General features: G+C 35.3%; 103 protein-coding genes, 6 pseudogenes and 2 riboswitches (2 of these 111 running past the window's edge). Of the genes and pseudogenes, 23 read left to right on the top strand and 86 right to left on the bottom strand.

What is annotated here, in order from left to right; translation table 11 throughout:
• On the top strand, positions 1-1,183 hold the 3' portion of the coding sequence (ahpF, locus tag AB3U99_RS23695) for an alkyl hydroperoxide reductase subunit F (protein WP_400244408.1). Its footprint begins 347 nt before the window's first position; only the last 1,183 of its 1,530 coding nucleotides appear in the window; the start codon falls outside the window, past its left edge; its stop codon occupies positions 1,181-1,183.
• A gap of 560 nt (positions 1,184-1,743) precedes the next feature.
• Here ahpF and AB3U99_RS23700 read toward each other — a convergent pair.
• Both AB3U99_RS23700 and AB3U99_RS23705 read right to left on the bottom strand, forming a co-directional pair.
• Positions 1,744-2,190 carry a GNAT family N-acetyltransferase gene (locus AB3U99_RS23700; RefSeq protein WP_400244410.1) on the bottom strand — a complete coding sequence of 149 codons (447 nt, stop codon included), beginning with the start codon at positions 2,188-2,190 and terminating at the stop codon, positions 1,744-1,746.
• A gap of 36 nt (positions 2,191-2,226) precedes the next feature.
• Complete coding sequence (locus tag AB3U99_RS23705; protein ID WP_400244412.1) at positions 2,227-3,063, bottom strand: DUF368 domain-containing protein; 837 nt, start codon at positions 3,061-3,063, stop codon at positions 2,227-2,229.
• 304 nt (positions 3,064-3,367) lie between these two features.
• On the opposite strand from AB3U99_RS23705, the gene AB3U99_RS23710 reads away from it, so the two are divergent.
• Positions 3,368-5,029, top strand: coding sequence for a peptide ABC transporter substrate-binding protein (locus AB3U99_RS23710; protein WP_400244414.1), 1,662 nt, complete (start codon positions 3,368-3,370; stop codon positions 5,027-5,029).
• Positions 5,030-5,172: 143 nt separating this feature from the next.
• Positions 5,173-5,442 carry an endo-1,4-beta-xylanase gene (locus AB3U99_RS23715; RefSeq protein ID WP_400244416.1) on the top strand — a complete coding sequence of 90 codons (270 nt, stop codon included), beginning with the start codon at positions 5,173-5,175 and terminating at the stop codon, positions 5,440-5,442.
• A 62-nt stretch (positions 5,443-5,504) separates the two neighbouring features.
• Here AB3U99_RS23715 and AB3U99_RS23720 read toward each other — a convergent pair whose 3' ends face one another.
• The 14 genes from AB3U99_RS23720 to AB3U99_RS23785 form a co-directional block, all read right to left on the bottom strand.
• Positions 5,505-7,439, bottom strand: a complete 1,935-nt coding sequence (locus tag AB3U99_RS23720; RefSeq protein ID WP_400244418.1) for a BglG family transcription antiterminator — start codon at positions 7,437-7,439, stop codon at positions 5,505-5,507.
• 758 nt (positions 7,440-8,197) lie between these two features.
• On the bottom strand, positions 8,198-8,359 hold the full coding sequence (locus AB3U99_RS23725; protein WP_400248174.1) for a hypothetical protein: 162 nt from the start codon (positions 8,357-8,359) through the stop codon (positions 8,198-8,200).
• Positions 8,360-8,438: 79 nt separating this feature from the next.
• Positions 8,439-8,753 carry a PTS lactose/cellobiose transporter subunit IIA gene (locus tag AB3U99_RS23730; protein WP_400244420.1) on the bottom strand — a complete coding sequence of 105 codons (315 nt, stop codon included), beginning with the start codon at positions 8,751-8,753 and terminating at the stop codon, positions 8,439-8,441.
• Between the two features lie 107 nt (positions 8,754-8,860).
• Positions 8,861-10,138 (bottom strand): PTS cellobiose transporter subunit IIC, encoded by a 1,278-nt coding sequence (gene celB / locus AB3U99_RS23735; RefSeq protein WP_400244422.1) that lies wholly within the window; start codon positions 10,136-10,138, stop codon positions 8,861-8,863.
• Between the two features lie 54 nt (positions 10,139-10,192).
• Positions 10,193-10,507, bottom strand: a complete 315-nt coding sequence (locus tag AB3U99_RS23740; protein ID WP_400244424.1) for a PTS sugar transporter subunit IIB — start codon at positions 10,505-10,507, stop codon at positions 10,193-10,195.
• Positions 10,508-10,748: 241 nt separating this feature from the next.
• Complete coding sequence (gene xynB / locus AB3U99_RS23745; RefSeq protein WP_400244426.1) at positions 10,749-12,353, bottom strand: xylan 1,4-beta-xylosidase; 1,605 nt, start codon at positions 12,351-12,353, stop codon at positions 10,749-10,751.
• A gap of 78 nt (positions 12,354-12,431) precedes the next feature.
• Positions 12,432-13,826, bottom strand: coding sequence for an MFS transporter (locus AB3U99_RS23750; protein ID WP_400244428.1), 1,395 nt, complete (start codon positions 13,824-13,826; stop codon positions 12,432-12,434).
• Positions 13,827-14,358: 532 nt separating this feature from the next.
• Positions 14,359-15,009, bottom strand: a complete 651-nt coding sequence (locus tag AB3U99_RS23755; RefSeq protein ID WP_400242608.1) for a hypothetical protein — start codon at positions 15,007-15,009, stop codon at positions 14,359-14,361.
• Positions 14,939-15,943 carry a transposase gene (locus AB3U99_RS23760; RefSeq protein ID WP_400242607.1) on the bottom strand — a complete coding sequence of 335 codons (1,005 nt, stop codon included), beginning with the start codon at positions 15,941-15,943 and terminating at the stop codon, positions 14,939-14,941. Before AB3U99_RS23760 ends, AB3U99_RS23755 begins: the two co-directional genes overlap by 71 nt.
• Before the next feature lie 836 nt (positions 15,944-16,779).
• Positions 16,780-18,282 (bottom strand): malate:quinone oxidoreductase, encoded by a 1,503-nt coding sequence (locus tag AB3U99_RS23765; RefSeq protein ID WP_400244430.1) that lies wholly within the window; start codon positions 18,280-18,282, stop codon positions 16,780-16,782.
• Positions 18,283-18,573: 291 nt separating this feature from the next.
• The gene (locus AB3U99_RS23770; RefSeq protein ID WP_400244432.1) at positions 18,574-19,401 is read right to left on the bottom strand and encodes a MetQ/NlpA family ABC transporter substrate-binding protein; all 828 of its coding nucleotides are present in this window, start codon (positions 19,399-19,401) and stop codon (positions 18,574-18,576) included.
• 17 nt (positions 19,402-19,418) lie between these two features.
• A complete protein-coding gene (locus AB3U99_RS23775; RefSeq protein WP_400244434.1) occupies positions 19,419-20,081 on the bottom strand; it encodes a methionine ABC transporter permease in 663 nt (220 codons plus the stop codon).
• Positions 20,074-20,823, bottom strand: a complete 750-nt coding sequence (locus AB3U99_RS23780) for a methionine ABC transporter ATP-binding protein (RefSeq protein WP_400244436.1) — start codon at positions 20,821-20,823, stop codon at positions 20,074-20,076. The genes AB3U99_RS23775 and AB3U99_RS23780 overlap by 8 nt, the downstream gene beginning before the upstream one ends.
• Positions 20,824-20,944: 121 nt before the next feature.
• Positions 20,945-21,559, bottom strand: a complete 615-nt coding sequence (locus tag AB3U99_RS23785; RefSeq protein ID WP_400244438.1) for a LysE/ArgO family amino acid transporter — start codon at positions 21,557-21,559, stop codon at positions 20,945-20,947.
• Positions 21,560-21,684: 125 nt separating this feature from the next.
• Between AB3U99_RS23785 and AB3U99_RS23790 the strand changes: the two are divergent.
• A pseudogene (locus AB3U99_RS23790) lies at positions 21,685-23,146 on the top strand (PLP-dependent aminotransferase family protein).
• Between the two features lie 8 nt (positions 23,147-23,154).
• On the opposite strand, the gene AB3U99_RS23795 reads toward AB3U99_RS23790, so the two are convergent.
• The 9 genes from AB3U99_RS23795 to AB3U99_RS23835 form a co-directional block, all read right to left on the bottom strand.
• Complete coding sequence (locus AB3U99_RS23795; protein WP_400244440.1) at positions 23,155-23,811, bottom strand: FusB/FusC family EF-G-binding protein; 657 nt, start codon at positions 23,809-23,811, stop codon at positions 23,155-23,157.
• Positions 23,812-23,945: 134 nt separating this feature from the next.
• Positions 23,946-24,215 carry a CD3324 family protein gene (locus AB3U99_RS23800; RefSeq protein WP_400244442.1) on the bottom strand — a complete coding sequence of 90 codons (270 nt, stop codon included), beginning with the start codon at positions 24,213-24,215 and terminating at the stop codon, positions 23,946-23,948.
• 228 nt (positions 24,216-24,443) lie between these two features.
• Entirely contained in the window at positions 24,444-25,424 is a 981-nt protein-coding gene (locus tag AB3U99_RS23805; protein WP_400244444.1) for an LLM class flavin-dependent oxidoreductase, read from the bottom strand.
• 36 nt (positions 25,425-25,460) lie between these two features.
• Positions 25,461-26,456: an LLM class flavin-dependent oxidoreductase gene (locus tag AB3U99_RS23810; protein WP_400244446.1), complete on the bottom strand. Its 996-nt coding sequence runs from the start codon at positions 26,454-26,456 to the stop codon at positions 25,461-25,463.
• Between the two features lie 91 nt (positions 26,457-26,547).
• The gene (locus tag AB3U99_RS23815; protein WP_400244448.1) at positions 26,548-26,850 is read right to left on the bottom strand and encodes a DUF3219 family protein; all 303 of its coding nucleotides are present in this window, start codon (positions 26,848-26,850) and stop codon (positions 26,548-26,550) included.
• 228 nt (positions 26,851-27,078) lie between these two features.
• The gene (locus tag AB3U99_RS23820; protein WP_400244450.1) at positions 27,079-28,203 is read right to left on the bottom strand and encodes a sensor histidine kinase; all 1,125 of its coding nucleotides are present in this window, start codon (positions 28,201-28,203) and stop codon (positions 27,079-27,081) included.
• Positions 28,200-28,880 carry a response regulator transcription factor gene (locus AB3U99_RS23825; RefSeq protein WP_400244452.1) on the bottom strand — a complete coding sequence of 227 codons (681 nt, stop codon included), beginning with the start codon at positions 28,878-28,880 and terminating at the stop codon, positions 28,200-28,202. Before AB3U99_RS23825 ends, AB3U99_RS23820 begins: the two co-directional genes overlap by 4 nt.
• Before the next feature lie 90 nt (positions 28,881-28,970).
• Entirely contained in the window at positions 28,971-29,786 is an 816-nt protein-coding gene (locus tag AB3U99_RS23830) for an ABC transporter permease (protein WP_400244454.1), read from the bottom strand.
• Positions 29,783-30,796, bottom strand: a complete 1,014-nt coding sequence (locus AB3U99_RS23835) for an ATP-binding cassette domain-containing protein (RefSeq protein ID WP_400244456.1) — start codon at positions 30,794-30,796, stop codon at positions 29,783-29,785. Before AB3U99_RS23835 ends, AB3U99_RS23830 begins: the two co-directional genes overlap by 4 nt.
• Before the next feature lie 368 nt (positions 30,797-31,164).
• Here AB3U99_RS23835 and AB3U99_RS23840 point away from each other — a divergent pair, with 368 nt between their 5' ends.
• Complete coding sequence (locus AB3U99_RS23840) at positions 31,165-32,364, top strand: diguanylate cyclase domain-containing protein (protein ID WP_400244458.1); 1,200 nt, start codon at positions 31,165-31,167, stop codon at positions 32,362-32,364.
• A 158-nt stretch (positions 32,365-32,522) separates the two neighbouring features.
• On the opposite strand, the gene AB3U99_RS23845 is transcribed toward AB3U99_RS23840, so the two are convergent.
• On the bottom strand, positions 32,523-32,864 hold the full coding sequence (locus tag AB3U99_RS23845; RefSeq protein WP_400244460.1) for a zinc ribbon domain-containing protein YjdM: 342 nt from the start codon (positions 32,862-32,864) through the stop codon (positions 32,523-32,525).
• Positions 32,865-33,330: 466 nt separating this feature from the next.
• A complete protein-coding gene (locus AB3U99_RS23850) occupies positions 33,331-34,062 on the bottom strand; it encodes an SDR family oxidoreductase (RefSeq protein ID WP_400244462.1) in 732 nt (243 codons plus the stop codon).
• A 141-nt stretch (positions 34,063-34,203) separates the two neighbouring features.
• On the opposite strand from AB3U99_RS23850, the gene AB3U99_RS23855 reads away from it, so the two are divergent.
• Complete coding sequence (locus AB3U99_RS23855) at positions 34,204-35,049, top strand: helix-turn-helix transcriptional regulator (protein ID WP_400244464.1); 846 nt, start codon at positions 34,204-34,206, stop codon at positions 35,047-35,049.
• 238 nt (positions 35,050-35,287) lie between these two features.
• Here the strand turns inward: AB3U99_RS23855 and AB3U99_RS23860 are convergent, their stop codons facing one another.
• The 3 genes from AB3U99_RS23860 to AB3U99_RS23870 form a co-directional block, all read right to left on the bottom strand.
• Entirely contained in the window at positions 35,288-35,413 is a 126-nt protein-coding gene (locus tag AB3U99_RS23860) for a hypothetical protein (RefSeq protein WP_400244466.1), read from the bottom strand.
• 117 nt (positions 35,414-35,530) lie between these two features.
• Complete coding sequence (locus AB3U99_RS23865; RefSeq protein WP_400244468.1) at positions 35,531-36,661, bottom strand: response regulator; 1,131 nt, start codon at positions 36,659-36,661, stop codon at positions 35,531-35,533.
• Positions 36,662-37,028: 367 nt separating this feature from the next.
• Entirely contained in the window at positions 37,029-39,032 is a 2,004-nt protein-coding gene (locus AB3U99_RS23870) for a YhgE/Pip family protein (protein WP_400244469.1), read from the bottom strand.
• Between the two features lie 122 nt (positions 39,033-39,154).
• Here AB3U99_RS23870 and AB3U99_RS23875 point away from each other — a divergent pair, with 122 nt between their 5' ends.
• Positions 39,155-40,066 carry a LysR family transcriptional regulator gene (locus AB3U99_RS23875; RefSeq protein ID WP_400244471.1) on the top strand — a complete coding sequence of 304 codons (912 nt, stop codon included), beginning with the start codon at positions 39,155-39,157 and terminating at the stop codon, positions 40,064-40,066.
• A gap of 685 nt (positions 40,067-40,751) precedes the next feature.
• Here AB3U99_RS23875 and AB3U99_RS23880 read toward each other — a convergent pair.
• The 9 genes and pseudogenes from AB3U99_RS23880 to AB3U99_RS23930 form a co-directional block, all read right to left on the bottom strand.
• Positions 40,752-42,200: a DEAD/DEAH box helicase gene (locus AB3U99_RS23880; RefSeq protein ID WP_400244473.1), complete on the bottom strand. Its 1,449-nt coding sequence runs from the start codon at positions 42,198-42,200 to the stop codon at positions 40,752-40,754.
• Between the two features lie 324 nt (positions 42,201-42,524).
• A pseudogene (locus AB3U99_RS24435) lies at positions 42,525-43,822 on the bottom strand (IS91 family transposase).
• Positions 43,823-43,922: 100 nt separating this feature from the next.
• The gene (locus AB3U99_RS23900) at positions 43,923-44,573 is read right to left on the bottom strand and encodes a hypothetical protein (RefSeq protein WP_400242608.1); all 651 of its coding nucleotides are present in this window, start codon (positions 44,571-44,573) and stop codon (positions 43,923-43,925) included.
• The gene (locus tag AB3U99_RS23905; protein WP_400242607.1) at positions 44,503-45,507 is read right to left on the bottom strand and encodes a transposase; all 1,005 of its coding nucleotides are present in this window, start codon (positions 45,505-45,507) and stop codon (positions 44,503-44,505) included. Before AB3U99_RS23905 ends, AB3U99_RS23900 begins: the two co-directional genes overlap by 71 nt.
• A 141-nt stretch (positions 45,508-45,648) precedes the next feature.
• Positions 45,649-46,281 carry a YesL family protein gene (locus tag AB3U99_RS23910; RefSeq protein ID WP_400244481.1) on the bottom strand — a complete coding sequence of 211 codons (633 nt, stop codon included), beginning with the start codon at positions 46,279-46,281 and terminating at the stop codon, positions 45,649-45,651.
• A gap of 53 nt (positions 46,282-46,334) precedes the next feature.
• A complete protein-coding gene (locus AB3U99_RS23915) occupies positions 46,335-47,201 on the bottom strand; it encodes a glycoside hydrolase family 43 protein (RefSeq protein WP_400244483.1) in 867 nt (288 codons plus the stop codon).
• A 56-nt stretch (positions 47,202-47,257) separates the two neighbouring features.
• A complete protein-coding gene (locus tag AB3U99_RS23920) occupies positions 47,258-48,130 on the bottom strand; it encodes a carbohydrate ABC transporter permease (RefSeq protein WP_400244485.1) in 873 nt (290 codons plus the stop codon).
• Positions 48,130-48,999 (bottom strand): carbohydrate ABC transporter permease, encoded by an 870-nt coding sequence (locus tag AB3U99_RS23925; protein WP_400244487.1) that lies wholly within the window; start codon positions 48,997-48,999, stop codon positions 48,130-48,132. Before AB3U99_RS23925 ends, AB3U99_RS23920 begins: the two co-directional genes overlap by 1 nt.
• Before the next feature lie 74 nt (positions 49,000-49,073).
• The gene (locus AB3U99_RS23930) at positions 49,074-50,372 is read right to left on the bottom strand and encodes an ABC transporter substrate-binding protein (RefSeq protein WP_400244489.1); all 1,299 of its coding nucleotides are present in this window, start codon (positions 50,370-50,372) and stop codon (positions 49,074-49,076) included.
• Positions 50,373-50,698: 326 nt separating this feature from the next.
• Between AB3U99_RS23930 and AB3U99_RS23935 the strand changes: the two genes are divergently transcribed.
• The 5 genes and pseudogenes from AB3U99_RS23935 (at position 50,699) to AB3U99_RS23955 (ending at position 55,701) form a co-directional block, all read left to right on the top strand.
• Positions 50,699-52,480 carry a sensor histidine kinase gene (locus tag AB3U99_RS23935; RefSeq protein WP_400244490.1) on the top strand — a complete coding sequence of 594 codons (1,782 nt, stop codon included), beginning with the start codon at positions 50,699-50,701 and terminating at the stop codon, positions 52,478-52,480.
• A 2-nt stretch (positions 52,481-52,482) separates the two neighbouring features.
• Entirely contained in the window at positions 52,483-53,940 is a 1,458-nt protein-coding gene (locus tag AB3U99_RS23940; protein WP_400244492.1) for a response regulator, read from the top strand.
• 518 nt (positions 53,941-54,458) lie between these two features.
• A pseudogene (locus tag AB3U99_RS23945) lies at positions 54,459-54,859 on the top strand (IS110 family transposase); the annotation flags it as partial.
• A gap of 294 nt (positions 54,860-55,153) precedes the next feature.
• Positions 55,154-55,447 (top strand): hypothetical protein, encoded by a 294-nt coding sequence (locus AB3U99_RS23950; protein ID WP_400244494.1) that lies wholly within the window; start codon positions 55,154-55,156, stop codon positions 55,445-55,447.
• Positions 55,444-55,701, top strand: coding sequence for a hypothetical protein (locus AB3U99_RS23955; RefSeq protein WP_400244496.1), 258 nt, complete (start codon positions 55,444-55,446; stop codon positions 55,699-55,701). The genes AB3U99_RS23950 and AB3U99_RS23955 overlap by 4 nt, the downstream gene beginning before the upstream one ends.
• A 211-nt stretch (positions 55,702-55,912) precedes the next feature.
• Here AB3U99_RS23955 and AB3U99_RS23960 read toward each other — a convergent pair whose 3' ends face one another.
• The 10 genes and pseudogenes from AB3U99_RS23960 to AB3U99_RS24005 all read right to left on the bottom strand — a co-directional run.
• Entirely contained in the window at positions 55,913-56,104 is a 192-nt protein-coding gene (locus AB3U99_RS23960; RefSeq protein ID WP_400244498.1) for a hypothetical protein, read from the bottom strand.
• Positions 56,105-56,381: 277 nt separating this feature from the next.
• On the bottom strand, positions 56,382-57,128 hold the full coding sequence (locus AB3U99_RS23965) for an amino acid ABC transporter ATP-binding protein (RefSeq protein WP_400244500.1): 747 nt from the start codon (positions 57,126-57,128) through the stop codon (positions 56,382-56,384).
• 19 nt (positions 57,129-57,147) lie between these two features.
• A complete protein-coding gene (locus AB3U99_RS23970) occupies positions 57,148-57,891 on the bottom strand; it encodes an amino acid ABC transporter permease (RefSeq protein WP_400244501.1) in 744 nt (247 codons plus the stop codon).
• Between the two features lie 65 nt (positions 57,892-57,956).
• Entirely contained in the window at positions 57,957-58,793 is an 837-nt protein-coding gene (locus tag AB3U99_RS23975; protein WP_400244503.1) for a transporter substrate-binding domain-containing protein, read from the bottom strand.
• Positions 58,794-58,899: 106 nt separating this feature from the next.
• Positions 58,900-59,080: riboswitch (Lysine riboswitch) on the bottom strand.
• 143 nt (positions 59,081-59,223) lie between these two features.
• Positions 59,224-59,685, bottom strand: a complete 462-nt coding sequence (locus AB3U99_RS23980; protein ID WP_400244505.1) for a hypothetical protein — start codon at positions 59,683-59,685, stop codon at positions 59,224-59,226.
• Positions 59,686-59,966: 281 nt separating this feature from the next.
• A complete protein-coding gene (locus AB3U99_RS23985; protein WP_081836551.1) occupies positions 59,967-60,074 on the bottom strand; it encodes a methionine/alanine import family NSS transporter small subunit in 108 nt (35 codons plus the stop codon).
• Between the two features lies 1 nt (position 60,075).
• Complete coding sequence (locus AB3U99_RS23990) at positions 60,076-61,578, bottom strand: sodium-dependent transporter (RefSeq protein ID WP_400244507.1); 1,503 nt, start codon at positions 61,576-61,578, stop codon at positions 60,076-60,078.
• A 255-nt stretch (positions 61,579-61,833) separates the two neighbouring features.
• Entirely contained in the window at positions 61,834-62,451 is a 618-nt protein-coding gene (locus AB3U99_RS23995) for a hypothetical protein (RefSeq protein ID WP_400244509.1), read from the bottom strand.
• A 12-nt stretch (positions 62,452-62,463) separates the two neighbouring features.
• Positions 62,464-63,633, bottom strand: coding sequence for a hypothetical protein (locus AB3U99_RS24000; RefSeq protein ID WP_400244511.1), 1,170 nt, complete (start codon positions 63,631-63,633; stop codon positions 62,464-62,466).
• A gap of 405 nt (positions 63,634-64,038) precedes the next feature.
• Positions 64,039-64,314 (bottom strand): annotated as a pseudogene (locus AB3U99_RS24005) (transcriptional regulator); the annotation flags it as partial.
• On the opposite strand from AB3U99_RS24005, the pseudogene AB3U99_RS24010 reads away from it, so the two are divergent.
• Positions 64,309-64,569 (top strand): annotated as a pseudogene (locus AB3U99_RS24010) (effector binding domain-containing protein); the annotation flags it as partial. The pseudogenes AB3U99_RS24005 and AB3U99_RS24010 sit on opposite strands and share 6 nt — an antisense overlap.
• A 220-nt stretch (positions 64,570-64,789) precedes the next feature.
• On the opposite strand, the gene tnpA reads toward AB3U99_RS24010, so the two are convergent.
• Together tnpA and AB3U99_RS24020 are read right to left on the bottom strand one after the other, a co-directional pair.
• Positions 64,790-65,257, bottom strand: coding sequence for an IS200/IS605 family transposase (gene tnpA / locus AB3U99_RS24015; RefSeq protein ID WP_100525941.1), 468 nt, complete (start codon positions 65,255-65,257; stop codon positions 64,790-64,792).
• A gap of 281 nt (positions 65,258-65,538) precedes the next feature.
• A pseudogene (locus tag AB3U99_RS24020) lies at positions 65,539-66,368 on the bottom strand (SDR family oxidoreductase).
• 96 nt (positions 66,369-66,464) lie between these two features.
• On the opposite strand from AB3U99_RS24020, the gene AB3U99_RS24025 reads away from it, so the two are divergent.
• The 3 genes from AB3U99_RS24025 to AB3U99_RS24035 all read left to right on the top strand — a co-directional run bounded on the left by AB3U99_RS24025 (position 66,465) and on the right by AB3U99_RS24035 (position 69,647).
• Positions 66,465-66,869 (top strand): MerR family transcriptional regulator, encoded by a 405-nt coding sequence (locus tag AB3U99_RS24025; protein ID WP_400244513.1) that lies wholly within the window; start codon positions 66,465-66,467, stop codon positions 66,867-66,869.
• 641 nt (positions 66,870-67,510) lie between these two features.
• Positions 67,511-68,506 (top strand): metal-dependent hydrolase, encoded by a 996-nt coding sequence (locus tag AB3U99_RS24030; RefSeq protein ID WP_400244515.1) that lies wholly within the window; start codon positions 67,511-67,513, stop codon positions 68,504-68,506.
• Positions 68,507-68,510: 4 nt separating this feature from the next.
• Positions 68,511-69,647: an MGDG synthase family glycosyltransferase gene (locus tag AB3U99_RS24035; RefSeq protein ID WP_400244517.1), complete on the top strand. Its 1,137-nt coding sequence runs from the start codon at positions 68,511-68,513 to the stop codon at positions 69,645-69,647.
• Positions 69,648-69,740: 93 nt separating this feature from the next.
• On the opposite strand, the gene AB3U99_RS24040 is transcribed toward AB3U99_RS24035, so the two are convergent.
• From AB3U99_RS24040 to AB3U99_RS24075, 8 genes are all read right to left on the bottom strand, one after another.
• The gene (locus tag AB3U99_RS24040; protein WP_400244519.1) at positions 69,741-70,562 is read right to left on the bottom strand and encodes an alpha/beta fold hydrolase; all 822 of its coding nucleotides are present in this window, start codon (positions 70,560-70,562) and stop codon (positions 69,741-69,743) included.
• 369 nt (positions 70,563-70,931) lie between these two features.
• Positions 70,932-71,771 (bottom strand): aldo/keto reductase, encoded by an 840-nt coding sequence (locus AB3U99_RS24045; RefSeq protein WP_400244521.1) that lies wholly within the window; start codon positions 71,769-71,771, stop codon positions 70,932-70,934.
• 28 nt (positions 71,772-71,799) lie between these two features.
• Positions 71,800-72,657: an NAD-dependent epimerase/dehydratase family protein gene (locus AB3U99_RS24050; RefSeq protein WP_400244523.1), complete on the bottom strand. Its 858-nt coding sequence runs from the start codon at positions 72,655-72,657 to the stop codon at positions 71,800-71,802.
• 581 nt (positions 72,658-73,238) lie between these two features.
• A complete protein-coding gene (locus AB3U99_RS24055) occupies positions 73,239-73,955 on the bottom strand; it encodes an EAL domain-containing protein (RefSeq protein WP_400244526.1) in 717 nt (238 codons plus the stop codon).
• A gap of 33 nt (positions 73,956-73,988) precedes the next feature.
• Complete coding sequence (locus AB3U99_RS24060) at positions 73,989-74,225, bottom strand: hypothetical protein (protein ID WP_400244528.1); 237 nt, start codon at positions 74,223-74,225, stop codon at positions 73,989-73,991.
• Positions 74,226-74,281: 56 nt separating this feature from the next.
• Positions 74,282-74,968, bottom strand: coding sequence for a GGDEF domain-containing protein (locus tag AB3U99_RS24065; RefSeq protein WP_400244530.1), 687 nt, complete (start codon positions 74,966-74,968; stop codon positions 74,282-74,284).
• Positions 74,965-75,177: a PAS domain S-box protein gene (locus tag AB3U99_RS24070; RefSeq protein ID WP_400244531.1), complete on the bottom strand. Its 213-nt coding sequence runs from the start codon at positions 75,175-75,177 to the stop codon at positions 74,965-74,967. The genes AB3U99_RS24065 and AB3U99_RS24070 overlap by 4 nt, the downstream gene beginning before the upstream one ends.
• Positions 75,178-75,247: 70 nt before the next feature.
• Positions 75,248-75,547, bottom strand: coding sequence for a hypothetical protein (locus AB3U99_RS24075; protein ID WP_400244533.1), 300 nt, complete (start codon positions 75,545-75,547; stop codon positions 75,248-75,250).
• A gap of 428 nt (positions 75,548-75,975) precedes the next feature.
• Here AB3U99_RS24075 and AB3U99_RS24080 point away from each other — a divergent pair, with 428 nt between their 5' ends.
• Positions 75,976-77,343, top strand: coding sequence for a transposase (locus tag AB3U99_RS24080; RefSeq protein WP_400244534.1), 1,368 nt, complete (start codon positions 75,976-75,978; stop codon positions 77,341-77,343).
• Between the two features lie 278 nt (positions 77,344-77,621).
• Here AB3U99_RS24080 and sda read toward each other — a convergent pair whose 3' ends face one another.
• The 13 genes from sda to AB3U99_RS24145 form a co-directional block, all read right to left on the bottom strand.
• A complete protein-coding gene (gene sda / locus AB3U99_RS24085) occupies positions 77,622-77,789 on the bottom strand; it encodes a sporulation histidine kinase inhibitor Sda (protein WP_400244536.1) in 168 nt (55 codons plus the stop codon).
• Between the two features lie 118 nt (positions 77,790-77,907).
• Positions 77,908-78,264, bottom strand: a complete 357-nt coding sequence (locus tag AB3U99_RS24090; RefSeq protein WP_400244538.1) for a response regulator — start codon at positions 78,262-78,264, stop codon at positions 77,908-77,910.
• Between the two features lie 169 nt (positions 78,265-78,433).
• Positions 78,434-80,119, bottom strand: coding sequence for a methyl-accepting chemotaxis protein (locus tag AB3U99_RS24095; protein ID WP_400244540.1), 1,686 nt, complete (start codon positions 80,117-80,119; stop codon positions 78,434-78,436).
• Positions 80,120-80,776: 657 nt separating this feature from the next.
• Positions 80,777-81,532 (bottom strand): LytR/AlgR family response regulator transcription factor, encoded by a 756-nt coding sequence (locus AB3U99_RS24100; RefSeq protein WP_400244542.1) that lies wholly within the window; start codon positions 81,530-81,532, stop codon positions 80,777-80,779.
• Positions 81,533-81,673: 141 nt separating this feature from the next.
• Positions 81,674-84,631 carry an ATP-binding protein gene (locus tag AB3U99_RS24105; RefSeq protein ID WP_400244544.1) on the bottom strand — a complete coding sequence of 986 codons (2,958 nt, stop codon included), beginning with the start codon at positions 84,629-84,631 and terminating at the stop codon, positions 81,674-81,676.
• 8 nt (positions 84,632-84,639) lie between these two features.
• Positions 84,640-85,755 (bottom strand): HD domain-containing phosphohydrolase, encoded by a 1,116-nt coding sequence (locus AB3U99_RS24110; RefSeq protein WP_400244545.1) that lies wholly within the window; start codon positions 85,753-85,755, stop codon positions 84,640-84,642.
• 252 nt (positions 85,756-86,007) lie between these two features.
• Positions 86,008-87,042: a chemotaxis-specific protein-glutamate methyltransferase CheB gene (gene cheB, locus AB3U99_RS24115; protein ID WP_400244547.1), complete on the bottom strand. Its 1,035-nt coding sequence runs from the start codon at positions 87,040-87,042 to the stop codon at positions 86,008-86,010.
• A 22-nt stretch (positions 87,043-87,064) separates the two neighbouring features.
• Positions 87,065-87,889 (bottom strand): CheR family methyltransferase, encoded by an 825-nt coding sequence (locus AB3U99_RS24120; protein ID WP_400244549.1) that lies wholly within the window; start codon positions 87,887-87,889, stop codon positions 87,065-87,067.
• Positions 87,890-87,956: 67 nt separating this feature from the next.
• Positions 87,957-89,669: a methyl-accepting chemotaxis protein gene (locus AB3U99_RS24125; RefSeq protein ID WP_400244551.1), complete on the bottom strand. Its 1,713-nt coding sequence runs from the start codon at positions 89,667-89,669 to the stop codon at positions 87,957-87,959.
• Between the two features lie 20 nt (positions 89,670-89,689).
• A complete protein-coding gene (locus AB3U99_RS24130; RefSeq protein WP_400244553.1) occupies positions 89,690-90,175 on the bottom strand; it encodes a chemotaxis protein CheW in 486 nt (161 codons plus the stop codon).
• A 21-nt stretch (positions 90,176-90,196) separates the two neighbouring features.
• Positions 90,197-90,496, bottom strand: coding sequence for a chemotaxis protein CheW (locus AB3U99_RS24135; protein WP_400244555.1), 300 nt, complete (start codon positions 90,494-90,496; stop codon positions 90,197-90,199).
• Between the two features lie 10 nt (positions 90,497-90,506).
• Complete coding sequence (locus tag AB3U99_RS24140; protein ID WP_400244559.1) at positions 90,507-91,841, bottom strand: chemotaxis protein CheA; 1,335 nt, start codon at positions 91,839-91,841, stop codon at positions 90,507-90,509.
• Positions 91,842-91,933: 92 nt separating this feature from the next.
• A complete protein-coding gene (locus AB3U99_RS24145) occupies positions 91,934-92,140 on the bottom strand; it encodes an Hpt domain-containing protein (protein ID WP_400244562.1) in 207 nt (68 codons plus the stop codon).
• A 134-nt stretch (positions 92,141-92,274) separates the two neighbouring features.
• A riboswitch (cyclic di-GMP riboswitch) is annotated at positions 92,275-92,361 on the bottom strand.
• Between the two features lie 468 nt (positions 92,362-92,829).
• Here AB3U99_RS24145 and AB3U99_RS24150 point away from each other — a divergent pair.
• Entirely contained in the window at positions 92,830-95,259 is a 2,430-nt protein-coding gene (locus tag AB3U99_RS24150; RefSeq protein WP_400244564.1) for an EAL domain-containing protein, read from the top strand.
• Positions 95,260-95,636: 377 nt separating this feature from the next.
• Here the strand turns inward: AB3U99_RS24150 and AB3U99_RS24155 are convergent, their stop codons facing one another.
• From AB3U99_RS24155 to AB3U99_RS24195, 9 genes are all read right to left on the bottom strand, one after another.
• Positions 95,637-96,593: a TRM11 family SAM-dependent methyltransferase gene (locus tag AB3U99_RS24155; protein WP_400244566.1), complete on the bottom strand. Its 957-nt coding sequence runs from the start codon at positions 96,591-96,593 to the stop codon at positions 95,637-95,639.
• Positions 96,594-96,704: 111 nt separating this feature from the next.
• Complete coding sequence (locus AB3U99_RS24160; RefSeq protein ID WP_400244568.1) at positions 96,705-97,184, bottom strand: hypothetical protein; 480 nt, start codon at positions 97,182-97,184, stop codon at positions 96,705-96,707.
• 190 nt (positions 97,185-97,374) lie between these two features.
• Positions 97,375-98,121: an HIRAN domain-containing protein gene (locus tag AB3U99_RS24165; RefSeq protein WP_400244570.1), complete on the bottom strand. Its 747-nt coding sequence runs from the start codon at positions 98,119-98,121 to the stop codon at positions 97,375-97,377.
• Position 98,122: 1 nt separating this feature from the next.
• On the bottom strand, positions 98,123-98,875 hold the full coding sequence (locus tag AB3U99_RS24170) for a HipA domain-containing protein (RefSeq protein WP_400244572.1): 753 nt from the start codon (positions 98,873-98,875) through the stop codon (positions 98,123-98,125).
• A complete protein-coding gene (locus AB3U99_RS24175; RefSeq protein ID WP_400244574.1) occupies positions 98,844-98,996 on the bottom strand; it encodes a hypothetical protein in 153 nt (50 codons plus the stop codon). The genes AB3U99_RS24170 and AB3U99_RS24175 overlap by 32 nt, the downstream gene beginning before the upstream one ends.
• Before the next feature lie 170 nt (positions 98,997-99,166).
• Positions 99,167-99,763 carry a helix-turn-helix domain-containing protein gene (locus AB3U99_RS24180; protein ID WP_400244576.1) on the bottom strand — a complete coding sequence of 199 codons (597 nt, stop codon included), beginning with the start codon at positions 99,761-99,763 and terminating at the stop codon, positions 99,167-99,169.
• A 390-nt stretch (positions 99,764-100,153) separates the two neighbouring features.
• Positions 100,154-101,848: an RNA-binding domain-containing protein gene (locus AB3U99_RS24185; protein WP_400244578.1), complete on the bottom strand. Its 1,695-nt coding sequence runs from the start codon at positions 101,846-101,848 to the stop codon at positions 100,154-100,156.
• A gap of 208 nt (positions 101,849-102,056) precedes the next feature.
• Positions 102,057-103,172 (bottom strand): GTPase, encoded by a 1,116-nt coding sequence (locus AB3U99_RS24190; protein WP_400244579.1) that lies wholly within the window; start codon positions 103,170-103,172, stop codon positions 102,057-102,059.
• A gap of 307 nt (positions 103,173-103,479) precedes the next feature.
• Complete coding sequence (locus AB3U99_RS24195) at positions 103,480-103,971, bottom strand: hypothetical protein (protein WP_400244581.1); 492 nt, start codon at positions 103,969-103,971, stop codon at positions 103,480-103,482.
• A gap of 533 nt (positions 103,972-104,504) precedes the next feature.
• On the opposite strand from AB3U99_RS24195, the gene AB3U99_RS24200 reads away from it, so the two are divergent.
• On the top strand, positions 104,505-106,451 hold the full coding sequence (locus tag AB3U99_RS24200; RefSeq protein ID WP_400244583.1) for a hypothetical protein: 1,947 nt from the start codon (positions 104,505-104,507) through the stop codon (positions 106,449-106,451).
• A 283-nt stretch (positions 106,452-106,734) separates the two neighbouring features.
• Entirely contained in the window at positions 106,735-106,983 is a 249-nt protein-coding gene (locus AB3U99_RS24205; protein WP_400244585.1) for a hypothetical protein, read from the top strand.
• 197 nt (positions 106,984-107,180) lie between these two features.
• Here the strand turns inward: AB3U99_RS24205 and AB3U99_RS24210 are convergent, their stop codons facing one another.
• From AB3U99_RS24210 to AB3U99_RS24225, 4 genes are all read right to left on the bottom strand, one after another.
• Complete coding sequence (locus tag AB3U99_RS24210) at positions 107,181-107,306, bottom strand: hypothetical protein (RefSeq protein ID WP_400244587.1); 126 nt, start codon at positions 107,304-107,306, stop codon at positions 107,181-107,183.
• Positions 107,306-107,527, bottom strand: a complete 222-nt coding sequence (locus AB3U99_RS24215; RefSeq protein ID WP_400244588.1) for a YdbC family protein — start codon at positions 107,525-107,527, stop codon at positions 107,306-107,308. The genes AB3U99_RS24210 and AB3U99_RS24215 overlap by 1 nt, the downstream gene beginning before the upstream one ends.
• A gap of 263 nt (positions 107,528-107,790) precedes the next feature.
• A complete protein-coding gene (locus AB3U99_RS24220; protein WP_400244590.1) occupies positions 107,791-108,120 on the bottom strand; it encodes a hypothetical protein in 330 nt (109 codons plus the stop codon).
• A gap of 750 nt (positions 108,121-108,870) precedes the next feature.
• Positions 108,871-110,103: a Fic family protein gene (locus tag AB3U99_RS24225; RefSeq protein ID WP_400244592.1), complete on the bottom strand. Its 1,233-nt coding sequence runs from the start codon at positions 110,101-110,103 to the stop codon at positions 108,871-108,873.
• Between the two features lie 228 nt (positions 110,104-110,331).
• Between AB3U99_RS24225 and AB3U99_RS24230 the strand changes: the two genes are divergently transcribed.
• Both AB3U99_RS24230 and AB3U99_RS24235 read left to right on the top strand, forming a co-directional pair.
• Positions 110,332-111,660 (top strand): transposase, encoded by a 1,329-nt coding sequence (locus tag AB3U99_RS24230; protein ID WP_400244594.1) that lies wholly within the window; start codon positions 110,332-110,334, stop codon positions 111,658-111,660.
• Positions 111,661-111,867: 207 nt separating this feature from the next.
• Entirely contained in the window at positions 111,868-112,992 is a 1,125-nt protein-coding gene (locus AB3U99_RS24235) for an IS4 family transposase (RefSeq protein WP_400244596.1), read from the top strand.
• A gap of 214 nt (positions 112,993-113,206) precedes the next feature.
• Here the strand turns inward: AB3U99_RS24235 and AB3U99_RS24240 are convergent, their stop codons facing one another.
• Positions 113,207-114,928 carry a hypothetical protein gene (locus AB3U99_RS24240; protein ID WP_400244598.1) on the bottom strand — a complete coding sequence of 574 codons (1,722 nt, stop codon included), beginning with the start codon at positions 114,926-114,928 and terminating at the stop codon, positions 113,207-113,209.
• Positions 114,929-115,065: 137 nt separating this feature from the next.
• Here AB3U99_RS24240 and AB3U99_RS24245 point away from each other — a divergent pair, with 137 nt between their 5' ends.
• Positions 115,066-115,343 carry the start of a DNA cytosine methyltransferase gene (locus AB3U99_RS24245; RefSeq protein ID WP_400244600.1) on the top strand. It continues 973 nt past the right edge of the window, so the window shows 278 of its 1,251 coding nt (coding positions 1-278); the start codon lies at positions 115,066-115,068; its stop codon lies off the right edge, out of view.

Consider the following 115,343-nt stretch of genomic DNA (forward strand, 5'->3'; position numbering starts at 1 on the left):
TGAATATCGCTTTGAATCTTACATTAGCTTAACTTGCCATAACTGTCCTGATGTTGTACAAGCATTGAATGTGATGAGTCTATTAAACCCTGGCATCACACATACAATGATTGATGGGGCTGCTTTTAAAGAAGAAGTAGAAAGCAAGGATATTATGGCAGTGCCTACTGTTTTCCTTAATGGAGAATCATTCGGCAGTGGTCGTATGTCATTAGAAGAAATTTTAGCAAAAATGGGCAGCACAGCTGATGCTTCTGAATTTGCTAACAAAGATCCTTATGATGTATTAGTAGTTGGTGGCGGTCCTGCTGGTGCAAGTGCTGCAATCTACGCTGCTCGTAAAGGAATTCGCACGGGTATTGTTGCAGAGCGCTTCGGTGGTCAAATTATGGACACTTTAGCTATCGAAAACTTCATTAGTGTAAAGCAAACAGAAGGTCCAAAACTTGCAGCTAGTTTAGAAGAGCATGTCAAAGAATATAACATTGATGTTATGAACCTTCAACGTGCTAAACGCCTAGAGAAAAAAGATTTAATAGAAATCGAGTTAGAAAATGGTGCTGTACTTAAAAGTAAATCTGTTATTCTATCAACTGGTGCTCGCTGGCGCAATGTTGGCGTACCTGGTGAAGCAGAATTTAAGAACAAAGGTGTAGCATATTGCCCACACTGTGACGGTCCATTATTTACTGGAAAAGATGTTGCTGTAATTGGTGGCGGTAACTCAGGAATTGAAGCTGCTATTGACTTGGCAGGAATTGTGAAACACGTAACAGTTCTTGAATTCATGTCAGAATTAAAAGCTGACTCTGTGTTACAAGAGCGTCTTTATAGCCTTCCAAATGTTACAGTTCTTAAAAATGTTCAAACAAAAGAAATTACTGGTACTGATAAAGTTAACGGTATTACTTATATTGAACGTGAAACAGGCGAAGAAAAACATGTCGAGCTTGCAGGGGTTTTCGTTCAAATCGGTCTAGTTCCTAATACAGATTGGTTAGAAGGCACTGTAGAGCGTAACAGAATGGGTGAAATTCTTGTTGATAAGCATGGTGCAACAAGCCTACCAGGTGTATTCGCAGCTGGAGATTGTACAGACAGTGCATACAAGCAAATCATTATTTCTATGGGTTCAGGTGCAACTGCTTCTTTAGGTGCATTTGATTATCTGATTCGTAATTAATAGATGTTATTGTCAAGGGGCTTCCTTTTTTGGGGGCTCCTTTTATTGTGCGATTTTTGATAGGTAGGGGTTGTGGATGGTTTTTGCAAATTTCTTTGCTGAGCTAGCTTTCTCTGTTACTGTTTGCCTTGATTTTCATGCTTGTCGGTCACTGAGTAGCTCTCTCTGTTACCGCCCTCCTTCCTTTTTCATGCTGTCGATCACTGAGAAGCCCTCTCTGTTACCCCCCTCCTTCCTTTTTCACGCTGTCGGTCACTGAGTAGCTCTCTCTGTTACCTTCCTCCTTCCTTTTTCATGCTGTCGGTCACTGAGTAGCTCTCTCTGTTACCTTTCACTCTCCTTTTTCACGCTGTCGGTCACTGAGTAGCTTTCTCTGTTACCTTTCTCCTTCCTTTTTCATGCTGTCGGTCACTGAGTAGCTTCCTCTGTTACCTTTCTCCCTTTTTCCTACAAACGGTCATTAACCTAACTCCACTCTCGCCTACAAACTGATGAAAAATCCCTCAACAATTAAAAGGGCTGTCCTCTAAAAGTAGGACAGCCCTTCATTCATTTCCACTTTATAGCTCTAACTCCATCCACTCACCTGTTTCCTTAAAACCAAACTTTTTATAAACTGGTCTACCAAGCTTTGAAGCACCTAGCCACATTTTCGTAATGCCTAAGCCTTTTGCTTCGTCTACTAAATTCGTTAATAGACTGGAAGCAATTCCTTTTCCACGATAATCATTTTTCGTAAACATATTGGTCACATAAGCTTTTTTTCCGCTCTTATTGGTATAGGAAGGGGGAAAGTCATAAATAACGATTGCACCTGTTGCTATGATCTCATTTTGCTCCTCTACTACCCATTGAATAAGAGAACCTTCTGCTAATTTCCATTGAAAGAAGGCTTCTAGCTCATTATCAATATCTTTATCTGCTGTAATTCCTTCATCAACTAACTGGGATTTTCTCATTTCCACTAACAGGTTGATATCCTCAACTGTCGCTTTACGATAATTCATCCAATCTCTCTCTTTCCTATATACATAAATCTATTATTATTTATTAGTTTTTCCTTTAGTAAGCTTTTTTTCCGAATCGAAAAGCATTGTTACACTAAGGCCAAATACAAAAGTAATCAAGCATAATATAAGGGTTGTTATTCCCGTAACCATTCCAGGAAAAACAACGAAAAGGGAGCCAATAATTAGCCCAATAATGATTGCATACGTGATATGCGGGAAATGGGATAGTGAATATTTAATCCCTTTACTACTGCCAATAAATCCAACTACTGCACCAAGTCCAATTACCAATATTACTGGGATATTTAATGTCGACAATGCATTAATTGCTGTTGAATATACTCCAAGCAACAGTAAAATAAACGAACCACTAATTCCTGGAAGAAGCATTGCCATACTCGCAAGCCAACCAGAGAAAAATAATCCAATAACCGACAATACGGATAAAGAGGTGATTGGCTCTGTTGTCTTTTCTGGGTTTATAAAAGCCATTGAAGCAATAAGAATAGCAGCTATTGCTAATATAATATAATGCCGAGAACCAAAATTCTTTTTTGGCTGTGCCTGCTTAAGCATAAGTGGAATGACACCAATGATTAGCCCAATAAAAAAGAATTGAGTAGGCTCATGATAATTTGTCAGTAAAAATTCAATCAATCTGCTTAATAGTAAAAGAGCAGTACCCATTCCGACAGCTAATGGTATCAAAAAACCTAATTGCTCTTTCCATCGTCTACTAAAAAAACCGCTAATAGCATCAAGTAAACGATCATAAATACCCAAAATGACGGCAATTGTTCCACCACTCACTCCTGGTATTAAATCGCTAATTCCCATAATAAAGCCTCTATATAAATTCTTCCATTCCATTAATTTTTATTTCCTTCCTATTATTTTGCTAATAGATTTACACATTATGAATAGATTACAAACTATTTTCCAATTCTATCATACCATATTTCCGATCATCTTACTTTTTCCTAAAACAAAAAATTCTGCCAATATGCCATAAAAAGCACCGAAATTAGGTCCAAATATACTAATCTCTTCAATAATTATCCAACAATAACTTTACAAGTTAACTAATTAATAGGTATAATTATTTTTATAGTTTTGAATGTTCTTTACATATACAATATTCAGAATTAAACAACGCAAATAGGGGGAATACTTCATGAAGCGAAAAAATTGGTTATTACTTCTCACTTTCGCACTTGTGCTAAGTGTATTAGCAGCATGCTCTGGTGATGATACCAACGTTTCTACAGATGCAGACGACAATGAAAAAAAATCAGGTGAAAAAGTCCTTAACTTTTTAAATCCCGAGGCCATTCCATCGATGGATCCATCTTTAGCTACAGATGAATCTTCTTTTATCTATTTAGGAGCTACTATGGAAGGGCTTTACCGTTTAGATAAAGATACACAACCATCCCCTGGTATTGCTACAGAGCATTCTGTTAGTGATGATGGCTTAACTTGGACTTTTACATTAAGAGAAGATGCTAAGTGGTCAAATGGGGACCCAGTTACAGCAAACGACTTTGTATATGCATGGCAACGTGCCGTTAACCCTGATACTGGATCAGAATATGGCCCATATATGATGAATGGTGTTATCAAAAACGCTACTGCTATCAGCACTGGTGAACTTGCTGTCGATCAACTAGGGGTAAAGGCTGATGGTGATTATACACTTGTTGTTGAATTGGAAAATCCAACTCCTTACTTTGAAACATTAACTACATTCGGTACATTCTTACCACTAAACCAAAAATTTGTGGAGGAAAAAGGGGATAGCTTTGCAACAAGTTCTGAAAACTTATTAGCAAACGGTCCTTACACAATCTCCAATTGGGATAGTACAAGTAATTCATGGGTACTTGCAAAGAACGATAATTATTGGGATGCAAGCACCGTACAAATGGATAAATTAACATTTGAAGTAGTAAAGGATCCACAAACAGCACTTAATTTATATGAAAAAGGGTCTGTTGACCGAATGGATCTTACATCTGATCTAGTTGACCAATATTCAACAGATGAGAATTATGTTGTTTCAGCAGATACATTTGTATACTTCCTGAAATTTAACCAAACAACATCTGAAGCTTTAGCAAACCAAAATATTCGTCTAGCTATTAGCCGCGCATTTGACAAAGAAGCTTTAGTTAACGAAATCTTAAATAACGGTTCAATCGTAGCGAATGGACTTATTCCAACAGATTTCACTCCAATGCCAGAAACTGGTGAGGACTTCCGTAAAGTTAGCGGAGATCTTGTTTCTTATGATTTAGAAGCAGCTAAAGAATACTGGGCAAAAGGCTTAGAAGAATTAGGTACTGATAAAGTTGAGCTTGAGTTTTTAGCAGATGATGATGTAACAACAAAAACATTAATTCAATATGTTGCTAATCAGTTATCTACAAACTTAGAAGGACTAACAATTAACATCAAACAAGTTCCAAAAGAGCAAAGACTTGATTTAGATTCTAGTATGCAATACGAGCTTCAACTTTCTAGATGGGGTCCTGACTTCCTTGATCCATTTACATTCATGAATCTATGGGTTACAGATGGAGGAAATAATAAAACTGGGTATTCTAATAAAGAATACGATCAGTTAGTTGGAGATACTGCAACTAAATATGCAACAGATAATGTTGCTCGTTATGACAACTTCCTAAAAGCAGAAAAACTATTATTTGAAGATGCCCCAATTGTACCGGTTTACCAAGCGTCTAGAGCACAACTAATTTCACCAAAAGTTCAAAACGTATTCGTAAACCCATTCGGAGCAACTTATGAATATAAATGGGCTGACGTAGGAGAATAAGAAAAGAACTATTTAAAAAAGTGGGAATATTACCATAAAGGTAGATTTCCGCTTTTTTAATTTGACTGTTTTTTAAGTGAGTGCCCCGCCAAAAAACAGTCTTTCAAAATATAAGCAACCTCTGATAGACGTTAGTGCCTACGTTGGCCATCAACACCAGTTTATCCTACTTATGGAGCGATGCACCATTTGATCAATTTGAAGCACAGGCACAAAGATACAACCAATTATTTAATTTGTACGAGAGCCTTGATGACAAGATTAGCAGCGTTACCTTCTGGGGGATTGCCGACAACCATACATGGTTAAATGATCGTGCTGAGCAATACAATAACGGAGTAGGTGTAGACGCACCATTTGTATTTGATACAAACTACCAGATTAAGCCTGCCTACTGGGCAATTATGGATTAAAGAAATAGGCAACACAACGGAGCTCTTCCAAGTCCCTTGTGTTGCCTACTATCTGCTCTCTTTTACGCTTCTTTCATCATTCGCATAAATTCCTCATAAGAGCTTGCTTTTAATATTTTATGAACACTCGAATGATCCTCTATAAATTTTCCGAGGACATCATACATTTCTTGCAAGTCTTCCTGGCTATTCTTTTTCACACATAGTAAGAAGACAATTTGCACAGGATTATTATTCCAGTCAATGGGCTTTTCTAACGTGCAAACACATAAAAAAGTTTTTTCTGTCTGCGGAGTAATTGGATGTGGGATTGCAACCAAATTTCCATAAGAAGTGGGAGCCACTTTTTCTCGTTCGTAAACGGCATCTAAGAAGGCTTTACCTACTAAACCCTGCTCCATTAATTGTCCATGTAAAAATGTTAAGACTTCCTCTTGTGTACGAAATGTTTTCTTAAAAAAAACAAGATCTTGAAGGAAAAATGATTCAATTGGCTGATGATTACTTTGCGTTAAAATAAATTTTTCAATTGCTTTTAGATCACTTTCCTTTAGTATCGCATTTACCTCTATTACAGGTGCATCAAAGCTTTCCTTAATTGGAATGGAGCTAACGATAAAATCAATCTCATTTAAATTATATTGATCGAGCATATAATATTCCGTAGTTCCAATCACCTCTAAATTGCTTCCAAAATAAGATTTTAATCGATAATAAATTAACTGAGCTGTTCCTAGACCAGAAGCACATACTACCAGACAGCGCTTCGGACCAGAGCGCAATTTTGTTCTTTCCATTGCCGCACCGATATGTAGAGCTAAATAGCCAATCTCATTTTCATCCATTTCAATCTCTGTATATTCTTTAATCGCAAGCCCTGCAATAATTCCCGCTTCATAGGCAAGTGGATAATTATTTTTAATCTCTTTCAACATCGGATTTCTAATGTTCATGCCATATTTAATGCGACTAATTGCTGGCTTCAAATGCATGCTCATTCCAAAGATAAGCTCTTCATCCTTTTCAATCCCTAAATCTAATTTCTCTTCCATCTTTGCCAAGACAAAGTGAACCAGTTGAAGAATATCCTCTTCTATCACATGATCAATATGACCTTTTTTCTGTGTAACTAGCTTTGTTCCAAGTAAGTGCATGGCAATATAAGCAATCTCTGCCTGTGGAAACTTAATTTGATAAAGTTCCTCTACTTCTTTCACAATTTCATTTGCAACATGATATTCCCTTTGTTGTTCAATCTCATCCATATCCGCATGGAATATCGCCACATAATGTCCACTAACGATGCGCTTTTGAGCGATTACAAGATGAATCAATAAATTATTAATGGCAATATCAGAAAGAGTAATTTGATACTTCTTTATTTGTTTTAAAATAATTTTTTGGATTTCATCCATATTTTCATCATCAAAAATGGATGGAAGCGGATTATCTATTGTATTCGTTGTCTGTTTTTTTCGATCAAGTACATATTCTGATAAACAAAACCGAACCTTTATTTCATCCCCAACTGCTTTAAGTCCATAATTTGGTCTTGCCTCTAGTGTAATGTCATACTTTTGCAGTATCTCTTTCACATTTTTAATATCTTGTTGAATCGTAGACTTACTTACAAATAATTCATCTGCAAGATCATCCAATTTAAGATAATGATCATTTAATAAAAACCGAATAATAATATAGGTCACTCTATCCTCTGGTGTTTTAGGAATACCAGCATGGGATAGAGTGTTTTCTACGAAGATAGAATGCAAGTATTGTTGAAAGACAGGCTTATCCCAAATCTCTAATGTATAGCCTTTTGATATAACAGAGATTATTTTGGCACCATGATGATTTAATAGTGCATCTAAGTTTTTGATATCTTCTCTCGTTGTTCGAGCCGTAACATGATTAATAGTAGCTAAATATTCACCTGTAACAGGTGTATCCGCTGCCAATAATTCACGTAAAACTTGTTCCATTCGGGAGCTTAACAAAATAAAGTCTCCTTCCTTTTATAATTTTACATATAATTCTATATAAATATAATTCCTTAAAGCTATTATAACAAGGGATGTTACTATTAGTAGCCTGAATTAAACTATCTCATAGAAGTCAGGCCGCTCAGGTATTTCTTAAAAATTTTTTCTTATTTTAAAAAAAAATCCTATAGAAAACAGCATTACTCAAAAAGGTTCTGATCTTAATCCTTGATCAGAACCTATCCTTTATATCTTTAAGAATTATATCAGAAATGATATAATTTCCCTCTAAATCCCATTATTTTTTGCTACATCTTTAAACCAGTAAGCACTTTTCTTTGGTGTGCTTTGTTTTGTCTTTATGTCTACTAAAATGAAGCATAACGATTTTTATAAGCATTAGACCTAGATCTATTATCCATGAATGTCCATAGATAATATCCTTTTACACCGCAGCCTTATTCTGGGGATTTTATGCAACCATTGTAAATAGCCTTGAATGAATTCAATTCGATTCGTCTTGAATTTGGCCGTCTTTCAAGAAATGCTCTTCATCTTGAACTCACAACCCATTCTTAGAAATAAAAGGACTCCACATTCCCGTAGTTTTCCTTTAAATTCACCACGATATCCTCATTGAATGCAAACCATCTTTTCACGCAATTACCAAACATTTGGAAGTGTTGCCGTTGCCAGTACCAACCAAAAACAGTGGTTTCGAGGATACCGTTCAGAGCGTCATTCGCCTTTAATAGACGAAAAGACCTGAATCGCTAACTCAAGCCCCAACTGAAACGTCTTATCTCAGTGGGGATACGTTGGAAATTAGAAGTAGTTTCTGGTCCCACGTTATCAAAAAAGCAGTTTGATTCTGCATCATACCAATGATTCCAAATGTTTTTTCCTTTTCCTGCTTTATTAACTGCACCTTCTATTAGTGTTGCATAGGTGGCACTTCCCCATCAAAAACCTTCAGGAAATTTGTATTGAACAGTCATTTTAAGAAACCTTAGCTTATTTATTACGATAGATTTCTATAATCTCAGTAGCTAAATCACGAACAGTAATAGCTGTCATCAAATGATCTTGAGAGTGAACTAAAATAACATTCACACCAGCTCCATTTCCACTCGCTTCTTCTTGAAGTAGTTTTGTTTGAAAACCATGCGCTTTTCCAAGTTCTGCACTTGCTTCTGCTATTAATCGATCCGCCTCTTCAAAATTACCCTCTTTTGCTTCTTGTATTGCTTCCATCGCACATGAACGACCATTTCCAGCGAAAAGAATAATTTGAAAAGCTATTTCTGTCATTTTGTTATCAGTTTCCATCCCTGCCACTCCATTCTCTAATACCAAAGGGGATTTACACTTAAGCTTAACTAAGGTAAAACCCCTTTTTTTTAATTTAGAATACCTGCTCTATACTTCTTGCTTCATTATCCTTGTTTTTCTGTTTCATAATAATTTTTATCTAGTACTTTTAGGAACGGCCACCAAATCACCATTACAACAAGTAAGTTAAAGATTTGCAACGCTGCCCCTCTCCAATCATTACCAGTTGCTAAAAATCCACTAATACCAATTGGCGTTGTCCATGGAACAATAATTCCTGCCGGTTTTGGAACAATGCCAGCTGACATTGTAAAATAAGTAATTACCGTTACAACTACTGGCGCTAAAAGCCAAGGAATAATAACTAAAGGATTCATGATGATTGGCAATCCAAAGATAATTGGTTCATTTACGTTAAAAATTCCTGCTGGTCCACCTAGTTTTCCAAGTTCTTTTGTTTGTCTGCTCTTACCGATTAAGAAGATAAGGATAACCACACCTAAAGTCATTCCTGTACCACCCATACCAACTAAGAACGTATCCATAAATTGTTTTGTAACAACGTTTGGAAGCTCTGTTCCTGCTTGGAAAGCACTGAAGTTTTGATCATTCAACGCATACCAAATTGGATCAAGTACGGAGTTCATAATAATCTGACCATGTAAACCGAAGAACCAGAATAATTGAATTAATAGTACAACTACGATTGTTGCTGGTAGACTACTACCTAAAGCAGTTAATGGCTCTTGTATAATGGTATAAATAAAGTTCTGTACTGTTTCAAATGGTGTAAAGCTAAATAGAATACGAATGATTAAAAAGATTGTTAATGTTAATGTAATCGGAATCAATGCACTAAATGATCTAGATACAGACTCTGGAACTCCAGGAGGCATTTTAATCGTCAAGTTTTTCTTCACAAAGAGACGATATAGCTCTGCAGATAGAAATGCAGTGAAAATTCCTAAGAACATCCCTTGTGCACCTAGAATAGCAGTTGGGATAACACCCGTTACTTCCCCTAATTCTTGCGGGTTTAAGATAAGAAATGATGCTACACCAACTACTGCACCATATATCGCTTCAAGACCATAATGTTGCGTCAATTTATATCCTATCCCCATTATTACAAATAGCCCCATTATACTTAGTGTTGCTGCAGATGCTGGACCTAACGCATTTTGATAGGATGCATATGCCTCTGGACTAATCCATTTATCTAGGAAAGGAAAGTTAGCAATTACAACAAAAATTGAACCAAAAATGATTAACGGCAAGGCAACCATAAAACCATCACGTAAAGCTGCTAAATAACGATTGTTGTTCAATTTTTCAGCAACTGGCAACAGAATATTTTCCAAAACCTCCATAAATTTATTCATAAGGTTTATCCTCTCTTTCTTCTATTAGTAAGTGTTTTCATTTCAAAATAAACGTTACTTATTATTCTCGATTAATTCTAATGCTTTATTTAATACTGCTAAACCATCGATACGTCCGTAAGCGATTGGATCAATAACATCTAATGGAATACCAACTGTTTCTGCTGCAGCAGCAAGCTTCTTTTTCAAAAAGCGCATTTGTGGTCCAATTAGAAGTACATCTGCACGTTCCATATCTGTTTGTGCTTTATCTTGAGCAACTGCCCAAATTTCTACTTCTATTCCTTTTTCTTTTGCAGCATCTCTCATTTTTGAAACTAGTAAACTAGTAGACATACCTGATGAACAAGCTAATAAGATTTTTTTCATTTTAATGACCTCCGTGTTTATTTATTTTTAAGGAAATTATTTAATATGATTACTACGCTTTTATCTTACAATGAAAACTCTTACAACTTAACATATTGTTTTTCCGTCTAAAGGAGGAAATGAAATGTTAGCACTTTCATTTTCCTTACATTTGAATTTCCTCCTTGCTACAAAAGGGAAGTTTTCAATCAAAAAATAAAAAAACCCGGAAGCAATGTATTTTGCTCCTGGGGTTTTAGCTTTACTCTTTTTCTTCATAACGGAAATATTTAAAGTCAGCCGGTATGTTTTGGCCGCTTGTATCTTGACATTGCATTCCTACAAACGCTCCTGTGAAGAAGCCTCCTCCGCGAATATAATCATCCGATAATTTCTTGGATTCAAAAATAATATCTATTTTATGCCACTCTTCTTTATTAAAGGAATAAGAATAGTAATAGATTTCATTCTCGACAGTTACTCTTAAATATACATATTCCGCTTCACTTGAAACGATAATTTTCTCCTTTAACGGCTGTGAGAACGAGAAGTTATCACTAACTGTTAAATCAAGGATGCGACCAAGATCTTCATCGTATGTTACTTGCAGTGCTGTCCAATTTTCTGTGTTGTAGTAATTTACTAACCCTGCAGCCTGTTGTATGCTTTCCGGTGTAAATGCTACTGCTGTTTCTGCTTCAAATTGAAGGCTTTGCCAGCGTCTAGCTACAAAAGACTGTGTAAAAGTAGATGTTAATGATTCTTGACCAAATAATCGTAAATGATTAGATCTTTCCGTTAAGGAACCTAATTGTTCTGTAAATGGAATACGCAATGTTTGAAAATTTATATTTAGCTTATCTTGCTCAAATTCATCCACTACTGGATAAGTAGATGGAAACTTTGTTTCAGGAATCTTTGGTGCTTCTACCTCCAAGCTTCCTTCTTTTCCTCCTACAACATATGGCCAGCCATCTCTCCATTCAAGCTTTTGAATAGCCGTTTCTCTTCCTAAAGGACAGTATCCTCTTTGTTGAATAATAGAATCGTCATCTGGATGAATTGGGCGACCAGTTAAATGGGCCAAATACCATTCATCTGTATGTGTTTGCACAATAGAAGCATGTCCACATTTTTGCAATGGATTTCTAGGGTCATGCCAAGCTGTTAAAATTGGGTTGTTTGGATGAACCTCATATGGACCTTCTATGTTTTTAGATCGAGCAATCGTTGCAGCATGCTCGTACTTCGTTCCACCTTCTGCTGTTAATAAGTAATAATATTCACCAATATAATATAGATGTGGTGCTTCAGTTAGTTTTATATCCGTACCTTTAAAAATAATTTGGGGTTTATTGATTAATTTTTTCTGTTCTGTGGAATATTCCTGCATCACTATTCCACCAAACGGATGACGATCTAGGCGTTGGTCCCACAGCATATTTAACAAATATTTTTTTCCATCCGTGTCATGGAACAAGGAAGCATCAAATCCAGAGCTATTTAATTTAACTGGCTCTCCCCAATCACCATCAACCGTTTCAGAAGTAACCAAATAGTTATGACAATCCTTCCAAGCACCATCTACTACTTTTACATCTGTATAAATAAGCCAAAACTTTCCATCGCTATAGCTTAAGCATGGCGCCCAAACACCACCAGAGTTAGGATTTCCTTTCATATCTAGTTGAGATACTCTTTGTAAAGGGTGTGCAACCAGTTCCCAATTGACTAAATCCTTAGAATGGTGAATTTGTACTCCTGGGAACCATTCGAAGGTAGATACTGCCATATAATAGTCTTCTCCAACTCTACAAATACTCGGATCTGGATTAAAGCCTTTAAGTACTGGGTTGATAATCTTCATCTTAACATCCTCCTTATATACTTGCTTCCAATAAAATAAGTACTTTAAATGGTAATAGGTTAATAGATTTTAAAATTATTATTTTGCTTCAAATTCTTCAATATTATCTAAGTAAATTTTATCGCGGTTCTCTAATTCTCGTATCATTTTGTCATATGTCTTTTCATCAAGATTATAGAAATTGATATCAACCATTGCTAATATTAAGAAAATTATTGGTACAACGGTTGTTGTAATGAGAATTCCCATCAATGCCTCAGGAGTCTGTACTTGATTGGCAATATAGCCGAATTTGTCCAAAATTAAGCCTGGGACAATACCGCCAAGGGCCATACCGAATTTAAAGAAGAATCCGATAATAGCATATATCAAGCCACCCATTCGTTTTCCTGTTTTATATTCCCCATATTCAATCGTTTCTGGAATTAGCGCCCACATGTATCCTCCAGCTGTAAGACTTCCTGCTGCAGCAACTAGACGGAAAATAAGGACAAGGGCCACATTACTAGGCGGAATAACGAGCAGAGCTAAAAGGCCAACAATATTTAATAGTAATGCATAGTTTAGTAGTCTCTTCTTACCAAGCGCCTTACTAATTTTAGGTAAAAATGGTAGAATTGCTAAAGCAGGCAAGCTTCCAAGTAATCCATACCACTTTACCAAGTCTTCTCTGCCAAGGTTATATGTTACATAGTAGATTCCAACAGAATTACTAATAGAGTTTACGCCAAAGATAATGATAAAGAAAATACTTAAAACAACAAGTGGACGGTTAATACGAAATTGCTCAAAAATATCAGTTAATTTAATTTTTTCTACCGATTTTTGTAAAACAACACGCTCTTTTGTGCTCTTGAAGCAGAAAATTAATAGACAAGCTCCAATAACTCCTAAAATACTCATCGTTAACTGCCAGCCTAGCGCTGAATTTTCTGTAGTATTTCCAAGAAATGTTGATAATAAAGGAACGAAAAAGGCTACAACTAATCCACCTAGGTTCGCTAAAATCATCCGAACAGAGGTAATACTAACGACTTCTTGATTATTTCTTGTCATAGCAGAAGTTAATGCACCATATGGAACATTTATCGTTGTGTATACAAGGGATAAACCAACATAAGTAATATAGGCATATACTAATTTTCCGATGCTTGAAAAATCAGGCGTCGTAAAACATAAAATTGCTAATATCGCAAAAGGAAAAGCCCCAAATAATAGATATGGTCTAAAGCGCCCAAACTTTGTATTTGTTCTATCTACAATTGTTCCAATAAAAGGATCTGCAAGAGCATCAATGATACGAACAACTAAAAACATTGTACCTGCTGCTGCTGCTGATAACCCATAAACATCGGTGTAAAAGAATAACAGGTAGGTTGAAACCGTTGTGTAAATCAAATTACATGCAAAATCTCCTGATGCATAGCCAAATTTCTCATTCATACTAATTTTTTTTAAATTTTCACTTGTCATCTTCTTTCCTCCTTTAAAGCTCCCTGTAGATACTTCTTAGCTCAAAAAGATATTAGTCTATCTAGTTATCCTCTTATAAAGATCTTAAGGGTTTCTTGTATTGTAGTATTTGCACAAAATTTCTTTTCTTTAAATGAATTACTAGTTTTTAATTAGTCGGAGTGGAACCGTTTCCACATTAGGTAATAAATAGCCCTTTATTTTTTTATTCACCAGCATAATTAGTCCTATAGCAAAGCAAAGCTATCCATTTCAGCAATATATGCAAGGAATAAAGTTTACTGTTCAAAAGAAGTTCTTCTTACTTTGCATCAAAGTTTAATCCACCTCGCATTTCTTCTTTGATGAAGTTCTAACAGGAACAAATTACACTCTTTAATCAGTTAGTTTGTTCGTCGTATAAACTAAGTTAACTCTTTTTGTAAGCGTTTGTCAATCATTTCACAAAAATTACATAAAATTTTGTTTTATTAAATCCTTTCAATTTTAGAGATTTCAAAAAAAACTTAGACGGCACAACTAACACAATAGGTTAGTTGTGCTCGTTCCATTTGCTCTCAATATTGAGTAAATATGCATTTGGGTCCTTTTTAAACCTTCTCTGTTTTGTGTGTTCAAGTATCCGGTTATTCCACTTATTAGCTTCGTTCTTATAGGTAGAATAGTCAGCTTTCCTTATCTTATTCAAACCGTCTCGTTCATCTGTAACACCTTCAACAAAAACAATGTTTTCACCATGACGAACAATATAACGATTCCAAGTTCGACTACCAGTTATTCGCCTATGCCTTACTTTTGTACGTCTAAAGAATAGTTCTAAATCATTGTTCGTCCTAGGTAAGAGAGGGAAATCGTATATAGTAAAAAGTCCTTTCCAAAAGCCATTACTATATCTTAAAAGATTATCCACAAACGCATGATCCTCTTCCCGATTAAGCTCTTTTTTAATATGATCTAGATACTGTTTTAGTCTATTTTCGACCCAAGAACTTGTTTTATTTTCAGATGGCTCCATAATAGTGGCAATCCGTTTAAAACGCAGGTCCCAACGTTTCACAAGTTGATAATCTGAGTTAAAGTTATCAACATTACTGACTATTCTGAATAGCTTTTCAAGTAAAAGAGTCCCCTTTTTTATCCAGGCATTTTTCAATCGAGTCTTTGATTGATTTTGTTCGTTCATAGACTCGAGTACCAGGTAATTCAAACGGGGGCTTACCATCTTCCAGTAATACGGAGCGAATGGCTGCCACATAATCACTTGCGATTTCATCTTCTAAGCTTTCTGAAGGGGATTCTTCTATTTTTCTCTCGATATCTCGAATTCCCCTTAGCTTCTTTTTAATATTTGTCTTTAACTTTCGGTCCTTTTCCACTAATGGTTTGGCAATATCCTTAAAGTAATGGAACTGACAATACTGATATGGAATGTTTGGTGCGACTTTCTCAATCGCTAAACGGATTGACTGTTGCCCATCACTAATAAACCCTTGAATTGGGTAACCCCAATTAATGATGGGTTGAATAATCCCAACCAATTCTTGAGATGCACTACTCTTTAGATTGTGTGCAGCTAGGACAGTTCCACTTAGTACCTCACGGATTACATAAAGTGTTTCGTTTCCTTTTTCAGGTTGAACGCCATCAATAGAAAGGATTAATCCGTCACTTTCTTCTACGACTTTCTCTAAAATTTCTTTCGTGTTCTCTTCGACAGATGACCTAAGTAGTAACGCGTAGCGTTCATAGAGTTTTTGAACCTGTCTTTCAGAGATTTTAATCTGCTTCTCCGTTAGTATGTCGGTAATTTCTAATCGTGTTTTATGTTCTTTAAAGCGTAAATGACCAATATGAGCAATGACATCCATTCCATATGTAATATGTTTCATACTGAGTTGTTCAGCCTCTGCAGAGCGATAAACGATATGATTATCACAGGAGTTATTTTCGCATCTGTAACCTAGATTGATTACTTTAAATTCACCTTTAAGAGTAGAGATGGTTTTCCGCCATACAGGATGACAGTATGTTAATTTGCCTTCACATTTAGGGCAATGTGTAATCTCAGGAGTATAGTAAATAGATTCAACTGGATTTAACCGATTTTTTGTACGCATAAATAAACACCAACTTAAATAATTTATAAGTCTATTATAACTCATAAACATGGTTGGTGTTATTTATTCCGCGTAAGAAAAAAAAGAGGCTGAGACATAAGTATTCCAGCCATAAATAAACCCGAACAACCATACGATAATTCCATATGATTGTTCGGGTCTATATTGGTTTATAAAAGGCTGTTTCAGTAAAGATGGTGTTATTATCCGCAGCCTAAAATACACCTTCGCTTTCCATGGGGCGAGTGCCAAGCCTCCTCGTCGCTAGCTCCTGCGGGGTCTCGGACTTTCTCGCAGCTCCCATAGGAGGGAGTCTACGTGTATTCAGACTGCTCTGTCTTTCCAATTAATTAATTTTTTCTATTTCCATAATAGTTTATAGAAAAACAATCTTTAAAAACGAATTAGTTTTTACACTGACTATATCTAAAATCATAAATAACTAGCATGAAAAAGTAGCCTTTATTTAAGAGTTAAATTAAGGATGGTTCGTCTTTACAGGTTGGCTATTTAGTTTTGTCCCAGCCTCTTTTTTTATATACTATTTAGCTCCAACAAGCAGAAAACAGAGAATTTTTTCTGATCAATCATATTTCAGAAGTACTAAAGGGAAACTCCCATCAATGGGGCTTTTCCTTTATCCCCACTGATGGTTAGTTGACCTTTACGGACAGTTGATCTCCCACCCATCTTCCTCGAATTCTCATAAAGCTTGCAGATCAGAGTCTTACTGAAGTTTAAGAGTGGGATAGATAAATGCTATTAATTTTAAAAAATCCGCTCAAAAAAATTTTTTTCTCTAATAATTTTACTTTCTTCCCTTTTCATTCTAGCTATTAGTTATATATTGGTTTTTTCTCACTTAAACCAAGTGCCTGTGTAGTTAACATCTGAACTTCATGCAGCAGCTCAGGGTTTTCCTTCAACGAATCTCCGTATGACGGAATCATTTCTTTTAATTTTGATTCCCACTCTGGCATTTGCTCTGGGAAGCATTTTCGAATAACTTCGAGCATGACATGAACAGCAGTGGAAGCTCCAGGTGAAGCTCCAAGTAATGCTGCTATAGATCCATCAGCAGCAGTCACAACCTCTGTACCAAATTGAAGTGTTCCTTTACCTCCAGCTTCTGTATCTTTGATTACCTGCACACGTTGCCCAGCCACAACAAGATCCCAATCTTCTGCTTTAGCATTCGGAATAAATTCCCGTAACTCTTCTATGCGCTTCTCTTTGGATAACATAAGCTGCTGCATTAAATAGCTTGTTAAAGACATATTTTTGGCACCTGCTGCCAACATGGTGAACAAGTTATCTGGTTTGACAGATGTAATTAAGTCAAACATCGAGCCTGTTTTTAAGAATTTAGGCGAAAAGCCTGCAAAAGGACCAAATAATAAAGATTTTTTATTGTCAATAAAACGTGTATCCAAATGAGGAACAGACATTGGCGGCGCCCCAACCTTTGCTTTCCCGTATACTTTTGCATGATGCTTTGCAACAATATCTGGATTCTTGCATACTAAAAATATTCCACTTACCGGGAATCCGCCCATATGCTTCCCTTCAGGAATACCAGATTTCTGCAGTAAATGCAGACTGCCGCCACCGCCTCCAATGAAGACAAATTTAGTAGAATGAGTTTCTATGGTGCCACTATCTAGATTTTGCACCTTGACTTCCCATAAGCCATCAGCTGTTCGTTTTAAATCATTTACACTATGCTTGTAGTTAATTTCAACATCTTTCTTCGCTAAATCAGCAAACAACAGTCGCGTTAAAGCGCCAAAATTCACATCTGTGCCTGAATCAATCTTCGTAGCTGCTATCGGCTCCTTTAGCTCACGTTTCTGCATAATAAGAGGTATCCACTCTTTCAGTTTTTCCGGATCCTTTGAAAATTCCATTCCTTCAAATAACGGATTACTCACCATTTCTTGAAAACGCTTTTGTAAAAAATCCACATTCTTTTCCCCTAATACTAAACTCATATGAGGCAATGGCATAATAAAGTCTTCTGGATTATGTAGTACTTGATTGTTTACAAGATAAGACCAAAATTGCAAGGAAACTTGAAACTGTTCGTTAATTTCTAACGCCTTCTTAATGTCTACAGAGCCATCTGGTTTTTCCACTGTGTAGTTTAGCTCACATAGTGCCGCATGCCCCGTTCCCGCATTATTCCATTCATTGGAGCTTTCTTCTCCTGCGCTTGCTAATTTTTCAAACACTGTAATTTGTAAATCCGGGTCTAATTCTTTTAAAAGCATCCCTAACGTTGCACTCATAATCCCGGCACCAATTAAAATAACGTCTGTTTTCGTTTCTTTTCTGCTCATTTTAACCTTCCTTATACTTTTAGATTTTCAGAAAAAATGTAAGCGTTCCCTTTTTAATGCAATTAAACTTGTCATACATCATTTCTGTCTCAAGCATTACTGGTTAAAGCTCAATTTATTTTCAAAAAATTTTAAATAGTTATCTTTTATTATACGATAGTTATTCACTTTTTTAAAGCCAGAAATAAACAAGAATTGCCCCAAAAAAAGAAGCCTTACCCTAGCAAAAAACTGGGATAAGGCATTGATATGCTATTTACCAATAAAATATGACTTCCATCAGCCTTGCATTTAAAATGCAGGGATTGCTGTTTCAGCATATTTTTCTTCTAAGAATTTACGAACCTCTGGGCTTGTCATTGCTTCTGCTAGCTTTTGAATTGGTTCCCAGTCCGCATTATCCTTACGAGCTACTAATGTAATCGCAAAGTCATTTTCTACTCCTTCTGTTAGCAATGCATCGCTTTTTGGTGTTAAGCCAAGCGGTGATGCATAAGCTGGTGTCATTACTACTAAATCAGCGTCGTCATACATTCTAGCAAGCATTAATAAATCTACTTCTTCAAACTTTAAGTTTTTTGGATTTTCTACAATATCTGCTTTTGTATAATAAGGACCTGTTTTCTCTTTTAATGTAATCACATCATGTTGTGCAAGCAATGCTAAAGAACGGTCAATATTGGAAACATCATTTGCAATCGCAATTACCGCACCCTCTGGCACTTTATCTATGGAATCATATTCTTTTGAATACACACCATAGTTTGCAAAATAGATCGCTTTAACAGGCACTAGCTCTGCATCATTACCGCGGTTGAATTCCTCCATATATGGAACGTGTTGGAAAAAGTTTGCATCTACCTCTTCTGCTGCAAGAGCAGTATTCGGTTGAACGTTATCACTTAATACAACCATATCAAGGTTGATACCTTCTTCTGCTAATGTTGGTTTTACAAGTTCAAGAATTTCAGTCATTGGAGGAATTAAGGAAGCAACCTTTAATGTTACTTCTTCTTTTTCTGTATTTTGTGCATCCTTTTTGTCTGATTCCGTATTCTCTTTACCACAAGCAGCTAAAACAAATATACCTATCATCATTAAAAATAATATTTTCTTCATTTTTTATCTCCTGTCATTTACCTTTTATCAATCACTTTTGCTATTGCTGTACCAGTAAATTGTATAGCCTGTACTAAAATAACCATTATAATAATCATATAAATCATTAAGTCTGTTTTAAATTGCTGATATCCATAGCGAATGGCAAAATCTCCAATACCTCCGCCCCCGACAACTCCCATAATTGTCGAATAAGAAATAAAGCTAATAATCGATGTTGTTAATCCTAATACTAGTCCAGAACGAGCTTCTACATAAAGAAATTTAAAGATTACTTCCTTTACAGATGCCCCCATCGAAATCGCTGCCTCTATGACACCCTTTGGCACTTCCAATAAGGATTGCTCAACTAATCGAGAATAATGAGCGATTGCTATGATGGATAATGGAACAGTTGCAGCAGCTGTTCCAATGGCTGTTCCAATAATTATTCTTGTAAATGGAATAAGAAAGACAACCAATAATAAAAATGGAAACGAACGAATAATATTTACTACTAAATTCAAAGTAGAAAAAACAAAAGGATTCTCCAACATTTTGCCCTTTCTAGATAAGAAAAGCAAGGTACCAACTGGAAGACCTATTATAATGGCTGCTAAAATAGAGATGCCAACCATTACAAAGGTTTGTCCGATTGATTGCCAAATTTCCATTCTATATTGAACTAATATCTCAGGCACGGTCAGCATCACCATCCTTTTTCAGCTGTTCTACCAATCTTTTTGAAGTATTATTTATTTGCTGAATCCCTTTTGGTTCGATAGCTACTGTATCATAAATTTCTCCATCCTCGATAACTGTCACGCGATTACATATACTTTTAATAACTTCCATCTCATGACTCACAATAACAATCGTTACCCCTAGACGCTTCTTTACATCCTCTAATACATGTAAGATTTCAGCAGTCGTTTTGGGATCTAGGGAAGAGGTTGGTTCATCGCATAATAATACTTGCGGATTATTAGCAATTGCCCTTGCAATCGCTACACGCTGCTTTTGTCCACCGCTTAACTGGGCAGGATACTTCTCCCTAAAGCTTTCCAATCCAACAAATTGAAGACACTCTATAACACGACTTCTTCGTTCTTTCCTTGGATAATTAGCAAGCTCTAAAGACACTAAAACATTTTCATAAACCGTCTTATTAGCAACAAGATTGAAATGCTGAAAAATCATCCCAATAGATTGACGAGCTTTACGAAGATCTTTATAGCTCAAGCTAGTCAGATTTCGACCATCCACTTCTATTTCTCCTGTATCTGGAACCTCTAATAAATTCATTAGACGAAGCAACGTCGATTTACCAGCACCACTCGCACCAATTATCCCGAAGATTTCTCCTTTATGTATCGCTAAAGAAATAGACTTAATGACCTGGTAATGTGCAAAACTTTTACTAACATTACGCAATTGAATCATATCAAAAACCCCCTTTACCATTTGAAGGGTAATTACAACCTTTTCATTATAGCGAAATATTGGTAGGATGTCATTTTGGATGCCCAAGTTTAAAACACACGAGACACGCGGCCAAGATTAACTACGAGGTTAGCAGATTTGCCCCCAAATAAAGAGCCATTCCCCAAATAATAATGGCAGATAGCTGGTTCATGCGCCTTAAAACAATTCCATGATGATCGATTTGTCCAAGCTTTCGACCTAACAGAGCTAAAAGGCAAAACCATATCCATGAAACACTCATACAAGCAACCGCAAAAATAATTTTTTCTTCTCCACTATAAGCAAGGGAGCTTGTACCGATGACCCCAATCGTATCCAGAATAGCATGGGGATTTAATAAGGAAACAGAGGCGGCAAACGTTATTTGTCGACGTGGAGAAAACCGTATTTGTTCTTGTTTGGTCCCAACTTCCGCGGCACTCTTCCACATAGCCCATCCCATATATACTAAGAAAAAGAACCCAATGAAAAACAATACTGCTTTTACCCATGCAAAGGTAAATACCACCACTGAGACACCAGCAACAGCTAAATAGATAAGTAAACTGTCACAAATACTAGCCGTAATGATTGCCGGTAACGCATATGTAAATTTTTTGTGTGTTGCCCCTTGATTAAATAGAAATATATTTTGCACGCCCAAAGGTAGTATTAACCCAAATGCCAATATCATTCCATGTAAAAATGCTTCCATCCTTATTCCTCCTCTTCTTCCTAAAGAATAGCGAAGAAAAGGCGTTCTGTCTCCATCCAATTGGATGGTCAGCAACCCAACCATTTTGATAAAATAAGAGAAAATAGATACAGGAGTATACTCTCATGGCAGAAATAGAATGGAAACCACGAAAAAGCTCAACCGTTTCTTTACATCAGCAAATAACTTCCTATATGAAAAAGAAAATACTTCATGGGGAATGGACAATTGGAATGAAGCTCCCTTCTCAACGGAATTTAGCTAAGCAATTCCAAGTCAACCGAAGCACCATTATAACAGCCCTTGAAGAACTAGCGGCTGATGGGTTAATTGAAGCAAAGGTGGGAAGCGGAACGAAGGTAATAAATAATACTTGGAGCTTACTTGCTTCTACTCCTCCGCCAGATTGGATTAGTTATGTAAAAGCAAGCATACATCAACCAAACATTTCTATTATCCAAGAAATTAATAAAGCAGAAGCAAATCCACATATTATTAGGCTGGGTACAGGGGAGCTTTCGCCAGAATTGCTCCCTAAAGAACGCATGGAACAAACCTTTCAATGTAGCGAAAAATTAAATCTCTCTCTTGGATATACAGAGCCTAAGGGAAGCTTAGCTTTACGCCAAACAGTGAGTGCCTATTTAAAGACGAAAGGAATTGTAACTTCCTCTGAATCTATTTTAATCGTTTCAGGAGGACTTCAAGCACTGCAATTACTTTCTATTGGTCTATTAAAAAGAGGTTCTACTATCTTTCATGAAGCCCCCTCCTATTTAAATTCCATTCATGTATTCCAATCTGCGGGAATGAATTTAATAGGGCTTCCTCTTGATGAAGAAGGGTTAGCATACGATGCGATTGGACGGATAAAAAGTCAGCATAAACCGGCATTACTTTATACAATACCTAATTTTCACAATCCAACAGGTACTTTAATGTCTGAAAAGAGACGAGCAGATTTAATAGCAATTTCTCAAAAAAAATCTATTCCTATTATTGAGGATGATGTGTACGGAGATTTATGGCTGGACACCCCTCCGCCTAAGCCTTTAAAAGCTATCGATACACAAGGAAATGTTCTTTACATCGGCAGTATGTCCAAATCCTTAAGCCCAGGACTGCGAATTGGTTGGATTGTAGGACCAGAGCCAGTCATTGAACATTTAGCCGATATAAAAATGCAGACAGATTATGGTTCCAGCACCTTATCTCAATTTGCGGTAGAAAACTGGCTGCAAAGTGGGTTGTATGAGGATTTTTTAAAGGACGTAAAAGCTGAGCTCAGGTATAGAAGAGATTTTACAATGACTATTGAAGAAATATTTTTCAGATATCGCAACGTGGAGCTCTCCTAAAGGTGGGTTTTATATATGGCTAAAATTAAAGCCAAGCATCTCTTCACGGAAGCTATTTGATTTAGCCCTCCGAGAAGGAATTCTTATCAATCCAGGAATCGTTTACGATAAAACAGATGACCAGCATCTGCGATTTTCTTACTCTTATGCTACATTGGGTGAATTAGAAAAGGGATTGATAACCTTAGCACAGGTAATCAAAACGGAAGCAAAAGGACGGTTTTACTGAGGAGTTTCTCAGTAAAACCGTCCTTCTGCGGTCTGAAAAAATTCTTGTAAATATGCGGTATTGTCTATATTCATATTGCATTCATTGCTATCTGTACAAATAAGATTTCCGATAGCTTTGTAATAATCTGCATTTTTAAGTTTCTTGTCTTTGGTTATCGTAGAAAAATAGGCAACTTCTCCAAAGCTATTACAAAAAGAACAAATATTTTTTTTATTAGTTGGTGTCATTTTCCCTTCCATTCCAACTAATTCTCCTTCTAATTCATAAATAATAAATTTTCTATTAGACTTTCCATCCGTCCAGCTTAAATAGGTTAATTTATGATGGTCTAACATTGTTAAATCAGGTAATCTTAATTTCTTTTGCTTGGGAAATAATTTTTTTAGCTGTTGTTCCGTCAGTTTCGGCAATGGCAATACATATGCAGTAAGTCGCTCGATATATTGTTCGTATTCATCCTTTGTTTTCCATTTGGAAATATCCAATAACTCTTGTTGTTCACTTGATGCTTGAGGAAAAAGATCTAAAACTTTTGCATGAGCTAAGTCTATTACTGCAGCTAACACTGTTTTTGGTAAGCTTTTATTGATACTGTCCTTAATGATTGCGATTTGTTTTTTTATAAAATTCAGCTGTTCATTTTTTATAAATTGTTCGGTCATTTCATTCTCTCCTATTATTGGTTGCGTCCTCTTTTTCTATTTTAGTAAAGTCATTCCCTTTCTAAAATGGAAAAGATGACTGAGAAACAATTTTTACATAAAAAACACTGATGAAAACTCACCAGTGCTAATCTTTATTTTTTATGTGAATACACGATTTTCTTAATCGTTTCCGTGGAGAGATGATATTCCTTCGCCAATGCCTGAAGGGTGCTTTCATTCGCAAAAGCTGCTTTTATCGCGTTGTTTCTGCGATCCAGCATATTTCTTCCACCACTTGAAGTTCCCCACTTCTTATACGCATTTTCTTGTTTTGGAATATACAAGGTCTCACCTTGGACATATTTTTGAATTTCCACAATAAGCTTTTCAGGTAAAACATGAGTTGCATTTGTATACTTCAATTTTGCCCGCTCCCTTATTTTTATTTTTTTGTCTAAAATAAGGTGCAAAGCCAAAATATTAGTTAGCGATAAAAATTACTTGTTTTGCCCCATGCAAAGTATCGCCTTTCTAATAATAGGCTTTGCATGAGTGGAAGTAGTATCAGACAATCGTATGTGATTCTCCAACTGTAAGCACCCCCTTTTTTCATTATTATAGCTAATTTTATCAAGTGTTACATTTAAATTTCAAAGAACTACTTCTGCTAGCAGAGTATAGGATTGCATTTTTTCCTCAAAGTCATAAATATTTGTGATAATCATAAATTCCTCTGTTTGATAGACTTCACTTAAACGCAAAATCTCGTCTTTTACCTTTTCTGGCGTACCAATTATTGCTCGTTTTCGATTTTTTCTTATAATCGCCTTGTCTTCTTCTGATAGCTCCATCCCTTTTGCCTCTTCTTTTGAAAGAATAAAAGTGTCTTGACCCTTTTCGATTGCTAACAGCCATAGATCTTGGCTTAATGCCATTTCTTCTGCTTCTGCTTGTGTAGGTGCACAAACAACAAATACACATACATTTGCTTGTGGATTTGCAAGAAAGCTAGACGGCTGAAAATTCTCCCGATAATGTTTCATCGCAATGCTTCCGCTAATTGGATTTATAAAGTGTCCATACGTAAAAGCAGTTCCCTTTTCTGCGGCTAATCTAGCTCCTCGCTGCGAAACACCAAGCATCCATATTTCTGGATGTGTTTCAATGGAAGGATAGGCTTGGACCTCTTGATTAGACGGCGTATTGGCTAGATATTCTTGAAGCGCCGTCACCTGGCGAGGGAATTCATTTAAGCTTTTTCTAATTCCATCTGTTAAGGCTAGCCGGGTAGGCGTAGATCCTCCTGGTGAACGCCCAATTCCTAAATCCATTCGGTTCGGATACAATGCTTCTAGCACTTTAAAGTCTTCCGCAATTTTAAAAGGACTATATTGTGGAAGCAAAACGCCACCAGAGCCTACACGTATCTTATTTGTTTGAGCGGCAATAGTCGAGATAAGTATCTCTGGGGCAGTCCCAGCAATTCCATTGGAGTTATGATGTTCAGCAACCCAAAAACGAGTGTAGCCAAGCTCCTCTGTTCGTTTTGCCAATTTAATTGTATTTTGAAGAGCAAGCCCTGCATGTAAATTCTTACTAATAACAGATTGATCAAGTACACTCAACTTCATTTGAATGACCTTCTTTCCTTGCGTTTTAAAAAGACATTACCATATTTCCTTTGCAATAAGCTCATAAGACTTCTTTCTACTTTCATAGCTATTGGTAATGGTAACAATCATCATTTCGTCTGCATCGTACGCTGATTGCAGCTCAACCAATTCCTTTTTGACCTCTTTTGGATTTCCAATAATCATCTTTTGGCGCATTTCTTTTATTCGTTTTTCTTCCTCGCTTGTAAAAGAATAATTTCTCACTTCTACTATTGTGGGAATTCCGTTATTTTTTTCGCCTTTATCGGTTTGGATTTTCGATAGGAACCAGCTTAAAGCCAGTTCTTCAGCCTGTTCTGTTGTTTCCGCGCAAATAGCCGATATCGTTACAATCACTTGAGGTTCTTGGATGTCCTCGTTTTTTCTAAAGGAGCTTCTATATGTATTCACGGTCTCGATTCCATCTTTATCGCTCATAAAATGTCCAAAAGCATAGGCTGTTCCATTTTCCGCTGCTTGAATAGCACTTTTTTCACTCGTTCCAAGAATCCACGGAACAGGAGCGACATCTGGAAAAGGATGTGCTGTTATTTTGGAAAACAACTGATCAGATGGATAATTATTATATAAAAAATGTAGAAGGTCTTTAATGGAGTTAGGCATATTCCGAACATTTTCTAAAAAGTTCCCAGAAAGAGCAATCGAAGCTTCGGCAGATCCACCAGGTGCTCTCCCTATTCCTAGATCAATCCGATTTGGAAATAATGTCGCCAGCATATTAAATGTTTCCGCTACTTTATAAGGTTTATAGTGTGGTAATAATATGGCTCCAGCTCCAATTCTTATCTTTTCTGTATTGGCCCCAATATACCCAAGCATTACTTCTGGAGCAGAACTAGCAAGACCGGGAAAATCATGGTGTTCTGCAATCCAATATCTTGTGTACCCTAGTTTTTCTCCAAATTGAGCAAGCTTCATCGATTCTTTAAGTGCATCTTGAGGGGTTTTCCCAGATAAAACAGGTGCTTGATCTAAAATACTTACTTTCATTTAGATAACCTCCCTTTCCGTGAATATATAAGCAAAAAAACAGATCTCTAAATCCGATAACGGTGATCTGTTTTGCCAAAACCTTCCGAATTTATTCCACTTCCATTAATTCCAAAAAGAAATCACTAATGCTGTTTTCATCGGAGAAATTGGTATATGAAGTGGAATACTGATTTATTTTCCCTCTAAAATTCAATTGCTCCTCAGGAATACTTACATCAAATATATTTTCGTATAAAAACTTCGTAACTACGTGGTATTCTTCCCCACCTCTGACTTTAAATTCAAAGCTTACTACTGTTAACAGCTTCTCTGACTTGTTACTTTTAACCTTTTTCTCTTGATAATTCGAAACAGTTAATGCAAAATCATTTAAGAAAACTTTATTTACCATCTTAATCGCTCCTTATTTGGATGTGGGAACAGAGTGTCAGTTATTGAGATCGAGTTAATCGACCTTATTAGAACCTTCCTTAGGCAACTGAAAAATTACTACTTAATGATTATGGATAATCGTCGGCTGCTAGAGTTAGCGTTTTGCACATTCGTTTACCGTGGCGAATCTTGCTTTCCATGGGACGTGCCGCCTCTTCCAACCAATAAATTCACCCAATTCAAACGCCTAATTGAATTTCGATAAACTATACTTTTTCAGCGATTTAGAACCTTCCCCCTGCGTCCCGATTTTCACCGTTATATCTGTTCCTTTTCCTATCTCACTTTGGACTTCGATTTCTCCTTCATGTAAATCTATGATTTTTTTGACAATAGAAAGTCCGAGACCATTTCCCCCAATATTTCGATTTCTTGATTTATCTGCTTTATAAAAACGCTCAAATATATGCATAAGTGAATCTTGGTCCATTCCGATTCCTGTATCTCTTATCTTAACAGTAATACTCCCATTCTCCGATTTAAATGCCTCAACTGTTATAGCACCTCCTTCTTTCGTGAATTTTATACTATTATGAAGTAAATTAATCCATACTTGATCAAGCATTTCCTCATCTGCAGTAATTGTTACATTCGGAAGAACGATATCCATGTTAATTTCTTTTTCTATCCATTGTGGCTCATTGGCAAGAATAATCCGACGGAGTTGATGATCTAAACGGTATTCTTTTTGATCCAAAGGCAAATGTTCCGATTCTAAAGAGGTAAGCTTTAATAGATTTTCACTTAATTTAGACAAACGGATGCTTTCCATTTCAATAATGTTTAAATAGTGTTTGCGTTCTGCGGGACTTAAATCATCATTTTTCAAGGTATTGGCAAAACCACTAATAGAAGTTAAAGGGGACTGAATTTCATGCGATACATTAGAAATAAATTCCTGTCGTAATTCTTCCATTTCTCCTAATTTTTCTGCCATATGTCTAATATTCGTTACGATTTGATAATACGGGTGATCATCGTTTTCCCGAAACTGATTTTTATAATATGAAAGATCAATATTAAAATTTCCTTCAGCTATCATCTTTATTGCTTGAATGATTGGATGCAAGTGTTCCGCTTGTTTTGATCTTACCCATGGGATTTTTGTCATAATTGATATTAAGCAACCAAAAAGGAAAAATCCCACTAAAGAATTTATTAATTGCCTGATGAATTCTCGGGGCGTTATTTGGATTGCATCATATAACCATGCTGTTAGCCCATAGGCTAGTGACCAGCATAAAAGTAAAAACAGAATGATTGCAAGGAAACCCGCTGTTCGTTTTATGAATCTTACTATCTTTCTCTTCACTGTCTTACCTCCAAACGATAACCAAGACCACGAATCGTTGTTATCTTAAAGGGACATTCCTCTTCGGAGAACCGCTGGCGCAATCGATTTATATGAACATCAACTGTTCGTTCATCTCCCTCATAATCAAAGCCCCAAATATCTTCAATTAATTGCTCCCTTGAAAAAGTTTTCTTTTGATGGGTTGCAAGTTTAAATAATAATTCGAATTCCTTTAATGGCAGGGTAATCTCCTCCTTCCCAATTGACACTTTATAAGAGTCACGATCGATAATGACATTTCCCATTTCCAATCGATTCGAAAGGGAGATTTGATAGCGTTTAAGTAAAACTTTTACTCTTGCAACTAACTCAGCTGGAGCAAAGGGCTTTACTAGATAATCGTCTGCTCCAAGGTCAAAACCTTTCACTTTTTGCGTGGTTTCCCCTTTTGCTGTCAACATTAAGATTGGCAATGTATTCGTATAATAAGTCCGCACTTCCCGACAAAATGTCCATCCATCCATATTCGGCATCATAATATCAAGTATAATTAAATCTACTTTATCCTGTTCGAGTAAAGACAATCCCATTTCTCCATCTTCTGCTTCTACAATAGACAAGCCTTCCTTTGTTAAAATAACACGAATTAATTCTCTAATATGTGGATCATCATCTACTATAAGTATTTTTGCCATATTATCATTCCTTTTGAAAAAAATAAGGAGAACCGCCAAATTTAATTGACCGTTCTTCTTCATGTATTATTGTTTTATTTTATCTAAAACTCACGCACGACGCATATAAGCACGCACAGTCATTGGAGCAAAGATAGCTACTATAACCGCCGCTCCAATAAGAGAGATGGTGAAATCCCAGCCAATTGTCCCTGCGTTTGTTAAATCTCTTACTGCTGTAACTAGGTGAGAGATTGGATTAATTTTTACAAACCATTGAAGAAAATGAGGCATTGTGTCAGCCGGAACAAAGGCATTTGAAAGAAACGTCAACGGAAATAATACAAGCATGGAAATTCCTTGTACACTGGAAGCCGTTCGCGAAATAACGCCTAAGAAAGCAAAAATCCAGCTAATCGCCCAAGAACAAACAATGACAAGAAGGCCTGCCAAGATAACAAAACCTATACCAGCTTCTGGTCGATATCCCATTATATATCCCATCGTAAACGTAAGGGTTGTCGCAATCGTATAACGAATCGTATCAGCAAGCAATGCTCCCGCTAAAGGCGCAATCCGGGCAATCGGCAGGGACTTAAACCGATCGAATACCCCCTTATCCATATCCTCACGTAGCTGAACCCCTGTCACAACAGACGTTGTAATAACAGTTTGAACGAGAATTCCCGGAATAATCACCGGTAAATAGTTTTGCACATTGCCAGAAATAGCCCCGCCAAAAATATACGTAAACATCAGTGTAAAAAGAATCGGCTGTAAAGTCACATCAAATAGCTGCTCAGGTGTACGCTTTATCTTAAGCAAACCTCTATAGGCCATTGTTAATGAATTTCTAACCCCTTGACGAAAACTTGAGTTTCCACGAAGCTTTCCTTCATGAGCTGGTTTAATTGTCGTGCTACTCATACTAATCCCTCCAATTCACTAGATTTATTCGCAGTATTTTCTTTTGAACCAGTGATAGTAAGAAAAACCTCATCTAATGTTGGTTTTTGCACACTTAGCTCAGCTAATTGAATACCAGCCTCTTTTAGGGTGATAAGTAAATCTGTTACTTTGTCAGCATCAGCCATAGGTGCAGTAATTTTACCGCCTTCTGCTGATGCAGCTGATTGGACATTAAGCACACGCTCCACGATTAAACGTGCATCCTGCATATATTGCTCATTTTGAATACTTAAATGTAAGGATGAAGTACCGATTGATTCCTTCAGGTCATTTACGGTTCCTTCTGCGACTACTTTACCATGGTCAATGACTGCAACTCGGTCAGCAAGTTCATCTGCCTCTTGCAGGTATTGTGTTGTCAGTAGTACTGTTGATCCTCCATTTACTAATTTCCGGATTGTCTCCCACATTTGATTGCGCGTTCGTGGATCTAGTCCTGTTGTTGGTTCATCTAAAAAGATAAGGGGCGGCTGAGCAATAAGACTCGCAGCTAAATCAAGTCGTCTGCGCATTCCTCCCGAGAAATTTTTCAATGGACGTTTTGCCGCTTCCGTTAAGCCAAACTCTTCTAGTAATTCCATCGCTTTACGCTTTGATTCTGCACGTCCTAAACCTAACAGACGAGAAAAAATAATTAAGTTCTCCGTCGCGCTTAGTGACTCATCAACAGAAGCATACTGACCAGTTACACCAATTAATTGGCGAACAAGCTGTGGCTCTTTTACTATATCGTAGCCAAAAATCTTTGCAGAACCTGCATCTGCCTTCAGCAACGTTGCGAGCATTCTAATTGTAGTTGTTTTCCCCGCACCATTAGGACCAAGCACTCCATAAATAGAACCAGTGCGAACATGTAAATCCACTCCATCAACGGCACGGTTATCACCAAATACCTTCACCAGCCCATTGGCTTCCACAGCCCATTTACTACTATCTATAAGCTTTTTATTATTAGTAATTTGATTCAAAGTAAATCCTCCCTATTCATCTTATGAAGAGATAATAAATTACAAATATGAACTAAATATGAACTAGAAAACAGAGGACGGATTGAAGTAATGAAAGAAGTCTTTTTTTTGAATGAAAATAGAGAAGGCATAGTGAAAAGTTGATGTCAGGACTCCTATGTTAACTGCGAAAATTTGTAAGATCTTACAAGCGGCTCAGAGCCCACTCCAGTGTAATATAGAATCAAATACTGCATCTAGTGGCTACTCCAGTAATCTGTACATTGATATATTTCAGTGTCCCTTAAAGTAATCGAAATAAATAGTGTAAAATATTGATTATTGGCCGAAATAAGAATAGAAATTCCATATGGAAACAAGGTGAGGACATGAATAATAATATAAGATTTTTAACAGTGATAATAATATCTACTTTAATGGCAGTCTTGAATTTAACTTTTTTGGAACAAAAGCGAATAGTCTGGATTGGAATAATCATAGTATTTTTAATTTTACTATGGAAAATGAGGAGTCTAACAATTGAGCTAAATAAACAAAGTCTCATCCTCGAAGAATCTCTAAAAAAGAGCGAAAAAAGGGAAAAGGAATTATCGAACTCCATTAAAGATTATGAGAGTTTACTTCATTCATTAGAAGGCGCTATTTATTCCGTTGATATTCAGAATGGACAGATAATTTTCTCAAAGGATTTGGAAAAGATATTCGGAAAAACCTTTAACAATGACCTAAAGTATCCCTTTCATTATAAACAATTTGTTCATCCTGAAGACTATGCAAAAATCTCCGACTTTGAGCAAAATGTATTGAGAGGAAATCCTAGTAAGGTGGAGTATCAGATCATCCAAGAGGAGAACAAAGTTAAATGGGTCGTTCAAAAAGCTATTCCTATTATCGATAAAAACAGTACTATTTCAAAAATAAATGGACATTTAATAGATATAACAGACAGAAAGACGCTAGAATTGAGCCTCAAACAAATGGCTTATAACGATGACCTTACCGATTTACCAAATCGAAAAGCCCTCGACCGTCATATTGAAAAAACACTTGCTCGTTCCAAAAGGCATGATCATTGTTTTGGGATTATGTTTATAGATTTAGACGGATTTAAAAATGTGAATGATACTTTAGGACATGATGCAGGGGATCAATTGCTTATCGAAGTAGCTTCAAGACTCCAAGATAATTTAAGAGAAGAGGATGTTATAAGCAGAATTGGTGGAGATGAATTCATTGTTATCGTAGAAGAATCATCAAAAAATGAATTAGAAAATATTGCAGACCGGATTATCCAAAGTACTTCTCTACCTTATTTCATAAATGAAAGTGAAGCACAAATTTCTGTTAGCATTGGTATAAGTCTCTACCCAAATGACGGAGAAACGAAAGAGATACTCCTTGAAAATGCGGATAAGGCAATGTACTATGCGAAAAACAATGGGAAAAATCGCTTTAAGTTCTATATACCTGATTTAATGAACATTGATCCCCCAAAAGAAGGATTTATCGAAAAATGGCGAAATACATTGCAGAATTCTTTATTTAAATTTGATAAAAAGGGGAAATAGGTATTCTATATTACTTCTTACTAAGCTATAGGGGCATTGAATAGAGAAAAAATAGATCCTGAAATTCAAATCAATTGATTTGAATTTCAGGATCACCCCCTAGCATATATAAGTGAGCAAATTAAAATAGCTTTAAGGTCCTATTATAAAGGCAATCATTATACTTTCTTCACAAATTCTGATTTTAATTTCATTGCTCCAAATCCAGCAATCTTACAATCGATATCATGATCACCGTCTACTAAGCGGATATTTTTCACCTTTGTTCCTTGCTTTAAAACGGAGGAACTGCCTTTTACTTTAAGGTCCTTGATAACCGTAACTGTATCCCCATCATTCAAAACATTTCCATTTGCATCTTTGATAACTCTATTATCTCCGTCAGTTTCCGTATCAACATTTGACGTCCATTCATATCCACATTCCGGACAAACCAAAAATGTCCCATCATCATATGTATATTCCGAATGACATTTCGGACAATTAGGCAAATTACTCATTGTTTAATTTCCTCCACCGTTTGAATTTGTATTAAAGATACTATTATAACAAAAACAGGGAAGCAGTAAAATTGTCCTCCTCCTATGTTCACCAAAATATGGTGCAATATGACAAAATACTACAAAAGAGAAACATGTTCTATTGGAGTTCATTACTGGTAAGGTCTTTTCATTGCGTTATTCCTTCTTGTCATTCATCGTATTGAAACACTTGCCTTTGCGGTTAGGATATTGGGAGCAAGTGATTAATCCATTGTATCTGTGGGAGATTTAGAAGTTAAAAAAGCATGCAAAGCTTAGATGTTTGCACGCCTTAATTCCCTTCATTATCTTTTAAAATCTTAATTAACAAGGGGGACGCAGAACCATGCTACTAGAGGAATAATCACTTCTTTAAACTTTGATTTTGTATTTAGATAACTATACTTCTTCAGTATTCTTGAGCCGTCCCCCCCCCTAGCATCCCTTATCCCTCATTTAACTGGTTAAAAATCTCTTCGCGTTCCTCTTGATTTGCTTTAGCTGTTAGTGTAGAAAAACCATACGTTATCTCTTCTTTCCCTTCTGTTAATCCTTCTATTATTTTATCAGCAAAGAAATCTACAGAAATGCCTGCTGTGTTTGAACCCGGTATACCTAAGTCCGTATTTGTAAGCGGAGGTGAAACTTCAATAACTTGAATTTTGCCTCTTAATTGGTGTCTCATAGACTGTGTAAACGATTGGAGAGCAGCCTTAGTGGCACTATAAACAGGTGTTGCAGCTAATGGGACATGTGCTAATCCTGAGGTGATATTTATCATCAATGGATTGTTTTGTTTAAGCAAATATGGGATGAACAGCTGTGTAAAATGGATAGGTGCTGAAAGATTAGTTTTTATCTCCTTTTCCACATCATCCCACGGTTTACTATAATCATAGTTTAAATAATGCATGATACCTGCATTATTGATAAGAACGTTTAGTTCTGGATGGTCTTGGATGACTTGTTCCACTAATGCGATGCGATTTTTCTCATCTGATACATCGCTCACATATGTAATTAGTTCAGAATGGATAGATGTTGCTTCCTGAAGCTTTTCGTTTCTTCTTCCTACAATTATTACTTTATTGTTTTTTTCTAGTAATCTAGAAGCAAGCTCAAAACCTATTCCGGTAGCTCCGCCAGTAATAAGGACTGTATTGTTTTGTAAATTCATTTTAAATCTCCCCTTTGTATTCTAACTGCTTTTATACAAAGATTATTGTATACTGAACCTAATTCGGCTTTCAGAGGTGTATTTATCCTAGAATTGCCACTACCACCTTAATTGGCAACTAGTAAATGGAGGAGATAGCACATGGCAAAACTGCCTTCTAATCGTTACAGTGAATTGGCTCAGTTTTTAAGAAGCCGCCGGGAACGACTCTCCCCTCAACAGTTTGGCTTGCCCGAGGGTAGGCGTCGCACACCTGGACTTCGCCGGGGAGAAGTCGCTGTATTATCTGGCATAAGCCTTGAATGGTATACTTACTTAGAGCAAGGAAGAGAAATAAATGTTTCCATAGAAGTACTTGAAAGCTTAGCTAGAACGCTAAAATTAAATGATACAGAACGTAAGCACATGTTTCTATTGGCACATCGGCAGCCACCGCCTGAGCGTTCCAGCAGTTTAGATGGCAAAGTAAGTGACGTACTGCAGCGTCTTCTCGATAGCTTTGGTACTTCCCCAGCCGCTGTTATGGATGCCAGAATGAACATATTGGCTTGGAACCAATCCTTTTCTGCAGTGCATGGCGATTATCAAAAAATATCTGATCAAGCGCGTAATCTTCTTTGGATAACCTTCACATCAGAATCTTTTCGCATACTAAAAGACGACCAATGGGAGAGTCATGCCAAACGAACGATTGCTAAATTTAGAGCGGGATTCGCCAAATTTGTTGATGATCCTTGGTGGGGAGAACAAGTGGAACAACTAAGTGAATTAAGTGCGGAGTTTAAAGAATTCTGGTACCAATATGATGTGCTGGATGATCAAGATACACTTAAGATTCTTCATCATCCAGAAGTAGGATTACTCACATTTGAACACCTTACACTGCAACCATTGGGATCTCCTAATCTTGAAGTTTCTGTTCATGTTCCACTCCAAGATAATTCTACTGAAAAAAAAATACAGACTTTAATGAAAAAAGGCATGTAAACGATGATGTTTGCATACCTTTTTCATTCACTTATAAAAGCTATTACATTCAGCTGATAAGAGTCTGCTTATTAAAATATTATTTGACTTTCTGCATAACCTAAATTTCCTATCTTAAAAAAGCTTCTCTCATGTAATCATTATAATAGATGAGCAAACATGGATGTTTTCGAAGTTGTGAGGAATTTGAATGAGTAATACCTGGAAAGAGAGAAGGTAAAAGTACGATGATTATAGCTTAGTTAATTCTTTTCAATTTTGTTCCTCTTTTTTTGATATAATAATGCCCTTCATAATCTTTTAAAACACTAATTCCTACAAACACTAGTGGTGTCCATATTTTCTTTAAATGAATAAGTGGCATATTTTATCCTCCTTTATAATCTTATTTACAAACATTATAAAGGTATAAAATGAAAGAATAATGACAATGCAAAAAACCACCTAAGTTACCAATGGTATTTTGCTTTTTATTAAGGAGTCAAATTTCCGTTAATTCACTTAAACGCTCAGAATAATATTCAACCAACTCATTCGAAGGATTGATTCCCAATTCTGTCCTCATAATGTTGGTATACTGGTCAAATAATGTGAGAAATGAATCCTTATCCTTCTGAGAAGCATATGCGTTTAAAAGCAATTTTACTACTTCTTCGTCTAATTCACTTAAGCTCCATATTTTGTTTAGAAGTCTAATTGCCGTACTATACTCTTTTTTTCTTAACAGCTTCAGCGTTAATTTTTTCACAAAAGTATTGTGTAAACTATTAAATCGTTCTATATCACTTAATGACCAAAAAAAGGCTCGTTCTCCAAATAGAGGTCCTATGTATATTTCCTCTACCTTTAAGGCATCCTCCCTATAATTCGGACTTTTTTCATCAAGTTTCGTCAATGCCTCTTCAAATGCTATATAATCGATGGAAGCGTAATCCAAATAAAGACTATAATGATCTTTATTCGAATGAACAATTTCTTTTAACCCATGAGGAACTAATGATTTTCTAATCTGATAGATTACTGTATTCAAGTAGGTTTCTGCATTTTTTTGGGGCATCTCTGGAAAAATATCTTCAATAATACGTTCTCTTGATACCATTCGTCCCCGATGCATGACTAAATAGGCAAAAACCTCTTCACTTTTTCTCGACATCCATTTTACAGGTCCTAAATTGGATCGAACCTCTAATCCCCCAAAGCAATGGATATATATTTGCTCTCTTTTTTTCGTATGTTTTTCCGAATAATCATAGTGGTGAATAGCTCTAGCACGATTTACCGCTTTTTCAAGTCTCTCTAATAAAACAGGCTTCACAATATAATCCAATGCATACACATCAAATGCATCCATTGCATATTCCTTATGGGATGTGACAAAAATAATGGGAAGATTATAATCGATATCTGCCATTCTTTTAGCAAACTCTAATCCATTTTCCTTTGGCATGCTAATATCAACAAATGCTAAATCTACTGAGTGGGTTTTGATAAACGAAAAAGCGCTTGCCGTTTCATGAAACATTCCTATAATCTCAAGATCAGGTATTTTTCCTAACATTTTCCTCATAATGAGATGCATGGCTTTTTCATCATCAATAATGATTACCTTCATACTTGGATCGAGTCCTTTCCCTTATAGTACTTTCGCCAGCTGGCTCCGATTTGCTAGATACTTATATAGTAGCATAAGTGAAGCGCTATTCGTAATTAATCATTCGTATTAGCCTAATACAAATTAACTACTTATCTATTTATTTGTGGTTCCCCACTATACACCCCTACTAAAACTCATTTGGAGAACTGAAAAATAAAAAAGATGATCTCTGTCCTTGTAGAGATCACCTAAAGGCTATAGACACACTTGAAAATGGATGTTTGTTTACAGCCTTTTTTATCAAATAAAACTAGAATTCTAATCGCTTAAATCTAAAATATGAATAGATAATTATTCAGAGGTGAAAATACATTTTTCAAAATCTTTAAGAAAGAGAGCTTTGAACATACAATTCCCGATGCTGAATATGACTTGCCACCCAAGCAATGATTCCAGCTACCGAAAGATAAATCACCAAAATAGATAATTGGGATTGCAATTCATGCCAATTACCTAATGAAATGACCTCCTGAAGACTTTTAAGTGAATGGGCCATAGGCATCCATTGTCCTACCTTACTTAATACAGGATTTCCTAATTCCATTGGGAAAGTACCACTGCAAGATGCCAATTGGAACACAAGGAAGGTAACCGCTAAAAACTTCCCTACTAATCCAAATACAGTAACAAGCATCAATATAAAGGTCATGAAGGTAAATGACACGATGATACTGGAAAGTACAAATAGTGGAACACTTGCCACTTCCAGTTTAAACACACTTAAAACAATAGCATCTACAATAATTGCTTGAACAAACCCAATCGTATATACCAATCCCAGTTTATTGACTAAGTGATGAGTTCCATTTACAATAAGCTCTTTTCGTCTGCCAAGAGGGAGGATATTTGATGCCATTATTCCTCCTACGAAAAAGGCAAGCGATAAAAAATAAGGCGCAATGCCAGATCCATAGTTTGGCACATTTGAAACATTTTTCTTTTCTAGTATAACAGGTTCAGAAAACATATCCGTCAATGAATTACTGTTTTTGACACTGGCTGTTTCTTTAGCAGCATTATCCAAACTAGATGAAAGGGTATATGCTCCATCCGATAATTGACCAAGTCCGTCCATTATTTTTTCTGTACCTTCTTTAAGTGGTATTGTCCCATCTGCTGCTTTATTTATTCCATTATTTAATGAAGCATAGCCTTCGCTCCATTCATCCAATCCATCATTGAATTTTACTGTCCCCGATGCTAACTCTTTAGCGCCGGCTGCTGCTTCGGCAAGCTTGTCAGAAAATTTGTCTAGCCCAGAATTTATATTTTCCTGCCCTGCAGTTACCTGCTGCGCACCCTCGGCAAGCTGCGTTTGTCCAGTCTGAAGCTGTCCAGTTGCCTCTGCTAATCCATTTGCAATCGTCAGTAGCTTAAGAAATTCCGGATCCTCTCCTGCTTCTGGATGCGACTTACTGTATGCACTCATTTGATCCTGAAGAAGTTTGGCAGCTTCATTTGCTTTTGATTGCCCTTGAAGGAGCTTTTCATTGCTCGAAGACCATTTTTTTACACCCACAGTAACTTGTTCCTCACCTGCTATAAGCGTATTTAATCCTTCAGATAACTTATCCATACCTTCAGATAAAGAAAGAGAACCCTTTTCCAAATCTGCACCACCGGAAGAGAGTGCTTCTTCTCCCTTTAGAAGTTTATTACTGCCAACTGTCAATTGAGTCATCCCTTGATCAAGTTGGTCATATCCATCATCTAGCTTAACCATTGCATTTTTCGCATCATTCATGCCCTGATGAAGATCATTAGCTCCATCTCCTGCTTTCTCTAATCCCTCTGCCAGTTCACTGAACTTAGAAAAAACACCCTCTGCATACGTCTTTGTAATGCTTTTGGAGATCTTTTCATTTATTCTTTCTACTGCAGTCGAACTAATCTGAGATGCGACAAAATTCCCACCTGGATTTGTTTTTGAGATAAGTTTCGCAGGAATCGGGTGGTCATCCATTAGGGTACTAATGTTTTTTGAAAAATCTTTTGGAATGGTTAATACCATATAATAATCCCCATCTTTTAATCCCTTTTCGGCCTTTTCCTCGGAAATAAAATGGAATTCCAGTTCCTTATTTCCTTTTAATTCCTCAATCAAATCATCTCCTGCTTCTATACGGTCACCATCCATCATGGCCCCTTTATCCTGATTAACAACCGCTACAGGCAGATTTTCTAAGTTACCATAAGGGTTCCAATATCCAGCTAAAAAGAAACTAGCATAGATGAGAGGTACCATTATAAGAAAAAATAAAGCTATACGCCCATGAGGATGCTTCCACATCGCCATTAAATCCTGTTTTATCAACTGTATGCCTTTCAAGCAATCACTCCCTTAATTAGTTTTACACTTTATTTATAGTAATTATTTTTTTGCATATTGTATAATATATAATTAGATATAAAAACATAGCTTTTAAGCTATATAAGGAAGGTCAAATTTACATGGAACTTTTACAGCTTCATTATTTTCGGACAGTAGCAAGGCTAGAGCATATGACAAAAGCAGCTAAACAGCTTCAGATTGCCCAACCTTCACTTAGCAAAACAATTTCTAGACTAGAAGAAGATTTAGGCACCCCTTTATTCAATAGGAAACACCGACAAATCCAACTAAATGAGTTTGGCAAAGTTTTTTTAAAGCGGGTAGACCGGATTTTCTTGGAGCTAAACGAAGGGAAAAGGGAGATTTTGGAGCTATCCAAGCAGCAAGAAAATCAAATTACACTTACTGTTACGATTCCTAGAGTTCTACCTGACCTCTTGAAGGCTTTCCTATCAAAGAATTCAAATGTAAAATTCCAGCAATTTTTCCTTCAGCCTACTTCTTCTATGAAAGAACAACTAATGGAAGGAAAAATAGACTATTGCATTTTATCTGCTACTATTGATGATCCGGATATCATTTGGGAACCTCTTTTAACAGAAGAAATTTACCTGATTGTTCCCCCTAGCCATCCTTTTTCCGACCGGGACACAATCCATTTGGCAGAAGCAAAAAATGAACCATTCATTCACATGCATACTGGCTATGGATTTCGGAATTTAACAGATCAATTTTGCCATGAAGCAGGCTTTGAACCGCATATAGCCTTTGAGGGTGATGATTCAACCGTTATAGGGGATTTAGTGAAACAAGGACTAGGCATTGCTTTTGTTCCAGAAATTACATTGCTTCATCAGTCAAACCAGTTTCCCCATAGTCTCTCTATTACAGAACCAAAATGCCGAAGAACGATTGGAATTGCCTGGTCAAAAAACAGATATTTGTCGGAGACTGCACAGCAATTCAGGGAGTTTGTAAAGGATTACTTTACCTTATTATCTACTAGGCTTAAAAAAAATGACAATTTATAAATAATAGACACAAAAGAGGCTGGGACAAAACAAAATATATAATGTCTAAAGACGAACAATCTCTCATATAGCTATTTAAATAATGGCTAATTTCAAATATTTGGTTATGGTTGTTTATGTTTTTTAAAAAAATCAAGTGGAGAAACCAATTCGTTCCATTGCTACTGACACACGATGCGCAGGGGGCAACCTAAGCCTCCTCGGCAAAGCCTGTGGGGTCTAAAGCTTGCTCTACTTCTCGCAGGAGTCGATTGTCCTCCTCTCTATTCCACTTCGTTTTTAAAGATTGTTTTTCAATAAACTATTATGGAAATAGAAAAAATTAATTGGAAAGACGAAGCAGCCTGAATACACGTAGACGCCACGGGGATTAGCGAGACAGCTGAGAACCTGCAAGAAAAGCCGAAGATCCCCATGGAAAGCGAAGGTGTATTCAGGCTGCGGGTGATAACCACAAACCGTCTATTCTAAAAAATTTAAAAACCCAAACAATTATACGAATTTTTTTAACATCTCCGTAAAATTGTTCGGGTTTATATTTGGTTGGAATACTTATATCCCAACCTCTTTTTATCAATTCTTATATACTTTTATTTGTTCATGAATCTATCCGATTTTCTATCATAGGGTGGTGCAGACCCATTCCTATTTCTATAGATAGTTACACTGCCTCTGATAATTATTTTCAATTCTTATTAGCCTCATATACCTTCAACTGCTTACCTTTTATGGTTGTTTTCTTCATTTTATCCAGTACCTTAGGCCCTTTATTATTTAAAATTTCAACATAAGAATGAGTATCCATTATTGTAATAATACCAATATCCTCTGCTGTTACTCCGTCTATTTTAGCAATCGTTCCAACAAAATCTACTGCTCGAAGTTTCTTTTTCTTACCGCCATTAAAGTATAGCTTCATAATATGCTTGTTCAGTTTTTCATTTTTCGCCTTTTTAATCGTTGGCTCTACGTTCTTCTTTGCCTCAAATTCCGATTTATTAGCAGAAACCTCTTCTTTTGATGGAGCTGTTATAGCTGGAATTTCAAAACCGATATATTCTTCAATCTCTTTTAAGAACTTATCTTCAAACGGGGTAACAAATGTGATCGCTTTCCCTTTTTTACCTGCCCGACCTGTTCTTCCGGTACGATGCACATAGCTTTCCTTTTCTAAAGGAAGGTCATAATTAATGACATGGGTGATACTATCAATATCAATCCCTCTAGCCGCTACGTCTGTTGCGATTAAATAGCGGAACTCTCCCCTTTTGAAATCATTCATTACTTCAAGTCTGTCTTCCTGTACCATACCACCGTGAATTTGATCACAGCTATATCCTAAGTCTAATAACTGATCACATAATGTATCTACTCTATCCTTTGTTCGGCAAAAGATGATACAGCTATCGGGATTTTCCACGATTGTTATATCCTGAAGAATAGAGAATTTGTCCTTTTCCTCTACTTTCAGAAGCGAATGATCAATTTTATCCGTTGTGAGTCCAGTTGCCTTTATTTCAATATCAATAGGTGTCTTCATATAGCGAAGAGATAGGTCTTTAACCGCCTCAGGTAAGGTAGCTGAAAATAACATTGTCACTCTATTTTTTGGTAATGCCTTTATAATAGCCTCAACTTGTTCAATAAAGCCCATGTTTAGCATTTCGTCTGCTTCATCTATTACAAGATAATTAATTCGGTCTAAGGTCAATGTCCCTCTCTCTATATGATCTAATACACGTCCTGGTGTCCCTACCACTACATGTGTTTTTTGCTTTAATTCTGTTTTTTGAATGGCAAAAGGCTGTTTTCCATAAATAGCTGCTGCTTTAATCCTTTTAAATCTTCCTATATTGATAAAATCTTCTTTTACTTGAACAGCAAGCTCTCTTGTTGGTGTCAAAATTAACGCCTGGGGCTTATTTTCTTCCCACTCTATTAATTCACAAATTGGAATCCCATAAGAAGCCGTCTTCCCACTTCCTGTTTGGGATTTCACTACAAGATCGATTTTTTCTAACACAAGAGGAATCACTTTCCTCTGAACTTCTGTTGGAATTTGATATTCTAAACTATCTAGAGCCTTTACTATTTGATTACTTAAATTAAAATCATGAAAACCTTTTTCACTCATCACGAAGCCTCTTTTTTTATTTATTCTTTTTATTATTTCCGTAACATTCATTCCCTTATACAAACTTCTATTATACGCTATCTTTTCTTTGAAAATGTACAATCCTTTATAAAACAGTCTAAGAAAAACCGGGCATAAACCACCCGGTCCTTTTTTAGTTAGAGGACATCCGATATTTTGTATTCCTGACCGTGTATTCCTTTGTAGTACTCAGGATACATTTCTCCCCCACATTGTTCACACCTAAACTGAGGTAGGGATGTAGGATCACCACCATCCATAAAGTCAAAGTCTTGAACCACGTCATACGGTATTCTCTCTTCTTCATGACACGTTAAACAAATGAAGTTGACGGATGTTTTTTTTCTGCTTTAAATGATCGGTTCCTTTTTTCTTTTTCTTCCCTCTTTTGTGGTGTTTGGACATTGGAGTAATACGCAATCACCCTTTCTAAATAGTTTCTTGCTTCTTTAGTCAAAGCGACCTTTATTTCTAGTTGTCCGTTCTCAAGACACACTTCTCCCATATATTCATAATAATTTTCACAGTGAGGACAGACAAGGGGATCCTTTTTTCCACTTGCTACAATTCTTTCTCTCCACGTCTGGCGACGTAAAGTCTTTTTAACTTTTATTATCCAACGTTTTGTATTTTGTTGCCAGGTAACAAGTATCTTCTTACATAAGTTCTTGCTTCTTATAGAATACATTCCGTAATGTCTTATTGTTTTGAATTGCTCATCTGGTATATGACGAATTAATCGTGATATAAATTCTTCCACGCTTACTTTCTCTTTCTTTTCTATTCCATCTGTCTTATCTATATATTTAAACGTCACGTACTGACCATCATATTCCTCGATTCGATTAATACCTATCGCAGGTCGACGAATATAACGACCAATATAACGTAGCTGTTCTTTTATCTTGCCTCGCTGTTTTGGGGCATACACATAGAAGCCTTCACCATTATTGGTAAATGCCTTTTGTAATCTAGGTTGTATTCACTTTTTCAGTAACTCCTTTACGTATTAATTTTAAAACTACTGTTTGCCATTGTTTTCTAAGCATCGCAAAAAGTAGAAAATCGTACTGTTTCCATTTTCCTTTTTTAGTTAACCCACCCATCGTTACTAACATATGAACATGTGGGTTAAAGTTAACTCTTGAACCAAAGGTGTGTAATCCTGCAATAATTCCTGGAGTTACTTTTGCCTTCTTTTTGAAAAACTCTGATATTATTCTAGCTGCTTCATCCATTTAATCTTTTAATAAGTGACGATGAAGAAGAAATACATCTCTTAACCCCTCATCGATCGTAAATATTACATGGCGATGATTTACTTGGAGGACATCTTCTGTAAGTAATCTACTCCATTCCTCGCTCTCTCCTACAGAACAAGTTGTGTAAAATCGACCCTTACAACGGTATGGTACTTTTCTAACATCATGGCAACCTTCACACACGAATAGCTTAAATCCTTTTTTAATGTCCCCACAATCCCGAAACTTTTCAACCTCCTTGATCACGATTGGACGAATTTTAGCTCCGTGCTTCTTCTTGAAAGACTCCCAATGACTATTTTTATCAAAAAAAATCTGTCTAAGAATATTTGCTTCCATAAAAAGAAAATCCCACAGTCTGAAAGACTGTGGTAGACCGAAAATTATATACTTTCTTATCTTTTAAAAAAAACTTAGACGGCACAACTAACACAATAGGTTAGTTGTGCTCGTTCCATTTGCTCTCAATATTGAGTAAATATGCATTTGGGTCCTTTTTAAACCTTCTCTGTTTTGTGTGTTCAAGTATCCGGTTATTCCACTTATTAGCTTCGTTCTTATAGGTAGAATAGTCAGCTTTCCTTATCTTATTCAAACCGTCTCGTTCATCTGTAACACCTTCAACAAAAACAATGTTTTCACCATGACGAACAATATAACGATTCCAAGTTCGACTACCAGTTATTCGCCTATGCCTTACTTTTGTACGTCTAAAGAATAGTTCTAAATCATTGTTCGTCCTAGGTAAGAGAGGGAAATCGTATATAGTAAAAAGTCCTTTCCAAAAGCCATTACTATATCTTAAAAGATTATCCACAAACGCATGATCCTCTTCCCGATTAAGCTCTTTTTTAATATGATCTAGATACTGTTTTAGTCTATTTTCGACCCAAGAACTTGTTTTATTTTCAGATGGCTCCATAATAGTGGCAATCCGTTTAAAACGCAGGTCCCAACGTTTCACAAGTTGATAATCTGAGTTAAAGTTATCAACATTACTGACTATTCTGAATAGCTTTTCAAGTAAAAGAGTCCCCTTTTTTATCCAGGCATTTTTCAATCGAGTCTTTGATTGATTTTGTTCGTTCATAGACTCGAGTACCAGGTAATTCAAACGGGGGCTTACCATCTTCCAGTAATACGGAGCGAATGGCTGCCACATAATCACTTGCGATTTCATCTTCTAAGCTTTCTGAAGGGGATTCTTCTATTTTTCTCTCGATATCTCGAATTCCCCTTAGCTTCTTTTTAATATTTGTCTTTAACTTTCGGTCCTTTTCCACTAATGGTTTGGCAATATCCTTAAAGTAATGGAACTGACAATACTGATATGGAATGTTTGGTGCGACTTTCTCAATCGCTAAACGGATTGACTGTTGCCCATCACTAATAAACCCTTGAATTGGGTAACCCCAATTAATGATGGGTTGAATAATCCCAACCAATTCTTGAGATGCACTACTCTTTAGATTGTGTGCAGCTAGGACAGTTCCACTTAGTACCTCACGGATTACATAAAGTGTTTCGTTTCCTTTTTCAGGTTGAACGCCATCAATAGAAAGGATTAATCCGTCACTTTCTTCTACGACTTTCTCTAAAATTTCTTTCGTGTTCTCTTCGACAGATGACCTAAGTAGTAACGCGTAGCGTTCATAGAGTTTTTGAACCTGTCTTTCAGAGATTTTAATCTGCTTCTCCGTTAGTATGTCGGTAATTTCTAATCGTGTTTTATGTTCTTTAAAGCGTAAATGACCAATATGAGCAATGACATCCATTCCATATGTAATATGTTTCATACTGAGTTGTTCAGCCTCTGCAGAGCGATAAACGATATGATTATCACAGGAGTTATTTTCGCATCTGTAACCTAGATTGATTACTTTAAATTCACCTTTAAGAGTAGAGATGGTTTTCCGCCATACAGGATGACAGTATGTTAATTTGCCTTCACATTTAGGGCAATGTGTAATCTCAGGAGTATAGTAAATAGATTCAACTGGATTTAACCGATTTTTTGTACGCATAAATAAACACCAACTTAAATAATTTATAAGTCTATTATAACTCATAAACATGGTTGGTGTTATTTATTCCGCGTAAGAAAAAAAAGAGTGCAGCATCTGCACCCTTTTTCAGAAAGTATATATTATTCCCTGTTTAACCAATTACTTTTCGGTGCCTGACACTTCTACAGACAACCTGTTAAATGCTCGATGCGCATTAAAGGTACATAAGAGTCCTAATAAACTTACGCTATAGAATGGCAATAATCCTGGGAACAAGTTGATAAGAAAATAGGCGGCAAAACAACCAATTAGTATAGTCAAAGACGATGCGATCTGTGTCACTGCTAAGAAAAACGCATTTTTAATGTACTCTTTGATGGACTTAAATTCCATATGAACATATAACGGAAATAGATAGGCAAACGTTAATATAAAAAGAATAACGAATAACCAAGTTAACATGATGTAGATAGATTGGAATGGTCCTTCCATCACTATAATAAATTGATAGTTCAAATACAATAACATGCCACCAACCACAAAAGATAAGCCAAGTAGATTGGCTTTAATAAAATGGGTACGATAATAATCCCAAAATGATTTAAATATAGGGATCTCTGTTCTTCCTAAAATCCACTTCCGTTGTATGGAGAATAAAGCAGCAGAAGATGGCCCAAATCCGAATATACCCAACCCAAGTACAGTAAAAAGCACCCACAAAATATTTACATAAGCTAACTTAGATATCCAACTACACATTTTATATGCTCCAGAGATTAGCCCACCATCCATCACATCGATCACCTCTTCATTTCTACCATTAGTCTTCTAATTACATTCTTGTACTATTTGATAGACAACGTCCCATTATCCTCAGATACCGAAAAGAACATCGGTCTTTCATTAGGTGTGTCATTGGGAGCATGGATGACAAGTTTTAGTTCACCCGCAAATGTTTCAAATAACATCCCGTGGCCGCCATCCTTACCAAAAATCGGTTGATCATCATGGTTCCATGGCCCTTTAACATCACCAGACTCTGATCTTGCTAGGCCAATAGCATATCCTTTATCGCCAAAACTAGACCACATCATCAACAACTCATTATTCTTGGCCCGATAAAGAAACGGACCATCTGTAACAAAATAATGATCTTCCTTTACAGGGCGAACCCATGGTGCATCTGTTGCTCGAAACAGATCTATTGGATCACTCACCGGCTCGGTTAAATCCTCTGACAGTTTCACTGCACACATTTTGCCAATTTCAATTTGGACCCATTCGTGACAAAAAATCATCCACGGAACCCCTTTTTTGTCTACATAAAAAGTCCCATCTAAGCATTCCCATTCTTTTGGGGTAAAATGTTCACTTCCATGGGGGACATATGGCCCTTCTGGTTTATCTGATACAAGAATCTGCGTACAACGGCGTCTATCCTCAGATTTAAAGCTTGCAAACATAAAATACTTACCATTCCACTCATGCACTTCAGGGGCCCAATAATTTTGATCCGCCCAAAAATCTTTATTAGGACGAAAGGCTGGAAATGGCCCCTCCCAATTGACAAGATCGTCACTTGAATAAACATCGAGTCCATCTGGCTTCCCTTCCCAAGTAGTTATTCCTGTTGTACCAAACAAATAATATTTCCCTTCACTTTTCACTGGTAAAATAAATGGATCTCGAAAGTTAATTTCATCAATTTTCATAGAATCTCCCTTTCACTGCTTACTACTATGTCTTACAATCGTCAAAAAGAATCGGGTTAGCCTTTAACTGCCCCAGCAGTCATACCATCAATAACATGTCGTTGAGCAACCAAATAGAATATGAGAATTGGTAACATAACTAAAACTAGATCAGCAAAAATCAAATTATACTGTTGATTATATTTTGATACATAACTAAACACCGTAAGTGGTAATGTCCATAATTCACTTTTGCTTAATATGAAGAATGGCCATTGGAAGTCATTCCACACGAACATGAACACAAAGATCGCACAAGTAATAATAACCGGTTGTAAAATCGGAAATATAATTCTATAGAACATGGACGTTGTTTTACAACCATCTATTAGGGCAGATTCATCCAATTCACGTGGTATCGATTTAATAAATCCGGTAAATAAAAGAATTGCAAAAGGGATATACATTGCTGTGTAAAACAAGATAATACCAATTCTAGTATTTAATAAACTTAGAATTTCTAGTGTTTTAATCGTTGGTACAATTGCAGGAGGCACAATCAAACCTGCTATAAAATAGACATAAAGAAAGTTACTTAGCTTGGTATCTGACCGTCTACTTATAATAAATGCTGCAAACGATGCCGTAGTAACTACTAACAGCAAGGATCCACCAGATATAAGTAGACTATTAAAAAAACCGGTTATTACACTTCCATCACTAAGCACTGTCATATAGTTACTAAGTGTCCAGTCGGAAGGTAAGGATAAGTTAACCGTACGAGCTTCATCTGCAGTTTTAAACGAATTTAAAATAACTGCAAAGAATGGGATTAGGTAAATTAATCCAATAACTAGCATGCCAACTTCTATGAAAAGTTTTGAGTTAAATTTAGTCTTTTTTTCATTAGCAATCTTTGATTTTTTTCCAGTACTAATGTTGGCTTCCATTACGCTTCTACCTCATTTCTTCTTAAGAATTTAAGGAATAAGACGGAAATAACCGTTACGATGACAAATAAAATTAAACTACCTGCCGAACCAGTGTTATAACGCCCCATGGCCATCTCCCTATAGACATAAGTATTAATTACCTCCGTTGCATTTCCTGGTCCGCCTCCTGTTAACACATATACCGTATCGAAAACTTTGAAAGAACCAATTAAAGCAAGCATAATATTAATCGTTACTCCTTGCCCAATCATAGGAAGGGTAATACTCTTAAATTGAACCCATTTATTCGCACCATCAATACGAGCAGCTTCATATAAATGATTTGGAACAGACTGAAGCGCTGCTATATAAATAACCATTGAAAAACCAACATATTGCCAAATATTTATACCTGTAATGGAATACATGGCAATAGCAGGGTCACTCAACCAATTAAGTGCTAAAGCGTCTAGACCAATGGAACCCAACAAGTTATTAAATAATCCCTCCGTTGGATGCATCAGTACACCAAACGTAATTCCGATAACTAATGCACTTAAAATGGTAGGTAAGAAAAACATGGTTTGCAGCAAACTTTTGGTTTTCAAGCCCCGATTAAAGATCAGAGCAATGCCTAGTCCAATTACATTTTGCAAAACAGTTGTAATAAACGCATAGATAAAAATATTGACAATTGCTTTTCTAAAAACAGGATCCTCTAATACTGTTTTTATGGGCTCAATCCCAACAAACGAAATACCCTCTTTATACATATTCCAGTCTGTAAAAGAAAAGATAAAACTTGCTACAGTTGGAACCGTATATAAGGCAGTAAAGATAAATAGTGCAGGAAATATAAACTTATAACTGTATAATTTGTTCTGCATCTGTAACCACCTACCTATTAAGAATTGGAAGAAAGGTATCAAGTCGTACCTTTCTTCACTAATATCAATTTATATTAAAATCCTTCGATGCCCCTTGCTTTTGCATTTTTCTGTAACTCGGCATCCAGTTCTTTCGCAACATCCTCTGGGGTCTTTTGACCTAATAACATTTGTTGAACAAAAGTACCATAATAACCATAGCTTGCAACAATTTGACCATCCATCCATACAGGTGCTTTATTATTTTTTAATAATTGATAGAATACGTCCTGTCCTTCTGTTATATTGGATTCAACGTTTTTCCAAGAAGGAATCAATTTATTTTTTTCGTACCATAGATTTAGATTTTCTTCGCTTCCTAAATAGCTTAAGAATTGTTTTGCAGCATCAATATTTTCACTTGATTTAGGAATAAATAGCGTCTGCGGAATCCCCATATTTCCCCAGTTATCACCATCCTCAGTTGGATAAGGGAACATATCAAAGTTATCCGGTTGCTCATCAATCAGTTGGTTTAGCATCCAATCGGCATTATCAGCCATAGCAGCTTTCCCATCAAGTAGCGCTTGAACTGCCATTTGTTGTGTAGTTGAAAGTGTATCTGCGTCTAGGAATTTTTTATTATACCAATCTAAATGTCTTTCAAGAGCTGTAACTAAGACATCCACATCAGCAAAACCGATTTCATTGCTATTAATCTTTGTCATTACATCTGGATCTTCTTTAAAAGCATTGCTAAAGTATCCCGTTCCCCATAGTTGCAACGGCCACGTATCTTTTCCACCTTCAATTAGCGGGGTAACTCCTGCATTCTTTAAAGTCTCTGCAACTTTAACAAATTCGTCGTACGTGTTTGGAACTTCTAAGTTATGTTGGTTAAAAATTTCTTTGTTATAAATAACACCAGCAACATTAACACCTGTCATCGGGTATCCATAAAGCTTATCACCATAAGTAATCGTTTCTTTTACTGCTTCTACAATTTGATCTGCCCATGGCTCATTCGATAAGTCAACTAAATTTTTCTCCGGTTGAAGACTACTTTCTGCTTTAGCTGCACCTGCGTAGGCAAAAATATCCATGGAATCACCAGTAGCTAATCTCGTTTTTATAATTTGATCGAGTTTATCATCTCCACCTGGAATTAATTGAAGATCAACGGTTATACCTGTCTCTTCCTTAAAGTTAACAATTATCTCTTCTATTGGTTCTGTTTTCCAATCACTTGTCATAACAAAAGTTAATGATTTCGTTTCAGAATCAGTACCTGATACGCCATCATCACTTGTTGAACAGCCAGCTAAAACGAGAGATAATGCAAATACGCTAACTAGGATAAGCTTTGTTTTTAAAAATATAAATTTATTAATCACGTTTTTTCCTCCTTCTTGTAATCGCTTTCGTTTTCTATTGTAATCGCTTTATTTATTTCAGAACATGGAGCATTTTTTCAACTATGATGGATTTTTTTATCAAAATAATATTTAATAGACTTATCTAGACAATTTGATTATCCTGATTTTTGCAGTTCGCATCCACATGTTGTTAAGATGAATCGTCCCCAGACTACATGTGGGTATGAACTGCTTCGATAAGAAATTATGAATTAAATCATCTTATGAGTTATTAAAGTAGTAAGGGATTCATTTGTTTACGAACCAAAACTATATTAGTTAAGGGCTTAGGAGATTGATAAATCATGACATTGCGCAATAACTCCATTAAAACAAAACTGTTCAGTTACTTTACCGTTATTGTCGGTTTTTTAATTTTATCATTTTCTATAATCTTTTATTTATGGAGCTCTAACCTAATAAAACAAAATACTTTCGAAATGATGGAACAAAATACAACCGATTTAGTAGAAGACACAGATGACTTAATTCGCGAGATGGACAAGATGGCTGTAGAAATATCTTTTAATAGTACAATTAAAAATATCCTTTCTGAACCAAAAATGCCTTCCCTAGCTGAACAAGTACAACAAGACAAAGATGTAACAGAAATACTATCAACGGTTCTTTTTTCATCCAATTTCACCCGTCAGATTAATGTTTTTAATGAATCTGCTTTCTATAGTTATGGTACATCCCAATTAATAGATCCCAAACAACTTTTGACAAAGCAAGATGAAATTGATTGGATTAATGAGGTAACAAAAGAGGAAGTTCGAAAAGTTATTGTCCCACCACATCAAGATGATTGGTCAGCCAATCCGAATCAATGTGTTTTTTCTTTTACTAGAGAATTAAGAACACCTCAGACCAGTTATGGCGTTGTCGAAATACAACAAAATTGTAGTAGTCTTGAAAAAACAATTGTGACCTCTCCCTTTACTACTAACGAGCAAATTGAGATTATAGATAAAAATGGTCAGATTGTTTTTCCGATTGATAAAAAACCCATAGATTCAAGTCTTTTAAAATCACTTATAGGTAAGTCCGGACGTTACGTTGATCAAAAATCTAATAAATTCATTTCTTACCATACATCTGATTATACAGAATGGACTATCATAATCACTTCATCGACCAAGGATAAGTTTGAACCGATGTACCAATTACGAAATAACACTGTTATCTTTTGTTTGATTTTTTTAATTGTGTCACTTCTGTTTTTATACTGGTTATCGAATCGATTATCTAAACCAATCGTCAACTTAAGTAGCGAATTGGAAAAATTCGATTTAAAGAACATGCAAATACAAGTAGATCCGAAATATAATATTCATGAGATTGATCTTTTGTATGGTTCATTTAAGCAAATGGTATTACAATTAAGACGCTATTTTAATCAATCGATACAAGCCCTTGAATTAAAAAGAAAGGCGGATCTAAAAGCTCTACAAGCGCAGGTTCACCCGCACTTTCTCTTAAATAGTATTTCTATTATTAGTGCTTTAAGTAATGAAAGAGACATTGTTAAAGTTCGAGATATGTGTGAAAAATTATCTTCCATGTTTCGTTTTATTATACAAAATGGAGAAACGGAAATTACACTCAAACAAGAACTAGAACACACGAAAAATTATCTGGACATTATGAACATCCGTTACCAAGAACACCTGAATTATGAAATCGTATTGGAAGACGAGGAGGTCTTAGAACTGATGGTACCAAAACTTATTTTACAACCGTTAGTTGAGAATTCCTTTCATCATGGATTTTTTGGTATTAATCCTCCTTTCGATGTCTCTATTCGAATAGCAGCAATGAAAGACCATTGGGTTATCGAAATCATCGATAACGGAATTGGGTTTGATGAAAAGAAACTAAATCAACTTAAAACAAACATAAAAAATATATCGATAGAAAAATTAGATGAGGATGATCTCTTTGCATCAGCAGAAAGTATTGGCATATTAAACACTTACAAACGATTACTTTACATGTATCCAACTCTCTTATTTAATATAGTAAGTAGGAAAGAGGAAGGAACAGTCATTACAATAAGTGGGCCTTTACAAAAAGGAGTTGGATAAAAATGTTTTCTGTTCTTTTAGTTGAAGATGAACCAATTATGCTTAGAGACCTTCGCAGAAAAATAGAAGACTTACCTTATCGATTAGTAATTGAAGAGGCTATTAATGGTGAGGATGCTTTAAATAAAATCAAAAAGCGTATGCCCGACCTATTAATTACTGACATTCGTATGCCAATAATTGATGGGCTTGAACTTATTAATCGTATACGTGATCATGATTGGCCTATTCTGCCGATTCTAGTTAGTGGGTATCAAGATTTTACTTATGCAAAAAAGGCCATTCACCTTGATGTTGAGGAATACTTATTAAAGCCAATTATTCAGTCAGAATTGAGTACTGTAATAGAAAAAGTGCATACAAAGTTATTAAAAAGCCAAAACCTAGCGATGCTTGATCTAAAAAGACCGCCGACCAATAAACAGTTCATTGTATTTTGCTTTAGTCTTGGTGCAATTCAAAGTAAAAGAATACTTTCTACGGATACAGATAAAAAGTGGGATATAAATCAATTAGTGGACTCCCTTCATAACGAGTTAAAGGAAGAAGAAAATATTTGGAGTATACCAGGACTTAATTCAAATGAGGGATGTATTGTATGGGGATTTGATTGTCATTCTGAGGCGCACATCAATCAAATCACTCAAAAAATCTTTGATTGGGGTTGTGCCAAGTTTCCCACTTTCACTCTTTATCCAAGTGAAAAGTATACAGATTTCCAAAGCATTCCTCAATTATATACCGAGGCATTTGATCAGTTGAAACAGAACTTAATTTATGGGAAGAGTTCCATTCTTAATAATGAGGCGCAATCTAAACCAATGTACATAACTAGAGAACGAGAACAAGAAATTACTTTTCTGATTCAGAACAATAGAATAAATGAATTAACTATCCTGTTACAAGATACTTTATCCGAAGCAGAGAAAAACAATAGCACACAGAATCAATTGGAAGAAACACTTCGAACTTTTTTTAACACAATTAATGCGAATACTAATATTAATGAAATTTCTGATCGATTGTACACTACAATAGAATCTTCAAAAACATATAGTGAGTTAGCAATAAAACTAGAAGCATATTTAGATCATCTTAGTTCAAAAATAGTCAAGCCAATCGATACCTACGATATTATTGAACAAGTGCGGCTATATATAGTAGAAAACTATAACAAAACGATTACGCTCGGTAAATTAGCTGAAATGTTTACTATTAGTCAATCTTATTTAAGTAAGATGTATAAGCAGTATTATAATATCGCTCCAATGGAATACCTAATAAGTATTCGTATGGAAAAAGCACAAAAATTAATGGTTTCTATGCCTAATTTAAAAATTAAAGATGTAGCAAAAATGGTAGGATATGATGATCCATACTACTTTAGTAGAATCTTTAAGGCCTATACCGGCTACAATCCTAGAGATTACAAAGAAAATATAGAACAAAAAAAGACATAAGAAAAACCAGGCATAAACCGAAGGTAGTTCCGATACTGTGGAGAAAAACTAAAATAACAGGTCAAATAACAAACTAAAACACACTATGTTTGGCACTATAAATAACGGCGCAAAAAGCATAGAAAAACGCTTGGATTTTAAATATCCTAAGCGTTCTTTTTTTATTTTCTTATTCAACTAAAGGGAGGCTTATATACAGTATCAGCTATAAAACGTTTATGTGGTCCACCCTTTATCTTTGTGTACATGTATCTATAGTTAAGCGTTTAAGGACTTGGAGCATCTATGGGCATGATCTGTCTTGAAAGGCTGAAGCCGTTGTTTCATCAGGCATCCAAGCCTATCATTAAAGTCCTATGTTTGTTAACGTTGAATACGGTGGAAAACTATACTGTATATAAGCTCCCTTTAGCATTCCTGTAGTGCGTTAATTTCAACTTTGAATAAAATAGAGCCGCTCAGTATGATAAGAGTATAGACACCACTCTATTACTCAAATTCTAGAAAGGAGCTCTTATATGAAGTTTAAAATGCAGAACAAACACAATCAACCAATTGAAGTAATTTCTGACAAACATCTCGTTGTTGGTGTGGATATTGCCCAACAAACACACGTTGCACGAGCTGTAAATTATAGCGGTATTGTAGTTGGCGATCCTTTGTCCTTTGAGATGATGAAGATGGGTTTGCAAGGTTACTAGATTGGATAGACCAATTAAAAACCACGAAAGGACTTGATACTAAAATCGTTGATATGGAACTACAGGCCACTAATGGTTAAATCTGTCTGAATGGCTTTATGATCGAAAAAATGATGTAGTAAGTGTTAATCCCCATCTTGTAAAAAAGAATAAAGAAAACCGAGATAATACACATTCCAAAAGCGACAAAAAAAGATGCACTAGTTATAGCCGACATGGCGCTACTCTGCGTTTATTTCCTCCCCCTAAAGAATTACGATCGTTGGATGCCCAAGGTATTGTTAAGAGGCTACTGAAAAAGCCATCCGAATATTAGGAGGTATAAATGGGTGTAGTACCCTTATCAATTCTTTAGTATACTTAAGATATCAAACAAAAGTGGTAATCAATAATGATAGAACAACAACTTCCCTTATACTCAATCCACAAATCCCAAGACCATGCATTTTTTGGTTATAAAACGCATCTTGCCGTAACAAAAGAACTTGTGATCGCTGCTGGAATGGGACACGGTGTTAGGAGATACAGCTTATTCTGGGACAGAAAATTTACAGTTTGCGCACAACGAAGGTTTCCAACTTGTTTCTAGATTGCATCCAGTTATCACCAATAAAAAACGAGAAGAAGACGATTTTGTGTTTAACAAAGATACCGATATGTTTACTTGTCCAGCTGGTCATTTGGCCGTGAAGAAGAAAATTAAAAATCGTAAAGAAGGTGATAATCGCAATCCGCAATTGAGTTATTATTTTGATGTGGAGAATGCAAACAGTGTCCACTGCAAGAAGGGTGTTATAAAGGCATGAAAACAAAGAGTTATTCGGTGACTATTAAATTGACTGAACATGTAGAACAAGAAATGTTCCAAGAGACCGACCTCTTTAAAAGTCTAGCAAAAGACCGTTATATCGTGGAAGCAAAAAATAGCGAATTGAAGAATCGACACGGGTATGATCAGGCCAGTAACTCGAGTCTATTCGGCATGGAATTACAAAGCGCCACCACGATATTTGTAGGGAATCTCAAAAGAATAATGAAGCTAATAAATGAAAAAACATAAAAAAGAATAAGTAAAAGGATAAAAAGGAGAAGCATCACAAAAAAATAGATGACACCACTCCATTTTTATTTTTTGATATAAAACTTTCAAAAAATAGGTATTTTTTAAGTGGCCTCCCCCGGCATAGACAGGGGTTTTTAAAGAAAATACCACAGCCTGAAAGACTGTGGTAGACCGAAAATTATATACTTTCTTCTCTTTTAAAAAAGACCTACCCTTTAGGCAAGTCTAATGCTTGATATGCTGATTGATACTTTCCGCCTGCTGCAACTTCCGAATGATACAATGCCCTTATAGCAGAACTTTTCTCAAGGTCATGTTCATCCATCAAATCCTTTAAGCGTATTTGCAAGTCCTTATTATCTTTGATTAACTTTTTCATTTGTGATTTCATATATTTCATAAGATATCTAATCCTTCCTAGAGCATAGCTTGCACTTCACTCTATTATTACATATAATCCTCAAATAATAAAAACATCTTTAACTTATACTATGGTTCACCAATCTTTTACTCTTTTGCCTTTGCTGGCGCCATTTATATGCATATTCCCATTTCACCTATTCTTATTCTTGCTAATAGAAAAAGATGATCTCTACACAGGCAGAGATCATCTTTTATGAGAAAACTCACTTATTTGTATCGGATTTTCTTTCTTCATTCTCTACTATATTTCTAAGTTAGGATGGCTGCGTTACTAAAGTACGTTTTAAAAATTCTCTCGTACGTATTTGTGTCGGGTTATGGAAGATTTGGTCAGGACCTCCTTCTTCCGCAATAACTCCTTTGTCCATAAAGATAACTCGATCAGATACTTCCTTCGCAAATTCCATTTCATGTGTTACGATGATCATCGTTTGACCGGAATTGGCAAGGTCTTTCATGACTTTTAGTACTTCTCCCACCATTTCCGGATCAAGAGCGGAAGTAGGCTCATCAAACAACATGACATCTGGACTCATCGATAGGGCTCTTGCAATTGCAACACGCTGTTTTTGACCACCCGATAGCTGTTTTGGCTTAGCATTAATATACTTATCCATCCCAACAACTTTTAAGTAATGCATGGCCATCTTTTCTGCCTCTTCTTTGGATCGTTTTAACACCTTTACTTGTCCTACCACACAATTTTTAAGGACATTGTGATTATTAAACAAGTTAAATTGTTGAAATACCATACCTAGATGCTTGCGATAATCTGCCACATTATGATTGTTATCCAATATATTTTTACCATGGTAAAATATTTGCCCGCCACTTGCTTTTTCTAATAAATTTATACAACGAAGAAGCGTAGATTTGCCAGATCCAGAGGAACCAATGATGGAAACAACTTCCCCTTTATTTACGGAGAAATTAATGTCTCTAAGTACTTCATGCGTTCCATAGGATTTGTTCAGATGCTGAATATCAATGATCTGTTCCATATTTCTTCACCTTCTTCCATTATTTTTTATCTAATTCTAGCTGTGTATCATTTCCGATGATCGTATAATTATCCGACCCATCTAACTTTTTCTCCATATACAGTAATATTCTCGTTACAATAAAGGTCATCACGAAATAAATCATACAAGCTACGAAAAACGATTCAAAATATCTAAAGTTATTTCCTGAAATTGATTTTGTTACAAAATATAATTCCGTAACGGAAATTACATTTAATACAGATGTATCTTTAATATTAATTACAAATTGATTTCCCGTTGCTGGTAGAATATTTCGAATAACTTGTGGCAATACAACATTCCACATCGTTTGTACATGATTCATTCCGATCGCATGCGCTGCTTCAAATTGTCCCTTATCAACAGAAACGATTCCACCTCGAACAATTTCCGCCATATATGCTCCTGTATTAATGGATACAATAATAATAGCCGCAGTGAAAACATCCATATTTATATCAAATGCTAGTGCGGAACCAAAATAGATTACCATCGCTTGGACAATCATCGGTGTTCCACGGAAAAGTTCAATATAGATAGACAGGATGATATTAATTACTTTTAAAATGACTTTTTTTACTACTCGTTCCGGGGTGGGGATGGTGCGAATAACACCTGCAACCAATCCAATTGCTGCCCCAATAATGGTTCCGATTAACGCAATCAAAAGCGTTACGCCAGCACCACGAAGAAACATTGGCCAGTTCTCTGAAATTATTTTAATGATCCACTCAAGACTCATCTTTTCTCCTCACTTACTTGATAAAACCGCCTGTATAAAGAGATACAGCCGGTTTTATCCTTTTTTTATTCTGCTGCTGGTTGATTCTTAATCGCATTATCCATCATACTTGTACGTTCTTCGTCTGGAATATCTGCTAAGATTTTATTAATCTTCTCTGTTAAGTCACTGCCCTTTTGAAGTCCAACAGCGGTAGTTGTCTCTTCTTCTGAAGTTTTAAATCCATCCTTAAATTCAACCATTACAAACTTATCATTTGCTGCTGAAGCACTAACCCCTTCAGGACGTTCAGACACGTATCCATCAATAACCCCTGACTCCAGTGCCACTCTCATTGCTGGGAAGTTATCCATTGCCGTCTTTTTTTCTACACCATTCATTTGATCAATAACAGAATAATGGAATGTATTTAACTGAGCCGTAATTTTTGCCCCTTTAAAATCCTGGATGGATGTAGCATTTTCAAACTTACTACCTTTTTTCACTACCATTACTAAATTTGATGTATAGTAATTACCCGAAAAATCTATTGTTTCTTTTCGCTCTGCAGTTGGTGACATCCCTGCGATGATGGCATCAATTTTTCCTGAAACTAATCCTGGTACTAAGCCATCCCACTCTGTTTTTACAATCACTAATTCTTTTCCTAAACCTTCTGCTACTTTTTTAGCGATCTCTACATCATAGCCTCCAGCATATTCTGAAGACCCTTTAATTTTCACCGCACCATTGGAATCATCATTTTGCGTCCAGTTAAACGGGGCATATCCTGCCTCCATCCCTACTTTAAATGTATTATCCTCTTTCGATCCAGAAGCTGAATCGCTGCTTGTCCCACATCCAGCTAATAAAAACATTGCTGATACGATTAAAACCATAAATAATGTTAACTTGTTTCTCATGATGACTTCCCCCTGTTTTCCTATTAATCTACTAAAACAAAAAACGACCTGAGATAAACTCAGGTCGTAGTATATGCGATAGCCCTAAAGTCCTCTCTTTTATCCCAAATGAGATAGCACAACTCAATAAACTAGGCGTTTATTGAGACAGTCCTGCAGCTCTTAACTACAGACCCAGCATGTAATACCGAGAATATTACAAACTTCGGCGACATTTCCTTCTCCTTAGCATCAAAGCTTCTCAAACTCCACTAAAGACTGTTAAATATCGCGCCTCTACCTCACTGTAAAAAAGTGAGGTCTTATTCAATTAGTTTTTATAGTACCGTATTTTGTCGATATTCGTCAACTTGTTTTTTGTTATTTATCATGTCTTTTGAATTTTTAGTGAGCCTTTCCTCTTTTTCAACTAACATATAATAATTAGTAGTTATTCCACCAAAGGTACCATAATCTCATCTTCCGCTAGCCCATACTTTGCCAACATTTTTCTCTTATATTCTTCGAAGGGTAAGTAGAAATTTTCAGGAGGGTTACCTAATAAGATAGTAAATGTTCCTTGTTTGTAAGAAACTAAGTAACTTTTCTCTTGATCTATTTCTTCATTAGTAAATAGAGATTTATAACTTTCTAGCTGTTCATCCGTGATTTCACTATTCAAACTTACTTTTTCTCGACTTCCATCCTTTCTATACAAAATAAATATACCATGTCCATCGTTTGTTTCTTCCACATATTCGACACTATTAGCTGTTTCACTCTCTATTACTTTCTTGTAAAAAAAACCACACCGTAAGCAAACGATATATTCTTCATCTGTTTTATAGTAATAATCTTTAAAAGCAGAACGCCCACAGCACGGACATTTTACTGCATAATAAATGGAACCCATAACAGTTTCCTCCCTTTCATTATTGGTTTATTTTTGGATAAAATTGTTATAGAAATGTGTGCTTCAATTAAAATTCAGGAAATTAATCATATTGCTAGAAGGATAAAGTAAGAGGTATGTTAGTTGAGGGTTAGGAGGAAAAGCTACTATATTTAGTATAAGTGATTTCTCTAAACTATCAACCAATTAACTGAATATTCATTTTTTGTTCACTACTACAAATAAACAGCCATAATAAAAGGGATCAACCATTCCGCTATGGTCAATCCCTTTTGATACGATTATTTTGCTTTTTTAGAAACTCTTACGACATTAAAGATACTGGCTGCTAAGCCGCCCCATAGGATGACCATTCCAACTACCATCATGGTGATCGCACTAGCTGACATATTAAACAACCTCCCTATTCTTGTCTAGAGCATTAGATTTCCACTTTTTAAAGGATAGAAGAACCCCAATAATAATACTCACTGCAACTACCAACACACCTGAATACAAAATTAACTCCGTCGGATACCCACCATAATTTTCCTTTAAGTTTTGACGAATATTGTCAAACATCATGTAACCAAGAATAATTGGGGTTACCACACTTAAACAGAACTTCCACCAAGCACCTATACGTATATCAGAAATAGCATTCGTATGAGACTGTAGTCCATTTAATCCTTTAAAGAACCAAGCAATTAGGATGACTTCTACTAATCCTGCAGTAACAATTCCAAAATTATTAATGAAATAGTCAACTACATCGAGTAAATATAATCCGCCATTTGTAGCAAAAATCAAGGAGATTACTGTTGCCACTAACCCACTTGTTAAAACCGCTTTTGTCCGTGATACATTAAACTTCTCCTGAACTCCAGCGATGAAGGTTTCCACGATAGAAATTAGAGATGTCATACCTGCAAAAACAAGAGAAAGGAAGAATAATACCCCAAATAGTCCATTCATACCAGGGAACTCATTGATTATGCTAGGGAAGACTACAAACGCTAATCCAATCCCACTGCTTACTACTTCTTCAACGGCAACACCTTGTTGATTTGCCATAAAGCCTAAGGCTGCAAAAACACCGATTCCTGCTAATAACTCAAATCCCGAATTTGCAAATGCCGTAATAAAAGCATTATTGTTGATATCTGACTTTTTCGGTAGATAGCTAGAATAAGTAATCATAATTGCAAATCCAATCGATAAAGAGAAGAAGATTTGCCCATACGCTGCAATCCAAACCTTTCCATCAAGAATCATATCCCAATTTGGTTTGAAAAAGGCATCCAATCCTTGCGCTGCTCCATCTAGGGTTAAGGCACGAATCACGATTACTAAAAACATTACAATAAGGACAGGAAGGAAAATCTTATTTAATTTTTCAATTCCTTTAGAAACCCCACGATATAAAACGAAAAGAGCAACTGCCCATACACAAAGCACGGGAATAACGATACCAGGAACTAACCCGCCAATTGTTCCAGGTTCATCCGCTATCTTTAAAACACTACCAAAAAAGAAACTCTCAGGGTCTGAACCCCATTGCGTACCAAATGAATAAATCGTAAATTTTATAGCCCATGCGACAATAACCGCATAATAAGTACAGATGACAAAGGAAATTAATAATTGCCACCAGCCAAGCCATTCTGCTTTTTTATTTAAACGGAATAGTGATAGTGGTGCTGAGCCACGATACTTTTGACCGATTGTAAATTCTAAAATCAGTATTGGAATTCCCGCTGTTATAATTGCAAATAAATACGGTAAGAAAAAGGCTCCTCCCCCGTTTTCATAAGCAACTGCTGGGAATCTCCAGATATTCCCTAAACCAACTGCAGATCCTACAGCTGCCAAGATAAAGCCATACCGTGATCCCCATTGTTGACGTTGTTCCATAAGATGACCTCCGATTAATCACTGTTTTAAAAAGATTCAGATAACTTTTTACATTCTATTAATATAGCGACTATTTTTTGAAATGTCAAACTATTTATTGATTTTTTTGTCGAATTTTTGTTTTTTTAGTTTTTATAGATAAAAATGGAGATCCCCCTCTATGTTTTTATGAAACTATTAATTATTCTCCCATAAACAAAAAAGAAGAAGCGAGGTTATCCTCCTTCTTCTTTTTCTTCATTACGCCTATTTATACTACTTATTCATTGAATGAAGAAAATCTCCTAACAGACTATCTAGATCATTTTCTATGTCGTCCTCTTCCTGTTCCGCTTCTGCCTTTATTGATTGGTTATGTGTTGCTTTATCCCAATCAAAAGTGTCTAAATCATCCATGCCATCTATCTCTTCATCAACAGCTGTTTCCTCGATTGCACGCACGTAGTCATCCTCTTCAGATACTGCCTTAATAGAAACAGGTTCGCTTGTGATTTCTTCTTGCAAATACAAGGCCTCGTTTATATCTAAAGAGTTGCTATTTAAAGACGCAAGCAAAGCAGTAGAACGAACTGGATCCTTTAAAAGGTGGTATATAATCGCACCTAACATCGCCTCAGAATGCTCGTGCTTCAACCAATCTCGCTGTGATTTGCTTAATTTATGGGGAAGAGGGATTGTAATTGTTTCTCGTTCCTTTGAAAAGGACTGACCAACCCCTTGTAGCACAAACTCAGCTATTTTACTTGAAAAATTCCTTCTTTCGACTTCCTTAAGCTTTTGTAAATGGTTTAATAGATGATCAGGAATATCAGAAGGGACACGAAATGAAATAGCTTGTCCTCTCTTAATTCCCTTTGAACTAGAGCTTTTCATAAGATCACCCTATTAATTTTTCACAGATTCTTGTGGTGGTTTAGGCTTCTCCGTCTTTCTTACAAAATCAGTAATGAGCTTATAATAAGCATTTGCCATCATCCAAATACTCTCTTTCTCATCTTCAAAGAATTCAATGTTATAGCCATCTAAATTATTATTTAATGTTTTAATGTACTCTTTTAGTACATTTGCTCCTCCACCAACAAAATAACAGATTTCTGTCTGAGAATTTTTCTGCCATACATTACGCAATAATCGATATTGTTTTTTCGCTAGTTCAAGTAGGATACGATCAGTAATATCATGAACACTTGTCCGACTTCCCTTAACCATAATATGGTTCCTGTCATTTTTTCGCGTGATAATTTCCACCACATCACGACGACTGTCTAATTCAATACCGTGTTTGGATCTAATTTCTTCTCTTATGGACTCTAGTGATTCCGAAACACCAAGATTAAATCCTTGCGCCTTATCATCATCGACATTTCGATTTTTTATAACAGCGATATCAGTAGATAATCCCCCTATATCCTGAATAATAATTCTTTTATCGATTAAATCTTTATTAATAATTTTTAACTGATTATCCATTACAAGATTGATATAGGCTGCAAATCCCTCAGGATAAATTTTCACTTCATTAAATTTAATATTTACTTTCAACCCTTGGTATTTAGGTGTCACAAGAAATTCCACTTGATGGACAGAACCAACTAATTTGGAGCGGTATCCAGCGTCCTTTCCTTCCTTTACTTCACGTAGAGGGAGCCCTGTTCCAAGCGTATAGTTTGCGTCAATGACATTTTTCATCCGTGGAAAAGAATTCGAATTCTTCTCATTAACTGCATCTAATGCCAACGTGGCAAAAAGCATGACCAATGTTTGATCTTCCTCCGATTTAGCACTGCCTGGATCTAATTCCGTTGCACTGCTACTCTTTGTTGCTAAATGACCAACACGGTAAATCGCATTATTTTCTTTTAATGCAGGGGAGTGAACCTTAATATGTATTCCTTCTAGAGGATTTTTGTTATCTAATTCTTCTATTCCGATTACAGGACGATCTTCTGTATCTCTTGCCACAATATTAGGAATATTCAATTCGCACTCTACTTCCCCAAAGATTGCCTTAATGGAGTCATTACCAACATCTACAGCCGCAATTCTAGAGCTCATCTTTTCATCATTCCTTTTCATTTAATTTTTTTAAACGAATTAACAAGAAGTTTCATAAATCTCTTATCTCTAATTAAAGGCTATAGCAGATTACTAGATTAATCAATTGGCTTTACCCAAAAAACATGCAACTGTAAACATCTCGTAAACTACGATTATTTGTAGACATTTTTGTAATCTTTAACCACAAATGTGTATACATAGCGTCTTTTAACTATGTATACACATTTGTTTACATGTAAACGTGTTTGTATACATAGTGTTTACTTTTTGTATACTTGTAAATATTTTGTGTACAATTATTTTTTTAGGAAAGGGTTGATTAAATCTTCCTTTAGGTATGTGAAAAGAATGTAACTGACAACTTCTCATCCTCAAAATTATTGATGTTTTAACAGATACTTCTTATGGACAGAATAAACGTAATCTCTCTTGTAGACCTTTTAACACTTCTTCTGGGATTTCCTTAACCTTGATATCATCCCCTAAGAAAAGCAGCCAATTTATTAGTTCTGATAATTGCTCTGAATGATGAATATTGATATTAGTCTTTAGAATTGCTGTAGTTTGAAAAGGATTCGTATAAGAAAGGGAAACTTTTAAAGGATGGTATTTTTTAAACTGAGCAATCGCCTTTGGACCCAGTTCTAAGATAAGATTAATTATCTCTTCCTGCTTGCTGGCGTCATGACAGAAGCAAGCTTACCAGAAGCAACTAGAATTATCCCATTTCCTAAAGGCGAATATCTAATTGTTAAAGGGGAAGCAAAGACCTCTGAAGAGTTGAGTAATATGCTTACTGGTATTGCCTTTGGTCAGGTCCTACCAGAAGCAAAGGATTTTGCCTATGTTGGCGGTCCAAATGCAACGGTTGAAATGGAAAAGCGAAATGGTTTAGTATATGGTGAAATGTGGATTCCTGTTGTTAGGAAATAAGAAAAAATGAGATGCATTGTAGACAGTATTGGCGGAACAATTCGGTACTCGTTTTTCATTAAAAATTAACCAATAAGCTCATTAATCAAAACCACCAGTGTGAACTGGTGGTTTGCTCTGCGGCTAAAAGCCTCTCTTACCGGCCTCGGCCTTAAAGGCCCACTGAAAAGGTTTCCCTTCTGCACCACATTCACTCACCAATTCTAAAGAATTTCTTTATTTACTTCCGATTTTTCTCACCCGTGAACGGATCGAATTCTTCGAACAACGTTAGCTGATCAGCCATATAATCTTCTTTCAGCTGATTTCTTATATATTCTTGTATTTGTTTCTTATTTCTCCCCACGGTATCAACGTAGAAACCACGACACCAAAATTTCCGATTCCCATAGCGATATTTCAAATTCGCATGTCGATCAAATATCATCAGGCTACTTTTTCCTTTTAAGTAACCCATGAACTGCGATACACTTAATTTTGGTGGGATACTAACCAACATATGGATATGATCCGGACAGGCATTTGCTTCATGTATGATAACACCTTTTCTTTCACATAGCTCTCTTATGATTTGTCCAATACTCTTTTTGTATTTGCCATAAATAATTTGCCTTCTGTATTTTGGGGCAAAGACTATGTGGTACTTACAATTCCATGTTGTATGTGCTAAACTGTTCATGTCCTTCATAAGGGCATACCTCCTTCTTGCGTGAGATAAAGTGGTCGGGAAACCAACTTTATCCTACCATGAAAGGAGGTTTTTTTGTTACCTCGCTATAAGCTCTCCGGAACCCCCGGCATAGCCAGGGGTTTTCGAAACCATCAAATAACAGGCATCAATCCTTAGCGGATTAATGCCTCTGTTTGCTTACGTACAATATTTCCTATACTTCATCAAGTTGAAAATGGTTGGGAGTGCTTAGCAACTCTTATTTACATAGAATCGTCAGAAATAGATCTGAAAGACTTTCAATTATTGAAGTAGTATCCCTGTTCAAGGTCCGAGATGAGATTGGGTTGTATTGGCAGCCATTCCAATAGTTGCTTTGTCTGCGCGCTAGACCGAGGGATGTCGAGACCAGCAAGGGTACCTAAAAAGCCGAAGTGGTTAGCTGCCTCTTCTCGTGAAATGCTAACAACTGGGAGGTTAAGATGCTTCCCAACGACACTCGCAATGTCACGAAATGGAATCCCCTCATCTACCACTCCGTCTAATCGTGAACCGGCTGGTGCCTTTTCTAAAGAGAGGCGGTAGAGGTTGGCGGCATCCAGTCGGTGTACGGCAGGGCAACGGTTGGACCCTTCCCCGATATACGCAGAAACGCCCTTGTTCCGTGCGATATTAATAAGTTCCGGCACAAATCCCTTGTCCCCTCTGCCATGCACTGATGGAGCTAGAGAAACGATTGATGTCCGTACTCCTCGATTTGCTAGTGCTATTACAGCGTTGTCCGATGCGGCTCCATTAGCGTGAGCTGTGGTAACGAACGGCTTACCAGAATTTTCGAGCGCATCCCCTATCGTCTCGATAACTCGTAAATCGGTTTCAAGTGAGGCAGCAAAATTTGAGAAGTCGTGCTTAAAGGCTAGGTGGATCACGCGTCTGCCTCTGCAGTACCTCTTCGAATACTGTCAAGGTCATCAAGATCCCCTCGCTGCACCTCTGCCCCAGCTTCCTTCAGTATCGTCACTCCAATGTCTGAACGGGTAAGTCCGATAACTTTATGACCGGCATTGATGAGTTCACGGACCACGGCGGAACCAATGTAACCAGTTGCTCCTGTTACAAAAATACGCATAATAATATCACTCCTAAAGTTGTTAATTTGTTTTAACAATTGTAGTATAAACTTTAGAGTTCACTCTAATGCAAGTCATACGGAGGAGAAATATACATGAAAATTCAAGAATTAGCTAAAAAGACATGTTTAACAGCCTACACCATTCGTTTTTACGAAAAGGAAGGCTTATTCGACAGGCGGCATGTCCGGCGAGACGTAAATAACTATCGTAACTATACAGAGGAGGCTATCGAACGTCTAAAACTTATAAAGAAGTTCCAGGGCGTAGGTTGCTCTCTTTCGGAACTAAAAGATATCTTACAGGATGTAGATACAAATACTCGTACCAACGAACAAGTGATTGAATGGATTTTCCAAAAAATAAGGGAGATTGAACGTAAGAAAGAAGAATATGATCAAATACTAAATACTCTCAACTTCATGTTGGAATACAAGATAGCATTGAAGAATGACCCAATAAAGGCTCAATCTATGTTAAAGGATCGACATTCTGATTAAGCATGCTTTAGTTTGACTTTGAACATTTTACAAAGTTAAATTGCAATTTTATTAACGTTTATCTCCTTAAAAAATTATACCTTCTCTTTACCGTAAAGAATCCGAACGAGTGGGTATGTTCCATCGTTCGGATGATAGTTTCGTATTATTTAACAACATTCATCTTTAAATCTTCCAACATAAATCTAATAACATCAAAAATGTCCAAATTCATTATTGAAAATGATGAATAAATCAATTTGGAGGGGAAATATGAGGCTGGGACAAAACTAAATAGCCAATCTGTAAAGACGAACAATCTCTAATTTTGCTTTTAAATAAAGCTACCTTCTCATACTGGGTATCAAAGTTTATAAAAATAGTCCATTGCAAAAACTAAGTCGTTCCATTGCGCTACAGACGCACGATGCGCCGGGGAGGAAGAACTCCCCCCTATATACAGAACCTATACAGATTCTTTACATTAAATTATGAATGAAGGAACACACGCCAAATATAATGAATAGAGATTACATCTTTTCAAAAGTGGGTCTCTTCGGAAAACTCCACCTTATAACTACGACATCAATCTTACATTTGTTTGAACCAAAAAGATGTTCTATAGTCATGAGTTTGTCAAAACAAAGATAAGGAGTGATTGTATGGATACGAGTTCTCACATCATTATGGGTTTAGGATTAGCTGCTCTTGCTCAAATTGACCCCGTTGTCGCTAATGATTCTACTCTTTCACAGGCCGTCCTGTTCGGTACTGTAATTGGTTCAAATGCCCCTGATTTTGACTTCATCTATCGAATGAAAGGAAAAGGCAGCTATATCCGAAATCATCGGGCAATGTCTCATTCCTTACTGGCATTGCCTCTATGGAGTGTCGCCGTTTCAGGTATTATTTATTCCTTCTTTCCAGGATCATCCTTACTCCAATTATTTTTATGGACATTCTTAGCTGTAATTCTCCATGTGTTTTTTGATTTATTTAATGTACATGGAACCCAAGTCTTACTTCCCTTCTCCAAAAAATGGATTGCATTTGACTCAATCCCCTTAGTGGATCCTATAATTTTATCTGTACATTTTCTTGGTTTTTGTCTGCTGCCTTTTTTCGAAATGGGTAAAATGTTTTTCATCCTATACATTTTTATTTTCCTTTACCTTGCTACCCGTACTCTATCAACAGTAGTAACAAAGAGAAAATTACAGCTCTATTTTAGTAATTCCATCCGCATTAAATTGATTCCACGTATTTCCTTGTTTCAATGGGATGTAATCATTGAGACAAATGAAGATTTTTTATTTGGCGTCTATTCAAAAGGCAGCCTAGTAATCGAACATTCTCTTTTAAAGAAAATAGATTTTCCTGAACTAGTATCTGACAGTAAAAATCATCCTTTTGTTTCTGATTTTCTTTCTAGTACCCAGTATGCTTATCCATTTGTTCAAACAAGAAAAAATGGCTATTTAATCTATTGGAAAGACCTTCGTTTTCGTACCAATAAATTTTTCCCTAATCTTGCCATTATCGCTGTAACGTCTGATTACAAAATGAAGAATTGTTTTATCGGTACACTATACTCCTTAAAACATTACAAGCAAGTCATAAGACAATTGAAAAAAACTGTAATCTTAAAAAAGGGCTGATCTTATGGAAAAGAAATTACTGATTATTTCTTCTGATATTACAGGGCATGGACATAAAAGCATCACCGAATCTCTGTGTGAGAAAGTCAAAACTCAAGAAGTGAAGATATTTGTAGTAGATGGATTTGCGCTTGGTAAACGATTGCTTTTAAAAATCGGCCAATCCTATGGTCCCATCACAAGAAATTCGGAAAATCTATGGAAAATGATTTGGAAACTATCTGCTATGAACCCCCACTTAGTAGACAATTTTATTGAATCATTAATAAGAGATAACTTTCTAAAATTACTGGAAGAAATACAGCCTGATATCATCTTATCTGTTCATCCGAATTTTAATGGCTCTATCTTAAACATTTTAGAAAAACAAAATATCAATATTCCTTTCTTTACTCTAATTGCCGATCTTGTTAACATTTTTCCTCTTTGGGCAGACAAAAGAGCAAATTATATTATTAGTCCTACTTTTGAAGCCCAAAATAAGTGTATTGAATTTGGGATTCCAGATGAGAAAATAAAGGTTTCTGGTTTTCCAGTCCGTTCCCGATTTTTCCCAAAGAGCTATAACCAACGAAAATTCTATAACAAGGGCCAATCTTTAACATGCTTGATCATGAGCGGTGGTGAAGGTGTGGGAAATATGAAGAAAATAGCCGAAAATCTACTAAATCATTTTGATTGCAACGTCAAAATAGTAGCAGGGAAAAATGTGAAGCTAAAAACTAAACTGGACATATCCCTTAAGGCGAAATATGGTGATCGAGTCGAGATTTATGGCTTCACTCAAAATATCCAAGATTTAATGCTTACTTCTGATATTGCCTTTACTAGAGGCAGCCCCAATGTTATGTTCGAAGCAATAGCTACCAATACACCGCTAATCATTACGGGAGCTTTGCCAGGACAGGAAGAGCATAACCCAACTTTTGCCGAGAATTTCAATTTAGGAGTGGTATGCAAAAACCCAAAGGAGATTAAATATACGATAACTGATTTACTCGAAAATAATGGTAAAAAGCTAAATGATATGATAATTAGTCAACGGAATTTTATCAATATAAATGCAGCGGAGGACATTCTACAATTCATTCTAAAGGTTGGCGATCCTTATCATGAAGATGCAAAAGAAAAACTTTCTTGAATAAGAAGCTAACTTAAAAGGTCCTTGATAAACGACTTTTTAAGTTAGCCTTTTTCCTTTACTATTAAAACAAAGCATCCTTTATTTTAATCATCAAATAGTATGCATTAATATATTCTTAATAACAAATTCTGGTCTTTCCTCGGTAATTAAATGGCCTGTTTTTTCATACGTAATTAACTGAGCATCCGGTAAATCACTAACGAGTCGTTGACCAACCTCCACAGGAACAACTCTGTCTTCCTCTCCCCATATTAATAATGTTGGAACGTGAATATCTTGAAGCTGGTGTGGCAGCAAATCCCCCTCACGATGACGTAGTAGTCGGATTAATGCCTTATAAAATCCTTTTTCGTTCAGTGGTTTTCCAAATTCTTGAATCAATTCATCATTGATCAAAGTATGGTCAAAAAAGACATTTCTTAAATGATATTTGACATCCTTTCTTCGAATATAATAATGTACCAATTTGTCAAAGCAAGGTAAATAGGAAGAAAGAATGAGCAGCTTTTTTGATCGCTTCAAATACCCTGAACTACATAACAAAATCAATTTATTAATTTTCTCAGGAGCAATCAAGGCCATATAGAGGGCAATTTGGCCCCCCATTGAATGAGCAACAATATGTGTGTTAGAGTAGCCAAAGTGATGGATACATTCTATCATTAGCTTTGCATAGTTCTGAAAACTATATATAAAGGAAGTTGATTTCTCACTTTTGCCAAAGCCAGGAAGGTCCACGGCGATAACGGAATATTGTTTTTGTAAAAATGGGATAATTCTCCGAAATGTATAAGTCGATGATGCAAAACCATGGATGAGAAGAATCGGTGGTTTATCATTCAATATGTATTCACAGTACAAATTGATACCAGCTACTTTAAGGTAAGTTTGATTTAATCCATTACCAGTCAATATGCTCAAACTCCTCCACAAATTAATAATTTGGTTTTATTATTAATCAATTGGGTCTGGAGGATACAGAGAATAGATTATTTTATTCCGCTTTGTAGCACAAAAAACGTTCCATACTTTTCCTGATATTGCACCGCAGAACTCTAGTGACCACCATAGATGTAGCTCTTGCTACAGTGTGATTCGTAGAATTCATGGCTTGCTAATGATCACTTAAAATTAAGAGCAGTTACATCCTTTCTCAACAACAAAAATAAAAAGGGATAACCCTTTTTTTAGAATGTTATCCCTTTTATTTTCCCCTATCTAAGTTATGATAGTCAACAACCCACGACTGAAGTCACGAGGGTTCTCGGCTAAAGCCTAAACTTATACTTTACTAAAAGTATCAGGATCAGCAAACATACGTTGGTCCTGATTGAGTGCATTGATTTTATCCATATCCTCTTGGGAAAGTTCAAAGTCAAAGACATCAGCATTTTCGGCAATGCGGTGGGGCTTAACTGACTTTGGAATCGTCACTACTCCTGTTTGTATGTCCCAGCGGATAATAATTTGAGCCGTTGATTTTTTGTATTTTTTTGCAATCTCGACCAAAATTGGTTCTTCAAGCAGACCTCCCTGCATTAATGGAGACCAAGCTTCAAGCTGGATGCCGTGCTTTTTGCAAAAATCATGCAATTCTCGTTGATTAAATCGTGGATGATATTCTACCTGGTTGACCATCGGTACAATTTCACCGTTTGCAATGACTTCTTCAAGGTGATGAACTTTAAAATTGCTGACCCCAATGGCACGAACACGTCCATCCTTATAGAGCTTCTCAAGCGCTTTCCATGTGTCTACGAATTTTCCTTGTGAAGGAAGAGGCCAGTGAATTAAATAAAGATCTAGATAATCGATCCCCAATTTCTTCATACTAACGTCAAAAGCTGCTAATGTTGCTTCATATCCTTGATTAGCATTCCAAACTTTTGTTGTAATAAATAGCTCCTCACGAGGGACATTTGATTCCGCAATAGCTTTGCCTACACCCTCTTCGTTTTTATAAACAGCAGCAGTATCGATGCTTCGATAGCCGACTTCAAGAGCAGCCTTAACTGAATTTACAACTTCTTCTCCGTCCTTTACTAGGAAAACGCCTAAGCCTATCCAAGGCATTTCGACACCATTATGCAAAGTAGTAGTACTTTTAAGACTAGAAATCATCGATTATCTCTCCTTACTAATATAGTAATTACATCTTTACGTTTACGTAATCTCTCCACTTATGAACAGGCTTCCAATTTAGTAATTTTTTCGCCTTTTCATTGTTTAATAGCGGTGCAAATCCTGATAAATCTTTACGAAAATCCGTAACAGTTGGATAACAGGTTTCCATTAACTGTTTGCTGTCAATGTCCATGCTTGTTTCATCCGCCCCGATATTAAGGGCAACTGATCCAAGGTCGTCTGTCTCAACAGCCAATCGGTATGCGGTCGCCGCATCTCGTGTATCAATATAACTCCACAGAATCGTTTTTCGCTGCTCAGGGTCATGGATAAATCCGGGGAAATTTTCATACTTTTCAGGAGAGATGACATTTCCTAAACGGAATGATACGACCTGCATCCCCGTTCTACGATGAATCATATCAGCTGTTTTCTCATTTACAATCTTGGATAAACCATAGCTCTCTTCCGGCAATTGCGGGTGATCTTCATCTATTGGTACATATTGAGGTGTTAAATTTTGCTTTGAAAAACAAATACCATATGAGGACTCACTTGAAGAAATTACCGCTTTTTTAATTCCTAGATTTCCTGCTGCCTCTAAAATGTTATATGTAGACATAACGTTATTTTCAAAGGTCACTTCATTTGGATGGGAATATGCAACCGGAATCGCAGCAAGATGGACAACAGCATCGGCATCTGCTAATACCCCATATACTTCACCAAGATTTGTTAAGTCTGTTATTACTGTTCTGCAAAGAGCTTCTTTCGGATACTGCCTATCCACATTAACAACTTCATAACCATGATCGATAAACTCTTTTATGACATCTCGGCCAAGTAGACCACTTCCACCTGTAATGACAACCTTTTTCTTCATTTTCTCTCCTCCGTATCTACTTAATAGAAAAATGATTCTGTAGTTCTAAAAAGAAGTTTGCGTTTTACCTATACTTTGTTTATCGCGTAAACTAAGTATAGGTAAAACGCTTCCATATTTCAAACAATACCTTTTATAATGATAAAATTGTTCAAGAATGGTCAGATTGGACTTTGAATATCCTCATTTCCTATACCAATAGAACTACTGAATGTTTGGGAGATTGAGGAAAAAATAGGATGGCAATATAAATATACTATGATTATGTGTAAGTTAAATAATCCCCTTTCCCCAAGGAATCATTAAGAAAGATCCTTATCCATTTGCATCAATAGAGATATTTAAATAAATGTTAATTCTATTTTCCTGCCAAAATAAATAACATAAGGCCGAACTTCCATATAAGAAACGACCTATTTATGATATTGCTCTCCGTTATGTAAGCCAATTGAGGTTTCACATACATGACACCTCAATTGGCTTACATTCCTCCTTCAATTACCAATCTTCAGCCGAATTCCCTTACAAATGTAAATAACTGTACCAGGTTTACAAATCCCATACTCTAACATTTTTTCACGTTAAACTTTTGGTGTAGGAGAAGGTTTGCCAAATAAATATCCTTGAAAAAGTTCATAACCTGTTTGTTTTAACCATTCAAAGTCTTCTCTAGACTCCACACCTTCTGCTAACGGAATTGATCCGATATCTAATGACTTTTTCAAAAACATTTTTGCTATATGTTGTTTGTTTTTATTTTCAGATACTCCTTGAACAAACTTCATATCCAATTTCATATAATGAGGTTTAAGATCTTCTAACATATTAATGGTACTATATCCTTCTCCTACATCATCTAAAGCATACTGAAAGCCTCTATCTCTGTAATAAGTCAGTATACTTTTTAAATGTTCTAAATCCTCAACCTTCTCTGTCTCTACTACTTCAAACACAAGTTTTGAGGGATCTACTCCTAATTGAGCTGATAATCGGATAGTAGATTGCAGGCAAAATTCCGGTGAGTAAATAGAAGTAGGAATGAAGTTAATAAAGGCCTTTTTTCCATCTAATTGTGTTGCATGACGAACAGCTGTCAATCTACATAAACGGTCCAAAGCATATAGCCTACCTCTTGTCCTGGCCGCTTCAAAAATAAGATTTGGATAAACTAAATTTCCATCTTCTTTTTTAAATCTAGCAAGAATTTCAAATGCATAAATGCTTTCCTCTCTATTAACGATAGGTTGAAAATAGCATGTTAACAATTTCTTTTTTATAACTTGATCAATCCATTCCATTTCAAAAATTTTTTCTAATTCCTTGAATGGTTTTCAATTGTGATTATTCAATCGAAAGAATGCGTTATCTGTTTTCATATGTTCTAAACAGAAATCAAGAATTTCCCTAGCACCTGTTTCATTCGTCACAATGATATTATCTTGTTTTTTAAACTCTATTTTCCTTCTCTGTAAATGTTCACTTACTACTGATACATTCTGATGACCAATTAAACCATTGTACATAATCTCAATGCTTAAATCCTCAACTAAACAATTATTACACTTCATATTTCGCCTCCTCCAATTAATCAATCATGTCAAAAATAAAGTCAAATAAGTTATCATCATTGATAGTTTACTTGATTTCTACCACACTCCTTTGATCTATATAATGCTTGATCAGCTAATGAAAACATTTCATTTTGATCTATTTCCATGGAATTTTTCACTACCATTGTGGAAACACCTATGCTAATTGTTACAAACTTACTAACATTAGATTTAGAGTGTGAAATTTTCAATCCTTCAACTTTTTTACGAAGGTTATCGGCTATGGATATGGCAATCTCTTTTCTTATATGTGGTAATAATATACAAAACTCTTCTCCGCCTATCCTACATACATAATCTGTGGTTTCTCTCACACTACCTTTTAATGCTTGAGCTACTATCTTTAGACACTCATCACCCTTTTGATGGCCATATGTATCATTATAAGCTTTAAAATAATCAATATCGATGACTAGCAAAGAAAGAAGTTTCTCAGTTTGACCATTTTGTTTACCTTCTTCATTAAATTTAAGGTTGAAAAATCGACGGTTATATACTCCTGTTAACTCATCTATATATATTGCTTTTTCTAATTTTTTTATTTTCTTTTTGTGATTCGTAATATCTCGAGATATACAAATAATTTCTTCATTTTTCCCATCATTTGATAATACTTTTTGACTCTTTGCTTCTAGCCAAATAAATTTTTCATCTTTACGATGGAAACGATAAGTTATTGTTTGTATATCTTCACTACTCAACATTTTTTGTAAGATAATTTTATTTTATCCATATCATCCGGATGAAAAAAATCAAATGCAGATTGATTTAAGAGTTCACTAGATTTATACCCCAACATGGAATGACTAATAGGGGAAACATACACATACTTTCCGTCAATCGAATATACGGAAATAAAATCAGTAGAATTATCAGCACTCAGTCGATAACGCTCCTCACTTCTTTTCAATTGCAATTCCACCAATTTACGATCCGTAATATCAACATGAGAAACTACAGCACCGTGATTAACAGTTTGACTAATTGTGATTGGAGGTTACTCGTAATAAAAACCATCGTATGTCCACACCTGAATGACAAGGATATTCAAAAGTAAAATGATTAATCCTTCCATCCAATACTTGCAAAATCCCAGACCTTACCTCTTCTTGACAAACGGCTAGATAGTTAGTCCCTATTCCACTTTTTGATAAATCCCCACCATTTTCAATCGAGAAATTTATCCATCCTTTATTTATAGCTATTATCTCCCCTTTTTTATCTAATACTGCAATATGATCTATTAATGAATCTAATACAGATTGGTCAAGAAAATCCATATTATACTACCTTTTTCTAACCAAATTTAAATTAATGATTTTATATAACTTGAATCAATTTCATAAATGCTTTTACACTCTAACAAAAATAAACATTAATATTTTTAATGCTAAATTGTTCGTTAGCTTTAATTTTCAAATAAGAACTAACTCAAGGTTTGCCTTGATATAAAAATAAATGATGAAACTGATTCACTTTGATAAAAAATCAAAACTTATTTCCGGGAGATTTAACTACATCCAAATATATGTTACTCAACTTTCGGAGTTGAATTTAACTTTTAAAGCCTTACGATTGATAGGGTAGACCCCATTTAATATCCATTTGCTTTTCTTTGTCTTTTGTGAAGATAAAAAGAAAAGACACCTGTTTCTTTGGTAAAATAACGGTGACTAAACCAATTACACAAAGAAAGGTGTCTACCATTATGTTATCGAAAAATTCGTCTTTTGTCCATCTCTCGCAAGCTATGAAACACAGCTTTTCGGAGTTAAATGTGGGAAGGCATTTACGGAATGCGGGTATTACCAAAAAACTTGGATTTTCATGCCTCACCATTTTTCAACTTTTGTTTCTTTTAGTATTTGAACATCGTACCTGGTATCAAGCTTGTTTGAGTAAAAAAGCAACCGTTCTTCCAGGTAAGGATGTCATTTATGACTTCTTAAAGGTGCCTACATTTAACTGGCGCAAGTTTTTATTATCCCTTTCATTTGAAGTTACACAGCGTTTTGAAAGGTTAACTTCATCAAAGAGGATTTCCGTTTTTATTTTGGATGACTCAGTTTTTTCACGTAACCGTAGTAAAAAAGTAGAGCTGTTAGCACGTGTTCATGACCATGTGACACATAAATTTGTTAAGGGGTTCTCCATGTTAACACTCGGTTGGTCTGACGGATTTTCGTTTGTACCAGTTGACTTTGCGCTCCTCAGTTCAACTAAAAAGGAGAACCGTTATTGTGAAATAGATTCTACTATTGATAAGCGAACTTCTGGATATAAGCGTCGTCTGGAAGCTATACAACCTAAACCTGAAATGGCCGCTACTCTTATCCAAAACTGCTTAGATAAAGGCATAGTGGCGGATTATGTGTTGATGGATACTTGGTTTACACATGCGCCTTTAATCGAATCGATTACAGAAAAAGGCTTATTCGTGATTGGCATGGTCAAACAAATGAAGCAACGCTACCTTTATAACGACAAACTATTGAAACTAGATGAGTTGTTTAAGGTAGTTAAGCCCAACCTTCAAAAAAAAGGTGTCTTGGGCTCTATTCAAGTATGCCTTCAAACGGATAAACAGACGTCTGTCAAAATTGTTTTTGTTAGAAATCGCAATAAGAAGAGTGAATGGTTAGCCATTTTAAGCACGGATACTGCCCTTTCAGATGAAGAAATTGTAAGGATTTATGGTATGCGTTGGGACATTGAAACATTCTTTAAATGCACAAAGTCAATGTTAAAGCTCGCAAAGGAATTTCAAGGTAGATCGTATGATTCCATGATCAGCCATACAACCTTAGTTTTCACACGCTATACTCTGCTTGAATGGAGCAGAAGAAATGAACAAGACCCAAAAACAATCGGAATACTCTTTTTCTTAATGTGCGAAGATGTAAAAGATTTGGATATGCTTACGGCTTTACAACAGTTACTAGAACTTTTCGAAACAATGTCAAAAGGTACTGTTTCTTTAAGCACGGAAACTTTAACGGGTCAATTAACACATTGGTTTGAATCCCTGCCAAGTTACATCAAGGGTTCATTGAGTTTTTCTATGTCCGAAAGTTGAGTATGTTATAAAATATGGTATTTAATTACTACTTCCATACTACACTATTACAATTAAATTTCCCTATTTGCATGCATAAAATCAAAAAGAAGAACTAACATAAACCATGTCTGGTTCTAGGTCAGTTCCCCTTTGATATATTTTCATCATACATTTCTGAATACAAGTGGAATCCTATACAACTTTTTTACTAATGAAGGAATCTTACCAAAATCATTCATGGAAGTAAGATTTGATTTAAGTTTCCAATAAGGCTGATTGTTATTACTCACCGACATCTATTTTGCGGAAATTATTTTTGATGGCAAACAAATTTGGGATGATATCTGCCTATCTTCCATTTCCTTAGCGAGTAGGGAAATAAAGTTTGGGTGAAGATTTAACTTAATTGCTTGTAAATAGGAATGTACTAGCAGCTTATCATCTAGTCTCGAAAGATTGCTCATGAGATAAAACCTCCCATTTTGATTTTCCATATACTCTAATCCAATATAAGAGCCTCTGAAATGCAACTTAGCAAATACTAAAGGAAAAATAGTTGTTTATCCCCCAAATTTTTATGACCTATGCAATTACTTTTTTTATTGAACTAATAAACTTGTCTGTTTCAAATGGTTTTACAAGAAAATCTTTAGCGCCATATTTTATCGCTTCTATCACCATCGGCTTCTGCCCCATTGCCGATACCATAATTACTTTAACATTTTCATCTATCTTTTTTAATTCTAGTAACGCTTGAATACCATTCATTTCTGGCATCGTTATATCCATTGTTACGAGATCAGGCTTTGTTATTTTATACTTTTGAATTGCCTCTTCGCCATTGCTTGCTTCAGCTACAGTATATCCTTCTTTTTCGACAATTTCCTTTAACATATGTCTCATCATAAGTGAATCATCTACTATTAATATCTTTTTCATTGTTATTTGCCCCTGTCTGATTACAACCACCCAATTGTACTACCTATTCATAAATTGGATTAGTGGAATGACAGGAAATTCACCGCCAAATGCCATGTCATCTACCTGCACTTCATGAGTAGCTACTTCATGATTTATTTCATCTAAATATTTCGGTTAAACTCTATGTTTATATTTTAAATTTACCAATAAGCATTTGTAATTCCGCTGCCATTTTGGATAAGGCATTAGACGAAGAAGCGATTTCTTCCATTGATGCCAATTGTTCCTCCGTAGCAGCAGATACTCCTTGAGTTCCTGATGCAGTGGACTCTGAAACTTCTGTAATAAGTTTCATCGATTGCGAAATCTGTTCAGAACCAGCAGCTATTTGCTGAACGGCAGATGAAACCTCTTGTAATTGATTAGTAACCCCTGTAATAGAACTTTCAATATGTTCAAAGGATTCTCCTGCCATATTAGCTACTTCAATACCTGATATTACTTCATTTGTAGCGACTTCCATTGATTGAACAGCTTTTTTTGTTTCTACTTGGATTGTAGATATTAATTGTGAAATTTGTTGAGCTGATTGTGCTGATTGCTCTGCTAGCTTTCGCACTTCATCAGCAACAACTGCGAATCCCCTTCCATGATCTCCTGCCCTGGCAGCCTCGATTGCTGCATTTAATGCTAACAGGTTTGTTTGCGCTGCAATTCCTGTAATGACCTCAATAATTTGATCAATTTCTTTTGAGCGTTCGCCTAATCCTTTTATCACAACAGACAATTCTTTCACCGTTTCGTTAATCGAGTACATCTGCCCAATCGCATTTTTTAACACTTGACCTCCTTCTAAAGCTTTTTCTGAAGCATCAATCGCCGTTGAAGAAACACCTTGTGCATTTTTTGCAATTTGTTGAATACCAATAGCCATTTCTTTAATCGTTTGGGAAGTTTCTTCTACACTATTGACTTGTTTATCTACTCCTTCAACAACTTCCTGCATGGCTTCAGCAATATGCTCAGTTGCTTGACTTGTTTGTTCCGAACTCGCTGTCAATTCTTCAGAAGAAGCAGCTACCTGTTCAGCATTTGATCCTACTTGATGAATTAGCTCTCGGAGATTTCGAGACATATGATTAAAGGAATTTGCTAATTCCCCAATTTCATCTCTATTTTTCACTTTAATCTCATCAACAGTAAGATCTCCATTTGCAATTTTTTTAACCGTTTCTGAAATTACAATGACTGGCTTGGATATGATCCTTCCCATATATATAGCAATCGTTACCCCTAATAAAATAGCAATAATCCCTAATACTACAAGGATTGTCTTAACAGAAGCAACTTTAGCAGTGGTAGTTTTATATCCTTCGTCTACTAAACTCTGTTCATAGATGGTAAGTTCTTCAATCTTTTCATCCAATTTTTTTACTAGTGTACCTTGTTTAACTAAACTAGTATATTCCTCTGTTTTGTTTTGCTGTTTTAATAAAATTGCTTTACTCGCACTTTGGAAATATTCATTTTCTAACACATCCAGTTCTTTGAGCATCTCCTTATTTTTAGAATTTGTAAAACTCGTGAATAAGTCCCCACTCAATTCGAGGTATTTATCATGAGCTTCTGTAAAACTTTCTAAGGCCTTATCATCTTCTACGACTAAATATCCACGAATACCAACCTGTTCCTCTTTAATCAATACATTTAATTCTTTCATTTTAATCAACTTATTTGCACTATCATCTATTAAATTACTATACGTGTAATCTACAGATAAGATCTGAGTATAGCCAATTACTATTATTACAGCTAGAATAAATAGGATTGTAAAAAAACCCCCAAATAACTTTTTACTAATTGTTATTTTCATTATAAATTCCCCTCTTCTTAACAAAGTGATGATAAACTGAAATTTCACACAATATTTTCATATAACATTAGTGAATTTCATACGCATCCCAATTATTTCAAATGCTCGATTAATCTCATTGGGAACATTACAAAATTCGTATTCTACATCCTTTTTCTCCAACACTTTAAGATTTTTATTTAATGTCAATACCGAGAATCTCAACCGTTTGTACTTGATTAAAATCGATAATAATTTTTGTATAATACTCCTTAAAAATTTCATCAAACAGCGTATAATGACTCTCCGTAACTTCTTTAGGCATTAAAATACCTTTTTTTTATTCACATCGTTGCCTCTTTCACTATTTTGTATCTGCTATTCGCTGAACTTTTTTAATAGAATTTTAAATAATTAGTTTTTATTTTACAGTTCCAAATACCTTAATAAAAATAGTTATATTTTAACTGATATAGGTATATATACCAATAAAACAAATAAAATATTAGTTATTTAGGACTATAAAATATCAATTTTTTAGTTAGCCGTCAATTTATTCTAGCGTTATTTAAACCTCTATGATTATGTTCTAGACATCCAATCTACCCTATTAGTCTTTATTAATGACCATTCATGTCATAACATAATGTTTCCTCAAAATAAAAAAACAGATAGGATTTACTTCCTATCTGCATTACTTTTTAAATATGTTTCCATTAATTCTTGTATATAGTTTATGTTATGCTTTGAAATTTGCGCTGATTTATCATAACCATAAAAATACACCATATAGCTTTTACCAACTGTGGTTATATGAGACATATGTTCTAAATTAATGAGGAAGGAACGGTGAGACTGAACAATCCCACTTGGTAAATACTCCTTCAATTCCTCTAATGTTTCTAAAGATGGATATTCTCGTTTGTTGGTATGAATAATCGTTTTCCTGCCACTTTTCTCAATAAATAAAATATCTTTTACAAAAATATAATAAAGCGATCGATTAAACTTAATTGGAATTCTTTTCTTATCTTCTTTATCTAACACCGGATTACTTTGTGATAATACTTTTTTTGCTTTTTCTAATGCAAGATATAACCGGTCCTTTTTTATTGGTTTTAAAATATAATCTACTGCACTTAATTCAAAGGCTTCAAGTGCAAATGAATCATGGGCTGTAGTAAAGATATATTTAATATCAGGGATTAATTTTTGACACTCTCTAATTGCGTCCATTCCTTTTAATTTCGGCATGTCTATGTCGGTTAAAATGAGATCCGGTTTATGAAACATTACTTTTTCTATTAGTGCCTCACCGTTTTCCGCTTCATCAATTATAGTAAACATAGGTTGAATAAGCTCAATAAAACGTTTTAAGAGCTTCCTTGCTTCAGGTAAATCATCTGCAATAATGACACGGTATTTTTGAGTCATACTAATCCCTCTTTCAAAAGGACTTCTTGATTTTATTATATAGCATTTGAATTAGATTATTAAAGAAGAAAAAGGTTCTTCTTTTGATAGAAGAACCTTTTTATGACATTTTTGTGAATTATGCACTATCATCATTTATTATCAACTAACATCTAATGTTTTTTGAACTTGCTTAATAAATTCATTTACGTTAATTGGTTTTGTTAAATAAGCTTCAAAACCAACCGCTAAGCCTTTTTCAACATCTCTTATCATTGCATTTGCACTTATAGCAATGACAGGAATATGCATTGTATCCTTTAATTCACGAAGGCGTGAAAATGCTTCAAATCCATTTATCCCCGGTAAATGAATATCTAATAAGATTAAATCTGGTATATGAGCACTAGCCAAATCAATACCTAGTTCTCCAGTTGGTGCAGATAAGAGTTCAATATTCTCAAATCTCGATATTATTATTTTCTCAACAAGTTGTAAATTAGCAGGATTATCTTCTATATATAATACTTTGTATTTATTATCATCGTTCACTTCATCTATTGGGTCATTATTGCCTAACTCCACTTCATTCATAATAAAATCACTGCCATCCGTAATAGGTAGGTCGAACCAGAACTTGCTACCAACTCCCTTTTGACTTTCAACGTGAATAGTACCATTCATTTGTTCTACCAACTTTTTAGAAACGGTTAAACCAATCCCAGTTCCTTCAACAATATAATGTTGATTGTTCAGTCGAAAAAAAGGTTCGAAAATTTCATTCAGATTTGAAGCCTCTATACCTATTCCAGTATCAGTGATGACAAACTGTATACGATCTTCTAACTTTATGCACTCAAAAATGATCTTACCTTGATCGTTATTATATTTTACTGCGTTAGACATTAAATTTAGTAATACTTGTTTTAGGCGAATTCGATCTGCATTTACATATATACGCAGACCTTCTTCAAGTCTATTAATCAAAGTTATGCTACGCTTGTCTGCTAATGGAGATATAATACTTGCCACTTCATCCATAACAGAATACACCTCTACAGGTTCAATAGAAATAGATAGTCTACCAGACTCTATTTTCGCTAAATCTAATACTTCATTGATCAGTATCAACAAATGATTCCCAGCTTTTAAAATCTCATTTACACTTTCTTGCTGAGATTCAGTCAATGGTTCTGAAGGATCCATTTCAAGTAATTGAGCAAATCCTAATATGGCATTCATTGGCGTACGAAGCTCATGACTCATACTAGATAAAAACTCAGATTTTGCTGTATTAGCTCGCTCTGCCTCTTCCTTTGCTTGGACGAGATTCTGTTCCATTTTTTTCCGTTCTGTAATATTACGAGCAGTAAATGAGAGGGTTTTTACGTTTCCTTCACCATCAAATATAGGGGAAAACCTACCTTGAAACCAAGCATTTCCATTTTGGGTAGTAATCTCATACTCTACGCTCTCTGTATTACCTGAATCAAAAACTTTTTCGATTAGAGGTGTAATGATGCATTCATACTTCGCATCAAGAACATCCACAATTTTCCCATTAATGATTTGACTAATAGGGTGAGCAAGAATCCTTTCATCATTTGTCCAAACATTTAAACATATACCGTTTTTATCTAACTCCATAATAATATCATCAATCGAGTGTACTAAAGCGCGTAAATCAGATTCTCTTTTCTCAAGTTCCTTTTGAGCCTTATTTAAGCTATTATTCGTACGCCCTAACTCTTTTCCCATTTCTATCAGATTGTCTGCTGTTTCCTGCAACTCTTTAACTCTAAATTGAAATTTATTTTGATGGTAAATTCCTTCCCCAATGCTTTTCACAACGGCATTTAAAGAAATTAGTGGTTCTGCAATGTTTAGACTTATTTTTCGAGATTGTCTATATAAGATAAGGAAGAAAAGTGTATAAAATATTATCAATCCAGCAATCATAAATGTTCCAATTAAAAATAACTTATCACTCATCTTATTAATCTTTCCATATACATTTTCCTGCGGAACGACAACCAATAATTTCCACTCAGTATCCTTTACAGTAGACCAAGAAATGAAATGATTACTATTGTCTAACTCAATGTTTTGCAAACCCTGTTTTTCTTTTTTTATCTTTTCTGAAATTATATTAAAATCTTGTCTTTTATAAATATTAAACTGATCTGGTTTAAATGTATCTTGAAAAATTGCTTTCTCATAAGTATGATCTGTTAATTCATTTAAACCAAATGTTTCCTCACCATCCTTTGGTAAAGCAAGAATCGTGCCATCTTTCCCTACTAAAACACCATATCCTCCCCATGGAATTTCAAGATCAAGTACTTCTTTCGTTATCGTGTCAATAGTAACATCAATTCCGACAACACCTTCTAAAAAATCCCCGTTATAAACTGGAGCAATTGCCGAAGCCATCCATCCGTTACCAGCTGGGTCAAGATACGCATCTGTCCATCTTACCTTTTTATCAGGATTATGTTTGAGATCTGCTTCATAGTAAAAGTTATAAGTCGGTATATCCATATATGGTGCATACTGTTCTAATACATTAAAATAAGGATAGATAATGTTTAAAGAATCAAATGTATTAAAGTAGATGGCTCCAGCAAGGGGTTGTGACTTATAAATGCTTTTCATAATTGGGCTAGTTGTAAGTAGCCTGTGTACCTTCTCTCTTTCTTCCTCTTTTACAGGTACCACCCCACTATAAAAGATAGCTGGTCCTCCGTCTTGTGAATCTTTTGTTGAATAATAGATTCCTTCTGGAGAATATTTCAATCGAGCGATATCCTCAGGTTTTGCAGTAGCCATTGAATGAAGTGATTGTTCCGTATGCTGCCTGTATAATTCTGTGGCATTGGTTATACTAGAAATTTGATTATCTATTACAACAGCCTCTCGTTTAGAAATTTGCTCCAATTCATCTTGCGTTTCTTCTTTGAGTAGTTGAATGGTTTCTCGCTGTGACCATTCGTTTGTAAAAAAATAGATGCCGATAAATGCGATTTCTACTACAACTAACGGAATAAGTGCTGTTCTTAAGAATGAATACCAGATCCATTTAAGCAGTGGAAGTTTCTTACTCGTAAAACTAAATTTCACTATTTATTTCACCATCCTTTTACAATGATTTCTATATCATTCTCTTGAATTTTTTCATCCTTTACAAGAACATTCACATAATTTCTATTAATCTCTAATATTTCTGGTAAAATACTAATAAATGCCTTAACTAGATTGGGATTAAAATGACTTCCTGCGCCATTTTTAATTTCTTTTACTGCCTCTTCTACACTCCAAGCCTCTTTATATGGCCTGTCTGACAATAAAGCATCAAATATATCACATATACTAGTAATCTGACCTATTAGTGGAATCTGATCGCCTTTTAAACCATTGGGATAACCTGTTCCATCCCACTTCTCATGATGAGTAAGTGCAATTTCTTCCGCCATCTTTAATATTTTTGATGAACTCCCGGATAAAATATTTGCTCCTGTAACAGTGTGCATTTTCATTTCCACCCACTCTGAAGCAGATAATCTTCCAGGCTTTAATAATATTTCATCTCTAACTCCTATTTTCCCAATATCGTGTAGCGAACTTGCGTGCATGATTAATTCACTTTCATCTTTTGAGAACCCTAATTTTCTTGCTAAAACGCGGGTATAAAGGCCTATTCTCATAATATGATTTCCTGTATCTTTATCCCTAATTTCCGCAGCTATTCCTAATCTTTTGATTAACTCCATGTATGACTCTTGCAATTCTCTAGTGCTTTCCCTTACCTTTTGCTCAAGTAGGTTATTGTACTCGCTTAATTGTTTATTTAATAATCGGACTTCTAACATGTTATGAATTCTAATAAGTAACTCCGTTTTACTAAATGGTTTTAAGATAAAATCTCTAGCACCCCATTGTAATGCTTGATTCTTATTTTCATCATCATTTTGAGCAGATATAACAATAATGGGTAGTATATCCGTTCTAGCAATATCTTTCAATTTCTCCATTACTTGAAAACCACTAAGATAGGGCATTCTTAAATCTAGTAACACTACATCAGGTTGATATTCTAGATAAATAGACAAAACTTCTCTAGAATCAGTCGTTTTCCGTATATTTGAATAACCGGCTAGTTTTAACATTTTCTCTAATAATAAGACATTAGAAAGATTATCATCAACAATTAATATTTTAGCTTGTAATACGAGTGACGTATTCATAATAATAATGCACTTCCTTAAGAGAATTAAATTTTAATTTTAGTACTTTTTTACTACATAGTTCCATTGTAATAGTCTCTTAATTTTTGTCTATTTATTAATTAGGAATTCAAACGGATTTTATGTTATTTTGATACATTAAAACAAATAATTCGCACCTAAAATTGCACTTGTTAGTACAGTTCAAAAAAATCTAAATAGTATAATGGCAATACTAGGACTGTCTTGTATTGCCATTATACTATTTAGCACCTATATTTTTTCCATAGCCATTGAATACAGTAATTGTGGGATACGCGAAAGAGATGCCTGCTTTTCCACAGCACCAACGTTATAAGCAACCTTAGGCATTCCATATACAACAGAGGATGCTTCATGCTGTCCGATGGTTCGAGCACCCCTTCTACGCATTGCCAGCAATCCCTTTGCCCCATCATTTCCCATACCTGTTAAGATTACACCAACTGCATATTTGCCGATTTCTTTTGCCACCGAATGAAATAATACATCTACGGATGGACAATGCCCACTTACCTTTTCTCCTTCAAAACAATCAACCTTAAATTTCGAACCTACTTTCTTTACCCTCATGTGTTTATCTCCTGAGGCTATCAACACCTTCCCTTGCTCTACAAAATCTCCTGTTTGTGCCTCCTTAACACGAAATGGCGTAGTTTGTTCAAGACGTTGAGCGAACATTCCTGAAAAGACCGGTGGAATATGCTGGACAACAACCATTCCGGGGATGTTTGTAGGTAGAGATTGCAATAATTGAAGTATGGCCTCCGTACCACCAGTAGATGCTCCTACTGCAATAATTTTTTTTTCCATAGGTACGGATTGCATTTCATTTATCACTTGTACTTCGCAAGAATGATCTTTTCTCACGTTCACACAAACAGCCATTTTTATTTTTTGAATTAAATCCATGATAAAGTTTTTTACATCTTCAGGCGAGTTTGCATTTGGCTTTCCAACAAAATCCACTGCTCCTGCATTTAACGCATCAAATACAACATTATTAGCGGAGCTCACAATTAGAACTGGCAACGAATACTGGGGAAGAAGTCTTCTAATAAATTCAATTCCATTCATCTTTGGCATCTGAATATCACAAATCATTAAATCTGGTTGATACTTTAAAATGTAATCCCGTGCTTCGAAGGGATCTCCTGCTTTTGCAACTACTCGAATATTTGGGTCTGTCTCAATTCCACGTGAAATCACTTCTCTAAATACAAGTGAATCATCAACAACAAGCACACTAATTTTATTTTGTGCGTGCATATGACTATCTTCCTTTCGTCTGCTAGATTATTACCTCTTTTCTATATACTGCGGGCATTACATACCGAAAGTTGACAGCTTCACGGTCTATTGTCTCTGATTGCCCGATAAATAGATAACCACCTGGTTCCATTAAATTGTAAAATTTATTAACGAGCTCTTTTTTCGTCTTCTGATCAAAATAGATCATGACATTTCGACAAAAGATGACATGAAATTTCTTTTTAAATGGAAAGTTTGACTCCATGAGATTAAATCGTCTATAGATAACTTCATTTTTGATTTTGGCAGCTACCTCTGAAGTGCCGTCACCATTATTCTTAAAATAAGTTTGATTCCATTTAAACGGAAGAGATGCAAGTGTTTCATTTGGATATATACCTTTGGCAGCAGCACATAAGACCTTTTGAGAAAGATCTGTTGCAAGTACCTTTGTATCCCAATTGTATTTTTGCAAACCAAAATATTCGTCTAAAATCATAGCAAGAGTATATGGCTCTTCCCCTGTGGAGCAACCTGCACTCCAGATTCTCAAGTCATTGCTTTTTACAGTTTGGGCTAAATAGGGAAGCACTTGCTGTTGAAAAAAATGAAAATGCTCTACTTCTCTCATAAAGAAAGTATGATTTGTTGTAATTTTCTCCACTAATTCTGAGGCTGCATTTTCCGTTTGATCTGCTAAAATGTAGTGGGAATAATCTGTATAATTGGTGAAATTAAATTTTTGCAATACTTGAAATAATCTACCTTCTACAATCATTTTCTTTTCTTCTTTAAGATGGATACCATAGTTTCTCTTTATAAATTCGGCAAGCTGTTTAAATTCTTTATCTGTAATACTTATCATCTCTTCACCACCTATATAGGGAGGGAGGGTATTAAAACCCTATACCCTCCCTTTGTTGTTGATTTTATTAATACTTTCCAAATTCGTTATCACTTAACACTATTCTTTTTTGAATAGATGCAGCTATTTCTGTAGGAGCGTTTTCAACTTGGTATTTTGAGTGGTTCGACATTTGATTGAGCATACTCATTACATCTGGATTCAATCCATTAATTCCTCCCGAAATGCTTGTAGTTCTCAGCTTAAATTGGCTAACCTTCGTTCGCAATAAGTCTGCTTGGCTTGATAGTTCTTCACTTGCAGCAGCACTTTCCTCTGAAGTGGCTGAATTAGATTGTACAACTTGTGATACTTGAATTATACCTTGATTGATTTGACTGATGCCTGCTGCTTGTTCGTTAGAAGCAGTGGAAATGCCATTCACAAGGTCAGCAACTTTTGCAACATCTTCCACAATCTTCTGTAACGCTGCTGCCGTTTCATTTGCGATTTTCATTCCACCTTCAACTTTTCTAATCGACCCTTCAATCATATCAGTCGTTTCTCTTGCGGCATTAGCTGACCTTGCTGCCAAGTTACGTACCTCTTCAGCCACAACAGCAAATCCCTTGCCATGTTGTCCTGCCCTTGCTGCTTCGACTGCTGCATTAAGTGCTAAGATATTTGTTTGGAAGGCAATTTCGTCAATCACTTTAATAATCTTAGAAATACTCTCAGAAGCAACATTGATATCCTCCATCGCTCTTAACATTTCATTCATTTGCGAATTTCCCTCTACTGCATTTGTTTTAGCCATCTCTGCTAATCTATTTGCCTCGTTGGCATTGTCTGCATTTAATCTTGTTTGTGAAGAAATTTCTTCCACCGATGCTGTCAATTCTTCAATCGAACTTGCTTGTTCAGTAGCGCCCTGTGAGAGGGAAATACTAGATTCTGACACTTGACTCGAACCAGATGCCACCTGTGCTGCTGCCGTATTTATTTCATGCATGACTTGATTTAGATTGTCACTCATCTTACTGAATGCATTTGCTAAAGCCCCAATTTCATCTTTCATTTTTATATTAATTTCCACATCAAGGTCTCCATCTGCTATTTGTTCAGCAGATCGAACAATTTTTTCTATCGGCTTACTGATCATACGGGAAATGAATAATCCTAGTAAAATAGCAACAATAACAGCCAAAAAGACTACCGCAATAACAATGGTTATCGTTTTGTTTATTTCCACTGAAAGATTATCAGACACCTTATTTCCATTTTCTCGTTTTTGGCTAAATAATTGATCAATATTTTTGCTTGCTTCATTGTAAGAAGTAGTGCCTTCTGATATAAGAACCTCATAGGCTTCTTCCATCTTATTCGCAAGAGCAAGACTAAACACCTTATCTAAGGTACCATTATATTGATCAAGATTGCTTATTAAAGTAGTATAGACTTCGCGAGTTTGCTCAGTTTGAATACTAGTTTCAAATGCTTCTAGATTTTTCTCCATCTCAATTTGCTTCTCTTCAATATTCTGTATATATGTCTCTACTTCATTTGCATTTTTTGATAATACAATATCCCTTACTGTTGCACGTATATCTTGAAATTCCACCGCTGCTTTTCCTATATCACCTGTAGAAATCCCGTAATTTTCATATAAATCCGTATAATCCTTATCAATATTTCTCATATTAATAATTCCAACAGCACCTATTCCAGCAGCTATCATTGCTACAACTAAGAATGCTATGAGTAACTTCCGACCGATTTTCATATTATAAAACCAATTCATGACCGAATCCTCCTATTTGTTTAAATGTGAAGCAATTGTTCTGAAACCTCTTCGTGTAGTAGCTTGTCACAATCTAATAATAGTTTGACTTCATTTCCAACCTTTCCAATTCCCATTACATACTTATTAGAAAACTGCGTTATTTCTGGAGGTAATACAATTTCCTCTGGTGCAATCATCAAAACCTCTGAAACACTATCAACTATGAGGCCGACTGATAATTCCTTCACATCAATAACAATAATACAAGTTCGATCATTATATTCTCTAAAATCCTTTTTAAATCGTAATCGAACATCCATAACTGGAATGATTTTTCCTCTTAGATTGATGATTCCACGTATATAATCAGGTACTTCTGGCACCTCGGTAATTTGTTGAATTCCAATAATTTCGGTAACATTTTTGATATCGATTCCATAAAATTCACTTTCCAAGACAAATGTCAAAAACCTATCTACTTGATTGTCTGCTTCATATTCTTCATACTGTAAAACATTTGACATTTCCTTCTCCCCCATCTTAAATTATCTAGCAGTACTATTTATGAGTCCTGAAATATCAAGGATTAGGCTAATGCTGCCATCACCAAGTAGGGTGCAACCTGTAATTCCTTTCACCGTACATATTTTTTTAATATATTCTGGCAATGATTTTACAACTACCTGTTGTTGACCAAGAAGTTCATCTGCAAAAAGGCATACATATTTATCTTCTTGTTCTGCCATAATTAAAACACCTTCATCTATGTTCGTTACATCTCCTCGAATACCGTAACGCTCATGTAATCGACGAATAGGATAGCATTGTCCTCTAACCATAATCATTTCATATCCATCAGGGTCCGTAATGATATCCCCTTTTGCTGGGCGGAATGCGTATTATAATCGTAGTTCCTTTGTCCACTTCACTATCTATTGTCACAGTACCTCCTACCGTTCCAATATTTTTTGTGACGACATCCATCCCAACACCACGACCACTGAATTCAGTGATTTGATCCTTTGTAGAGAACCCTGGTAAGAAGATAAGATTATAGATTTCCCGATCGCTCATTTCACTTTCATTTTTATGAAGCAAATGATTCTCTTTTGCTCTTTTGATGAGTTTTTCCTTATTTAACCCCCGACCATCATCTCTCACGAAAATAAACACTTCATTTCCTGCATTTTTCGCCTCAAGCGTCAGTGTTCCTAACTTCGGTTTTCCTTTATCCACTCTTTCTTTACAACTTTCAATCCCATGGTCAAGTGAGTTGCGAACAATGTGCATGAGCGGATCTGATATATGTTCAATAATACTTTTATCTACCTCCGTATCTTCACCAATGAGCTTTAACTGCACTTCTTTTTGAAGTTTTTTACTCATGTCTCTTACGATGCGATTCATCTTTTGAAAAGTATTCGTTAGCGGTACCATTCGAATGGACATTACTTTATCTTGGATTTCATCTGTTATTTTCTTTAAATGTCTTGCTGCTTTCGTAAATTGTTCTAGTTCAAGGCTAACTAACTCAGGATTTTGAGTCACCATCGCTTCTGCAATGACGAGTTCACCTACTAAATCCATAAGTTCATCCAGTTTTAACACATTAACGCTTATAAAACTTGACTGATGAGCTACATTCTTACAATTTTCCTTAATTGAACTATTTATTTTTTTTGATTCATCTTCCGATATCTCTGATAGAGGGCTCAATATTGTTCTATCTATTTCCTTTAATTCAAAAGATTGTATATAGGAAACTTGACTAAATAACGCTTTCATTTCCTCACACATCTTGTCTGTATGAATAAAAAGATGAAATCCATTTTGACGGATCAAATCGGCAGTATCAAAATTTGTATCTAAATCATCTGGTGTAAATGTCAGTTCTTGAAATTCTTCCTTTAATTGGTGAATGATTTGGAATGCGCGTACATTTTCCATTCCCCAGCAATCCTCTAAGCGTACTGTAGCAACATATTCATGTAATGTAGAAGCATCACTGTTTTGTACGGTATCAATATTAGAGTCATGAGAATCGTTCTGTTCGCGTAACTGAACATGTTTATTACTACTTAATTTCAATCTCTCCAAAAAATCATTTGCTTGTTCTATTAGTTGTGTGGAATCTCCGTCGATAGAGTCACCACTCTTTACTTTCTCTATCTCACCCTTTATAAAATCCACTCCATCAAGCATGAAATCAGAAAGCAGGGAATAATCCTCGATTCTAATCTTTTCCTCACGAAGAAGGGAAAATAAATCCTCAAGTGCGTGCGCTAGTGTCGCAATATATTGTGAAACGACATCATGCTGGATGAACCCTTAATCGTATGCATAATACGAAAAACATCATTTATCATTTCTGTTGAATATGCTCCTGCCTCTTCGCACTTCAAAATCACTGTTTCTAATTGTTCTAACATCTGCGATGATTCAAATATATAAACCTCTAAAATAGAGTCAACCACAAATTGATCTGACATAATATCCCCTCTCCGATTTATATTTTATTTCTAATCCAGATATCGGGTAATCAAAAGCAAAAGTATATCGTTAAATATTTCCAATCCGTAAAAAACCGATTCAAATATGCATAGCCTTTGGAGACGCTTTGCTATTCAGTAACCTGCCCAGGCATAGCAATATTTACTTTGGGCACATGGCTTTGTTTCCTCACCTTGCGTTATGTTTGCCTTTATCGTAACCTTTTGATTATATTAATTTTACATTTGGAAAAAATTACTTGAATTGATTGGGATCCTTACATTACATCACTAAATATAGGTAAATATACCTGATATCTATGAGAAAAGTCGCATTTACAGAATGTAATAAATACCATATATTTATTCCTAATATTAATGGTAATATTGAATATGTCTATTATTATTAATACCTTTCACTCACTGTTTAGTACCGCTGATATGCACTTATTGTTCCAAATACGACAAGATTTGCACCAATTAGTGCATACTGGAAAACTTGCATTGTTAACGGGACTATTTTACTATATAGTTTTTATATAGATTAAATCGATGGATGTTTTTGTAGCAAGACAGCCGATTTTTATAAAGAATTAAGTCTTTTTGTTATTAGTGATACATTATTTAAAAATGTAAAAATATGTGGATTCATATCAAGGAATATTTTATTAAAGGAGAATTAATTCGAAATGAAAGAACTCAAAGATATCAAATATGCGTTGGATGAATCTTCAATAGTTGCTATTACAAATGAAAAGGGGATTATTACCTACGTGAACGATAAGTTTTGTGAAATTTCCAAGTATAGCCGAGAAGAATTGATCGGGAAGACCCACCGTATTATTAACTCATCACATCATCCTAAAGCTTTTTTTAAAGGAATGTGGAATACGATTAGGCAAGGCAAGGTATGGTCTGGTGAAGTCAAAAATAAGGCAAAGGATGGAACCTATTATTGGGTAAATACAACCATCGTTCCATTTTTGAATGAACAGAAAAAACCATATCAGTATGTTTCCATTCGTACAGACATCACTGACCGCAAAAAAGTTGAGAAAGAATTAGAACAAACACTCAAAGATTTGGGAGATATTAAGTATGCACTAGATTCATCGTCTTTAGTTGCTATTACCGACGAAAAAGGAATCATTACCTATGTGAACGACAAGTTTTGTGAAATTTCCAAGTATAGCAGAGAAGAATTGATCGGGAAGACCCACCGTATTATTAACTCATCACATCATCCTAAAGCTTTTTTTAAAGGAATGTGGAATACGATTAGGCAAGGCAAGGTATGGTCTGGTGAAGTCAAAAATAAGGCAAAAGATGGAACCTATTATTGGGTAAATACAACGATCGTTCCGTTTTTGAATGAGCAGGAAAAGCCATATCAGTACGTTGCTATTCGTACAGACATTACTGACCGTAAAAATGCTGAAACTGCTTTAGAGGAAGCTGTAAAAAACGATTTTCGACAAACTGTTAAAAATCTGCAAAATTGTGTTTTTAAACTTAAAATGCTTCCTAACGGCGATGTTATATTTACCCTTTCTGAAGGAAAAATTGCTGAAGAATTGGAGCTTACCACTGAGCGAGTATTTGAAAAGTCACCCTTTGACATATTAGATTTTGAAGTGGCTTCATCGCTGCGTCAGCATTATGTTAAAGCCTTTACTGGGGAAGTAGTGAATTTTGAATGGAGGTTATTTGAACGGATTTTCCACGTTACCTTATCTCCCATAGTTGAATACAACTGTGTCATTGAAGTAGTGGGAACTACTATAGAAATCACCGAAAGTAAGAAAGATGAAGAATTAATTAATCATATGGCTTACCACGATCCATTAACTAATCTTCCAAATCGTACATTCTTTTATAGTCAACTTACCTTGGCAATTGAGGAAGCAAATCATAAGAAAGAAAAGATTGCAGTGATGTTTTTCGATTTGGATCGTTTCAAAAATATAAATGACACATTAGGACACGCAGTTGGGGACCTTTTGTTAAAATCGGTATCGGCACGTCTGCAAAGTTGTATGGAGGAATCTATGATGATTTCTCGCCAGGGTGGAGATGAATTTACTCTGTTATTAAAATCTGTTAGTAAGGTGGAAACTACAAAAGTCGCACAACGAATTCTCGATATTATGGCAGAACCTTTTATAATAGAAGATCACGAGATCTATATTAGTCCGAGTATCGGTATTAGTATGTATCCTTTGGATGGTTATGATCAAGAAACATTGCTGAAAAATGCAGATGCAGCCATGTACCATGCTAAGGAGAAAGGGAAAAATAATTTTCAGTTTTTTACTGTCGAACTTAATGAAGTCATCTCTAGAAAAATGATGTTAGAGAAAGGTCTTCGAAAAGCATTGGAAAAAAAGGAATTTAAAATCCATTACCAACCAAAATACAACATTAAATCGGGAACTATAACAGGTCTGGAAGCTTTAGTTAGATGGGATAACTCTGAGCATGGGATTATCTCCCCAATGGAATTTATTCCTAACGCTGAGGAAACAGGACTGATCATTCCCTTAGGTGAATGGATTCTCTATACAGCATGTGCTCAAAATAAAAAATGGCAAGATGAAGGTTTCCTTGCCATTCCAATTGCGGTAAATCTTTCTGCTCGTCAATTTCAGCATCCTCACTTTGTAGATACAGTAGTAAGAGTATTAAATGAAACCTGTCTAGAACCTAGATATCTAGAGCTAGAGATTACTGAAAGCATTACTATGAATAATGTAAGTGATGTAATTGAAAAACTCAAATTATTAAAATCTTTAGGCATTAAATTATCTATCGATGATTTTGGGACAGGTTATAGTTCATTAAGTTATCTAAAAAAGTTCCCTATAGATTCTTTGAAAATTGATAAATCTTTTATTAAAGACATCCACAATGACCCTGATGATTTAACGATAGTTAAAACCATAATATCGATGGGACATAATTTAAAGCTGAATGTGATTGCTGAGGGTGTAGAGAATATTGAACAGCTTATGTTTCTAGAAAAACATAAATGTGACCAAGTACAAGGGTTTTTCTTTAGTCCTCCGATTCCAGCACAAGAGTTTTCAGAATTTTTAAGGGAAGCAAATTCAAATAAATAAAAGGTTGCAGTTCTTTTGCACCTTTTATTTATTTCATCCAATTTCAAGTATATCTACCTATCAATAGCATCTAATTTAATCAACAGATCTCACTGCACAGTGACTCCCCCAAAAATCTTGTTTCACATAAATGTTACACAGTCCATAACGCATAAGTTTGCGATTATTGTTTAATAAATATAGCGACTGTAAAAACGCCTATTTAGAATTGGTTTTCTTTTCTCAGATTTTACAATAACTTCTTTCGAACAGACATTTTAGAATAAACTAGCCGCTATTTCAGTTAAACAATTTATGTAGTTACACTCTCTGTCAATATTCGACAAATTCCGGGGAGTCACTGTGAACAGTTTTTTACTGTGACCAAAATTTTTGCTTTAACAACAAACGACTAATTTGCGTATAAATTTTCCTTTTTTAACTTCACACCGATCTACTATTTCAAAACCCACTTCATTTAGTATTTCATCTATATCTTCCGTTGTCACAACGACCATTTTTTTCGCAAAGCGACGTGCACATTGAAGCATTTCAAATTTTTCCTTATCTGACAAGACGGAGCAAAGGTTATAAGGCATGTCTATAATGGCAACATCATACATTTCTGTTATGTCTCTGATATCTCTTAAGAATACTGGTCCAGAAAGGTCAAAATGTGCGAGATTATTACGAATGCCTTTCATTACTAAAGGATTGTAGTCACTACCTGCTATATTAACTCCCATCGATAAGGCCTCTACCAATACTGTCCCGATGCCACAGCATGGATCAATCACCTTAACACCAGTTAATTCTGGAACCGCAATATTCACTAGTGCTCTGGCCACTCTTGTATTTAATGCTGTTGAGTAATTGTGAGGCTTTTGTTGATGAATAAGCCAAATACCTTGGTTTTCCGAATAGCATCCGAAATACCATTTTCCTTTTAACTTGGTAATCGCGAAAACTATCTCAGGATGATGAAGATTCGCTACACCTGGAATGAGGCATCCAACTTGTCTAGCAATCGCTTTCCTTTCTTCAAAACCCATTTTATCTAGGGGATCTATATCTCGATAATTGATGCCAATTACCTTATAAGTACTATTCCACGCAGACATAGCTTCAACCTTTTTTAATAGATCTTCCAACGTATCACCCTTAAATAGAACTTCTATTTTTCCTTTTATAAAAGGACTCCTACTTGGGTCTACATCCATCCTGCTCTCTAATATAAAGGCATGTAAATTAGCACGAAATAGGGAACGAACTTCCAATTTACATAAATGCTCTTCTTCTTCAGCATAATTAAATGTATATAAAAAGGTGTTTGGCACTACACTATTTTTGCTCAAGTTCTTTCTCTCCCTTTTTTTGGATAAGCCCCCTTAGCTGTTCCATTTTTTCAATCTCAAAATGCCATACTCTTGATTAGGAGTATGGCTATCCTGTCTTTCCTATAATTCTTACATGTTAGATTTGGTAAAGCCTTCTTCTTTTAGGTATTCACGCGCTTCCATATAACTTGAAAAACTATTTTCTAAATTTACTCCGGCATATATATTCCAAAACCCTTCTTCTTGAAGAAGGAGGAGCGTATTATTTTCAGAGTCAGCCCATTTTTCTTCTTCCATTGCTTCTTCTTCAATCGTCTCTCCTTCTAGTGCATTAGGTTCTAATGATTGAATAGATTTTTCGATAATTTCTCTTAATTCTTCCTCTGAAAAATCCCGAATATTCACCATACCTTTATCATCTGTATCATACTCATTTAGCCTGTCCGCATACACAAATCCATTTCCATTGGGATGTAAGTGATACACTACGTTCTTTTTGTCACTTCCACTTTCCAAATAATGAAAATTAACACGTTTTAATGACACATTTTTTCGTTCCAATTGAGGGAACGATTCGATGATTTTTACTTTATCTTCAAATGATAGCATATTTGCCTCCATGGGTTTTTGGTTATTATATATTATAACAAAACCTCTATTACTTATGATACGGTTCACCTTGACGTTGGATAGGGTAAACAAGTAACACCATTTCATTAACTTACTTTAACAGTATGTAAACAAGCCCGTACCTCTACATGATCTAGATTTACGGGCTTATTTATTTGAACTATTTTGCTTACTGCATCACAGACAATACTTCTGATGAAGCAGATAATTGAATAGAAGGAACCTTACATTCAAAGTTTAATTTAAGCCACCAATGTGGAGTAGACTTTTCATTAATATAAATTACTCGAACCTCTGGCTTCGCATTATATGATAATAATGAAAAGATAGCTTTACTATAAAAACCAGGGACATAACCTAAATGTTTCCCTCCTTGAGTAAAAATTCCAACAGCATGAGTGTCATGAGGATTAGTTGGCTCTTGTTTTAACTTTACTTGTTCATTAACGGCTAACCATGTTGGCCATTCTTCTGGAAGGTTTTGATATCGCATTCCATGAACAAAAAAGCTAGAGTAAAATTTCCCATCATTTTCTCGACGTAGTGGCTGCTCAAAAGAATAGGTATCATTAGCAAGTCGACCACGTGTTTGTTGTAAAAAATCCATTTTTGTAGAGTTTTCGTTTAAACCCAAATCAGACATGATTGCCTTAAAATCGGAACGATCAGGGGAAGGCAATCGACGATCAAATGCTGGAAATAGTTTTTTTGACTGATATATCTTATTTGCATCAGGAAATGCAGGATGCAACATGTAGCCATTATCTAATGCATCTTTAAGTTTTCGATGACCTGTTCCGTAGTTTGTATAAGCAAACTCGTATTGATCATTATAATAAGATAAAGTTCCTACGTGATAATACAACCGACTTTTCGTATCTTGCCAAACGACTAATAATGTGTGAACGTTGCTCATATTATTCTTCACCCCTTCCTACCCAATCTAATATTTTTCCCCTTCGAAAAGGTATTAGATTCGTTAACCACTTCTTTTGTGTTTCACTTAGAATACTTAATGATTTTATAAAAATAGTGTATTGCTTCATGTCAAAGTCCTCTAACATTTTTACACCATTATTAAATTCAACTGGATATTGAGAACTAATATATATGATCAAATCTCTAGCTTTGACTTTTTTCTTTTCAAATATACCTGCTTTTACTCTTGTTTTGTTAGTATATTTGTTCAACTCCTGTTCATTGGACAACATGTATGCAAGTTTAGTATCGTCAAAACGGAAGCCTAAGGAGGCACCATTATCATATATTGGAGAAAATTTCACTCCTGAATGTAAAAACAGCAATGTCCAATTAAACGGATGTCGATCTTGATTGCCAATTAGGACATCGAATAATTGTAAATTAATAAATTCAGATTTCATCGCGGACCAATAAGGAAATTTCTCCATAAATTTGAATCCATATTCAATTAATTCAATGTTTTTCAGAGGTGACTCTAATAATTCTTGATAACCGTCCACTAGACTAGGCAAAAGGGAACCACCTTCTTCAGCCATCATTGCATTGTGCTCTTTTACAAAATTACGTAAAAGACACCCCCTCTTCCCCTTTCTTATTACCATTTCAACTTTCATCATTTCAAGACCGCAAAGTGTACCAATTTTAGCAGCAATTAATTCAGTAAGAATCTTCCCAAGAAACACCTTCATCAAACTCTCTTGGATATTTAATCAAATAATCTATTCGATTTGGAGAACGTAACTCCTCTTTTTCGAGTGTACTTTTCCCACCATAGCCCACTAGTTCCCAATCACTGATATCCTTTAACATTTATATTCGGTCCTTTTACTTATTGTTTAATTAATATTAACATATGGATTCTAATTACACATGTTAAAGATTTCAATTTTTTCTGATTTAATCAATTTTCTACTGATAATTTCTTACTATTTCTATTTTTCCGAACAGACATTTTAGAATAAATTAGCTACTATTTCAGTTTAACAATTCATGTAGTTACACTCACTATCAATATTCGACAAATTCCGGGGAGTCACTGTGAACATAACTTGTGTTGAATCTTTATCTCTTGACTGTAATTTTCGCTTCAGGTTTTCAACTTCGATAAAATCTATATCTTCTTCACTGGAATTTTCTATAATTTTAGCTGAATAATCACCTTTAAAACCACTTATTTTATTCGAATTATATTCTGATGGATAATAAGGCTTCGTATTCTTACCAAGTCTTCTATAGGTAATACCATTAGAAGTTGATACTATTTCTGATGATTTTTCTACATTTACCTTTAGAATTTTCTTATTGTCTATTTCAATCACATCTATATCTGTAAATAATTTAGGCATCGTTTTGTCATAAACAGCTTCTATAATATTCTGTTCATCAAACTTCGTACACCCTGTGATTTCACCATCATCTTCTACTCCAACCAATATAATTCCACCTTTGGTATTAGTAAGACCTACCGCCTCTTTTACCAATAAGTCAATCATTTCTTTATATTTTGGTGTTTTAATCCAACTTTTAAATTCAACTGTATTAGTTTCTCCTGCCATAATAATTTGTCTAATATCCAATAACATCATCCCTTTACTAAAGAACTTTCTGTTATATTCTATATTGGCAAATAATGGACATTTATTCTCTTGTTTCTAAACTAACAACAGAATAAAAACATAGTGAAGAAATTAGTTAATATAGATCTTTTTTAAAGAAGAATCTCATTTACTTGTGATACGGTTCACCGTAACGTTGGATAGGGTAAATAAATAAGGAGAGGTCAATCCTCTCCTGGTTTTATTTTGTCCTTATTTTGTCTCTATTTTTGTCCCTATTCTTCCCTACACTTAAATATTTATCATTAATGTCCGCATTATGTCCCTATTTTGTCCGCATTTTTATTTAATATTATTATAAATAGAGGGAAATCATACCAATGTGTCCTTATTTTGTCTCTATTTATGTCCTTATTTTGATGGATTATATACATACTTTGTTCCAGCGCCTCTTCCACTTACCTCTACTCCATCAGGTTCTAGTTCCTTTATTAGACGTTGTACTTGTTTACTATTCATTCCTGTTAATTGTCTTATTTCTTTATTAGTTAGAGTCCGTTCTTTTAGAATAGATAATACTCTGATTTTAACTGCCTCTTTATCTAAGCTTTGTTGGCGTTCATACTTCATATTTTCCTTTAGCAATTCATATGCCTTTCTCGATAAAGTATAATACCTTCCTTTACCACGACCAACTGATTCTAACAAATTAAAATCATTGTACATTTTACTTAATAATTCCCTAGCTTGTTCGACACTTCGTTGGGAGACCTCTGCTGCAATTACAGTATCTATTTGTTCATGTCTGATTAAATATTGCAAAATGAGTAAATGATCTACATCAATTTGATTGCCTTCATCAACCATTTGTTTTACCAAGTTCTTAAACCCTTTATTTAGAGGAGAAGATATAAAGGTTAATTCAATATTACTACCAACTTCTCTATAAATAGGGGGTTCTTTACCTTCTACTAGTAGGGAACGAAATATTCTAGATACGCCTAAATTAGACCTATTTACTAATTTTAATCTATCCAGTAGATCCATCAAATGGTTGTTTCTAGCTACTGGCGGATGGTGCAATATATTATTAGGAGTTATGCCTCCTATAAATTGGCCAGGATTGGTTAGCGCTAATTTATCCCTATATTGCTTTAACATAATTGTTCCACTCATTCTGTAATCTCGATGGCCAAAGGCATTCAACAACGCTTCTCTTAGTGCAATTGTTGGATAAGTACTAAACTCAGGATGAACTAGTCCTGACTCTATTGTAACCATTGGGTTATCCACTGAAATATATCTCTCTAATTCATATAAAGCAACAGGAATAGCGTGAGTTCCATCGTCCCTATGGGAATAATCTGTATCACTTAGCATTTTTCTATATGACCATTTATGTTGTGGAATTAGCCTTTCAATAGCATCTGGCTTACCAACTAATAACAGAGACCCCTTTGTAAAATATCCATTCTTAATACCCCCGATAGATTTTAAAAGGTCTTCATCAGAAAGTGATAACAAACTATCATCCGCTCTCTCACGTGACATAAATTCACGTATTCGTTCCATAGCAGAGTGGGAAAACAAATTATTCCAATCCTCGTAAATTACTTCAGATGTAAAATCAACCTGTCCTGATGAATCAATCATTTGCCTTCTTAATGTTCCTGTGAAAGGCAGACAATCTTTTCCCTGTCTTATTGTTGCAGCACCGTCTGTTGTTGTATAAGGGGGCATTCCTGGAAAAACATTCATTATTAAAAGCCTAACAGAACCATCTTTTAGATAGATGTCATCGAATGAAGGAGTTAAATGAGGGTCCGTCTTTTCATATATCCTTTTTTGCAGTTCTGGTATATCAATATCAAATGGTACCCCTTTTAGAGCATTATCTATCCCCTGCACTTTGTCAGCTATACCAAAAACAACACTCCCCCCACCACCATTTGCCATACAAACAGCATAACTAATCATTGTCTTTACATTATCTTCTCTACTTCTATCATTCCATTGTTTGAAGTCCAAGTCTTGAGCTTCAAAATCATCTGCTACATGATCTTCCAACTTGCTGATGATATCCATTATCTCACTTTTGCTCTTCATTTAAGTATTTCCTCCTCTCTTGTTAAATTTTTCATATTATTTATCCTTATTTTACACATATTTGATACAGTAGCATACTTTCTCAATCCATTACTAAAAAAATAACATTACCCTTAACGTTAGTTAGGGTAAACTAATATAATAGGAGGGGCTGAAAACATTCTCCCCTCCACTGTTAATTAAATTGCTTTAAAATAACAGGAACCTATTAATCAAGCCCATCAGGTTTAGGATTTTTTTCATTCCGTTGCTTAGTGAACTCATTATTTATCATTTCTAGTATTTCCTCATTTGACTTATTATTGAGTCTACCTTCAACTAGTCTAGTACATACGTTAATATAAGCGACTGCTAATGCAGTAGATATTCCAGTATTAACAGCAGCTTCAATACCTGAAGCAGCTACATAACCAACTCCAGTAGCTTTTGCTAAACTTCCAAAAAAGTATGTAATTCCAGCAGTTATACCAGCCCTACTACCTATTCCCGCTACTACAGATACAAAAAAGTTCTTTCCAAATTCTAGTCCAAAAATCACCGTAATACTAGCTAACATTCCAGCTTGTGCGGCTGCTACTCCTGCAAGATCGGCTCCTGGTGGAAGAAACGCAGATGCAGCAGAACCAGTAATTGCCGTTCCAGCAGCAATCCAAGCTGTATTTATTTTTTTTTGCAAATCTACTTTTTGTGCGGATATATATGCCTTTCTTAATTGCTCTGGTAAGATTTGAAATGTAACATCTGATAGTTCCTTTAAACCATGAGGCTTAATCATCATATCATCGTCAAAATAGAATGGTTCCGCTAGTACCCTCATTACTTGTTTATATGGAATTTCCATAGATCTAATTGATTTATAGAATTCATCATCTTTTTTACTTTGCGTTTGGGTTAAAACAATAATAACAGGAACCTCATGAGCTATTTGTTGAATCCACTCAATTTCACTTTCCTCTATTCGCTTACCAAGATAGTTTATACAATACCAGCAGACATTGATTTGTTTTATAATATCATTTTCTTTCTTTAATTCACGAATTTCATCTATTATTTCCTGTTTTGTTTGGATTTGAGCTTCTTCCTTTAATTCAAGCCCTCTCGTATCCCAAATAGAAACAGGAACACCTTCCCTTTCATACTTAGTTAAGTTTTTTGAAACAGGAGTACCTACACCAGTTTCTGCTATTTTCCCTGAAAAAATTGCATTAACTAATGTACTTTTTCCAACACCAGTTTTTCCTACAACCAAAATATTAGGACGCATTTTATTAACCTTCTGATATTCTTTATCAAAAATATCTCCAAAATCAATATTACTATTCATCTTTTTCTTCCCCCAAATAATTATTTTGTATTATATATATGAAATGTTTAAATATAAGCATAATAGCACATCTATTTCACCCATTTATTCGACCACTTTCAAAGTTCTTCCTGCTAAGCATTATGTATTTGTTAATTAATTTGTACTAGTTATTTAGACTTAAAAGAGGTTGTAAGCGCCTCTGACATTCTACTAATGGCAAGCTCTTTCAAGTGTTTTTCTGTTCTCCAGCGTCTAGGATGTGAATAGCACTTTGCCTCATCTATGGCCATTATTTATCTATCTGACATTACTTGAGACCATTTGATTAAGTCCGCAACATTCTCTGTAAAACATTATTCACAAATCCCATAATAATAAACTGTGATGACATACAAGCATCTAAAAAGGCTTGTTTATTGTTTGTAGCAGGCTCTTGTAATAGGCTAAGTTCAAACTCATTGCTTTTTTCTATAAGAATCCTCACTTTTTTATGGTAATCTTCCGCTTTTTCTCCTTTACTTTGAACAACATTGGATATATTAAAAATTTGAACGATACCATCTGGTGAGCCAAGATTAGCAGACTTATAGCCTTCTCTAACTACTTCAATTATATTTTGCATCGTAAGGTCCGCATAATCTTCAGCCTCGAAAACGTTAAGTAGGCCCTTTCCATTTTTGAAATCATCCCATCCCTTCGTGTTCTTAAAATCAAAAGAACCAGGGTTTGTCATAATAACAGTCCCTATTACAGAAGTAGATGAGCCAAACTTTATTTTTGTATGTTGACGAATAAGTAGTACATCATCTTGATTCATAATTTATTGATGCATAGTAGACAATTACTGCGCAACAACGATTGCGATAATTCCGGGAAAATCAAACCGTAATCTGTTATTTTCTGGTATGATTTTAGAATAAATACTTCTGATATTGTGAAAGTTTTCACTTAATCTACAACAATAACTGAAGAGGTTAGTGATTGGCTCGAAAAAACATGGGCGAAGTATCAAATAAACCTTGCTGCACTGCTTATGATTGGATTAATAGATTTCATGATATGATAATATCTGGCCAACTTCACATAGGAAAAAGAGTCATACTTCCTATAGGAAATGTGACTATAATTATAAGCAGAAAAGTAATCTATTTAATCTCAACTCTTTGTATTGAAAAATACCAAAGTAACCATTCATAAAAGGAAAAAAGCAAGAACTTGAAATGCTATTTATGTATTATTGGCAGGAGTATTTAGACGGGGTGTTGCCTGCTTTGAATAAAAACTAGTTGAATATTCATTAGGTGTTAAATAGAAGTTTAGCAATGCTAGAAGGAGTGAGTAATCGAAACAATGAATGAGCCTATATTAAACAAAGACAAAATGAATAATTATATTGCATCAGCCACATCGAAAGAAATCTCTAGAATATGGCAGTTTACTAGCGAAACAATTTGGCGGTGGATGGGTGTACCTTCGATAGAGAGAATTGACGCTATACAGTCGAATATCCCTGAGCTGAAAGTATTTATAGATTTTGATGCAATTAGAGGAAGACTGCCTGTTTTTCCAGAACAAAATGATTCTATGCCTTGGGTTACTGTCAAGTTTGAAGATTTCTTTCCAGAATTAGTGGAAGTTAGAGATCAGTTTCACAAAGCGTTCATAGCAATAGAATCAGGAGTAATAAAGGCAGAAGCTTGGTTATATCATTCAGCTCTTGAAGCTGGAGCAAATGCTGATTTGGAGGCGCTTGTATATTTCCGAAGTCAAGGAGAAACCATAACTACCTCGACTGATATAAGTGAAAACTGGATAAATTGGATATGTACTGACGTAGAAAGGGACTCTATGCTCAATATGGATCGCAAGGATATTATAAAAAAAGCAAAAAATAATGAACTTTCATTGCTAGAGCTAACTGACCTATGTAAAGAAGCAGATTACTTCCCAAATTTCTTAAGTGCAAGAGATGAAGAAGAGGATTTTATTACAGCCACTTTTTTTAGAGCTGTTGAGTGGCTCCAATTGGAGGAATTTGGGCCCTGGGTTGATGCTTATTCTCATGAAGTATCAACAGTATACCAAGGTGGGGTTGACCCAATATATTCCCTTTATCCATTATTTTATTATTGTAGATCTGATTTGCTCTTGAGAAAAACATCAAAATTTGGTTTGGAAGCTCTACTATATGGAATATGTGTTGGGAATGTTGAGTCTTCAAGGCCGTGGAAGAGATATTGGGAAGAATCTGGCAAAGGACAAACGAAGCCTTTATTCATTGATTACATTCCAACAGCTAGTATTATTGCTTTTGCATGGCAACGCATTAACCCGACAAATATAAATAAAGATATTTTGGATAATGCTCTATTGTTGTTGATTCAAACTCAATTAGCATCTGGTGCTTGGTCACTTACTTCTAAAGATACAGAAGGATCTATTCTATCTACTTGCTTAGCAATGACTGCGCTATCTGTAATTAAACCAGTGGGATATCAGCGATATGTTGAGAAAGCAAAAGAATGGCTTTTAAGTCAACAGAATGAAGTTGGTTGTTGGTACATTCAAGGTGGCCCTGCCGTTATGTTAAATATTTTATGTCTTGAAGCTATAAAGTTGGCGGAAGGTAATAATCAAATAACATATAGAGTTCAAGAACACCAGATATGTACCAATACACCCGTTCCAAGCATCAGAAAACAAACAGATAATTACATAGTTTTTTGTGAGGGGCATTCTGGTGGAACAAAAAATAAGAGTTTTGATGAAAAGTGTTATACAAAAATCTTTTCTTTGGAATTTCCTAACGCAGTATTTTGCTCTGCCGGGGCTTGTAAAGATATTGAGGCTGAAGAGAAATTGCTATTTGATGTAATAAAAAAAGTGAACCCCTATCATATTATAATTAAGCTTTTAGATAGAGATGACAGAAGCTTGGACGAAATTGAGGAACTAAAATCACGAGGTATAACAGTATTATCATTACGTGAACTTGAGTCTTACTTACTAGAAGATGAGATTATAGAAAAGTTATGCAAGGTTTGTGGAAAAAAAGAAAAAGTAGATGAAATTAAAGCAATCAAGGTTGAGGCGTTAAGAAAATCTATTGATAGGGGTAATCCTATAGATGACTTTAAGTCTGCAGCTGGTTTATTTTTTACGGAGACTAAGAAAAGTTTAGGATTAACACAATGCGGAAATGATACAGTATCTTTTTTGCGTGACACAATGGCACCATTAATAACGCAAGAGACGAACACTTATAAATTGCTCAGGAAGGATGTCTTTGGGATTTGATATGTACCCGCATACGTTGAGTGTAAAAATCGTCCCCTAACATTCATTCTGTCATCCTATCCACCATGTAGAAAATGTCGCGGTTCTAGAGTAAAGAATTGATTGAATGGCCCTAAATTGGGGCTCTTTTGAATTTGATATACTACATAGTAGAAACATACTGCGTACCAATGTTTGACATAATTTTTGGAAAAAGGAACAGCAATTTGCTATTACCTTCTATGATTTTAGTATGAATATTGCTGGATATTGTGAAGTAAAAAGGGAGAGTAGGGGTGAAGTGATGAAACGATTTGTTATACCAATTTTAAAGGAAATCGCAATAGGACTTTTAGATGCTAAGAAGGAGGAACCTATGTTTAGCATTAAGTGTTTAAAATGCGGGTGTATTAGAGACTTAGAATATCGTTTTTCTAAAAGATTTGGGGATATAGAAGTTTTTAATGACGAAGACATTTTAAATGCTGAAGAAATCGTTTTATCAATTAAATGCAACAAATGTGGAAATAACTTAGACAGCTCAGTATATTAATGTACAGTTCAAGGATATAGCGTATTCAAATTAAAATAATTTGGGATAACTTTGTGAAAGAATGTACTTAAAGTAACGGGGCGTTAGAAAAATAAGGAATGAAAATAAAGAGCCGAAGATATGCAAGTTTTTATGCACTACTTGCATAAATCGGCTCTTTTTCCATTCAAAAAACATACTGCCGTTTATAGCATTATTTAATTGCCAAATACAATTTGTTCGACATTACGATTCGAAAAAATATGTTTGCCTACTTCTTTTCGTTCAATTTGGAGTAACAGTACATTAAAAAGAAGCTGATGTATACCAGCTCCTTTACTCATTACAAATCCATTCCATTCAACAAATCCTTTAAAACCTTTAATTCCACAACACTCAGCGTAACACCTTTCCCCATCTTTTCATGCTCTGGCGCCCAATCACGCAAGTCGAATTTGGGTTCTTTTCCATTCCAGCTGATAAGATTGAGTTCTTTGCTCCAACCTTTAGGTGACTGTGATAAAGCCCCCACTGTTTCTTTAATTTCAAATTTGATTTCTGCCACTGTTCTTGTCCCCTTTAAAAAACATAATTACTATTTGGATACGCAACGTTCTGAAAATACTGATGTACTTCAGACCATTTCGCTGCCAAACGCCTCTAGTTTATTAATTAATTTAATTCCTTTTATTACATCATTTTTAATATATTATAATCTGGATACTTCTACCAGTATGATTGACTGAAGTTGGTGAGGAAATAGTTACTTGTTGTAGTATATCGATAAGAAATGAAAGCGAGGAATTCAAAATACATTCTAAAATAACATTAGCAAAAACATACTCTTACCTTTTCTTCTTTCTTTGCTGTTGCTAAACAGTTTAGAATAAAATTCAGAATTTGTTTCTGATCCCAAGGTAAATTATTATTTCCTGATGGGGAATCACGCTTACCAAATAACTGATTATAGGCATCCAAAGCCTTTTCCATCTGTTTTACGGAGAAGGCAGCAGCATCCCCTATTCCACTAACTCCTCCATTGTATTGATCTGCATCAAGTAAACTGTACAATATGTGAGCATTGTAATTTCCCATGCTAAAACGTGCATAAGCAATTTCTTTCCCTGCTTTATTGAATCCTGAAATATCGTGGCCCATTGGTTTATCCTCCTCAAAATTTATAATTCATTTCCAAAAGCAATTGCCCTTAAAATACTTAAAAATAAGCATAAATAGTTTGCTTGGATTTATCACTCCTTTCAGGTTTCTAACAAATTTTTGAAAAGGTATTAGGAGAAAAAAGGATGTTAAGGTGATTAACTAGAAAAATTCAACTAAGAGGTTATTTAAAACGGTTAGGAAGACCTTATAACACTGCCTAATAGCAGGTATAAAATGATGAATTTATAGAAGAAGATTCCATTTTACAAGAGAGGAATGAAAGATTTGAAAAAATTATATCATATTTAAATCCATAGTTAATTTGGCTTTACAAAATCTTTTCTACAAATATGTGAACAGTTAGTCTTTCCCTTTCAAAAGCTGACAACCATTAATGAAATAAACGGAGATTTTTCTGATAGATGCTGAGTGGAGCTCTTCTCAATGTAAATAAGGGGAAGCTGTCTGTCTATACAATAAAAAATCCCCCATTTCTACGTGATTCGATTAAATAGACGGAGTGTCTCCGTCTATTTAAAATATTTAATGATAATTTCTAAATAAACGAGAGGTTTCTCCCTAATTATCTTCTCGGGTGCTTGACCAAATCCCCCAACCTTTAGGGCTTTGGTTGATACCCTCATTTACTTATGGTACGGTTTACCATGACATATCTAAATGAGGTTTTTCTAAACAAACAATAACTTTAAAATATTATGGTTAATATTGAGACTTATACCGTACCACCTACAAAACCAAAATACTTTCTAAAAAATCTTCAGAAACTCTATATTCTTTTGGTCTTTGACTGACTAATTTGACATACCCCTCTGTTTCCAAGTTACTCAATATTTGATTTACTTTATATCTAGATTTACCAGTAAGTCTTATCAATTCAGTAATAGGAAAGTTAGCTTCTTCATTAACAAATACACATAAATTAGTCATTATTCTTAATACATCAGATTCTTCTTTTTTTTCTCGCCAAATATCTCTTTTAAAAGAATCTTTTATTCGTTCCATTTTTGACAAATTTATTTCTAAATCTTCAATAATATTTTCCTGCCCTAATATAAGTAATTCCAGCATATCTATCAAATAAAAAGTAGTTTCCCCTTTATTTAAAGGAGAGGGTATTTCCTCAAGTGCTTTATAATATTTTGTTTTGTTCTTATTTACTGCATAAGAAAAAGTAATCGCCGAGTACCTCTCTAAATATCTAGATAAATAACTACAAACTAACAAACGCCCTGTTCTTCCGTTTCCATCATAGAAAGGATGAATATATTCATAATAGTAATGTGCAACCATATAGCGGTATAATTCTGAATGTTGTTCATCATCTAGAAATTTTATTAGTGCGTTTAATGATTCAATAATTTTCAGTTCTGAAAGTACACCTATATGGGTTGTATGTGGTCCATCGGTTATCTCTACATACCCTTTTCTAAATAATTCACCATCGGGTTTATCTTCTTTATCTATTTCATCAGAGACTAAATCATCAAAAAGCCTTCTGAAGTCTAAAACTTCCGTAAAAGGTTTAATCTCATCAATAAACAAATAAGTTTTCATTAATCCTTTAAAACGTTTTTGTTTCTTTTCAGATTTCATTACATCCTCTAGTACTTCTTTTAGTTCTTTTTTTGTACTACGTATGCCTTCTATTTCATTATTACTTTGAGCTTCGTTAATAATTAATTTATGGAAATATGGCTCTATTACAAATGGGGGAAGCTTACTAATCAGAGAAGATATTTTTGAACTATTAATTAACACTTTGTTATTTAGAGACATTAATCGGTATGTATTTACATAAAATAGCGAGTAGTTTTCATTTATTATTTGCCCTCTTTTAAAACCTCTTATAGATAAATTCGTTAAATAACTACCGTAACTATTTTTTCTTTTTTCTAGCTCGCTTTTGTAAAAATCATTTCCCTTTTTGTAAAAAACCTTCGATAATTTTTCATACTCCACGTTTGTCACCTTCCCTTATTTCAATTATCGCCATTTTTTTAATTATATATTCTCAATTACTTAATTACAAATTAAAAAATAGTCACTTTTTTAACCCTAATTGAATCAATTTCATAAATTTAACGCTTAGAGCCTCAAGGTCTCAGAGACACAAAAAAAGGAGTACCTCCCAAAATGTCGAATTTAGTAAGCACCACACAAACTAATAAGACTGGAGGAAGACTCCCTATGACTATTATACGACAAGGAACCCTACTTGACCTACAAGAATTATATCATTTAGAACCTACCCAACGGTTTGAAGCTGTTTTTTCTACCATTGACATCGAACCGATCTTCGCTGTGGTAACGAAGAAATCGCGTTTTGGAGGACCTATTGAGCTAAACTATGCAGCGATGATTTATTCGCTCATCACTAGAATTACGGAGCGAATTCCGTTTATTAAGGATTTAGTGAAACGGTTAAAGCATGACATGATCTTCCGTCTTGACTGTGGGTTTTTAGTTTCAGACTCTATCCCCTCAGAAGCAGCTTATTCTAGAATGATTACTGTTCTTTGTGAATCCGATGTTCTTGAAAATGCGCAAGGAACACTGCTCCATCAAGCCATTTCAGAAGGCTTTGTGGAGGATGACACAGTTGCCATTGATGCCACTCATGTACTAGCCAAAGATGCAGCACCTCCAAAGGAAGAACAGCCAAAATCGGAACCGAAAAAACGTGGACGTAAATCAAAAGAAGAGCGTGAACAATGGCTTATCGAAAAAGCAGAACAGGAAGCCAACCTTCCACTTTATGACAAGAAAATAGAAGAACAACTAGATATTCCTCTGGATGAACTTCGAGCTGAAATTCCTCAAGATCCTCAATGGGGAATCAAGAAAAACAGCCAAGGAAAAAATGTTTTTTGGTATGGCTACAAAGCTCATTTAGCTGTAGGGACAAAGAGTCAGTATATCTTTCAATCTCTTCTATCTTCCGCTAATTTAAATGATGGAAAAGCTGCAATCCCTTTATTAAAAGGACTTCACGAACACGTTTTGTTTCCTTCCATGCGTTATCAAACAATGGATGCAGGTTATGATTTTGAAGCGATTTATACCCAAATTCATCGAATGGGGCATCAATCTGTGATTGCTTATAATAAGCGGAATGAACCCGAACCTATTGGATTTGATAAGCACTTCGCCCCTACATGTGTCCGAGAGCATTCTTACCGTTACGATAGCTTTGATCATCAGTATGAAACGTTAAAATATACACGTCCAAAAGAGTGTAAAGACTGTCCGTTAGCGAATGATGGTCTTTGTCAGAGAGTATACAAAGTAAAAATCACAACCGATCTTAGAAGATATACCGCACCAGCTCGTGGGTCAAATACTTGGAAAACCATCTTTAAACGACGTACAGCGGTTGAACGAGTAAATGCCTATCTTAAGGGTTATTTCCAGCTCAATAATGTTCGTTATCGTACTGGGAAAAGAGCGAAAGTCCATTTTGATCTCGTGACGCTTGTTTATAATGCTTCTAAGTTAAGTAAGCAACAAGCAGCTTAAAAATTTTATAGGAGATAAAATTCTGTAAGTCTGTGTTTCTTTAAAAGCTCGAATTATGAAATTAACTCATATCACTAGTGTCGCACTAAAATAATTCAACACAAATTTTAAAACTGAATTTTCTGCAACTTGATTTTTCCATAAAAAAATCCTTTATAATGGTTTGGTGGTAGTAACCTATCCAAATCCACAATAAAGGACATACGCATGGATAAGTTTACACGAAAAACATCATTTGAACAATGGTTTTCACCGCTTAATCAGACATTATTAGAAGAACAGGTGAAAACACATCAATTAAACTACTATACAAAGAAGCTTTATATGGCTTCCTTTTTGAAATTACTTTTGTATGCGCAGCTCCATGAAACCGAGAGTTTACGGGCTTTGAGTGACGCTGTATTTTCAGACGATTTGCAATGTGCTACAGGGTTGAACTCGATTAGCTTCTCCCAATTAGGAAGACGAATCAATACAATTCCAACTGAGTTCTTTCAAACGATTTTTTTAGATTTGGTCGCCCAAATCCACAAGAAAACAGATTTTGAAAAACGAAGAAAGATTTCGACACCACTGAAAATCATTGATTCGAGTACACTCCCACTTAATTTAACCAATCATACGTGGGCAGAGTTTCGAAAGACAAAATCGGGTGTAAAGCTTCACTTACGCCTCGTGTTCATGGAAAAGGGTTTCTCTTATCCAGATAAAGGAGTGCTTACGAATGCCATCGAACACGATCGAGGTCAGCTAGAAATATTCATTGACGACAAAGAATGCATGTACGTATTCGACCGTGGTTATTTAGACTACGAACGTTTTGATCGCATGACGGATGATGGCTATTTCTTTGTCACAAGACTTCGCAAAAATGCCGTAGTACGAGTACTTGAATCATTTACACTGCCTACACATTCCACGGTTTTATCGGATGATATGGTGGTGATTGGTACAACTCAAAACCGTTCAGAAAACGTGTTTCGTCGACTGAAATTACTTGATACAAAAGGCAAAGAGCTAACGTTACTAACGAATCGATTTGATTTAAGTGCAGACGAAATCGCAGAAATCTATAAATCACGTTGGGCGATTGAACTCTTTTTCAAATGGATGAAACAACATTTGAATAGCAAAAAGTTCTATGGTCATAGTGAGCAAGCTGTACACAATCAAGTGTATATAGCGATGATTGTGTATTGTTTGAACGTATTGGCCCAGTTGAACTCGAATAGCGACCGAAGTTATTTACAAATTAGTCGCTATTTAAAAGCAGCTCTCTGGAAATCCGCAAACATTTGGTTACGCAAAATCAAAGGAAAGTGCGTGCCATAAGGGCTGTAACAGTCGTTGTTGGATAAGTCACAGGTTATAGTAAAAAAATGGATGTTTACTACCTTAGTTTTGGTGTTTTCATTTTTTCTTAAAAATATGGATAATTCAAAACTGAAAATTCAGAACTTATTTATGCGACACTAGTGAACTCATATATGAAAAATATTTTAAATACAGTTATTTGAATTTTATGATATTTTATCTAAAAATCAATTTATTTTAGCTGGTATTCAGAAGTCAATTTAATTGTAGACCATCCATGGCTTTGCCCACGGCTAAACTTTACACGAAGGTTAATTGCTTCTAAGTTGTTATGCCAAGCTAATGTATTTTGAATTGCCGTAGGTGTTTTTATATAAACAGTTATATTACCATCAATTTTTGAATGCTCCTTACAAATACTGATATTTTCATCATAGAATGTAACTGCCATCATAGCCTTGCCAAGGAGGTTTTCTACGCCCCTTTTTAATTGCACCTGTGTTGCATCTTTTAGTTTTAATCCCAGGTCCGCAGCTATAACTTCTAAACTCTCTTTGTGATTTAACTCACCTATTTGAAATTTTGATTTTACTTCGTTAACTACTGATTCCATACTGCCTATATTAAAATATGTTGGACTAAGTATTGTTCCAATCCCTGGATTCTTGGTAGTGATTTTACTGTTTCTTTTAGCAAGGGCTTTTAGAGAAATACTTTCAACAATATACTCTTTATTGACTATCAGAATTAGCTGCAAATCACCAGTATCAAGTCTGTCATTAATGTAACTTTCGGGAACTAACTCAACGCTTTTTATTTGGAAAGAATTATATTTCTGGTGCAATTTTTCTCTTACAACTGGAATAAGGGTTGAAGTTGAATTATATAACCTTTCTAACACTTCTGGTTTCACAAGCGAATAATATTTCCCCATTAATTGGACACACTCATCAGGCTCTACCTGTGAAACATTAGGAAATTCCTTCAAGAAGTAGAAATATGTTATAGCTTCGTGGCATTTTCCAATTGCATTACTACTGTTTGAGTTTTGTGAATATTGGTGGGTGTTTAACAAATATTGCATTTTCTTTATTGTATCGAAATTTATTTTTTCCTTTTCAGATTCATCTGGGAATTTGTCATAGCTTGCAGCAAGCTTTATTGAAGAAGTTGGGCTACTTTCAAATTTAAATCTTAATGTTAAGGCTACTTCTCCATACTTTATTCCAACTGTATTTTTTCCAGACTTATATATTTGAATATCGCTAAATTGAGGTATACCTGGATTAAACTGTTCTACATTAACATCATTTTGAGTTTTACCATAACTCGTTACAATATTAACGTCTTCTGTCATGAAAAAAACATTATACGCATGAAAAAAGCCTTCATTTTTATCGTTGTAGAAATCCTTCAGTAGAGAAAAGCATAATTCTCTTAAATTGTATAAAAATATGTCTCTATATGGGTTAATCTCATCTGTAAATTTTGGAAAGTACCTTGATACAAGTTTTTTTAATTCCTTTATATCTTTTACATAATGCTCACCTAATTTTAATTCTACGAGTTCACTGAGGAAATTTTGGTATTTTACTTCGAATAGTCGATTAAACATCAATTGCAAGCTTTCAGATAAAAAATATTTTGAAAGGAAGCTTTTTGCCCCAGGGTTTTTTGGTTGAATTCTACCGCCTTTTCTAACAAGAAAAAGATTAACTGATATTGTTTGGTTGTTATCAAGATACAAGGTCAAATCCTTTTCCTGGTCAGGATTATTTGTGTTAAATTTGGACTGAACGGACTCTATATAGGGATACAGATTTGTAATATATAATACAGTTTGAGTAACTGTTTTTGGATAGTAATCAATGGGTTCATTCTTTATGTATTGTAGCAGAGCTTGATAAACATTTTTAACATGTTCATCCCCAATAAGCCTGGGATTCTTTTTCACAAATCTCACCTCCCCAATATTATAACTTAATTAAATTGTACTGTTAATGAATGCTTTTATAAAAGAAAAAACTGGCCTTATCACGTTGTAGATGTTAAAATAAGAATAGAATATCATCTTAAGGGAGGTATGTAGAAGTGAAAGTTGAAGAAAGAGGACGAGCTAAATACCGACCTTTAAAAGATTACGACTCAAATGAGGTAAAGCAACTCCTTCTAGAAAAAATTAAAGAAGAACAAGAAACAATTCAAAATATAAAAGATGATTATGAACAGCCTTATTTGGATTATCGAGAAGATAAAATAAATGTAATTAGCTTATTCTCAGGATGTGGCGGTTTAGACTTAGGACTCGAATTGGCGGGGCTTGCTGCAGCTATTGGGGAAGAAGAGGCTCTTAAAGCTTTTAAAGATAA

It is taken from the genome of Niallia tiangongensis (genome assembly GCF_044704065.1).
Taxonomy (GTDB): domain Bacteria; phylum Bacillota; class Bacilli; order Bacillales; family Cytobacillaceae; genus Niallia; species Niallia tiangongensis.

Coding starts and splice junctions, on each gene's coding strand:
- AB3U99_RS23830 (WP_400244454.1), bottom strand. CDS start 29,786: ATGAGTAGCACGACAATTAAACCAGCTCATGAAGGAAAGCTTCGTGGA.
- AB3U99_RS24150 (WP_400244564.1), top strand. CDS start 92,830: ATGAAAGAACTCAAAGATATCAAATATGCGTTGGATGAATCTTCAATA.
- AB3U99_RS23865 (WP_400244468.1), bottom strand. CDS start 36,661: ATGAAGGTAATCATTATTGATGATGAAAAAGCCATGCATCTCATTATG.
- AB3U99_RS23805 (WP_400244444.1), bottom strand. CDS start 25,424: ATGAAGTTGAGTGTACTTGATCAATCTGTTATTAGTAAGAATTTACAT.
- AB3U99_RS23850 (WP_400244462.1), bottom strand. CDS start 34,062: ATGAATTTACAAAACAATACAGTCCTTATTACTGGCGGAGCTACCGGA.
- AB3U99_RS23810 (WP_400244446.1), bottom strand. CDS start 26,456: ATGAAAGTAAGTATTTTAGATCAAGCACCTGTTTTATCTGGGAAAACC.
- AB3U99_RS23985 (WP_081836551.1), bottom strand. CDS start 60,074: ATGTCAGCTAGTGCGATCACCATGATGGTAGTTGGAATGGTCATCCTA.
- AB3U99_RS23900 (WP_400242608.1), bottom strand. CDS start 44,573: ATGAACGAACAAAATCAATCAAAGACTCGATTGAAAAATGCCTGGATA.
- AB3U99_RS23700 (WP_400244410.1), bottom strand. CDS start 2,190: ATGAATTATCGTAAAGCGACAGTTGAGGATATCAACCTGTTAGTGGAA.
- AB3U99_RS24060 (WP_400244528.1), bottom strand. CDS start 74,225: ATGAAGTGTAATAATTGTTTAGTTGAGGATTTAAGCATTGAGATTATG.
- AB3U99_RS23855 (WP_400244464.1), top strand. CDS start 34,204: ATGGCAAAACTGCCTTCTAATCGTTACAGTGAATTGGCTCAGTTTTTA.
- AB3U99_RS23755 (WP_400242608.1), bottom strand. CDS start 15,009: ATGAACGAACAAAATCAATCAAAGACTCGATTGAAAAATGCCTGGATA.
- AB3U99_RS23860 (WP_400244466.1), bottom strand. CDS start 35,413: ATGCCACTTATTCATTTAAAGAAAATATGGACACCACTAGTGTTTGTA.
- AB3U99_RS24195 (WP_400244581.1), bottom strand. CDS start 103,971: ATGAATCAAGATGATGTACTACTTATTCGTCAACATACAAAAATAAAG.
- AB3U99_RS23795 (WP_400244440.1), bottom strand. CDS start 23,811: ATGACCGAACAATTTATAAAAAATGAACAGCTGAATTTTATAAAAAAA.
- AB3U99_RS23740 (WP_400244424.1), bottom strand. CDS start 10,507: ATGAAAAAAATCTTATTAGCTTGTTCATCAGGTATGTCTACTAGTTTA.
- AB3U99_RS23760 (WP_400242607.1), bottom strand. CDS start 15,943: ATGCGTACAAAAAATCGGTTAAATCCAGTTGAATCTATTTACTATACT.
- AB3U99_RS23905 (WP_400242607.1), bottom strand. CDS start 45,507: ATGCGTACAAAAAATCGGTTAAATCCAGTTGAATCTATTTACTATACT.
- AB3U99_RS23710 (WP_400244414.1), top strand. CDS start 3,368: ATGAAGCGAAAAAATTGGTTATTACTTCTCACTTTCGCACTTGTGCTA.
- AB3U99_RS23980 (WP_400244505.1), bottom strand. CDS start 59,685: ATGGGTTCCATTTATTATGCAGTAAAATGTCCGTGCTGTGGGCGTTCT.
- AB3U99_RS24235 (WP_400244596.1), top strand. CDS start 111,868: ATGGATAAGTTTACACGAAAAACATCATTTGAACAATGGTTTTCACCG.
- AB3U99_RS23875 (WP_400244471.1), top strand. CDS start 39,155: ATGGAACTTTTACAGCTTCATTATTTTCGGACAGTAGCAAGGCTAGAG.
- AB3U99_RS24110 (WP_400244545.1), bottom strand. CDS start 85,755: ATGAATACGTCACTCGTATTACAAGCTAAAATATTAATTGTTGATGAT.
- AB3U99_RS23975 (WP_400244503.1), bottom strand. CDS start 58,793: ATGAGAAACAAGTTAACATTATTTATGGTTTTAATCGTATCAGCAATG.
- AB3U99_RS24080 (WP_400244534.1), top strand. CDS start 75,976: ATGTTATCGAAAAATTCGTCTTTTGTCCATCTCTCGCAAGCTATGAAA.
- AB3U99_RS24170 (WP_400244572.1), bottom strand. CDS start 98,875: ATGAAGGTGTTTCTTGGGAAGATTCTTACTGAATTAATTGCTGCTAAA.
- AB3U99_RS23705 (WP_400244412.1), bottom strand. CDS start 3,063: ATGGAATGGAAGAATTTATATAGAGGCTTTATTATGGGAATTAGCGAT.
- sda (WP_400244536.1), bottom strand. CDS start 77,789: ATGAGCAATCTTTCGAGACTAGATGATAAGCTGCTAGTACATTCCTAT.
- AB3U99_RS23955 (WP_400244496.1), top strand. CDS start 55,444: ATGAAAACAAAGAGTTATTCGGTGACTATTAAATTGACTGAACATGTA.
- AB3U99_RS24075 (WP_400244533.1), bottom strand. CDS start 75,547: ATGGATTTTCTTGACCAATCTGTATTAGATTCATTAATAGATCATATT.
- AB3U99_RS24120 (WP_400244549.1), bottom strand. CDS start 87,889: ATGATAAGTATTACAGATAAAGAATTTAAACAGCTTGCCGAATTTATA.
- AB3U99_RS23925 (WP_400244487.1), bottom strand. CDS start 48,999: ATGCAGAACAAATTATACAGTTATAAGTTTATATTTCCTGCACTATTT.
- AB3U99_RS24045 (WP_400244521.1), bottom strand. CDS start 71,771: ATGATTTCTAGTCTTAAAAGTACTACTACTTTGCATAATGGTGTCGAA.
- AB3U99_RS23880 (WP_400244473.1), bottom strand. CDS start 42,200: ATGAGTGAAAAAGGTTTTCATGATTTTAATTTAAGTAATCAAATAGTA.
- AB3U99_RS24130 (WP_400244553.1), bottom strand. CDS start 90,175: ATGTCAAATGTTTTACAGTATGAAGAATATGAAGCAGACAATCAAGTA.
- AB3U99_RS23815 (WP_400244448.1), bottom strand. CDS start 26,850: ATGGTAAATAAAGTTTTCTTAAATGATTTTGCATTAACTGTTTCGAAT.
- AB3U99_RS23920 (WP_400244485.1), bottom strand. CDS start 48,130: ATGGAAGCCAACATTAGTACTGGAAAAAAATCAAAGATTGCTAATGAA.
- AB3U99_RS24000 (WP_400244511.1), bottom strand. CDS start 63,633: ATGAGCTCTAGAATTGCGGCTGTAGATGTTGGTAATGACTCCATTAAG.
- cheB (WP_400244547.1), bottom strand. CDS start 87,042: ATGCACGCACAAAATAAAATTAGTGTGCTTGTTGTTGATGATTCACTT.
- AB3U99_RS24030 (WP_400244515.1), top strand. CDS start 67,511: ATGGATACGAGTTCTCACATCATTATGGGTTTAGGATTAGCTGCTCTT.
- AB3U99_RS24230 (WP_400244594.1), top strand. CDS start 110,332: ATGACTATTATACGACAAGGAACCCTACTTGACCTACAAGAATTATAT.
- AB3U99_RS24165 (WP_400244570.1), bottom strand. CDS start 98,121: ATGAGCAACGTTCACACATTATTAGTCGTTTGGCAAGATACGAAAAGT.
- AB3U99_RS23785 (WP_400244438.1), bottom strand. CDS start 21,559: ATGGAAGCATTTTTACATGGAATGATATTGGCATTTGGGTTAATACTA.
- AB3U99_RS23750 (WP_400244428.1), bottom strand. CDS start 13,826: ATGACAAGTGAAAATTTAAAAAAAATTAGTATGAATGAGAAATTTGGC.
- AB3U99_RS24090 (WP_400244538.1), bottom strand. CDS start 78,264: ATGAAAAAGATATTAATAGTAGATGATTCACTTATGATGAGACATATG.
- AB3U99_RS24055 (WP_400244526.1), bottom strand. CDS start 73,955: ATGGAATGGATTGATCAAGTTATAAAAAAGAAATTGTTAACATGCTAT.
- AB3U99_RS23935 (WP_400244490.1), top strand. CDS start 50,699: ATGACATTGCGCAATAACTCCATTAAAACAAAACTGTTCAGTTACTTT.
- AB3U99_RS24100 (WP_400244542.1), bottom strand. CDS start 81,532: ATGACTCAAAAATACCGTGTCATTATTGCAGATGATTTACCTGAAGCA.
- AB3U99_RS23995 (WP_400244509.1), bottom strand. CDS start 62,451: ATGAAAAGCTCTAGTTCAAAGGGAATTAAGAGAGGACAAGCTATTTCA.
- AB3U99_RS23965 (WP_400244500.1), bottom strand. CDS start 57,128: ATGGAACAGATCATTGATATTCAGCATCTGAACAAATCCTATGGAACG.
- AB3U99_RS24200 (WP_400244583.1), top strand. CDS start 104,505: ATGAATGAGCCTATATTAAACAAAGACAAAATGAATAATTATATTGCA.
- AB3U99_RS23970 (WP_400244501.1), bottom strand. CDS start 57,891: ATGAGTCTTGAGTGGATCATTAAAATAATTTCAGAGAACTGGCCAATG.
- AB3U99_RS23780 (WP_400244436.1), bottom strand. CDS start 20,823: ATGATTCAATTGCGTAATGTTAGTAAAAGTTTTGCACATTACCAGGTC.
- AB3U99_RS24145 (WP_400244562.1), bottom strand. CDS start 92,140: ATGTCAGATCAATTTGTGGTTGACTCTATTTTAGAGGTTTATATATTT.
- AB3U99_RS23915 (WP_400244483.1), bottom strand. CDS start 47,201: ATGAAAATTGATGAAATTAACTTTCGAGATCCATTTATTTTACCAGTG.
- AB3U99_RS23910 (WP_400244481.1), bottom strand. CDS start 46,281: ATGGATGGTGGGCTAATCTCTGGAGCATATAAAATGTGTAGTTGGATA.
- AB3U99_RS24190 (WP_400244579.1), bottom strand. CDS start 103,172: ATGAATAGTAATATTGATTTTGGAGATATTTTTGATAAAGAATATCAG.
- AB3U99_RS23770 (WP_400244432.1), bottom strand. CDS start 19,401: ATGAAGAAAATATTATTTTTAATGATGATAGGTATATTTGTTTTAGCT.
- AB3U99_RS24125 (WP_400244551.1), bottom strand. CDS start 89,669: ATGAATTGGTTTTATAATATGAAAATCGGTCGGAAGTTACTCATAGCA.
- AB3U99_RS24025 (WP_400244513.1), top strand. CDS start 66,465: ATGAAAATTCAAGAATTAGCTAAAAAGACATGTTTAACAGCCTACACC.
- AB3U99_RS24185 (WP_400244578.1), bottom strand. CDS start 101,848: ATGAAGAGCAAAAGTGAGATAATGGATATCATCAGCAAGTTGGAAGAT.
- AB3U99_RS23730 (WP_400244420.1), bottom strand. CDS start 8,753: ATGGAAACTGATAACAAAATGACAGAAATAGCTTTTCAAATTATTCTT.
- AB3U99_RS23825 (WP_400244452.1), bottom strand. CDS start 28,880: ATGGCAAAAATACTTATAGTAGATGATGATCCACATATTAGAGAATTA.
- celB (WP_400244422.1), bottom strand. CDS start 10,138: ATGAATAAATTTATGGAGGTTTTGGAAAATATTCTGTTGCCAGTTGCT.
- tnpA (WP_100525941.1), bottom strand. CDS start 65,257: ATGAAGGACATGAACAGTTTAGCACATACAACATGGAATTGTAAGTAC.
- AB3U99_RS24210 (WP_400244587.1), bottom strand. CDS start 107,306: ATGAGTAAAGGAGCTGGTATACATCAGCTTCTTTTTAATGTACTGTTA.
- AB3U99_RS23765 (WP_400244430.1), bottom strand. CDS start 18,282: ATGAGCAGAAAAGAAACGAAAACAGACGTTATTTTAATTGGTGCCGGG.
- AB3U99_RS23990 (WP_400244507.1), bottom strand. CDS start 61,578: ATGGAACAACGTCAACAATGGGGATCACGGTATGGCTTTATCTTGGCA.
- AB3U99_RS23960 (WP_400244498.1), bottom strand. CDS start 56,104: ATGAAATATATGAAATCACAAATGAAAAAGTTAATCAAAGATAATAAG.
- AB3U99_RS23840 (WP_400244458.1), top strand. CDS start 31,165: ATGAATAATAATATAAGATTTTTAACAGTGATAATAATATCTACTTTA.
- xynB (WP_400244426.1), bottom strand. CDS start 12,353: ATGAAGATTATCAACCCAGTACTTAAAGGCTTTAATCCAGATCCGAGT.
- AB3U99_RS24175 (WP_400244574.1), bottom strand. CDS start 98,996: ATGTTAAAGGATATCAGTGATTGGGAACTAGTGGGCTATGGTGGGAAA.
- AB3U99_RS24135 (WP_400244555.1), bottom strand. CDS start 90,496: ATGATTATGGTTAGAGGACAATGCTATCCTATTCGTCGATTACATGAG.
- AB3U99_RS23845 (WP_400244460.1), bottom strand. CDS start 32,864: ATGAGTAATTTGCCTAATTGTCCGAAATGTCATTCGGAATATACATAT.
- AB3U99_RS24050 (WP_400244523.1), bottom strand. CDS start 72,657: ATGAAGAAAAAGGTTGTCATTACAGGTGGAAGTGGTCTACTTGGCCGA.
- AB3U99_RS24205 (WP_400244585.1), top strand. CDS start 106,735: ATGAAACGATTTGTTATACCAATTTTAAAGGAAATCGCAATAGGACTT.
- AB3U99_RS24160 (WP_400244568.1), bottom strand. CDS start 97,184: ATGCTATCATTTGAAGATAAAGTAAAAATCATCGAATCGTTCCCTCAA.
- AB3U99_RS24035 (WP_400244517.1), top strand. CDS start 68,511: ATGGAAAAGAAATTACTGATTATTTCTTCTGATATTACAGGGCATGGA.
- AB3U99_RS24095 (WP_400244540.1), bottom strand. CDS start 80,119: ATGAAAATAACAATTAGTAAAAAGTTATTTGGGGGTTTTTTTACAATC.
- AB3U99_RS23940 (WP_400244492.1), top strand. CDS start 52,483: ATGTTTTCTGTTCTTTTAGTTGAAGATGAACCAATTATGCTTAGAGAC.
- AB3U99_RS24220 (WP_400244590.1), bottom strand. CDS start 108,120: ATGGGCCACGATATTTCAGGATTCAATAAAGCAGGGAAAGAAATTGCT.